Below are 115,343 nucleotides of genomic sequence, written 5' to 3'. Positions count from 1 at the left end.
TCCGAGGAGGGAACGGCCTGATCGATATGACGGGACCGGAATCTCGCGCATGCCGCCGCCACATTCGACAGTGATGGGAGCGTCGGAGGCGAGACGCGTGACGGCATGAAACGGACATTGCGCGGCGCGTCCGTATGAGACGCCGGCGATGCAACGTCGCCGATGCCCGTCGGACACAGCGGCAGGGATATGGAAACCGCATAACCGCCACCAGTTTTGGGCCCGTTCGTCATATGTCCTCCGGCCGTCTCGACGCGCTCGCGCATGCCGAGCAGCCCATAACCGGCCCTATGTCCGTCCGAAGCTGCCGCAGCGCCGCGTCCATCGTCTTCGATTGTGATGTCGAACGTATCGTCATGCCAATCCTCCCGGATCACGGTTGCGACGCCGGGGCCCGCATATTTGCGAACGTTAGTCAACGACTCCTGTACCACATGGTATGCGGCGCCGCTTTCCTGATCGCTCAAACGGGCCACGTCGGGCTTGCCTCGGACGACGCGCGTGAATGTGCAGTCGGGGGAGGCGTCTTTCGCCTGCTCCACCAGTACGTCGATATCGTCGTATCCGCAACGCCCCGTCCCTCCGAAGACGCTCAAAAGACGCCGCATGTCGTGCATGGCGCGCTCGGCCTCGTGGCGAATCGTCCGCATGGTGCTCCGCGCCAGGTCCGGATCATGCGCCCCCGCATAGCGTCCGCCATCGGACTGAACGATGATGATGGAGAGCGTATGCGCGACCACGTCATGCATGTCGCGGGCGATGCGTGCGCGTTCGGCCAGCGCCGCGATGCGCCGCTCCTCCTGTTCCCGCGCTTCAATGGCGGCGTTGCGTTCCTGCATCATACGGACGGTCGCCATCCGGGCGCGCTGCCAGTATGCGATGACGATGGCGGACAGCAGGCAGGCGTAGACCATCGCGCACATGGTCAGGAACTTGGTGACGAGCATTGATCGTGATTCGAGGACGTGCGTCGCGTCCGGATATGCCGCGAACCCGCTGCCGTCGTCCGTTGCCGTGCCGGGGAACAGCGGGCCGAACGATGAGGTCCAGCTCACTATCGCGGCGGCCGCGGTGCCCATCGCAAAGGCCGTTACGAGATAAGCATGGGTGCGCTGCGGCTTGTCATATACGATGGCTGAGTACAGCATCGGCAGTGAGAACAGATCGGACAGCGTCATCATCGGTCCGACGATGAGATGCACGGCGGTCAAGGCGACATACGACAGCGCTGCGGGACGCGGGTACCGGCGGCGAAACGCCAGCGGCAGCAGCTGGACGCATGTCCATGCGGCCTGCTCGGAGCCCGAGAAATCGAACAGCAGCCCAGGAGTGTCTCCCAACGAGGTCGCCGTGACAAGGAGCAGCAGCGCACACAACAGGACGCCCAGCGAATCTCTGACCAATACGTTGCCGCGCACGGCTGTTCCCAAACGCGCCATCATGCCCATAATTGCATTAGGGTAGCGTGCGACCCTGCCATTCTCCATCATTCGCGGGGATGAACGTTGCCTCATGTGAGGGGCGGCTCGGGGTTATGCTGTGACGAGCAATACGATAACGATGAAAGGTAGGGGCAAATGGCGTTGCTTGCCGAATACTACGTGCCGGGACTGCACATCGAGGACCGTTCCATCAAGGTTCCCCTTGATTGGGCGGGACGTCGGCCAGGACAGGAGTTCGCCGGTGAGAGCCTCAGCCTGTTCTATCGTGTCGTCACCGCGCCGGAGCATATCCATGACGATCTGCCCCTGCTCATCTTTCTGCAGGGAGGTCCCGGCGGCGCAGGCCCGCGACTGAATAGTCCGCAATCCGACGGGTGGATCGAAGAGGCCATCAAACATTTCCGTGTCATCCTGCCCGATCAGCGCGGCACAGGCCGTTCTTCGCGCGTCGACACGCATATCATGCGCGATATGGACGCTCCCCAAGGTGCGGCCTACCTGAAGAAATTCCTCGCCGACTCCATCATCCGCGATTTCGAACATCTGCGCCTGACCGAATTCGAAGGCCGACGCTGGGTGACGCTCGGCCAAAGCTATGGCGGATTCCTGACGCTGACCTACTTGTCGCTGTTCCCTGACGGCGTGATCGCAAGCTTCACCACCGGCGGCATTCCGCATGTTCCCGCCGACGCCAGCGAAGTGTACGAACACACCTTCCCGCGCATGGTTGTGAAAACGCACCAATATTATGAGCGCTACCCGCAGGACGTCGAACGCGTGGCGACCGTGGCCGACATCATCACCGCGGCAGGACCCGATGGCATCGAACTGCCCAATGGCGACAAGCTGACCGTCGAACGCCTGCAGTCCTTGGGCTCCGACTTCGGCATGAAACCCAGTTTCGAACGCGTGCACTGGATCATGGACGACGCGTTCCTCGACGCCGACGGCTCCGCGTCGGCCTCGTCGCCATTGTCCGACGAATTCCTGTTCAAGGTGATGACAGCAACCGCATCGAAGCCTCTGTACTGGCCGTTGCAGGAATTCATCTACGCCAATGGCGAGCTTGATGAACCGATTCATTGGGCCGCACAGCGCGTGCGTGACGTCATGCCGGAATTCGGCGTGAATCAGCGTCCGCTCGCCTTCACCGGAGAGGCCATGTTCCCATGGATGTTCGAACAGGAGAAGGCGCTGCAGCCGTTCAAGCCGGCCATGGATCTGTTGATGGAAGACACGCATTTCGGTGCGATCTACGATGCCGACCAGCTGGCGCGCAACGAAGTGCCGTTGCAGGCCGCCGTGTATTTCGACGACATGTACGTCGACTCCGGCATGCAGCTTGACACATTGAGCCGTATCGGACGCTCCCACTATTGGGTGACCAACGAATTCGAACACGACGGCCTGCATGGCTCCGCGGTATTCAAGCATTTATACGATGAAGCGCTCAATCGCGGCGATCTCGAAGAGTTGTTCCGATAAATCGGCGAATCAACAATTCGGCGAATCGTCAAATCAATAATCATCAAACCGGCAATCAATCCGACAAACACAAGGAGAGCATATGAACGGCACCACCAGCCAGCCGGTAATCGGATTCATCGGCTACGGCAACATGGCGCAAGCCATCGCGCAAGGCCTGATCGCGGCAGGCGTCACCGACGGCGCGCATATCGTCGCCTGCGCCGCACACTACGACAAGCTCGAACGCAACACGGCGGCAATCGGCGCGTGTGCATTGCGCGACGCCGCCGAAGTCGCCGCCGAAGCCGATGTCGTCATCATCGCCATCAAACCGTATCAGATCGAGTCCGTGATCGGTCCCCTCGCCGAAACACTGGCGGCACGTGGCACGCTGGCCGTCTCCATCGCGGCGGGTTGGAATCTGGAACGATACCAGACCCTGTTCGGCGACATCGCGCCGCGCATCCACGTGCAGTGCACAGTCCCGAACACGCCGATGGCGGTCGGCAAAGGTGTACTCGTCACCGAAACCGACAACACGCTGGATGAAGCGCAGACAACGCTGTTTGAATCATTGTTCGCACCGATCTCGCTGATCGAACGCGTCGACGCCGCGCATATGGACATCGCCATGGTCGTCGCCGGATGCGCGCCCGCCTTCACCGCAATGTACATCGAAGCATTGGGCGATGCCGGCGTGAAATACGGCTTGCCGCGCGCCGCGGCCTACCGTTTGGCGGCACGCATGGTCGAAGGCGTGGGCGCATTGTATCTGAATGACGAAACCCATCCGGGCGCCATGAAGGATGCGGTCTGCTCGCCGGGCGGCACCACCATCCGTGGCGTCGCGCAATTGGAAAAGGACGGATTCCGCGGCGCCATCATCGATGCCGTCGACGAAATCGTCGGATGAGCGCGCCGATTGAACAAAACGACAGGGAATCGATGATTGCGGTCGGCGATTGTCGGTGAGCGTAATCATGACAGCAATCAATGATTCGGTCAGGTCATCGCAATCGTCGATTGAGACGCGGCATCATGCGGGTTGACGTGGCTGGAAGGTAGGCTAGCAGGCATGTCTCTTACTATCGGAATCGTCGGACTGCCGAACGTCGGCAAGTCCACCATGTTCAACGCGCTGACCCGCAACAATGTATTGGCGGAAAACTATCCGTTCGCCACCATCGAGCCGAACACCGGCATCGTGCCGTTGCCGGACGACCGTCTGCCCGTGCTCGCCGAACTCGTGCATACCGAGAAGATCGTGCCGGCCACCGTCACCTTCGTCGACATCGCAGGCATCGTCAAGGGCGCTTCCGAAGGTGAAGGCCTGGGCAACAAGTTCCTCGCCAACATTCGCGAAGCCGACGCGATCTGCGAAGTCGTGCGCGCCTTCGAAAACGACGACATCGTGCATGTCAACGGCAAGGTCGATCCGGCCGACGACATCGACACCATCAACACCGAGCTGATCCTCGCCGATCTGCAGACCATCGACAACGCGCTGCCGAAGCTGGAGAAGGATCTGCGCGGCAAGAAGATCGAACCGTCCTACATGGAAGCTGTGAAGAAGGCCAAGGAAATCCTGGAAGCGGGTGAAACCATCGATCATGCCGCCCGCGAAGGCCGTTTCGACAAGGAAGAGGTCTATGATCTGCACCTGATGACCGCCAAGCCGTTCATCTACGTGTTCAATGTGGACGATTCCGAACTGGCCAACGACGAGCTGAAGGCAAAGCTGGCCGCCTCCGTGGCTCCGGCACAGGCCATCTTCCTCAACGCGCAGTTCGAATCCGAGCTGACCGAACTTGATGAGGCGGATGCCCGCGAAATGCTCGAGGATGCAGGACTGAAGGAGTCCGGCCTCGACCAGCTGGCTCGCGTCGGCTTCGATATCCTCGGTCTGCAGACCTTCCTGACCGCAGGCGAAAAGGAAGTCCGTGCATGGCAGATCCATCAAGGTTGGACTGCCCCCCAGGCGGCCGGCGTCATCCATACCGATTTCGAAAAAGGGTTCATCAAGGCAGAAGTCGTCTCCTACGATGACTTCGTCGCCGCCGAAGGCAGCATGGCCAAGATCAAGGAGGAGGGCAAACTTCGCCTTGAAGGCAAAGACTATGTGATGCAGGACGGCGACATCGTCGAATTCAAGTTCAACGTGTCCAAGTAAGGCCTGACTGTGTTGAAAAGCAACATGTAAGGCGGCGCGATTCAAACATTTGCATTGCGCAAATAGTCGAAACCGCGCCGTCTCGCATAAAAGTAACCATGCCGGGCAATATGGTGTGCCTACGCGCACACTATCAGTTTTTGAACAATCACTATGGTCTACTGATTGAGATGGTCAACGGCATATTGCGCTTCTTCTGGCGTGAATTGTTCGCCATGCTCGCTAACCAGCTGGTCATAAATGGCAGCAGGACTCATAGCCATCATATCCTGATAATCTTTTGCCTCCTGCAGAACATTGGCATTCCAATCCGCTTGCATATTGCCGATTGCATATTGTGCCGCTTCAGGAGTGAACTGCTCCCCGTATTCGCTGGTGAGCTGATCGTATATGCCGTGCTTGCCCATATGCATCAAATCGGAATACTGGTTTGCTTCAGTGAGCGCATTCAGATATTCGGTCGGGACGGGGACATGCCTGTTACTTCGATACTGGTGGTTGTGCCCTCACAATCGATGGTGAAAGTTGTGGATTGTCCTCCTGCAGGTGCTCCAGGATTGGTAAGAGAGCAGCCTTTACGGTATTAGTGCTGCCATCATCGTAAGTGCCGGAAACATTGAATGAATCATGGTGACTTCCGTACCCGCGTCCGTGGACCCGGAATACGTGGCGCTAACGCTCTGTGGAATTGGGGCTGCTTTGCTCCTTCGTTTCCTTTTGCGTTTGCTGGTTGGTTCGGCATTTGAATTTACGCTGTCATTTGTTGCGTCGCCGTTACCACCAATCGCCCCCAGACAATCACAAGAACCGTAACAATAATCACCCAGAACCACCATTTGTCCACACGGGTACGGGCGTCTGACTTCCGCTGTTGAAGGTTTGCGGATTTCCGGTGGGCGGTTGCACACATGAGCATCGTCAAATGCTGCGGTTTAGGACGGAACGCTGCCGAACCCAGAGCGTGAAAGTTCCGATCCAAGAATCCAAGGAGCCCAAAGTTCGGAAGCACCCGCCGCCATTGGCAAGCGTATAAGGTAAACGCGCAAAGTAAACGCATAATGTACGGATGGCGCATTCATGATGTACATATGCCGATTTGCGTCCGCACGCCGCGTCGGCTTCATACAATGGCAATTGGGCGAGGACGAAGCGGAGGCATGGTGCGAGTATTCGATTTTGACGGGACGATTTATGACGGCGAAAGCCTGTTCGATTTATACATGTTCTCCGCACGTTACGATCCGCGCGTTTTCCGCTATATCGCACCGGTCACGTATTACGGATTGCGATACAAGTTCGGCCGTGCGACATTGGCGCAGATGGAATCGGGCGTCGGCGACGTCGCGACAAAATATTTGGATCGCCTTTCGCATTCACGTCGCCTTGAACGTCTGCTTGGCGGCAATATGCTTGAAAGCAATGCGGTTGGCGGCGGTGCGATTAATGGTGATTCCGCCGGCAGCAACAATCTCGAAGCTCTTGTCAACGCGTTTTGGGATCGCCGCATGAATCGCATCAAATCCTGGTATCAGCCGCGTGAGGACGACGTTATCATCACCGCTTCATTCAATGTGACGGTGGGCGAGGCCTGCCGCCGCTTGGGCCTGCTCAATCTGATCGCCAGTGAAGTCGATATGGCCGATCACAGGGTCACCTATTTGAATTTCGGCGCCAACAAACCGCGCAAATTTCGTGAAATCTACGGCGTGAACGCGCGAATCGACGAATTCTATACGGATTCGAAATTCGATCAGCCAATGATCGATATGGCCGAACACGCCTTTATGGTAAAAGGCGATACCATCACCCAAGTCAAATAATTGATGATGTTCCATCGCATCAAGCGGTTCGCCGCGAATTTGTGGCAGCCGCGCGCCGAATGCGTGTTGTATTTGCATCGGAATGGCGATAGGCTTGGCGTCGCAATGATGCTGGATTCGCGCCAGCATGCGCCATAAAAAGCTCGAGCTACAAGGAGGTTCCGGCGATGCAGCAGCAATATGCATGTGTGAAATGTGGATGTACGGAATACGACAGTGACCAGTTCCAGGCTACGGGCGGTAATTTCGCCAAATTGTTCAACGTTCAGAACAAGCGTTTCGTCACAATTGCCTGTCGGCAGTGCGGCTACACCGAGCTGTACCGCGTGGATACGGACGCCGCCATGAACGTGCTTGATTTCTTTGCCGGCTGAGATTGCACTCGCGCATCGCTCGCACGTAGCCCCTGCATAGTCCCGCCCGTTTTACCATGCCGGTGATATAACCATCCAGTCGGCAAACCAGTAAGAGGCCGTCAGAGGAGAGGTATGGAACAATTCGGCGTGGTGTTGAATCAACTGATCGGCATGGCGGTGATGATGGCGGTCGGTGCGGTATGTGTTAAGGCCAAACTGCTTGATGAGAAATCGTTGAGCGGCATCTGCCAGCTGATTCTGAAGGTCGGCATTCCGATGCTGGTGTTCGCTAACGCGGTTTCCGGCACGACGCGAGCCGATCTGTTGCATTCGAGCGCGATGATTTGGCTGACGCTGCTGTTGTACGTTCTGCTGATTTCCTCGATGTGGCTGTTGACGAAGCTGCTTCGTGTACCGGGGGAGCGCGGTCGCCTGTTCCAGGGCGCGTTTATTTTCGGCAACGCCGGTTTTATCGGCCTGCCATTGGTGTTGGCGCTGTTTCCTGAGCGTGGCGCTCTGTATTTTGCGTTGATGTCGCTGGTGGACCAGTGCCTGCTGTGGACGTATGGCGTGTGGATTACGAAGCCGTTGTCCAATCGCAGCGGCCGATTCGACGAGCGGCCGGCCCGTTCGTGGATGCAGCGTCTGTCCAGTCTGATCAGTCCCGCATTGGTCGCAGTCGCCTCGTCGATTGCGGTTATCCTGATTGGCATTGACGTACCTGATCGGATTCTTTCGCCTATCCGTTCGCTTGGTGGCATTTCGACGCCGTTGTCGATGCTGTATTTGGGTGGCCTGCTGGTGCTGCGTAAGTGGTCGGGTGCGTTGCGCTGCCCGGAATTATATGTGGGCATTGCGTTTAAGATGCTGGTGGTTCCTGTCGCGTTCTGCGCCTTGTTGACATATGCGCCGCTGTGGCTTGGCCTGCCGCAATTGAATGCCGATATGGTGCATATGATTTCGCTGATTGCGGGTCTGCCCACGATGAGTGCATTGGTGATGTTCGCGGAGCGTGAGCGCAACATGCCGGAGTACGCGGTGGGGATGGTGTTGATGACGACGATTGCGAGCCTGTTCACGTTGAGCGCCGTATCCTATGTGATCTTCTGACGTCGCGTACGCCGTACGCCCGCCGTATGCCTTGCCGGTGCCGCCTCTGCGGCGTAATGAAGCGTAAGCGGTAGAGTGTTGCCATGTTCTCTTTGCTTGAGACGCTGATTGCGGTGTATGAGACGGGCCAGTTTACGTTGGCCGCCGATGAGCTGAAGATTTCGCAGTCGACGGTGTCGTCCCGTATCGCGACCTTGGAGCGTGCGGTGGGGGCGCAGTTGTTCGTGCGCAATGCGAAAAGCGATGTGGCCGCCACCGAGGCGGGCAGGATGCTGTATCAGACCGCGATCCGCATTGGCGGGGATTGGCGTGAGGCATGCGAATCGATTGCTCGCGCCGAGCGCAATACGGTGCCGTTCGCGATGTTGTTTTCGCACACATCGTCGGTGACGTTGCTGCCTGCCGCGTTGCGTGCGTTGCATCCGATGCTGGACCGGTACGACTGTTCTGTGGATGTGCGGAATTCGGACGCGATTTTGGAACAGGTCGGTCTGAAGGCCGTGCAGTTCGGCGTGGTGGAGAAGCCAATCATCAATGAATCCGTTGAGCGTGTGACGTTGTGCGAGGACGAGCTGGTGTTGGCCGGTGATGCCGACGACGTGTGGCTGATGCGTGAACCGGGGTCGGGTGTGCGGTATTACGCGGAGTTGTATTGCAAGATGAACGGCATCGTACCGCGTCATGTGGTTACGATCTCGAGTAATTCGTCGATTGTCGCGATGTTGGAATCGGGTATCGGCTGTTCGGTGGTGTCTCGTTCGACGGTACCGAACGGCGTTCCGATTCGTGAAATCGGCCGTGAATTCAGACGCCGCTTCTATGCGCTGATTCCGCGTTCTGGCTTGGGGGGTGAACAGCGTGAGGCCATCGACGTGGTGGTCGGGGCCTTGCAGTCGGCGACCCTCTGATGATATCGGTTTTCCCGATGTTATTCATTGATATGTTCTATTTGACCGATGCATAGCATAGGTGTGTAATAAAACCATGAAAGAATTCTGTGTGAAATGGTGGAAGCGCATCGCCACCGTCGATATGTTGTTCATCGCCGTTGTGACGCTGATCGCATCACTCATCGGCTCCTGGCTTAAGCAGTACCCGGGATTCAGCCTTTTCGGCGCGCTGATCATCGCGCTGCTTATCGGTATGGTCATCCAGTTTCCGATTCGCGGCGCGTACATCGGTTCCAACGCGGACCGCAAGGCCGGTGTCAAGGACGCCGCAGGTCTGATCTCCAACAAGCTGCTGCGTCTGGGCATCATCCTGCTGGGCTTCAAGCTGAATCTGCAGGTGTTGTTCACCCAAGGCGTCAAGTGCCTGCCGATCGCGGCCGTCGTCGTCGCCCTGACCATCATCGTGACCTACGCCATCGCGCGCAAGCTCGGCGTCGAACCACGTCTGGCCATCCTGACTGCAGGCGGCACCGGCATCTGCGGCGCCGCGGCCGTGATGGGCCTGTCCGGCTCCATCAAGGTTCCGCCGGAAGAAGAGGAAGACAAGGCCGATGATGAGGTCATGGCCGTCGCCACCGTCGCCATCATGGGCACCATCTTCGCGCTGCTTGAAATCGCCATCGCCCCGCTGACCGGCATGAGCAAGGACCAGATGGGCATCATGGCCGGCGCTTCCCTGCATGAGATCGCGCACGCCGTCGCCGCGGGCGACGCCTTCGGCGCCGTCGACATCGCCACGATCATGAAGCTGTCCCGCGTGCTGATGCTCGTGTTCGCCGCGATCATCATCGCCATCTGGTGGGATAAGAAGCATTCCACCGTGAAGAGCGAAGGCAAGCGTTCCATCGCTTTCCCGTGGTTCATGCTCGGCTTCATCGGTGCATCCGTGATTGGCACTTTCGTGCCGGCCATCGCCGCCATCGCCCCGCAGCTGGTCGACCTCGCCTACATCGTGCTCGGCATGGCCATGGCCGCCCTCGGCATCAACGTGAACTTCCGCGCCATCGCAGACAAGGGACGCAAGGCCTTCCTGGCCAGCTTCCTCGCCTCGATCCTGCTGGTGCTGTTCGCCGCCGTAATCGCCATCCTGTTCTTCTAACGGGTATTGCTGACAGCGGGCAGTCGATTAGTCAATCATCTCCCTTGTGTTCGCCGGACGAAAGCGACGAACACAAGGGATTTCTCATAATCAGGCGCGACGCAAGCGACACGTAAAGCGTGGGACGCGCGCGTCGAGTTGCATAAAGTCAACTTGAAGTTGTTACGCTCGGCAATGACAACATTAGAGAATCGAGGAGCATAATGACCACGATGAATCTCGACAATCTGGAGCATCGCACCAGCGACGAACAAGCTCCGGAAGTATTCTTCACCAGCGTCATCACGCCGGAAAGCCTGCAGCGCGTCTATCGTGCGCTCGGCACAACGCCGAAAGGCAACATCGCCATCAAAATCCATTCCGGCGAATCCGAAAAATCCAATAATCTCAATCCTCAGCTGATTAAGGATCTGGTCCAGGAAATCGGCGGCACGCTGGTCGAATGCGCCACTGCATATGACGGCAACCGTGAAACCCCCGAAAAAAGCGAGGCCGTATTCAAAGAACGCGGCTATGGCGACATCGCCCCAATCCAGATCATGGACATGGGCGGCGAAATCGAAATCCCGGTTGCCGGTTATCGCCATATCGCCTACGACATTGTTGGCAAGCATATCGATGACTACGATTCCTTCGTCGTGCTGTCTCACTTCAAAGGCCATCCGATGGGCGGCTTTGGCGGCGCGTTGAAGAACGTGTCCATCGGCATCGCCTCCTCCAATGGCAAGCGTTGGATCCACTCTGCAGGCCAGACCAAAGATCATTGGCTTGCCGCGGAGCAGGACGACTTCCTCGAGGCGATGGCTGAAGCCGACGAGGCCGTCATCACGCATATGAACGGCAACATGCTGTATATCAACGTCATGAACCGTCTGTCGGTGGATTGCGACTGCTTCGCTGAGCCTGCCGAACCGGATATGCATGATATCGGCGTGCTGTCTTCCCTTGACCCTGTCGCGCTCGATCAGGCCTGCGTTGATCTGATTCATATCGCTCCGGACGGTGCTTCCGTTACCGAACGTATCGCCACCCGTCACGGCGAGCACATTCTTGAACGTGCCGAGGAATTGGGATTGGGGTCCCGTAAGTATCGCATGACCGTGCTTGACTGAACCCACTGAAACGAAGCGGTACTGAAGCGGTATTGAATTGTTCGTAGAAGGAGAAGTAGTAATGTCAAACGCTATCGCAGTTTTGCGCCGCACCGATGTGCCGCGCTTGTCCGTCAGCGCAAAAACCACAGTCACCGTGCTGGGCATCGTGGCCGCCGTCGCGCTGCCGCAGTTCTTCCACGTGCTTGGCGCGGCGTCCGGTCTGGGAACCGCTCTCGGCTCGACGTTCCTGCCGATGCATCTGCCGGTGATTTTCGTTGGCCTGTTCGCCGGTCCCGTCGTCGGCGCCGTCACGGGCCTGATTGCCCCGATGGTCAGCTTCGCCCTGTCGGGCATGCCGATGCTCGCCATGGTGCCGTTCATGATGATTGAACTGTGCGCCTACGGTCTGTTCGCCGGCCTGCTGCGTTCGGTGAAGCTGCCGGGCCTTGCCAAGGTCATCATTGTGCAGGTCGCCGGCCGTGCTGTGCTGTCCGTGGCGACCGCCATTGCGATCGCCGCATTCGACGCGCAGTCCAGCGTCGCCTCAATCTGGACCAGCACGCTGGCCGCAGGCCTTCCGGGCATCCTGTTGCAATGGGCGTTGGTGCCGCTGGCGTTGTTCTGGGCCGAACATCAGCTGGCGAAGCGCGCATGATATAGCCGCATTCCAGCGAGCGGTAAAAGCGTACGGCGGCTTCGTAAGGTCCGCGAGAGCCGCTGATGCCACGAAGGGCTGATACGGGAATCCGTATCAGCCCTTTTCCATGCTTTTATATAAATCGAACTATAAAAAATCGGCGATTATACGTAACTCATATAATCGCCGATGGAGTCAAACCGTAACGCGGGCTGGTATTGACAGAGCCGACGATCAGTATCCAATCGCCAGCCGTTGGCCCTTGCGCCGGTCTGGGGAAAAGTCCGTATCCGTGTTACTTCTTCATCGCGCCTTTGATTGCGCTCCAGATGGCCTGAGAGAGTGCGTAGTGTCCCAGGGACGGGTCGGAAGCGGCGAGCGGGGAACGCAGAGCCTTGTTCATCATTTCGTTGTCCATCATGATGGACTCCTTTCCTTGAAATGCCGTATTCAAAACGGTGGTATCGTGTTGCTTTTCTTGTCTGTCTTCTGTTTTGCGTTTACAGAATAAATTGTTTGACGTTCCCCTTGCATGCCGCAATCATTGTTATTTTTGTATAATCATCGGGTAATCTGAAATATTTACATTTTGTTTACGCTGATGAAAGGTCGAATTATGCCGCAGAACATCGTCAATGAAGCACGCCTGCGCTATCTTGATTTCATCGCACGCGAAGACCGCATCCGACATCACCGCTACGTGGAAGAGATGAAGCAGTACGATCTGATGCGCGCCGGCGACATCTCCGCCATCTCCGAAAGCGCGCGATTGTGGGATTCCGGCCTATACGGCCACTTGTCGGACGATTCGTTGCGTGACGCGAAATACCGTTTCGTCACTTCAATCACGCTGGCCACGCGTTTCGCCATCGACGGCGGCATGGATGAAGAGGACGCATACAACGCCTCCGACCTGTACATACAAGACATGGACCGTTGCGAAAACGCAGACGACGTGCGCCGTCTGCACACTGATATGATGACGTTTTTCACTTGGGCGATGGCCGATATGCAGAAAACCGACGTGCATTCCAAAGCCGTCGCCGAATGCATGGATTACATTCACTATCATCTGCATGAAAAAATCACCGTGACGATTCTGGCCGATCATGTGCATTTGAATCCGACGTATCTTTCCGAACTGTTCGCCCGTGAAGTGGGTACGCCGATATCGCATTACGTCACAGATCGGCGTATGGAAGCGGCCGAAAACATGCTGAAATATTCGCAATACGGCTTTTCTGAAATCGCGCAGATTCTTGCATACCGCTCGCAAAGCCATTTTTCGAAAGCCTTCAAACGCCATTCCGGCATGACGCCGAGCGAATACCGGAAAACCCATGCGCAGACCGGCATATGGCCGGAATGACACATCGACGGCATCCCGCGATGTGTCATGCTTCCAAGGATGCGTGCGATACAGTGGGAGTGCCGTATATTCATGGCGGAATTGCGCGCAATGTATGCGGTATGGCGTAACCCAACAGAATCATGCCGGAGAGAAGAATGCCTAAGAAGACATCGCGCCCCGCGTCGCAAGCGGAAAAACAAAGCAGATATCGTCGCCGCCGCATAGTGGCCGTTCTTTGTCTTGCGGCGTTCATTGTTTGCGTGGTCGTGTCGGTTTCCGGTGTGATGAACATGCGTAGCATGATGATTGCCGGTGATACGGCGACGTCGCATGCTGCTGATGATTCGTCGGATAAGAACAATACCGCAAAAGCGAAGCGCGATGGCGGAAACGATGAAAAGGATTCGCCCGGAGCGACGTTGGACTGGCGAGGACCATCCGGCGGCGACTATCCCGATGCGAATGCGCTGTCGAATCCGTCGCTGGATGTCAGCATTGTCGACCAGCGCGTGTACGTGAAATCGGATGGCGTAGTGGTCTACACGATGGTCGCCAGCACTGGTCTGGACGACAGTACACCCTTGGGCGATTATGCGATCGGCATGCGCGGCGACCATTTCTACAACGAATCGGAGGGAATGGGCGCCGATTATTGGGTTGCATTCAGTGGTACCACATTTCTGTTTCACAGCGTGCCCACCACGCAGAACTTCGGCGAATATATAGAGTCCGAAGCAGTGAAACTCGGCCAACCGGCATCGCATGGATGTGTTCGCCTGACCGTTTCCGACGCGCAATGGATCTATGACAATATTCCGGAAGGAACGCCGGTGCATATTCACTGACTGGCTTCGGGATGAATCCGCGATTGATCGTAGTCGAATTTTTGATGGCGAATATGCTGCGACTGCGTGTCCGAAAGATTTTCGATTACGGTTGGGCATTATATGCACGGCTGCGGTTGGCCTATGCGAGACGGCGCGATCGTTGAATGAAGGATGTGGAAACAATGAGCATGCCACTTGATCTGTATGTGATTCGTCACGGCGAATCCGAAGCGAATGTTATCGTCAGCGCGGGCGAACAGGGGGATAATTCGCTGTATACGCAGGATAACGTCACCGTGCCGGACCGTTCATGGCGTCTGACCGGCACCGGACGCAAGCAGGCCGACTGCATCGGCCGCTGGCTGGTCTCTCAACAGCAGCTGTTCGACCGTTATTTGGTCTCCCCATATGTGCGCACCCGTGAAACCGCGGCCACCATGGCGTTGCCGAAAGCGAAATGGGAAGAAAAACGTGTTCTGCGCGAACGCTCGTGGGGTGAGATCAATACCATCACCAAAGACGATTTTCGCAACAACTATCCGCGCAATTGGATGTTCAAAAACACCGATCCGTTGTATTGGCGTCCGCCGGCAGGCGAATCGATTGCGGATGTGGCCGAGGACCGCGTGCATAATCTGCTCACTTCGTTGAATCGCAAATCCGACGCGGAATCCGTGGTGATGGTCAGCCATGGCGATTTGATGCTTGCGTTGATGTTGACGCTTGAGGATTTGTCGGATGAGGAGTTCCTGCATCGTGCGGATTCGGAAGAGTGGCGCATCACCAATTGCACCTGCCTGCATTATTCGCGCCGTAATCCGGATTCGGGACGCACCTATAAGCGTTTCCGTTGGGAACAGACCGCCCGCCCGGTATATGACGAGGATGAAGGTCGTTGGGAAGTGAAGGTTGAACCGTGGCGTGAGTTCAGGCGTCCGCTGCTGTCCAACGGGGACTTGGTCAACGTCGTGCAGACGGTGGATCCGCATTTGGTCGAATACCATGAGCGTTAGGATTCTTTGCCGCAGGTAATTACTATTTGGTCATGTCTCCATTACAATGGCTGTGACGTGTGACGCGATGTCGCCACACTAGAGAGTTAAGGAGATGTGAATGTCCAATCTGTTCACGTGGCAGCTGCACGGTGACGGCAAGACGCTGGCTCCGGGCGAAGTCGTCGAACCTGATGAGCGCCTGACTTGGGGCCGCACCATCGGCATCGGCGCCCAGCATGTGATCGCCATGTTCGGTGCCACCTTCCTGGTGCCGATTCTGACAGGCTTCGACCCGTCCACCACGCTGTTCTTCACCGCAATGTCGACGGCGTTGTTCCTGCTGATCAATAAGAACGTTCTTCCGAGTTACCTTGGCTCGTCCTTCGGCTTCATCGCGCCGATCACGGCCGTGACCACTGCCAACAAGGGGCTGGCCGTAGCATCCTTCGGCATTATGATTACCGGTCTGCTGCTTGCTCTGGTCGGCCTGCTCGTGCACTTCGCCGGTGCCAAGTGGATCGATATCATCATGCCGCCGGTCGTCAATGGTGCCATCGTCGCCATCATCGGCTTCAACCTGGCCCCGTCCGTGTGGAATAATTTCCAGGCCGCCCCCGATACCGCACTGGTCACCTTGGTCGCTGTGCTGCTGATCGCAGTGCTGTTCAAGGGTCTGCTGGGTCGTCTGAACATTCTGCTCGGCGTCATCGTTGGCTACATCTACGCGTGCTTCCGCGGCCAGGTCGACTTCTCCGCAATCGCCGACGCTTCCTGGATCGGTTTCCCGAAGTTCCACCTGCCGCAGGCCGATTTGACGATCCTGCCGATGTTCATCCCCGTCGTGCTCGTGCTTGTCGCCGAAAATGTTGGCCATGTCAAGTCCGTGGCGCAGATGACCGGCCGTGACTATGACGACAAGATGGGCTCCGCTCTGTTCGCCGACGGCCTCGGTACCGCGATCGCCGGTTTTGGCGGCGGCTCCGGCACCACCACCTACGGCGAGAACATCGGCGTGATGGCAGCCACCAAGGTGTATTCGACCGCAGCCTACTGGTGTGCCGCTGCATTCGCCCTGCTGTTGAGCCTGTGCCCGAAGTTCGGCGCCATCATCAACACGATCCCGGCCGGCGTGCTCGGCGGCGTCACCACCCTGCTGTACGGCATGATCGGCATGATCGGCGTGCGCATTTGGGTGGAGAACAAGGTCAACTTCGACAAGCCGCTGAACGTGATGACCGCCGCAATCGTGATGATCATCGGCATCGCGGACTTCACCTTCGCCATTCAGGGCGTGTCCTTCAACGGCATCGCCATCGGCACCATCGTCGTGCTCGTCGCCTACCACGGTCTGAAGGCCATCGGCAAGGCCATCGGCACCATCGAAAAAGACGATCCGGATATCCAGTGATTGTTCATTTCCGATATGCGATCGCCGTTTGAATATCATTCGGTATCGATGTAATCCCAAGGAAGCTCCCGAAAGGGGGCTTTTCTTCATATATGCGCGTATATGATGGGCAGTCACGGCAAATATATATGCGTCACAGTGAAAGGAAACGAAATATGGCAACGGCACAAGGCAAGAAAATCGCCATTGTCACCGGCAGCGCGTTGGGATTGGGCTATGAGATGGTCCGTCAACTGATTGCGCAAGGCTGGTTTGTGGCAGGCATTGACTTCAATGCTCAGCGTCAGGCCGAACTGGCTGAGGAATTTGCGAAGGACTCGTATCAGGCGTTCGTCGGCGATGTTTCGGATGAGACGTTCGCAGTGGAATCCATAGCCCGAATCGCACAACTGGGGCATATCGACCTGCTGATCAATAACGCCGGACAGCCTTCCTTCAAAGTCCCGACCGCATACGAAGCGGCGGATATCGACATATGCCTTAAAGGTTTGAAGGGGATGATTCTGTGGAGCGTGGAAACGTTGAAAGCCACAGGGGAGCAGGACGTCAAAATCGCTAATATCATGAGCACCGCCGCCACGCGCGGCAACGCCAACGAAAGCGTATACTGCGCGGCCAAGTGGGGCGAAAAAGGCTACACCAAGAGCCTGCAGGCCGCATACAAAGGAACCAGCGTGAAAATCGTCGCCGTCTATCCGGGAGGCATCGACACCGCGTTCTACCGTGACAGTCGCGATTATGTGTCAGAAGAAAAACAGCATACGTTCATGCGCGCCGACCAGCTGGCCGAAGTGATTCTTTTCAATCTGACATGCGCGGCCAATCTGACCGTCAGCGATATCGAAATCAATCGCAACAGCTGAACCGCCGTTATATTGCAAGGGCATCGGAAAAAGTATTGGGCATAGGATACTGTGGACAGGCTTGCGCAACGCATGCAATTTCACGATGTATTGACATGAAAGTCCACTGTGCCAGAAAACACTTTTGATGCCCTTGCGGCGGAATCGTCCATGCCCGAAACCGTGCAGGACGCCGACCGCACCTACACTTTCGCCGAACTCGGCGTGCCCGGTCCGCTTGTCCGCGCCTTGGCCGCGGAAGGTAAGCGCACTGCATTCCCCATTCAGGCCGACACTTTGCCTGATTCTCTCGCCGGACGTGACGTGCTTGGCCGCGGGCGCACCGGTTCCGGTAAGACCTTGGCGTTTTCGATTCCGCTGGTCGCTCGTCTGGGCGAAATCGGCATGGGCGCCAATCCGCGTGGAAACCGCGGTGGCAAGCGCCGCACCAAAAGCCAGTCCGACAACGAGGATTCACGCGACGATTCCCGCCTGCCCCGCCCGCGCGGCTTGGTGCTGGCCCCGACCCGAGAACTGGCCAACCAGATCAACGATGTGCTGGCGCCATTGGCGCGTATGTACGGCATGGCCACCACAACCATTTACGGTGGCGTGCGTTACAACCGTCAGTTCCGTGAACTGCGCGAAGGCGCAGATATCGTCGTCGCCTGTCCGGGACGCTTGGAGGATCTGATCGAGCAGAAGGCGCTCGCTCTCGACAACGTGCAGATCGCCGTCATCGACGAAGCCGACGAAATGGCCGATATGGGATTCCTGCCGCCGGTCAAGCGTCTGCTTGGCCAGATTTCCTTCGACGCGCAGGTCATGCTGTTCTCCGCGACCCTCGACCATGGTGTCGATGAGGTGGTGGAAACCTTCCTGTCTGATCCGAAGGTGCATAGCGTTGATTCGGCGACCTCCACGGTTGACGAAATGACCCATCACGTGTTCGAAACCACGCGTGACGACAAGCCCGCGCTGGTGAGGGCTTTGGCCAGTGGCAAGGGCCGTCGCATCATGTTCACCCGCACGAAGTTCCAGGCCATGAAACTTTCCAAGGAGCTTACGCAGGCCGGCATTCCGGCTGCGGAGCTGCACGGCAACCTGAGCCAGAACCAGCGTGACCGCAATCTTGCCGCATTCGACAGCGGCGACGTGCGTGTTATGGTCGCCACCGATGTCGCGGCCCGAGGCATTGACATCAGTGGCGTCGAACTGGTCGTCCAGGTCGAGCCGCCGGATGATCCGAAATCCTTCCTGCATCGTTCTGGCCGTACCGCGCGTGCGGGCAAGACCGGTGACGTCGTCACTCTGATGCTGCCGGAACAGCGTCGCAAAACCCGCCGTATGATGCGCGAGGCCGGGCTGCAGGTTCGTTCCGTCAAGGTTCGTTCCGATTCTCCGGAAGTGCTTGAGTTGGTCGGCGAGCAGGCCGAGCCGGTGTTCGGTTGGACGTTGGAACAGTCGCAGCCTGCCGGCAATCCGCGCCGCCGTAATGAGAAGAACGGTCGAAAGGACGGTCGCGGTTCGTGCCGCCGTAAGAACGATGACCGTTTCGGCAAGGACGGCAAACGTCGTGACCGGCGTGACCGCGATAATCGTCGTCGCCTTGACGATGACTTGTCGAATGTGGTCGAGGCGGTCGAAGTGACTCGTATCGACCAAGCGCCGGTCGAGTCGGCGGTCTTTTCCATGAAGCAGGAGAAGCCACGCAACGATAGGCGTCGTGAGAGGTACGACCGTCGCCATGCCGCATCCAAGGCCGAGCGTGAGAAGCGTCGCCAAGCGGAAGCTTTGCAGGAACGCGACGGCGGCAAGACGAAGTCCAAGCGTAAGGCCGACCGCAAAGCTGAACGTAAGTCCGGATACGGGGCTGAACGTAAGACGGAACGCAACGATAATCGTTCGGCGAAACAGCAGCGTAACTCGTACAATGATCGCCGCGATAATCAGAATCACCGCAACGGCAGGAAGCGTCGTAATGACGACACCGTTTCCGGCAAGCGCATTCACCGCAACGAGAATCGCGTTCGCAACGACGAACGTTCCGAAGACGTGAAGCGTCACGAACGCCGCATGAAAGCGCGTTATGGCGACAAGCATTCCGGCGGCCCGCGTCGTCGTCACTCGAAAATCAAGCGCGCTCCATTCCGTACACGCTAAGCGGAGAGCGAAATCATAGCGGCAATCATTGCGGCCACTCATATGACTCATCAACATCAACGATGAGCGTCATGATTGGCCGCAATTCATGCCTCCCATGTTGTTGATGTGGCGAAAACGAAATCATCGACGAATCACGCCGTTTGCCGCCAAAACCGATAGAGTGGAGGCATGGATGAGCAACAATCGGTGTTTTCCGCACACGTCGTCAGCTGCAGGATGCCGGCGGAACAAGGCGAACGTATTATTTTCAAAGGATTGGCGCTTTCGATTCACACACATGAAATCGTGGATTTGACAGGCCCCTCCGGTTCGGGCAAAAGCAGTCTGCTGACGGCTTTCGCCAAACTGAATCCGCGTACGCACGGCGAATTCATCCTCGACGGGCATAAGGATACGGAATTCACGCCGCAACAGTGGCGCAGCCAAGTGGCATACCTGCCGCAAAAGCCGATATTGCCTGGTGCAACGGTGGCTGAAGCGATCCGCCTGCCATGGAGACTGCATGTACGCGTTGCGCAAGATACCGCCAAGAAAACACCGTTCCCGCACAAGGATACGCAGATCGGAATCAGCGACGACGATATTCGCCACATGCTTGACGGCATCGGCTGCGCAGACATCGAACTCAACCGTGACCCACACGATCTTTCCGGAGGCCAGGCTGCGCGCGTCAGCCTCGCTCGCACGCTGCTGACCAAACCGCGCGTACTGCTCGCCGACGAAGTCGATGCCGGATTGGATGACGACAACGCCGGCCTCGTCGCACAGATCATGCAGCATGCCGCCGAAGAAGGCATGGCGATCATCCGCATACGGCATCGCGCATCGGACGGGCTGGCCGCAAGAACACTCGTATTGCGCGACGGAATCCTGTATGAGGAAAACAAGGAGCAGCGGCCATGAGCGGCAACTATTATTCCATTGATATTTGGGGGTTGCTTGTAGCCTTGGCAATGGTCGTAACTGCGGCCGGCGTGTCCGGCCTCACGCGCATGGGCGTCGGGAAAACCCTGCTATGGTCGGCATGCCGCGCGTTGCTGCAATTGTGTGCCATGGGCCTGATCATGGGCTACGTCATTCGTTCCAACAACATTTGGCTGGTGTTCGCGCTGATCGCAGTCATGCTGATCGCCGCCGTGCAAATCACCCTGTCGCGCGCCAAAGGAGTGCCCAAAGGCCTGACAGGCCCCGTTCTGCTCAGCCTCGTGCTCACCATGCTGCTCATGATTTCATTGGTCGCCGAACTGATCATCCGCCCGCAGCCATGGTATGCGCCACAGTTGGTCGTGCCGTTGACCGGCATGCTGCTGGGCAATACGGTGTCCGCACTCGCGGTCGGATTGAGTCGCTTCTATGAGTCCATGCGCGAACGTCGTGACGAGATCGACACCATGTTGGCTCTTGGCGCCACCGCGTGGGAGGCTGCCCGTCCGTCCATCGTATCGTCGATTCGACTTGGCTTGCTGCCTACCACGGCATCGCTCGCATCCAGCGGCATCGTCACTATTCCGGGCATGATGGCCGGTCAGGTTATCGCTGGCGGCGACCCGTTGGATGCCGCGAAATATCAATTCGTTATTCTCGGTGCGATTGCCGCATTGACGCTGTTGGCCGACTCGTTGATTATGGCCATGGTGTACCGTACATGTTTCACGAAGGATGACCGTCTGCGCTTGCCGTAAGATAAAGCCCAAGTGCTTTCCAAGAACGATACGGATACTTTTACACTATGAACGAATTGATGTTTGGATATGCGGCCGGTGTCACGCTGGCCGACAATATTGGATCGTGCGCCGTTGATACGGGCGGTTTCATCGGTGCCATCACGAATTGGTTGGTGCAGTTGATGTCCGCAATGGGCGCTGTCGGTACTGGTATGGCGGTGTTGTTGGAAAACCTGTTTCCGCCGATTCCGAGTGAAGTGATTCTGCCTTTGGCGGGTTTCACCGCGGCACAGGGGCATATGACATTGGTCGAAGCCGTTATCGGCGCGACGATCGGCTCGTTGCTTGGCGCGCTGTTGCTGTACGGCATTTCGCGTGCGATCGGCGCCGAAAGAATTCGTCGTCTGTTCGATTGGATGCCGTTGACTGATGCGAGCGATATTGATGTCGCCGACCGTTGGTTCGCCCGTTACGGCTGGCTGTCGGTGTTGGTGGGGCGTGTGATTCCGATTGTGCGCAGTCTGATCTCCATTCCTGCCGGTTTGGCCGCCATGTCGGCGTGGCGTTTCGCCGCTTTGACCGCGTTCGGTTCTCTTGTGTGGAATACACTGCTGGTGATGGCCGGCTATTTGCTTGGCGGCCAGTGGTGCACAATTCTCGGCTTCCTCGACCAATTCCAGTACGTGGTGGCCGGTCTTATCGTGATTCTGTGCATCTGGTATGTCGTCGTGAAAGTCCGCAAACATAAGGCGAAGGAATCCAACCAGGACTAATCGCAAAAACCGGTCACATGTGCTGATGCGGTGTGTTTATATCAGCATATGTGACCGAAATCGAGCCTTAAACCGATCACATATGCTGATGGGATGCGTTCTTATCAGCATATGTGACCGTTTCTTATTTGTTCGTTCGCAGCAGGCTGTCGCCAATGCCGATTAACAGACCGATAATCGCCGGTAGCAGCCAGCCAAGCTGGACGTCATGCAATGGCAGCATCGCCAACGCTTCGCCCAACATAGGAATCGTGAATCCAAACAGCGTAATCAGACTGTTCGCGCAGTCCACAATACTGACGATGCCGACCAGCACCACCACCCAGAAATAGATGCGATGAAAACGGCCGGCAATCAGATGGTGCGTGAACGATAGTACGATCAATACGATTGCCATCGGATACAGCGCGGACAACACCGGCACCGACACTTTGATGATCATGCTCAAACCGGCATTCGACACGATGAAACTGAATGCGGCGAAAATCGCGCTCCATGCGCGATAGCCCATACGGCGACCTGCGATGCGCGGGAAACGATTTTGGAAATACGTGCCGCAGGTGGAAATCAGCCCCGTGCATACGTTGAAGCAGGCGATGACGAACACCAGTCCGACAAAAGCAGTGCCCCATGTGCCGAATGCCGACGACGTCAGATTCGTCAACACCGTGGCACCGGTATCCTTCGACGGGTCGATTCGCGCCAGTGAGCCGGAGATGACGCCGACAAACGAGAGCACGCTGTACACAAGAACCAGCATGACGCCGGTGCCAAGACCGGCCAGACCTGTTTCCTTACGGTTCTCGGATTCCTCGGTGACGCCCATCTGCGTGACGTTCACTGAAATGATGATGCCGAAATACAAGGCGGCCAGCAAATCCATCGTCTGATAGCCGTCCAGAAAGCCGCGTGCCATCTGACCGGTCTCATAATCGCCGAACGGTGCGGTGAAATCGCCATGGGGAATCACGAGGCATGCGATGAACAGCGCAGCAATCAGCACCAGCAGCAGCGGACCCATCACTTTGCCCAGCGTTTTCGACAGGCGTTCAGGATGTTGCGCGACCACATACGACAAGGCGAAAAATACCGCCGAATATACGAGCTGTGTCAGCCAGCGCGGCGTATCGCCGGCGAACGGCACCACAGCCATCTCATATGACGTGGTCGCCGTACGGGGAATCGCAAAGCATGGGCCGATGGTCAGAATAATGGCCAAGCCAAGAACGGAAGCGAAACGTGGCCCCACACGGCCTGCCAATGCGTCGAAACCGCCTGCACGGGAAACGGCAAGAACGCCCAAAATTGGCAAGCCCACGGCGGAAATGATGAAGCCGAACGTGGCCGTAATCGATGCCGTGCCGGATTGGACGCCTAAAAACGGCGGGAAAATCAGATTTCCGGCGCCGAAAAACATGGAAAAGAACGTGAATGTAAGCAGCAGGCGATTACGTGTCGTCAATGTTATGTCGGATTGTTGCATTGAGACAGCATCGCTTGTGATGCATTCGCCGCTGGAATCTGTTTTTGTAGCCATATTTTGAGACGATGAACCTTGTGAATCCCTCATTCCACCTAGTCTAATATTTTCCCGTACAACGAATGTGCATTACATGCGACAACGGTTTGATAATTCATGAAGACTTCGCCGCCAGCGTTATTGTGAAACAAATCTTGGCGATATGACGGGTTCGGGCTAGACTGACAACGGAAAAGTACTCTTTTTTGACGGAGGAAGCAGCATGACAGCTGAAGCAAACGTCGGCGTCGTTGGTCTCGCCGCAATGGGTGGCAGCTTGGCCCGTAATCTCGCGCACCATGGCAACAAGGTCGCCGTTTTCAACCGTTCCTACGGCCGCACGGAAAAGCTGATGGCCGAACACGGTAACGAAGGTGAATTCTACCCGGCAAAGACCTTGGAGGAATTCGTCGACAGCCTCACCAAGCCGCGTACCGCCATCATCATGGTTAAGGCCGGTGAGCCGACCGACGCGATGATCAACGCGCTGGCCAATCTGATGGAACCGGGCGACATCATCGTTGACGCGGGTAACGCCTACTTCCCGGATACGATTCGCCGTGAAAAGGAAATCCGCGCTCGTGGCCTGCACTTCGTTGGCTGCGGCGTTTCCGGCGGTGAAGAGGGCGCACTACGCGGTCCGTCGATGATGCCGGGCGGCACCGACGAATCCTGGACGACGCTGAAGCCGATTTTCGAGTCCATCGCAGCCGTCGCCGAAGGTGAACCGTGCGTGACCCACATTGGCGAGAACGGTGCCGGTCACTTCGTCAAGATGGTGCATAACGGCATCGAATACTCCGACATGCAGCTGATCGCCGAAAGCTACGATCTGATGCGTCGCGGCCTGGGCATGAGCCCGGCTGAAATCGGCGACGTGTTCGAAGACTGGAACAAGACCGAGTTGGACTCCTACTTGATCGAAATCACCGCCGAGGTGCTGCATCAGGCCGATGCCAAGACCGGAAAGCCGCTGATTGACGTAATCGTGGATCATGCTGGCATGAAGGGCACCGGTACTTGGACGGTGCAGACCGCCCTTTCTCTGGGCGTGCCGGTTACCGGCATTGCCGAAGCAGTATTCGCTCGCGGTCTGTCTTCTCAGGGTGCGTTGCGCGAAGAGGCCCTTCGTCAGGGCTTTGAAGGTCCATCCGACCCGATCGACATGCCGGTTGAAGAACGCCAGGCCTTCATCAACGACATTCGTGAAGCACTGTACGCTTCCAAGGTCGTCGCCTATGCACAGGGCTTTAATGAGATCACCGCCGCCGCCGAAGAATACGGCTGGAATATCGATCTGGCTGCTGTCGCCCGTATCTGGCGCGGCGGCTGCATCATCCGAGCGAAGTTCCTCAACCGCATCTCCGAAGCCTTTGAATCCGGCGACGCGAATGTGTCGCTGCTATTCGCCCCGTATTTCAAGGATGCCATTGAAACCGCTGAACCCTCGTGGCGTCGCGTCGTCGCGCGCGCTGTGCGCTTCGGCATTCCGGTTCCGGCCCTTTCCTCGTCGCTGGCTTACTTCGACGGCCTGCGCTCTCCGCGTCTGCCTGCCGCTTTGATTCAGGGCCAGCGTGACTTCTTCGGTGCGCACACCTACGGTCGCATCGACGCTCCGGGTGCTTTCCACACACTGTGGGCTGAGCCGGGACGCGAAGAAATCGAAATCTGAGTCGAAGCCTGGCAAAGTGAAGACCTGATACACGATGAAGGGTTAAGAGGAGGAATTCCTCTTAACCCTTCATCGTGTTACTGCAACGGTGTCGCAGCGGTTTTTTACAGTTTGCTGACCGCTCCCACATCAACCAGCCACAGCAGTTCCTCGCCGTCGGCATAGGAACTGGGAGCCTGTGGATTACGCGGCTTGGCGAAAGCGTTGCAAACGGCCTCGGCCTTGCGTTCTTCGGAAGTGAACACCCACGTGTGAAGCGAGCGTGCAATCATCGGAACAGTCAGGGTCACACGCAGCGGCGGAGGCTTGGGGGAGTCGCGCACGCCGGCGACCAACACATGCGGATCGTCGATCAGCACTTCATCCTTGCCTGGGAACAGGGATGCGAAATGTGCGTCCGACCCGACTCCGAACATGGCGATATCCATACGCGCGTTCTCGCCCAACTGCGCAATCAGCTCACACTGATATTCAGCGGCCGCGGCCGCCAGAATCTCATTGGTCCGCTCAGACGAATCCTGCGTGATTGCTTCAGCGGAACGCCTGTCAGCCGGCATCTCATGAATGTTCTCGGCCGGCATGCGGCCTTCGGCGATCAGACGGTCGAACAGCGCTTCACGAGCCTGCTTGGCATTACGATCATCATCGTCGGCGGCAACGAAACGCTCATCGCCCCACCATACGTGTACGTGTGACCAATCAACCGCATCACACAGAGAATTCTTGCCCATGACGGCGAGCACTTCAATCCCGTCGGTGCCGCCGGTGACGGCGATATCGACACGTCCACGATTCGGCTCGGCCAACATGTCGATAATGGTCAGCAGCGTGCGCGAAGCGACGGCCTGTGCGAGAATCTGCGGATTCGGATAGACCACGGTTTTACGTGCGCCCATATATGTCTCCTTTATCCAAGCAACGAAACTGCCTAATGCTTTGGTCTTTTTTCGGTCACACTTGCTGATGTTGGTCCGTCCTTACTGCAAATGTGACCGTTGTAAGCCTTGGTTTCGGTCACTCCTGCTGATGGTTATGGTTCATATCAGCAGGAGTGGCCGTTATGTATGTTTTAGGCGTGAGGATGAATCAAGTCCCAGCCCTCGGTAACGACTTCGGCGTAGATGTCGTCGGGATAGAGGCGTCCCAATTCTTCGCTCAAGCATTCCTCCAACGTACGAGTGGGCACGCTGATGGTCTGCGGCGACTGGCCTGGCATGCTGATAACGGCAATGCCGCCCTCCGCAGATGGACGCTCCAGACTCAGCTCGCCATCCGCGCGGGTCAAATACACGCCGGTGACGGCGGTGGCGCCCGGAACATGCTCAATCGTAACCGGCACGTTGAGCTTCAAACGCAGCCATGCGGCCAGCAAGTCCATCGGCAGGAAATCTTCCGGACCCGCCACACGCGCCGCGCTGATCGGCAGATGCGGCGGCTGATCAAGCATGGAGGCAAGCATCGCACGCCATACGGTCAAACGCGTCCACGACATATCCACGTTCTTCGGTGACCAGTTGCGGCGCAAGTCATCCATGGTACGCATCGGATTCGATGAACGCATCGCGTCGGTGATGCGGCTACGAGCCATCGCGCCGAGCAAATCCTTCGACAGATTCGCCGGCGCTTCGGTCGGCCACCAGGCGACCAGCGGAGTATCTGGTACGAGCAACGGCATCACCAACGTATCCGCATGATGCACCAGACCGCCGCGCGGATGCAGCACAATGATTTCGCCTGCGCCGGCATCCGAGCCGAAACGGATTTCAGCATCCAGATAGGTGTGTGGGGCATCGCTGTTTTCGCCATCGGCACCAGTTTGCGCACTTTCGACAACCGTGCGATTATCCGGAGCAATGGCAATCACACGGCATGGATGCTCACGACTGGCGTTATTCGCCAACTTCAGCGCATGCTCAAGCTCGTCGCCATTGGTGGAAATCAGCAGCGTCAGCACACGGCCCAAAGCGGCCTCGCCACGCTCCTCATGCAAGGCTTCGATTTTTTCCGCGATCGTGCGGGTTTCGGTATTCGGCAATGTAATGATCATGGCATCCTCCACTGGCGTCCGTCGCGAGCAAGCATCTCGTCAGCCTCTTCAGGCCCCCACGTGCCCGAACGATAAGGCTGCGGCTGGCCCAACGCCGCCCAGAACTTCTCGATCGGGTCCAGAATCTCCCACGACAATTCCACTTCACGCGTGGTGGGGAACAGCGGTGGGTCTCCCAATAGCACGTCCAGAATCAGACGCTCGTACGCTTCCGGCGAAGACTCGGTGAAGGAACGGCCATAGCCGAAGTCCATCGACACGTCGCGCACTTCCATCGACGTGCCGCCTGGCACCTTGGCGCCGAAACGCATCGTCACGCCCTCGTCAGGCTGCACGCGAATCACGATCGCGTTCTGGCCAAGTTCGCGGGTGGCGGTCGATTCGAACGGCAGATGCGGCGCCTTCTTGAATACGACGGCGATTTCGGTGACTCGTTTGCCCAGACGCTTGCCGGTACGCAGATAGAACGGCACGCCTGCCCAACGGCGGGTGTCGATATCAAGACGAATCGCCGCATACGTTTCCGTCGTGGATGCCGGATTGATGCCGGCCTCGTCAAGATAGCCGCGCACCTCATGCGACCCCTGCCATCCGGCGGCGTATTGGCCACGGGCGGTGTGAGCGGCCAAATCCTTCGGTAGACGCACAGCGGACAGCACTTTCGTCTTTTCGGCCGTCAAATCGGATGGTGAGAAAGAAACCGGCTCTTCCATGGCGGTCAATGCGAGCAGCTGCAACAGATGATTCTGAATGACGTCGCGGGCAGCGCCGATGCCATCATAATAGCCCGCACGGCCGGCCACGCCAATATCCTCAGCCATGGTGATCTGCACATGGTCGACGTAATTCGCATTCCAAATCGGCTCATACATGGCGTTCGCAAAGCGCAGCGCCAACAGATTCTGTACGGTTTCCTTGCCCAGATAATGATCGATACGGAACACGCTCGACGGATCGAACACTTCGGAAACCACACGATCCAATTCCTTGGCGCTGGCAAGATCATGGCCGAACGGTTTTTCGATGATCACACGGCGCCAAGCGTCCTCTTCGGAGCGCGCCAGACCGCAGTCGGCCAGCTGGCGGGAGACTTGCGGAAACGCGCGCGGCGGCACCGACATGTAGAACGCATGGTTGCCACGTGTGCCGCGGTCGCGGTCAAGTTCGGCGACGGTATTGGAAAGGCGGGCGAACGCCTCCGGATCATCGAAACTGCCCTGCACGAATCGAATGCCGTCGGACAGCTGCTTCCACGTCGATTCACGGAACGGCGTACGGCAGCGGGCCTCGATGTTTTCGCGCACAAAAGACTTGAATTGGTCTTCGCTCCAGTCGCGGCGGGCAAAGCCGGTCAGGCCGAAGCTCGGCGGCAGCAGACCGCGATTCGCCAGGTCATAAATCGCCGGCAGCAGCTTCTTGCGGGACAAATCACCGGTCACACCGAAAATCACAATGCTGCAGGGGCCGGCGATGCGAGGAAGACGCAGGTCGCGCGGGTCGCGCAGCGGATTGGTCCATCCATTTGCCGCATTCCGAGGCATGGATGAAGTGGAAATGGTTTGATTCATGCCACTTATAGTAACGACATCCCTGCTCTTGCGCGGTGATGTTCCCATGCGGCGCAACAAACGTGGAATATTTCACATGGCCTATCGCAGGGCTCGTCGACGACATCGTATCGATGAACACCTTCGGCTTATTTCTACGATTATTACAGTCTGGCAGCCCGCAATTTCGTCATAACAGTACTGATGTGATGTTTTCGGACTTGGCCGGAGCCCAATTCTGTCACAACAGTACTGATATGACGATTGAAAAGATTGGCGGAGCGGCGTTGGGCTGATGGAATCAGCGTTGATATGCGGCGAGGCCGTTGAGGAAACGGGTGAGGCCTTCTCGCATACGGGAACGTGGGCATGCGATATTGATGCGGACGAATGAGCGGCCGTTGCCGCCGAATTCCGCGCCGGGGGAGAGCATGACGCGATGCTCGCGCGTCAGATAGTCGCATAATGCGTCGGTATCGTCAGTGATAGTGGAGCAGTCGACCCAGAGCAGATATGTGGCATGGCCACCCACAACGCGGATACGACGATTGTCGGGCGCGCCCTCGTTATAGCCGTCGAACATGGCGTACGCGAACTGCTTATTGACCGCCAGATACGCGCGTAATTCTTGAAGCCACGGTTCGCCCTCATTGAACGCGGCGATGGTGGCCGTCATGGCGAACGCATTCGGTTCGGCCACTTCGTCGGTGTTGAGCGCACGCCATACCTTATGACGTAGCACCGGATTGGGAATCATCACGGCGGCCGTCTGTAATCCTGCGATATTGAAGGCCTTCGTCGGCGCCAGACAGGTCACCGAATTCATGCGGCAATGCTCGCTTACCGAGGCGAACGGCACGTACTCGTAACCTGGGTCGGTCAGATCGCAATGAATCTCGTCGCTGATCACCGTCACATGATGGCGGCAGCACAATTCTCCGATGCGTTCCAATTCGCCACGGCTCCAAATACAGCCGACCGGATTATGCGGATTGCACAGAATCATCAGCGTCGTCTGCGGATCGGACAGACGCTGCTCCAGCGCATCCCAATCCACGGTGTAATGGCCGGCATCATCATAGGATAGCGGTGCCTCCAATACGCGGCAGCCGTTGTTGATAATCGAATTGAAGAAAATGTTGTACACCGGCGTCTGAATCAGCACGTTTTCATTCGGCGTCGTCAACTTGCGCACCATGCTCGAAATCGCTGGCACTACACCGGTGCAGAACACCAGCGAATCCGGCTCGATGGCAAGCCCGTGACGGCGCCGCCACCAAGCCGTATAGCTTTTCGCCCACTCGTCGGGCACAATCGAATATCCGAACACGCCATGGTCCAAGCGGCGTTGCAACGCCTCACGAATCTGCGGAGCGGTGGTGAAATCCATGTCCGCGACCCACATGGGCAGCGCTTCGCCCGTCTCATCCCATTTGAGCGAGTACGTGCCGGAACGGTCAACCGGAGTGTCGAAATTGTAAGCCATGGCGAATATGTCCTTGAATTCTTCCCTATGTATATATGTAATATGTCGTGTCATATGTCGGCGATTATTCGCGGCTATTCGCCAAGAATTATCGTCGTCGCATCCGGGTCGATCTTCGACGGATCCAGCGTCAGATCCCTGATCGCATCGGCGCGAATCACACCGCCTCGCGGATTCAATACGCTATCGATCGTGCCGCGCACGTCCGCATCAACCGTCGAATATTCAAACGCCAACGTCGTGTTGATCAGACGGCAATTACGCAACGTAAGACCATCGATGTAGCACAATCCCTGCAGACTTTCGATTGTGCAGTTCTCGAATGTGATATTGCGAGAATTCCATCCCAAATATTCGCCTGAGATAAACGAATCGCGTACAGTGATGTTTTCGGCATTCCAAAATGCATCCTTGGAAATAAGCCGCGAATTATCAATGGTCACATTCTTCGCGCCATCAAACGGATAATTGCCTACCAAGCGCAGGTCATCCGCAGTGAAACCGTTCACGTTCATCGCGAAATAATCGCCGCGCGCAGACACATGCTCCGCCGTAATGTCGGAACAATTCCATAGTGTCTCCTCGGCATCGACGAAATCCACATTGCGCAGCGTCAGATCCTCAACGCGGCGGAAATTCTTCGGCGCCTCAATCGTGCAACGCTCCACCAGCATATGCTTCGTATACCATACGCCAGCGCGTGCCATCGCAAACCATGTGCAATCGCGGGCGGTCACATGCTCGCAATACCACAGCGGATACTTCCACTTGAACATGGATCCCAATAATTCGATATTGTGCGCATGTTTCAACGGCGACTCGCCATCGGCAAAAATAGTATCGGCATAACGTGTGTCATGTGAGAAGAATGCGGCGCGTTCTCCGGTGAGCATGCCCTGATGGATTTCCTCCTGCATCTGCGTCGATGTCGTTTCGGATTCCTGATTGGCCTTATAGTCGTCGAATGACATGGAATTCTCTTTTCTCATGTGTTTTCTTGCGTGTTCAGCGTTTTCTTGCATGACGCGTGAATGCGAATATTCTAAAGTTAATCCTACGTGTCGCATGCACATTCGCTGTTCGCGACAAGCATGATGATTCGGATTCGAAGGAGGGCGACGATGCCGGTGCCGCAGCGGGCCGTGGACATGATGAATTCCGGCGACAGCTACGCTTGCGATGATGCGGAAATGCTGAGCCGTGCAGGCGGAGCAGTCGGAATTGCTATATGACTTTAATCAGACGCGTCCAAGTCAGGCGGCGGAACGTGTCGAGGCCGCGCGCAAACTGTTGGGCGCGTTCGACGAAGGCTCATATATCGAGCCGCCGCTGCACGCCAATTGGGGCAGCAATACGTTTATCGGCCGTAACGTGTACGCGATTTCAATTTGACGCTGGTCGATGACGTGACGGTGACCATCGGCGATCATACGATGATCGGTCCGAACGTGACGCTTGTGACCACGGGGCATCCGATTCGCCCGGACCTGCGCATGAAGGTCACGCAGTATTCCATTCCCGTCACCATCGGACGCAATGTGTGGATCGGAGCGAATGTGGTGGTGCTGCCCGGCGTGACCATCGGCGACAACACGGTAATCGGCGCGGGGTCGGTCGTCACCAAGGATGTTCCGGCCAATGTGGTCGCCTTTGGACAGCCGTGTCGCGTATATCGCGAAATCGGCGAGCATGATGACGTGTACTACTGGCGAAATCGCATGATTAATCCCCCATATGACAAGGCGGAAATGGATCCAGACGAAGAGTAAAAAGAATCGGGACGAATATTCCCCATGCAAGTGAATATTCGCCTCGATCCACTGATTTATGCAGCGTCCTGGCTATTGTCGCGGCCTGCATGCGGCTTGATATGCGCTTCCGCTTCACGGCAGGTCTGGCCGAGTCTGCGTGAAAGCTCCACCACATCCAGAATGCGGTCGATTTCTTCGGCCGGCATGTCAAGGCGTTCCTTCGCCGCTTCTCGCACGGTCCGTCCGCTTGCCGCCGCCTCGGCGGCGATATCGGAGGCGCGCTCGTAGCCGATGACGTCGTTCAGCGCGGCGGAAACCGACATGGACTGTTCCGCATTACGGCGTCCCACTTCAGCGTTGATGACGATGCCTTCGACGCAGCGTGTACGGAACATATCCATCGCGCGTGTCAGCAGCGTAATGCCGGTCAGAATCTCATGTACGATCACCGGGTCGAAGGCGTTCAGCTGCAGCTGGCCTTCGGCGGCCGCCCAATTGACGGTGACATCCATGCCGAACACCATGAAGCAGCATTGATCGACGCATTCGGGAATCACCGGATTGACCTTGGCCGGCATAATCGACGAGCCGGCCTGACGTGCGGGCACTCGCAAATCCCCGAAGCCTGCGCGCGGGCCGGAATTGAGCAGACGCAAATCGTCGGCGGCCTTCTTCAAATGAATGGCGAGATTTTTCAACATTGCGCTGGCCGCGATATACGCGCTCATATCGGTGACCGCCGCAATCGGATCGGGAGCCGCTGTCACGGGAAGACCGGTGATGCGCGCCAGCTGTGCGGTGGCGGATCTACGGAATCGCAGATCCGCGCAGATGCCGGTGCCCAATGCGGTGGCACCGAGATTGACCTGGGCCAGCTGCGGGACCAGGGATTCGATCGTCGCCAGATCGGTTTTCAGGAACGTCGCGAACGCGTGCAGCTCCTGGCCGAACGTCATCGGCACGGCGTCCTGTAGCTGCGTGCGTCCAAGTTTGACGTCGTTGGCATGACAGTCGGCCAGATCATGGAAAGCTCGCATCAGTTTCTGGCATGAATCGGCCAAAGGATGCAACGCATCGATGATGGCCAGCTTGCAGGCCGCAGGATACGTATCGTTCGTCGACTGCGAATGATTGACATGATCGTTCGGATGGATATACGCGTAATCGCCGCGCGGACGGCCGGCGATTTCCAGCGCGCGATTGGCGATGACCTCATTCACGTTCATATTGCAGCTGGTGCCGGCACCGCCCTGCAGCACGTCCACCGGGAACTGGTCCAGCAGTCGACCCGCCTCGATGTCCAAGCAGGCTGCGCGAATCAGTCGGGACCGCTCGGCATCCAACAATCCCAATTCCTCGTTCGCTGCGGCACAAGCCCTTTTCACCGTCGCATAGGCGCGAATCAGCATCGGATGCGTGGCATCCGACAATCCCGATACGTCGAAATTACCGATCGCGCGTTGCGTATGAATGCCCCAATAGGCGTCCGCCGGTACCTCCATTGTGCCAATGCAATCATGTTCCATGCGTGTGGGCTGCGATGTGGCGGCCTTCGCATTGGACTCTGTCGTATCTGTCATTGTCATGATATTCGTCGTCATCGCGTAATGCTTCCCGTTCATGGCGCCCTTCTTTCGAATCTGTCATACCGTTCGCAATCATCATGACGTAATTGCGTGCCCGTGCGCTACCTTCAGTCGTATTTGCGCCGAGAGCCGAAGCGGCGCCACCGTCAATCCCGCTTGTATGTGAATGTCATAATGCGTATGGCGTAACGCGTGACTTTTGCCACGGAATCGGCTGTGCCGCTGCGCTGGCAGCGAAGCCGTTCCGTGCCTGACGTTAGGCTATATTTATGTCATTCTTCGATGTATTTGGACCCATGTTCGACCCGGACGACGATTTCAGCCGTTCCACAAATAGCAGAAAGCCCGACGACGAGCCGGTGATCCTCGACGTGCAAGTCGACGGTGACGAACATGCCGAGCGCGTTAAGAACACCACTGCACAAGGCGGCAACATGCCGCCGATTAAGCCGGCCGGACCGCGCATCGCGTCACATCCGACACCTCCGCATGGCTCGTTGGGAAGCAAAATCCTCATCGGCGTCGTACTGGCATTGGTCGTTATCGTAGGCCTGTTCTTCGGACTGTCCCGATTCATCACCGACCTCATGTGGTATGGCCAGCTCGGCTTCGAAAGCGTCGTATGGACCCAATTGGGCACAAAAATCGGCCTGTGGGTCGCCTACGCAATCCTGATGGCGCTCGTCAGCTTCGTTTCGGCGACCCTCGCAATCCGCGCGCGCCCCGACTCCGCCGACGGCTCCAAAATCCGCATCAACGGCGACACCATTGAAGTGGGCAAGGGCATTTCCTCAAAACATGCGCGCCGTATCGCTGTCGTGATCTCCTTGGTTGTCGGTCTGGTCTTTGGCTCCCAATTCAACGCGAACTGGTCCGAAATCCTGCTTATGTTCAACGCGCAACGTTTCGGCACGGCCGACCCGCAATTCGGCCTCGATAACGGCTTCTACGTCTTCATCCTGCCGGGCCTCAAGCTCGTTATGTCCGGTGTCGCGTTACTGTTGCTCGTCGGCATCATCTTCTCCATTGTCACGCACGTGCTTATAGGCGGCATCCGCGTCACCATGCCGGTCAACGGTCGCGGCCTGTTCGCCATCACCAAGCGTGCCCGCCGCCAGATCGCCATCTGGCTGATGCTCAACATGTTCGTGGGCGCGGCCAACCAAGTGCTGGGCGTATTCGACTATCTGACCGTCGACGGTGACCGCATTACTGGCGCCACGTATACGACGGTGAATTCCACCATTCCGGTGACGTTCATCATGGCCGCGCTGACGGTGGTTCTCGGCATCGTATTGGGCGTGTGGATTATGACGTCGCATCAGCTGGAAGGTTCCGCGCCGATCGGAGTGCGCGCCTCCACCGCTTCGAAGGCGTGGCGTACGCCGCTTGCTGCCATTGCGGTGACCATTGTCATCTCCATGATGCTGACCATCGTCTGGCCAATGCTGCTACAGCGTTTCCGCGTCGATCCGAACGCGCAGGAAATGGAATCGACCTACATCCAGCGCAACATCGACGCGACGCGCGCCGCCTACGGTCTGGACAACGTGCAGATCGAACGGTACGAGGCCACCACGAAAGGCGAGGTCGGAGCCCTGTCGCAGGATGCCGAATCCACGGCGCAGATCCGTCTGCTGGACCCGCAGGTCGTCTCGCCGACGTTCAAGCAGCTGCAGCAGTCGAAGCAGTACTACACGTTCGCCGACACCTTGGCCGTCGACAAGTACGAGATCGACGGGCAAAGCCAGGACACGGTGATCGCGGCTCGCGAACTCAACCTTGACGGCCTCGACAACCGCAACTGGGTGAACGACCATACCGTGTACACGCACGGTTATGGCGTAGTCGCCGCCTACGGCAACAAGGTGACGGCCGACGGTCAGCCGGAATTCTTTGAATCCGGCATCCCGACGCAGGGCGCACTGACCGAGGAGCAGTCATATGAGCCGCGCATCTACTTCTCTCCCAACGCCACCGAGTATTCCATCGTCGGCGCTCCAGAAGGCACGCAATCTTGGGAATTCGATTATCCTACCGGCTCTGAAGGTGCGACGAACACCTTCGATGGTGACGGCGGCCCATCTGTGGGCAATATCTTCTCCCGTCTGCTGTATGCGATTCGTTTCGGTTCCGATCAGATCCTTTTCTCCGACCGCGTGACTTCCGAATCGCAGATTCTCTACGATCGTTCCCCGAAGGAACGTGTCGCCAAGGTCGCGCCGTATCTGACACTTGACGGCCGTGTGTATCCTGCTGTGGTCGATGGCCGCGTCAAGTGGATCATCGACGGTTACACCACTTCCGACGCCTACCCGTATTCGCAGATGACCGATCTGGCCGAAGCGACTGAGGACTCGACCACGGTTTCCTCCGATACCGTGCAGGGTCTGGGACGTCAGGAAGCGAACTACATCCGCAACTCCGTCAAGGCGACGGTTGACGCATACGATGGTTCGGTCGATTTGTATGTGTGGGATGAAAACGATCCGATCATCAAGGCATGGTCTCAGATTTTCCCGGGCCAGTATCATTCGTTGGATGAGATTTCCGGCGATCTGATGAGTCACATGCGTTATCCGGAAAGCCTGTTCAAGGTGCAGCGTCAACTGCTGGCGAAGTACCATGTGGATTCCGCCAATCAGTTCTTCTCCGGTGAGGACTTCTGGCAGACTCCGGTTGACCCGACCGAATCGCAGCAGGCCCAGGAACAGGACATTCTGCAGCCGCCGTACTATCTGACGTTGCAGACCGGAGGAACGAAGGAGCCGATCTTCTCGCTGACCTCCACCTATATTCCTGCCGGCGCCTCCACGCGTGAGATTCTGACCGGCTTCCTGTCAGTTGATTCCGATGCCGGAAACAAGGCCGGTGTGATCGGCAAGAATTACGGCACGATTCGATTGCAGGAGCTGCCGAAGGATTCCAATGTTCCGGGGCCGGGCCAGGCGCAGAACAATTTCAATGCGAGTGCTGACGTGTCCAAGGAACTGAACTTGCTGGAATCCGGCTCCACGAACGTCGAACGTGGCAACCTGCTGACCTTGCCGCTGGGCGGCGGCTTGGTGTACGTGCAGCCGGTGTACGTCAAATCCTCCGGCTCGACCAGCTTCCCGCTACTCAAGAAGGTGCTTGTCGCCTTCGGCGACCAAGTCGGCTTCGCAGACACATTGGATGAGGCGCTTGACCAGGTGTTCGGCGGCGATTCCGGCGCGAAGGCCGGAGACTCCGAGAACACCGCGGACCAGTCTTCCTCGTCTTCCGCTGATGGCTCCAAGACAGGGGATTCTTCAAGCGGGGATTCTTCCGCAGACGGTGACTCCACATCGGATGGCGCTGCGTCAGACGGCAGCCAGTCCGTGCAGACTCCGACGGGTGACCTGAAGAGTGCGCTGGAAGATGCTGCACAGGCGATGAAGGATTCCGACTCCGCCATGAAGGACGGCGATTGGAGTGCCTATGGTGAAGCCCAGCAGCGTTTGGAGGAAGCGCTGGACAAGGCGCTTGCTGCGCAACAGTAGCCTGCTAGCACCTGATGATGCCTGATGGGTCTGACGGTGCGGGATGCGTTCCCGCTTGGACCGTAACGCCCCGTCAACCTATCTGTTTGTGTATTGCCTCCTGTTCATGCAATCGACCAAGCGATTGCATGAACAGGAGGCAATACGTTGTTTGATATGTCGTCACACCGCCTGCGTTATGCTTGTGCCTCATGACCATCAAGCACACGATACGTAACGCCGGGCCAGCCGACCTGCAAGCCATCACCGACATTTACAACGAAGCGGTGATTCGCGGCGGCTCATCCGCCGACCTTGAACCGGTAACCCTTGAACAGCGTCGCGTATGGGTGGACTCGCATGAGCCGCGCGAGCATTACCCGGTTGTGGTGATTGAAACCGAAAACGGCGGAATCGCCGGCTTCGGCTCCCTGTCGAAATTCCACCAGCGCGCCGGCTACGACGGCGTCTGCGAATTGAGCTACTACATCGCCGATGCTTTTCGTGGACAAGGTTTAGGCACAGCGATGGTCGCATGGCTGTTGGAAGCCGCCATCGAACGAGGCTTCACACATGCCGCCGCGATTATCTATGCCGATAATGACGGTTCGAACGCGCTGATGCGACGTTTTGGATTCACCCGTTTCGGTCTGCTCGAAGGCGCAGTCACCAGCGGTGACGGACGGATTCACGACATGGGCTACTGGAGCAAAGCGCTCTGATTCCCATACGGCGTCTCCGGAATGTCATGTCAGTTGATATGACATTCCACACGTCTCCGCTCTCATATTTCGTCACATCAGTACTGATGACGTTTTGAGGGTCGGTGGGGCCTGGATTCCGTCATACCGGTACTGATGTGACGGTTCGGGGCGGCGGCCTCGCCGCTTGGCTGGCGTTTCGAGTACAATCTTGACGGTGTTTTTCGGTATGCGCCGCGCGGTATGCGCATATGATGCCGCGCCGAATATGTGATGACGTTTGCAGATGATAATGAGGAGATACGCACGATGGCGTCTGATTTTTGGCTGATCGTAGGATTGGGCAATCCGGGTAGGAAATATGAAGACACCCGTCACAATATGGGATTCATGGCCGCGGATGTACTGGCCGAACGCTGGTCGGTCGCGTTTTCCGATCACAAGGGGCTGGCATTGCTGGGCAAAGGCGCAATGAATCTGCAGGGCCGCAACGTGAAATTCTTCCTTGCCAAGCCGCTGACCTATATGAATGAATCCGGCAATGCCGTCGCTTCGATCAGCGCCTACTATCAGATTGAGCCTGATCATATCATTGTGATTCACGACGATATGGATTTGGATTTCGGTCGCATCAAGGTCAAGTCCGGCGGTTCCGCAGGCGGCCACAACGGCATCAAGTCCATCGACCGTTCGCTGAATACACCGAAATACGCGCGAGTCCGCATGGGAGTTGGCCATGCCAAGCGTGGCGCGAACGCGCATGACAACACCGTCAACTGGGTGCTGGGTGGTTTCGGCGCGGACCAGCGTAAGCAGCTTCCCGAATTCCTGATGGACGGCGCCGACGCTGCGGAAATGATTATTTTCGACGGTTTGGCGAAGACTCAGGAGAAATTCAATGGCCGCTGATAAGCGTCCTGGCGCGACGGATGCCGCCATCGGCGCGGCCTCTCGGCAGGTTTCCGATTCCGTTGTCGTAGCACGATCCGCGGCTTCCGCTCCTTCCTCCGGCTCGCTGTCGCCGCTGTTGGATGCGTTGTATCGAGATCAGACGTTCCAGGATCTGGTGTTCGGCAATATCGACATTCCTCAATCCGATATCGATCCCAGCTTGACCATCGGCGCCCCCGAAGGCATTCGCCCCGCGCTGGCCGCCGCCGTCGCCTCCGACCGTCCCGTGGTGCTGGTGGTCGCTTCGGGGCGCGAAGCGGAGGAAACCGTCGAGGCGTTGCGTTCTTGGTATGCGGGCGATCCCAACGACATCGCTCAGTTGGAGGCGTGGGAAACGCTGCCGCATGAGCGCTTGAGCCCGCGCGCAGACACTGTCGCCAGTCGTATGGCGGTGTTCCGCCGGCTGAGCCATCCGCAGGCTGACGATTCGTTGTTCGGACCGATTCACATTCTGGTGATGCCGATTCGTTCGCTGATCCAACCGGTTGTGCGCGGTCTTGGCGACGTTGAACCGCTGGTGTTCGTGCAGGGTGAGGAGCTTGCGCTCGATGAGGCTTCCGCGCGATTGGTGGAGAACGCGTATACGCGTGTCGATTTGGTGATGGACCGCGGTGAATTCGCGGTTCGAGGCGGCATCATCGACGTGTTTCCGCCGACGGCTCCGCATCCGGTGCGCATTGAATTCTTCGGTGACGAAATTGACACGATTCGTGAATTCCATTCCGCCGACCAGCGCACATACGGCGACGGATTGCAGCGTATCTGGGCGACGCCTTGCCGCGAGTTGCAGCTGACCGAAGCCGTGCGCAAGCGTGCGAAGTCGTTGATCGGTACGATTCCCAATGCCGAAGACATGTTGGAGTCGATTGCGAACGCGATTCCCGTTGAAGGCATGGAATCGCTGATGCCGGCACTAATCGACGATATGGAGCCGGTGTATGGCATGCTGCCGAACCGTGCGGTGGTGATGCTCTCCGACCCGGAGAAGTTGCGTCGTGCCGCCGACGATTTGGCGAAAACCGCGAACGAGTTCCTCGCCGCCAGCTGGCATGTCGCCGCGTCCGGCTACGGTGCGGGCGCGCCGATTACCTTCGACCAGGCCAGTTTCCTTGGCTTTGACGAAACCATTGCGGCATTGGCGTTCTCCAAGCATGACCTGTGGAAACTCACCGGTTTCGGTGTCGACATCAGTCGTGAAGGCCACTATGCGCTTTCCGCGCGCACGCCGGGCGAATACCGTGGTGACGGCGATAAGGCCACGCGTGGCATTGAAGATCTGATCGACGCCGGCTATACGCTCACCATCACCGCGGCCGCCCAAGGTACGCTGTCGCGTTTGAAGCGTGCGATCAACGAAACCGGCATCGCCAGCTTCGATTGCATCAGATCGCGGGCCATCGACGGTTTCGTTGATGAAGCGGCGAAGGTCGCGTTGCTGACGGAACGCGACCTGACTGGCCGCACCAGTGCGGCGGGCCAGGCGAAAACGCCGAAACGCCGCCGCAAGGCCATCGATCTGATGGAGTTGAAGGCTGGCGATTATGTCGTGCACGAGCAGCACGGTATCGGACGTTTCATCGAAATGCGCCAGCGCAAAGTCGGCTCCGGCGCGAACGGCACGACCCGCGAATATCTGGTCATAGAATACGCGCCAAGCAAGCGCAACGCCCCGCCGGATAAGCTGTTCATCCCCACCGACCAGCTTGATCAGGTCAGCAAATACATCGGCGCCGACGCACCGAAGCTTAACAAGTTGGGCGGTTCCGACTGGGCGGCCACCAAGGCGAAGGCTCGCAAGCATGTGCATGAAATCGCCGAAGACCTGGTCAAACTGTATTCGGCGCGCCAGCGCGCCGCAGGCTACGCGTTCAGCGCGGATACGCCGTGGCAGAAGGAATTGGAAGACGCGTTCCCGTATCAGGAAACCGCCGATCAGCTCACCACCATCGACGAAGTCAAGTCCGACATGGAAAAGCCTGTGCCGATGGACCGTCTTATCTGCGGCGATGTCGGCTTCGGCAAAACCGAAATCGCCGTGCGCGCCGCCTTCAAAGCCGTGCAGGATTCCAAGCAGGTGGCCGTTCTGGTACCGACCACGCTGCTGGTGCAGCAGCATTTCGAAACCTTCACCGAGCGTTATGAAGGTTTCCCCGTGAATGTGGCGGCGATGAGCCGATTCCAAACCACGAAGGAGATCAACGCCACCATCCAAGGTCTTGAAGATGGCACTGTCGACGTGGTGATCGGCACGCATAAGCTGCTCAATCCGAAAGTCAAATTCAAGGATCTCGGTCTTGTCATCATCGACGAGGAGCAGCGGTTCGGCGTCGAACACAAGGAAACCTTGAAGGCGCTGCGTACGAATGTCGATGTGCTGAGCCTTTCCGCCACGCCTATCCCACGCACGTTGGAAATGGCCGTCACCGGCATCAGGGAGATGTCCACGTTGGCCACGCCTCCGGAAGACCGCTTGCCGGTGCTCACCTACGTGGGTGCCTACGAGGACGCGCAGGTCGTCGCCGCAATCCGGCGTGAACTGCTGCGCGGCGGCCAGGTGTTCTATGTGCACAATCGTGTCGAAGACATCGGCCGAGTCGCCGAGAAGATTCATACGCTTGTTCCCGAATCCCATGTGGGCGTCGCCCATGGCAAAATGGGGGAGAAGCAGCTTGACGGCATCATCAGGGATTTCTGGCGTCGAGACATCGACGTGCTCGTCTGCACGACGATCATCGAAACCGGATTGGATATCTCCAATGCGAATACGCTTATCGTCGACCGCGCCGACCGGTTCGGCCTGTCGCAGTTGCATCAGCTGCGCGGTAGGGTCGGCCGTGGCCGCGAACGTGCCTACGCATACTTCCTGTATGACCCGTCGAAGCCGATGACGCAGCAGTCGCATGACCGCCTGGCTACGATTGCGCAGAACACGTCGCTGGGCTCCGGCTTCGACGTCGCCATGAAGGATCTGGAGTTGCGCGGCACCGGCAATCTGCTCGGCGACGAACAATCCGGCCATATCGAAGGCGTCGGCTTCGACCTGTACGTGCGCATGGTGTCCGAAGCGGTGGAGGAATACAAGGAGCCCGATCGCGTCGAGCCGATGGCGGTGTCCATCGACCTGCCGATCGAAGCCTCCATTCCGGTCTACTACATCGATTCCGACAAGCTGCGTCTGGAAGCATATCGCAAGATCGCCGCGGCGCATACAGAACAGGATCTGAGCGATCTTGCCGAAGAACTGACCGACCGTTACGGCCCGCTGCCGAAGGAATTCGACACGCTGTTCGCGGTTGCGCGACTGCGCGAGCGCGCACGTGCCTTGGGTATTTCCGAAGTCATCGCGCAGGGGCGCAATGTGCGCATCGCGAAATTCACGCCGCGTGAATCCGTTCAAATGCGTATGGCTCGCATCTATAAGGGCATCCAATATCGGCCGGTGACGCAGACCTATCTGATTCCGGCCCCGTTCGCCGGCTCGCTCGGATCAGGTCCGATGGAATCCGATGAGGTGATGCGTTGGATGAATCAGCTGCTCGACGATTTGGATTGGACGCCTGGTAAACGTTGAACGGCAAACGCTGGATGGCGAGCGTTGAACATCGCAGGTCGATCGAAACGATGACGCGAAATACAATAAAATAATGGGTGACGCCATATAGTGCAATGGCGTCGCCCATTATTGTCATTACCGCGGGATTTTCGATATCGCGATCAGCGTTGTGCTCGTAATTGCGTTATGCCCCGCGCAGGAATCCTCGCAACTCGTCTTCCAACCGTGTATGCGCCAACGGGCGTCCTTCGTCATCGAGCGACGAGCGGTCAATCGTCATATCATGACCGATCTCACCGTTGTCAAGCACAAGCACGCGATCCGACAGGCGCACCGCCTCCGCAATATCATGCGTCACCATCAGCGTCGCCCAACCGTATTCGGCTTGCAGTGAGGCGAGCAGATCTTGCATATCCAAGCGCGTCAACGCATCCAAAGCGCCGAACGGCTCGTCCAGCAACAACAGCGACGGTTTCCTGACCAGCGCTCGCGCCAGTGACACGCGCTGCGCCTGACCACCGGAAAGAGACCCCGGCCACGCGTCCGCGTGATCTGCAAGGCAGACTTGTTCGAGCGCGGCGTCGGCGAGTTCACGACGTTCCTTTGCGCTGCCGGGCAGACCAAGTGTCACGTTATCCCAGACTTTCAGCCATGGTACAAGGCGTGCGTCTTGGAAGCCGAGCGCTTGCTTGCCGGTCGTCCACACGGTTCCCGAATCGGGAACAAGCAATTCGGCGATAACACGCAGCAGCGTCGATTTGCCACAGCCGGAGCGTCCGATTAGCGACACGAATTCGCCGCGCGAGATGTTTAATGACACGTCGTGCAAGACGGGGACGCCTTTGAAGGCGATGGCGATGTCGGCAAGCTGCGCGACCTTGTCTGTTGTTTGCGAGGATTGCTGCATATAGCCGTCCTTTGATGTCTGTTGCTACGTGTTACGTTGCCCGTCTGCGAGTCTGCTGCTGCACCACACATTGCCGTGTCGTAACAATTACAGTGTGTCCGTGTTGCCATGCGGCAGAAGCGCTTGTCGCAGCGTCATTTACTGCAATCGATCACTGCGGAAGCCAGATCCGGCACGGCGTCGATGAAGCCGAAATCGACATACTGCTGCGCCTGCTCCTCCAGCATGGCCAGACCGTCGGCATCGATCGGGCGAATTTCCGGCACGTCGAATTTGGCGACTTGTTCGATGATGCCGTCGGCCGCTCCGAATTCTTTGTAGGCGTCGGTGATGATGGACGGATTCTTTTGCGCTTCGTCGGATTCCTTGACCAGTGCCTGATACATGCGCTTGACGGTGTCGGGATGCGCTTCGGCGAAGCTCTTGGACACCATATGAATCGTCACGTTGAGGTTGCCATAATCTTCGGCGTTGACCAGCAACTTCGCTCCCGGCACGCTCATGGCTGCGGCGAGGTTCTGGTCGAAGCTTGCGACGGCATCGACCTGGCCGGAGGTAAAAGCGGTCATCAGGTTACTGGCGCTCATTTCGACCTCTTCCACCTTGGACACGTCAAGTCCGGCGTTGGCGAAGGCCGCGTGAACGATGTAGTCGCCGGTGGCGCCTTTGGTGGTGATGGCCACTTTTTTGCCATATAGGTCCTCAAGGCTGTTGATGCCACTGTCGGGGGCGGCGACGATGCCCTGTGAATCGCCCTCGTAGTATTCGATGGCGAAGGCGACCCACGGCTGGCCGTCAGCGATCAGATCGATGAAATGGCCGGTGCCGTCGGATGTCGCGTCGGCATTGCCCGAGGTGACCGCGGCGAATGCGTCGGTCGGATTGTAGGGGCCGGTGTATTCGACGGTGTCGGGGGAGAGCGTGTCGTCGACGAAGTCCTCGTTTTTCAGCGTGGTCAGAAAGTTTGCGGTCGACAGATAGGCGACGCGCATGGTGGTGCCGTCGCTTTGCGCTGCGGCGCCGTCGTGCGAGGCGGCGTTGCCGTTGGAGACGCAGCCGGCGAGCGGCGTCAGCAGAATCGCAGCACAGGCTGCTGCGATGGCGCGGATCACACGGGTATTGGTATGAGTGAACATTGTGACTTCCCTCTTGTATTGTTTGTTCGTTGTTCGTCGCTGCGGTCGATGCGATGAACATTTGATTGGACGTCCTGATAATTGCGGTGTTCGCTATGACGATGCGCAGTATCGGTATGTGATATCACATTTGCGATGTCGCGTTTACGATTCGACGATGCGGGACGATGATGATTCAGGCGGCGTGACGCCAAGGCGTCGCCGCGCGTTCGATCAGCGCGACCAGAGCTTCACCTGCAAGTCCGAGTATGGCGTACAGCATAACGCACAACACCATTTGGTCGGTGCGATAGAACTGCTGCGAACGTGACAGGATATAGCCGATGCCGGTTGACGAATTCACCGTTTCGCAAGTGACCAAGGCGATCCACGATACGGTGAGCGCGAAACGCAGTCCCGTCATGAAATTCGGCAGTGTGCCGAGGAACAGGATTTTGAAGAACGTCGTTCTTTTCCCCACATGATAGGACTGAGCGAGTTCCAGCAGCCTCGTATCGACGCTGCGCACGCCGTCGCGGACGTTGACGTAAATCAAAGAGAACGAGCCGATGGCGATCAGCATGATTTTCATGCCTTCGCCGATGCCCAGCCAGACAATCAGCAGAGGCGCCAATGCCGGGAACGGTATGGCACGCAGCATATGCACTGGTTTGTCGATAATGATGCAGCCTAGTCGCGATGCACCTGCGATGATGCCGCTCGGCACGCCGATGGCGATGCCAAGAGCTAATCCGAGGATGACTCGCGTCAGACTGATTGCGATGGAGGGGAACAGAAGCCCCTCGGCATTGAGATCCATTCCCGCGGCCAACACTTCGGAAACGGATGGAAGAGGCCTGGAATCGGCGGGCGTGCCGGCTGTGGCAAACAGCCACCAGGCCAGCAGCACGATGGTGGAAATCCAGGCGGTTACATGGTTGAACAACCGATGCACGAAGACATTCCCTTCGATAGTACGAACTATATCAGGTTCGACGAGTGTGATCTCAGCCCAGCCGATTCGCTTTTGACGCGTTAATTAGGCGCGTAGATGCGTGTGGTTGAACGCGTTTCCAGCATGTTTGAAATCTTGGCCCGGGCACCCCGTGTCGCGCACCATTGTTGTGTGATGGGGTGGACAATGCCGCGTGGCATGAATGGGGTGCTGTACGGGCAAAATCGATGTGAGCGCTAACGAAAATGTGTGGACATGTGTTTGCATAACGTCCACAAATCGCATTATTCTAGGAAGCGTCAACACAACCTAACGTTTTTAAGGAGTAGTTGTGGCAGTAATTGAAAGCGTGTACGCGCGTCAGATCCTCGACTCCCGTGGCAACCCGACCGTTGAAGTCGTCCTCGACACCGAAGACGGCGCTCAGGGTCTGGGTCTGGTTCCGTCCGGCGCCTCCACCGGCGAAGCCGAGGCTTGGGAGCGTCGTGATGGCGACAAGTCCGTCTACCAGGGCAAGGGCGTTCTGAATGCAGTCAAGGCTGTGAACGAAGAGATCGCCCCGAAGGTCATCGGCATGGATGCCGCCGACCAGCGCGCTCTCGATGAGGTCATGATTGAGCTCGACGGCACTCCGAACAAGGGTCGTCTCGGCGCCAACGCCATCCTGGGCGTTTCCCTGGCCGCTCTGTATGCCTCCGCAGAATCCGCAGGCATGCCGCTGTACCGCTACATCGGCGGCACCAACGGCCACATCCTGCCGGTTCCGAACATGAACATCATGAACGGTGGCGCTCACGCTGACTTCGCCACCGACATTCAGGAATACATGATCTCCCCGTACGGCTTCGAAACCTATTCCGAGGCTCTGCGTGCAGGCGTCGAGGTCTACCACACCCTGAAGTCCGTGCTGAAGAAGCAGGGCCTGGCCACTGGTCTGGGCGACGAGGGCGGCTTCGCTCCGAAGATGAAGTCCAACGAAGACTCCATCAAGTTCATCATGGACGCCATCTCCGCTGCCGGCTATGAGCCGGGCAAGCAGATCGGCATTTCCCTGGATGTCGCTTCCTCCGAGTTCTACAACAAGGAGACCGGCAAGTACCGCTTCGACGGCGAAGAGCGCGAATCCGCTTACATGCTGGACTACTATGAGAACCTCGTCAACGAGTACCCGATCGTCTCCATCGAAGATCCGTTCCAGGAAGAAGGCTGGGAAGACTGGGCCGCTATCACCGCTCGCCTGGGTGACCGCCTGCAGTTCGTCGGCGACGATCTGCTCGTGACCAACCCGAAGCGTCTGGCCAAGGGCATCGAGCTCGGCGCCGCCAACTCCCTGCTGGTCAAGCTCAACCAGATCGGTTCCGTCACCGAAACCCTGGACGCCATCGAACTGGCCACCAAGAATGGCTTCACCTCCATGGTTTCCCACCGTTCCGGCGAAACCCCGGACACCACCATCTCCGATCTCGCCGTCGCCAAGAACACCGGCCAGATCAAGACCGGTGCCCCGGCTCGTGGCGAGCGTATCGCCAAGTACAACCGCCTGCTTGAGATCGAGGAGGAGCTCGGCTCCACCGCTCAGTACGCCGGCTACAGCGCCTTCAAGGCCTGCAAGAAGTACATGTGATCTGATTCTTGGCAATCCGCTGAGGTTTGCCAAGATGATTCACTGAACACTTCGTGAGTCGATGCCCGCCGTATTACGCCAAGTCGTATGCGGCGGGTATTTTCATGTGCATGAACAAAAAAAGCCGTGCCTCCGACTCCCGCAAAAGCAGGACCGCGTCCAAACGCGGCGGTGCCGGGCCGGTAGCGTTCTTCATCTCCGTATTCATCGTGCTTCTGGGCCTACTCCAGCTGTTTTCGACATTCCACACCTATGCGTTGAATCTGACCGAACTTAACGGACTGAAAAAACAGGAAGCAGCGCTGATTGCCGAAAAAGAAGAGCTGAAAAACAGCATCAAACGCTGGAACGACAAGGCTTATGTCACCGCGCAAGCCCGAGAGCAGCTCGGATTCGTTTTCCCCGGTGAACAGTCCATTCGCGTATTGCATCCCGAAGCGGTGACGGGGCAGACGGAATCGGATGACACGAAAGACGAAACAACCGATACGGGTTCAGACACGTTGCCATGGTATAAAGAACTGGCCTATTCGCTTGAACAGATAGACAAGGATCCCTCGGCGGATTCGGCGGATGGCACCGGCTCCTCCTCGAATGACGCATCGGATGCCGACAGCGGGCAAAACGACAGCGGGGCAACAGACAATGGAACGGATAATACAGCCGCCAACACCACGGAAGGACAGTAGATGACGCAGAACATGACCGTTGAACAGCACGCTAAGGCATTGCTGTCTCGGGTGATGACCACCCCCGCCACTGACGACGATATCGCCATCGTCGAACGTCAGCTCGGTCGTTTTCCCCGTGGCATGATGGCCGTCGGCGCGCGCTGCGTGTGCGGCAGGCCCTTGGCGGTGATCACCCGTCCGATGCTGCCGGGAGGCGTGCCGTTCCCCACCACCTGCTATCTAACCAGCCCGGAAGCGGTTAAGGCCATCTCCCATATCGAAGCGGCCGGTGCCATGTACGAATTCAATGACATGCTGGCCGAGGACGAAACGTTGCGCGCCGACTATGAGCGCGCCCATCAGCTATATCTGGCTTTTCGCCATGAATTGGCGTTGCTGACGGGCGATAGCGAGGAACATATCGCAGGAACCAGCGCTGGTGGCATGCCTGTGCGTGTCAAGTGCCTGCATGCGCTGTTGGCGCAGACTTTGGTGATGGGCGAGGGTGCCAATCCGATCGGTGATATGGCGTTGTCCCGCATCGCTGACGAATTCAGCCCGACGGTTTGCCGCTGCTCGGTGGAAGAGCGTTGAAGCACAAGTGCGAAGTGCGGGCGAATACAAGAGCCGAATACCGGGAAAACGTTGTGCGGGCGATAGTATCGGTGCATACAACGCTAGTCAAGGAGCATGATGATGACTGATTCAGTGGTAGTCGCCGGCATTGATTGCGGCACGAATTCCATTCGTCTTAAAATCGCCCGCGTTGACGCCAATGGCATGCATGATATCGTGCCGCGTACGCTGCGTGTGATTCGTCTTGGTCAGGATGTCGACAAGACGCATCGTTTTGCGGATGACGCTTTGGAGCGTGCATATGCGGCCGCGCGCGAATTCGCCGATATTCTTTCCGAACATGAGGTCGACGACATCCGTTTTGTGGCGACGTCGGCTACGCGTGATGCTGAAAACCGGGCTGAATTTGAAAACACGATTGAAAACATTCTTGGTGTAAGGCCTGAAGTCATCAGCGGTGTTGAAGAAGCGAATCTGAGTTTTCTCGCTGCCACCGGCGTGGTAAACCGTGACGATTTGCGTCCGCCGTTCCTCGTCGTCGACTTGGGCGGAGGTTCCACGGAGCTGGTTTTGGGCGGTGACGGCGATGATATGCCAGTGACGCGAGTGCGTTCGGAATTTTCAATGAATATCGGGTCGGTGCGCATGACCGAACGTCATTTGTTGGTCGACCCGCCGACTGATGAGCAGATTGAATCCGCTATCGTTGATATTGACGCCCATATTGATGAAGCGTTTGAACATGTGCCGGCCGGCAAGGCCCGGACGATTATCGGCGTGTCCGGAACAGTGACGACGATGACGGCGTTGGCTATGGGATTGAAGGAATATGATCATACATTGGTCGACGGAGTCCGCGTCGGATTGGATGAAGCGTATGCCGTCAACGATCGATTCCTGCATATGACGCGTGCCGAACGAAGCGAATACAAGACGATTCATCCGGGTCGTGTCGATGTGGTCGGCGGCGGCGCATTGGTGTGGAGCCGTGTGCTGGCCCGCATATCCGAAGCCGCCGTGCTCGACCATGGCGAAGCCATCGATTCTTTCGTCGCCAGCGAGCATGGCCTGCTCGACGGCATTGTGCTTGATCTTGGACACAAATTGCTTGCCGCTCGATGACGTGGCATAATACCTTCTGACCGCAATCACGCGGCCGCGCGCTCCCATGGCGAAATTGGTATACGCAGCTGACTTAAAATCAGCCGCTTCGGCTTACGGGTTCGAGTCCCGTTGGGAGCACCGATGCTGTGCCGGCATATTCGGAGCCAAAAGTTTTTTTCGAATATGCCGGCATAGTCGTCAATTGCCGATTGAAGCTGGCTATATCCGGTATAGCGGCCCGCGTATCCGAATATCAACACGATTGGAAACCGGTATGTTCAGTGTTCTTGCAATGTTCTCCATCGGAGTCGGACCCAGTTCCTCCCATACCGTCGGCCCGATGCGCGCCGCAAAGGAATTCGCCGACGCCTTGCGTGGCATCGGAAAACTGGACGAAACCGCACGCGTGCGTGTCATACTTTACGGATCATTGTCGCTTACCGGTCTCGGCCATGGCACCGACCGTGCCGTAATGGCGGGATTGGAAGGCAATCTGCCGAAAACCGTGGATACCAATCATTTTGCTCGGATATGCGAGGAGTGCGCGGCGAGCGGCGTATTGAATCTGGCGGGCTCCCATCCTGTCGCTTTCGACTATGGGCGCGATATCGTCATGGAACGTTGGCGGCGTCTCGCCGCCCATCCCAATGGCATGCGTTTCCAAGCGTTTGATGGGGACGGAAACGCGCTGCTGGAACAGGTCTGGTACTCCGTCGGAGGTGGTTTCATTCGTCAGGGTGGCATCGATGACTCGTTGATTGGCATTCATGACCGTGTCGCGTCCGATATTGACACCAATGCCGACGATATTGCGAGTAAGACGGCAGATAGTGAACAAACTGCTGCCATGCCTTACCCGTTTACATCCTGCGACGAACTGGTTGCGGTATGCGTGAAGAACAATCTGACCATCGCCCAAGTGGTGTGGGCCAACGAAATCGCACAACGTCCGGAATCCGATGTACGCCGCGCGCTTATCGAAGTATGGAACGCCATGCGTGAATGCGTTGATAATGGTTGTACAAGCAATCAGCGCATTCTTCCGGGCGGTCTTGACGTGCCGCGTCGCGCCCCGCATATGTATACGCGTCTTGCGGCGAACAGCGATGTACTGCATCGCGGCGAACGTCGTGTGGATGCCGTTCTGGAAGCTTCCGACGCGGCATGGGTCAATCTGTTCGCTTTGGCGGTTTCCGAAGAGAACGCCGCTGGTGGGCGCATCGTCACCGCGCCGACCAATGGTTCAGCCGGTATCATTCCTGCGGTATTGCATTATTATTGGCATTTCGTCGAAAGCGCCAATGAAGACGGCGTGATTGATTTTCTGCTGACCGCCGGCGCAATCGGATATCTGTTCAAACGCAACGCTTCGATTTCCGGAGCGGAAGTCGGATGCCAAGGTGAGGTCGGCACGGCCTGTTCGATGGCCGCGGCCGGACTGTGTGCGGTTATGGGCGGTACGGTGCAGCAGGTGGAGAACGCGGCGGAAATCGGCATCGAGCATAATCTTGGACTTACCTGCGACCCTGTCGGCGGTCTGGTGCAGATTCCGTGTATCGAACGCAACGCGATGGCGGCGAATACGGCCATCAACGCGGTGCGTATGGCGATGTTGGGGGATGGCACGCATATCGTTACGCTGGATCAGGCCATTAAAACGATGAAGGACACCGGCGAAGACATGATGGCCAAGTATAAGGAAACGTCCAAAGGCGGTCTTGCCGTGAATGTCGTGGAATGCTGAGTGCCCGGATGGTGCTATTGTATGTGGCATTGCGCTTATAAGGAGGTTATGCGACATGTCTAATCAGATGCCTGAGGTTAACGCCGAGTTCGGTGCTGCGCCGTCCATCGTCTTCCCGGCCCCGGAGGCTCCAGCCGGTCTGAAGGTCGTCGAACTGGTTGAAGGCGATGGTCCGATGGTTCGCCGTGGCGACACCGTGACCGTGAACTACCATGGCGTGGTCTGGGGCAAGGACTCCGCTTTTGATTCCAGCTTCGAACGCCACCAGCCGGCCAGCTTCGGCATTGGTGTCGGACAGGTCATCAAGGGCTGGGACCAGACCGTTCCGGGCCACAACGTCGGCTCTCGCCTGGTTGTTTCCATCCCGCCGGAATACGGCTATGGCACCCGTGGCGTTCCGCAGGCCGGCATCGGCGGCGGCGACACCCTCGTATTCGTCATCGACATCATTTCGACGCGTTGAACCGCATCCGCCGATTGACGGGATTCTTGAACGACCCATATGAAATCGGCGGAACGTTCGCTCAAGGAGGAAACATGACTGAGGAAAAGACCATCCTGCTTACGCAGGAAGCGTACGACAAGCTTAAGGAAGAGCTCGCATATCGCGAAGGTGAATATCGTGATGAAATCACCGAGCGCATCGCCGCGGCACGTGCCGAAGGTGATTTGTCGGAAAACGGCGGCTACCATGCCGCCCGCGAAGAGCAGAGCAAGAATGAAGGCCGTATCAACGAGCTGACCGTCAAGCTGCGTAATGCGAAGATTCTCGAAGCCCCGGAAGCCGGCGTGGTCGGCAATGGCTCCGTCGTCACGATTGATATGGCCGGACGCGAAATGACGTATGTGCTGGGTTCCCGCGATATTGCCGTGGCCACCGATTATGACGTCATCAGCCCGGAATCTCCGATCGGTGCCGCCATCATCGGCTCCCACGCGGGCGATACGGTGTCCTACAAGGCTCCGAACGGCCGTGAAATTTCGGTTACGATCAAGGAATCGAAGCCGCTGAACTAGTCGCGGTCATCATTGCGCCCATAACGTGCTGCGATGACATGGGCTTGAGGGCTCTGTGCTTCCCCGATGAATAAAGGGAACGCAGAGCCCTCAAACGGTATGCGGGCAGCATAGCAAGATACTGCGGTGCTTATTGCCACAGGCTGACTATGACCATGTAGATCGCCACCATATGGCATGCGTATCCGGCGACGGTGCCGATATGGAAGATTTCATGGAAGCCGAAGATGCGTGGCCATGGGTCGGGCCTGCGCAGCGCGTATACGATGGCTCCGGCAATATAGCAGGCGCCGCCCGAGGCCAGCAGCACGACGACGGCCGGGCCGGCGGCGGGGGAGATCCAGAACATGCCCATATAGGCCACGCCTGACACTCCGAAAACGATATAGACGATGACATATAGCCAGCGCGGCGCATTGATCCAAATGACATGGATGATCAATGCCACGGTTGTGCAGGTCCACATGCCGATGATGATGGCGTCACGCCAGAACGGCTCCAGCGCGAACGAAACCGGAGTGTAGGTACCGGCGATCAGCAGGAATATGTTCATATGGTCGATCCGGCGCAGCACGTTGGTCACTCTTGGCGACCAGTCTCCCAAATGATAGGCGGCGGAATTGCCGAACAACACCAGCGAGCAGACCATGAACACGGTGCATGCCCATTTCAAGGCGACTCCTTGGGCAAGGCAGATCAGCACAATGCCTGCGGCCAGTGCAAGTGGGGTTGCGGCGGCGTGAATCCATCCGCGCATCAGTGGTTTGGGACGGCCGTGCACGTCAAGACGAATCTTGCGCGCCGGCTTATTCGGAACAAGGCCCTGAACGCGGGTGGCTTTATATTCGCCTTTGGCGATGGTTTTCTGCGCACGTGCTTCCGCCCTGTGCCTGATATTGTCGGCTTTGTTGCGGGCCTTCGCCCTTATTGCCGCCACATCGGCGGCAATGGCCTGTGCTTTGAGATCGTCGAGCGTCGCCTGAACATCATGGCGCTCGTCGTGCTGTATTGCATTGTTCATCGTTTTCCCGATCCTGTACACGACTGGTTACGGAACCGTAGCTTACGATACCGTAAGTTAAGGATATTGCCATATGCGGCATCAGCATATGGGAGAACCGTCATCATCATGCGAAGTTCCGCTTTGCGACGGCGGCGATGCGAAATATGCGTATCATGGGACACATGGCTGATTTTTCACATATTTTGATGACGCGTCCTGATTTTGACGATGACGATCGCGAGTGGCTGCATCATCTTGTCGCCGACTGGCAGGTGATCGCAGATCTGAGCTTCGCCGATTTGTTGCTGATCCTGCAGTCGGGTGACGGAAAATACATTATCGCCGAACAGTGCCGCCCTTCAACGGTGATGAGTCTTCGCACGGAAGACGTCGTCGGCAATGAGGTGGATTCGGGCATATCGGCCGAACTGGATTCCGCGATGAAATCTGAAACGGTGTTCCGCTCAACGATTCTGCGCACTGTCGGCGGCTCCACGGTATGCAATGTTTATGCCCCCGTCCGGCACAATGGCAAGACCTTGGGTCTGGTCGTGCGAGAAACCAATATGGCCACGCGAGAATCGAACGGCCGTTACGAATCCGAAAGCATCAACGCCGGCAAGCAGTTGTACGAGATGATTCCACGTGGTCAATTCCCGTATCACAATCCGGTGATGAACCAGCGTCATAACGCCCGAGTCTCCGATGGCTTCATCGTGCTCACCGTCGATGGTGTGGTGCGGTACGCATCCCCGAATGCAATCAGCTGCTTCCGTCGCCTGGGCTGGGTGACCACAATGCAGGGGGAGTATCTAAGCGAAATCGGCACGAATCTGATTCGGGAAAAGGATCCGGTTCCCGAAACCCTGCCGCTGGTGTTGAGCGGCAAGGCCGCCGTGGATTCCGAACTTGACGCCAATAAGTCTGCCGTATCCATGCGGTCTCTGCCGCTGATGGACAACAACGGCCGCTCCGGTGGCATTGTGCTGTGCCGTGACGTCACCGAGTTGCGTCGTCGTGAGCGGGAGCTGCAGACCAAGGATGCGACGATTTCCGAAATCCATCATCGTGTGAAGAACAATCTTCAAGCCGTGTCCGCGCTGCTGCGTCTCCAAGCGCGTAAAACCAAATCCGAAGAGGTCAAAAAGGAGCTGGAGGAAGCTCAGCGTCGTGTGCAGACGATCGCAATGGTTCATGAAGGTTTGAGCCAGACCGCTGATGAAGTCGTCGATTTCGACAAAGTCATTTCGAATCTGCTGAAGATGAGCGTGGATTTGGCGACAATGCGCGACCAGCATATTTCCATCGATTTCGTCGGTAAATTCGGCATGATGCCCGCGCAGGATGCTACTCCGTTGTCGCTTGTACTGACCGAGTTGATCACCAATGCCGTTGAGCATGGTTTTGAGGGGCGTAAAGACGGCCATATCACGATTTCCGTCGGTCGTGGTGGCAATTCGTTGAACGTTGTGGTAGAAGACGACGGCATCGGTTTGTCGAACGAGGAACATGACGGCATGGCACGCTCTTCCGGTTCCGGTCTGGGAACGCAGATCATTAACACCTTCGTAACCAACGACTTCGGAGGCTCCGTACATTGGGAGCCGCGTCGAGGCGGCGGCACCCGCGTCGTCCTTGATATGACGCTGCGCGCTGCTCAAGCGGAGAACTGATACCTTTTCCGCCGGCGGTATGGCAATGACGATGTGCCTCCGATGCGATATACGCACTGGAGGCACATTCATATGATGTCATACAAGAAGAAAGCCGTCGGAATTCCGACGGCTTCAATGGTTTGTCAGACCTGCATCTGCATGGCCTGCGAACGACGGGCTCGCATGGCGCGACGCTTCAAAGCGCGACGTTCATCCTCGCTCAATCCGCCCCAGACACCATAATCCTGATTAGTGTCCAACGCGCACTTCAAGCATGCGTCAATCACCTTGCATGTACGGCATACAGCCTTCGCTTCTTCAATCTGCTGATATGCGGCACCGGTATTGCCAACCGGGAAGAAGAGCTCAGGGTCCTTATCCCGGCATGCGGCCTTGGCGCGCCAATCAAAAGCACTGCTCATAGTTTTCCTCATCGCCTATCGTCATATCCACATGGTTGTGGTTTATTAAACAGCAAACCACGAAATAGATGTTTTTTCAAGAGTTTTTTATGAAAAACTTCGTTCTGGGATGAATTGCCCGCGTGGAAGCATACATTGCACCGGCTGACATACCGCACCGTTTATCCATATGGCGCGTCCCGGCGTGGACATGTCATGCGTGTCAAAGACATTCAGCATCGAGGAAGGAACGCCGGTCATCAGATCCGTGGCCCTGTCGGCATATGGAAAAACGATTCTGGTCGGGCATTGCTCTGGAATCCTGATATGCCGTATACGTTCGGCGGCGAACACCACGGTTTGACGCGGATCGGCAAGCGCCCGCATAAACGCCTGCGCGTCGGCAAGCGTGCAGAAGGGCTCGAACAGGTCATCGGCATCATCCACGAACCATATGCGATGCCGGTCGGGTGGTGGAGGCGGCGAATCGTGCCGAATACGCACGGTTGCATAATCATGTGGTATACGGGTGGTATAGAATGCATCCCAATCGTCGATACGCATAGCCTGCTCGATGATGGCGTTCAACACGGTTGTCTTGCCGTGCCCGCGTGGGCCGAAAACGCCGATGTTATTCGATAGAAGCGTCATCGTAACCGTGTGCAGATGTGTACCGTCGTCCCCGAGAGCGAAAGGAATGGCGTCGGCCGATTTCGCTAGGGGAATCATTCCTGGCGACACGATATCGACAAGAGGAGCGGTGAACAATGAAGGCGGCGTCTGTCTGTCGATGAAAGCGTAGGCCGTGCGTATGGCATCAACGCAGCAATCGATATCGCGGACCGGAGTGCATTGTATGACAGCGACCTCGGCGCCATCATTGCAGTAGGCTATTCCAGGACGGTTGGGATTAATCGCCGCCGCACGGGCATCACCGATAAGTTCACGCGATTGTGCGCCATCCCTGACCCTAAGACAAATATTCAACGAAATATTTGCCTTCATATCCGCATTGACCTGTCCCGACGGATTCTGCGTGCAGGCGATCAAATGCATACCCAAGGACCTGCCTTGGGCTGCGATACGGTTCAGACGCCCCATATAGTCAGGTAGTAGGTCTTTTAATGCATGGAATTCGTCGATGATGATAATCAGACGAGGCTGCGCCGGATGAATGCCTTCAATGGAAGAAACCTGCGCGTCGGCAACCAACTTTTCCCGGCGGCGAAGCTCCCGTTCCAAAGCCTCAAGTGCCCGCATCGCATGCTTGAGATTAAGATCGCAGACATTGCCGATGGCATGGGGAAGCTTCGACAACTGATGAAAAGTGGAACCGCCTTTGAAATCCAAAAACACGAATTGCAATTCATTCGGCGGAATATTGGCGGCAAGAGCAAGACACCAGCTTTGCAGAAGCACCGACTTACCAGAACCCGTGGTCCCTGCAACCAACGCATGCGGCCCCTGCGCACGCAAATCAATGAGATACGGGCCAGCGGCGTTCCATCCGATGGCGACTGCATACGAATGGGGTGCAAGCCAGTTGAATACGATACGTCGCCACATCAGATGATCGGCATCAAGCGTCAACGTCGCTTCCAACTCACGTCGGGGGAGCGACGACAACACCGCCGCGTCATTGATATCGCCGGAAGCATTGCCGCGCTCGCACTCGGCGTCGTGCCGCACGTATGCGTTGTTGTCTTTTGAAAACGTCACTTTTTCGGATGAATTGCGCGGAGCGGACAGCAGCATGTTCGACAGGCTTGCAATCATACCGGGCACGATCATCACGCAGAACAGCCAATTGCCTTGAATCATCATGACGATAAGCATTATTGATTGCGCGCATGTCGGCGCCGCCCATGCGAATACGCGCAGGATACGGCGATTGCCTGTCCCGTTATTGTGGCGTCGCCGTCCACGCCGCTGTGCTTTCCTCATGCTGTCAGTGTGAGATGAAAGAAGAACGCATGTCAATGCAATTCGGGCAATGTGGACGAAGAGAAACGGTTATCCACAATTTTGGCGTGTCGCCGAGCATAAGCAGGAGGCACGCCAAAATCATAATCAGCACAATATATTCGTCGACAATCGTGACGAAGTCAGCCTTCCGTCAGCGTTCCTACGCTACCGGGAGCGTGGCTGCCGTCATTAAGCTCATCGAAAAGCTGTAGTGTGCGCTCGTTGTCCAGAAGCACGCTCGAACCAACGCCATCGACATAATATGCGGGATCCTGCCAGTAAATGGTGCCACTGATTCCCTGATCGCTTGAAGCGTTCTTGAATGCCAGCACCATCTGCACCAGTGTGTACGGATTCGTGTTCTCATCCACCGTCAGCGCGTCCAAACCTGTTCGTGCGACACTGCTGACCGTGCTGAAATTGGTCAGCACTTCTTTGGACATACCTTTCTTGACAATGGCGCCGATGACCTGGCGCTGACGCTCGGAACGCCCGAAATCGCTTTGTACATCGGAATATCGCATACGGGAGAACGCAAGCGCGGTATTGCCGTCCGCGACATGGCAGCCTGCAGTCCATTTGAGGCCGGAGAACGAATCGTCGACATCCTGGTCGTAGCATAACTCAATGCCGCCCAAAGCGTCGACCACATTGATCAGTCCGCCGAACTGCAGTTGTACGACATGATCGATTTTGTGGCCGGTGATCTGTTCGACCTGTTCGACCAACGTCTGCCTGTCATATAATTCCGCAACGGAATTGATTTTCATGTACTGATTGTCGATGACGACCAGAGAGTCACGGGGGATGGAAATCAGCGAACTCGGGCCATCCTTCGGTTTGGTCAGCACAAGAATCGTATCGGTACGGAAACCGGTGACGTCACCGGTTTCGCCGACTGTGCCGTCGCGTTCGTCGGAGCCCAGAATCAGCCACGACGTCGCTGAGGAGTCGCTCATGTCGGACAGCCACTGTGTTTTGTTCAGATGCCCGTCCACCCAATTCCAAGCACCAAACAAAGTAAGAGCCAGTGCGATAAGCAGAACAAGCACGGCCGCGATGAATGCATTCCATGCTTTTCGCGCTTTTGACGTAGTGCGATGCGTTAACGCCGTGGAAGACACCAAAGAACCTGGCGTCGGAGCCTGTTTAGGGAGCGCCGCGCTTGCCGGGCGGGACGCAGATGTGCTTGTCGAACCGCGGGAACGCCTTGCCGTGGTTGAACGCGTGCTGGGTGGCGGGAAACTGGCTGGCATTGTTCCACTCGGTGTGGTCGCAACCCGGCCGGATGCCTGATTGGCCGAATCGCTACGGGAACGAGAGCTTGCCCCCGAAGATCGTGACCTTGAAGAGGCCGGAATGAAACTTGGCGGAGTGACACCGGTATCAGCAAGCCTGCTGGAATGCATCTGCCCCGATCCGGCCTTGCGTCCAGTTGATGGGGCGAAGCTGGGCGGTGTATCCTGCGGCCGCTGGTTTCCGGTCTCTTCGCTCATGGTCTCCTTCTCACATGGACTTGTAATACGCTGTTCAACACACACTTTTTTACAGGTAAGGGGCCGAAGTCGACCCCTACACGCGATTTCCTACTCAGTAACGGCACATACTGTGGCATTCAGATAGCGATCCGCGATGCCGATGTATTCGCTGGTATTCGGGTCGGTGATGCTGCCGTCTTCGGGATTGACGATGCCGCCCGTATTCGGATCGATCAGCGTGCCGTCTTCCAAAGTGATCAAGCCGGTAACCGGGTCAGGGGTCGAGGCGCCTGTGGTGTCGGAAGCGGCTGAATCGTCGGTGGAAGAGCCGTCAGCGTCTGTGGCATCGTCGTTGGTGGGACCATCGCTTTGCTGATCCCCATTGGCGTCGGTGTCGCTTGTGGCGTCCTGCGTGGTTTCGGTCAATGGCTTACCTTCACGCATCTTGGCCCACAGCAGGTCCGCGTCGTCGGTCCAGACGCGGCGGTTGTAATCCGAAGGAGCCGGCATCACCGGAACCGTCTGCGCATACAGATTGTCCATGTTGAAGGAGGCCAAGCTCATCGCCAGAGAGACCAGTGTGGTCATATCGCCAAGGCCTGCGCTGAAGTTAAGCGAGCGTAATGCCGACTTTGCGAGCTGATACAGCTGTGAGGTGTCGGTGAGCAGGTTCTTGCTCAACGCGGTGCGTACAAGCTGCTTGATCAGATATTGCTGACGGGTGGTACGCATAGTGTCGGTACCATTGCCGACGCCGTGGCGAACACGTGCATACTGGGTGGCCTGAGTGCCGTCGAGATGCTGCAGACCCCTGGCAAGGTTCAGACCGGTATAGGGGTCGCTGATATCGACCGGAACGCAGATATCCACGCCTCCCAGAGCGTCGATCATATTGCGCAGGCCCTGAAAATCAACGACGATGAAATTATTGATATTGAGTCCGGTCAGCGAATTGACCGCATTCATCGTACAGCTGGCTGCGGAGGCGAGATCACCACCGAAGCTCCAGGCATTCGGGAAAATCGAATTGAACATTACGCCGTATTGTGCGGCCATCGTGCCATTGGCGGTTTCGCACTGCGGTACGTCGACGAGGGAATCCCTCGGAATGGACATCAGATTGATCCACGAACGGTCGGCTGAAATCTGCATGACCATCGTGGTGTCCGCATTGTGCAGACCTGCATCCTGGGTGCCGCCAAGGGAGGAATTGTCTCCGCCGTCACGCGTATCCTGTCCGAGGATCAGCAGCTCGATGCTTTTGCCTTCATTCGGATCGATGATTCCGGATTCTTCATCATCTTTGTTGTCACCTTGAGCGATGGTCTGCACCACGCCGCTGCGCACAGTGGAATCCAAATCGACCCACACTGCGGCGGCCGCCGAACCGGTGAACATGAAGCAGGCTATGATTACCATGACAATGATGCTACGCAGCCTATGCTCCACACGGTATCCGAGGCTGTGCTTCGGGCGCGCGTTGTGTAGGCCGTTGAGATTAGGGAGCTTCTCGTCGGTGGTATTAGAGTGCACAGTGACTGCCTTCCTCGATCGGACGGATGCGTGTCGCATCGTGTGTGCGCGATGTGCATACCGGTGCTCGGATGAAAACGAACCCGATAAATTGTACGGCATGGATACGCCTACCCTACTCCGCCCCTTGTAATGAGGATGAGGAATGTATGTGATTACGTCCATATGTGGATCGTTTTATATGCGCTAGCACGGTTTATTTCGAACAATGGTATTACCGTCAAAAAATAATTTGACATTTTTGGTTCGTATGTGTTGAATCATAAGCAATAAGCATCTGATTGCTGAAGGAAAGGACAAGGAGGGCGCATGCAAGGTATGGCCAGCGATTCCTCCGACAATCCGCTGATAGAGCTTTGGGGTCTATTCACGCAGGATGACGGTTTGTCTTGGCAGCACAAGGCATTGTGTTCTCAGACCGATCCCGAGGCGTTTTTCCCTGAAAAAGGCGGGTCGACACGAGACGCGAAGCGCGTATGCGCGCAATGTGAGGTCCGTGAGCAATGTTTGCAGTGGGCTATCGATCACGATGAGCGTTTCGGCATATGGGGCGGTATGAGTGAACGTGAACGTCGCAAGTACAAGAAGGAACTTAAAGAACGAGCGTAGCGGGGGGTCGCGTACACTTGAGCTTATGACTTCCACAGGAACAAGCGAAACGCAGCGGATGGTGGCCGAAATATTGGCTAAGGGAACGGCGCGTCATCCTCGCGGTATAGCGGCTGATGTCGCTGCTGTTATTACGGTTGAGGATGATTGGCGGTTCTTTCCCGATACGCTGACCGCAGTGTTGTCGCAGCGCGTCATGCCTGCCATGATTATCATCGTCGATTGCATGGGCGGGCAAAAGGAACCTGTAGAGCTTGAGCTTGATATCACGCCGGTCACGGCGTCGGGAGATGTCGTCGACACGGCGTTGCATACAGTGCGTGTACAAGTCGTGGGCGTTGATGATGCGGTTTCGTTTGCGGATGCTGTGAACAAGGGCATTAGGCAGACGAATGTGGGAAGTTTCGTGCAGGCGTTGTGGTTGCTGCATGATGACTCACGTCCTGCCGATGATCGCTGTCTGGAGGCGTTGACCGATACATGGCGCAATACGTCCACGGCGTCGTTGTTGGGTGCCAAGCAACTGGATTGGCAAGGTGAGAGCCTGCACGACGTCGGCATGTATGCTTCGAAGCGTCGTGTGGTCTCCTTGGTTGTGGACGGCGAACCCGATCAGGAACAGTATGACGGACGTCAGGATGTGTTTGCGGTCTCTTTGGCGGGTGCTCTTGTACCGTTGAAGACGTTGACGGCTTTGGGCGGCGTGAACTCGTGGTTCACGACGATGGGGGAGTCGATTGATTTCTCCCGCCGCGTGGTCGTCAGCGGTGGTCGTGTGGTTGTGGTGCCCCGTGCCCGTATCGCACACCGCCGTGCGCGTTACGAAGGCATACGTTCCCGAGCCGGACACGCCTTGGATGAGTACGAGCCGAACAACCCCGCTTTGGGTGTGATGCGCGTCAGCCAGCGCTACCGCTATTCCGAAACGCACCGTGTGCTGTGGCCGTTGATGTGGCTGTGGTCGCTGCTGCGCGCATTGGGCCTGTTCGTATCGCAACTGGTGCACAAGCGCCCATATGAGGCACTGTGCGAACTCATGCTGCCGTGGCTGGCTGTATTCGATCTTTCCGGTGCCCTCCATGCCCGTGCCACGCTTGTTGAGCAGAGCACGGTTCCCATGTCGCAGTTGTCCGCATTGGTGGCCACGGGAAAACAGATCAGGCAATGGCATAATCGTCGCGATGCGTTTGAATCGCAGAAGAATCATGCAGTACTGAGCCCCTTGGCCAAGGAGCATCTGCATCGTCGTCTGATTTGCCGATGGACGATTGCCGTAATCATGGCACTTGTCGCTCTGGTCGCTGTTATCGTGATGCAATGGGACGTTTTCCGCGTCGCCCTGGCTCCCGGCTCATTGTATTCGGATACGCTTTTACCGACGGGCGCAAGCTTCAAGCAGCTGGTCCAGTCTGCCACGACTTCATGGGTGTTCGGCTATAGCACTGGCATTCCTGCCCCTGCCACGCCATGGCTGCTGGTATTGATGTGCGCCAGCGTGATTACGCTTGGCAATGTTCCAGCAGCTCTTACGCTGATGTTCTTCGCTTCGGCGCCACTAAGCGCTTTGTCGTTTTGGGCTCTTGCAGGTGTGTTCACCCGTTCCGACGCGGTGCGTGCCATCACATCGCTGCTGTGGGTTTCCTTCTCTTTTGCTTTGGGATTCTACGCGCAAGCGGATTTGGCGATGCTCACGGTGATGACGTTCCTTCCTGCGGCTTTCGCGTTCACTTTCCGCGCGGTCGGCATGTACCGTACGGAAGACCCGGTCCGTTCCCGTGCGTCGGTGCAGTCCGCCGCCTTAAGCGCGTTGTGCTTCGTGCCGGTCATCGCTGCCGAGCCTCAGCTGCTGTTCCCCTTGGTGGTGACTTTCATCGCCTTTGTGTTGTGCGTTCGCGAGCATCGAATGATGCTGTGGCTAATTCCATTGCCGTCCGCGATTGTTTGCGCGCCGAGCTTGATGAATGCCGTGCGATATGCGCCTCAGGGCCTGTGGCGTGCACTGTTCGGCGATATCACGATTCCTTCGACCGGTTTGGACGGGGCGCCGCAGGCATTAAGTCTGGTTGGTATCGTCAGCCGCGCCTTCGGCGTCGATATTGCGTCCCTGCAGTCCGGATTGGCCAGTACTGACGCGATACTTGCACTTATCGTGGTGTCGGTGCTTGTTCTGTTGGCGTTGGCGTCGTTGATCACGCTGGTGCTGCCTTTCGGCATCCGCGCGTCTCGTATGATGTGGGTCGTTGTGCTGGCAGGTGTGCTGCTTTCATGTGTTTCCGGGCGTGTCACGGTTGGTGTCGATACCGGTGGTTTGGTCGCAGGTTCGACGCAACCGGGCGTTGTATTCGCATTGGTGGGCATGATGAGCTGTCTGTGCTTGGTTTCCGGCGCATCTGTGCAGCGCTTTATGATGCTTCGTCCGGGAGCCCTGTCGCGTGTGGCCCGTTCGTCGTCTCATTCCGCTTCCGTTGCGGTGGCCGCGCGTGCCGTGCTGGTTATGATTCTGGCCGCAGCCAGCATTGCTGGTGTGTCGACGCAGATGATGCGCTCGAAGAGCGGTACCGTCGGATTCAGCAATGGCGGCTTGCCGATGGTCGCCGTTGATTATCTGCAGCAGGATGATAGCCATCGTGTTCTGGCATTACGCGCTGAATCCACCAATCAGGTGAGCTTTACCGTGATGCGTACGCAGCATGGTGATTTAATTGACAGTTCTCCGGCTCAGCGCGCGCAATACGTCACCGGTCAAGACAATGCCGATATCAAGACCATTGCCACGGCGGTCGCCCGTTTGCTGGCAAACCCCGATGCCGATGCGATCGCACAGCTCAGCGATTTGGGATTTGGCGGCATTTACGTGTCTTTCACGTCGAATGCCGATGACGTGGACGCCACAACGCAGTTGACTTCCAACATCACTGCCTCCAACGGCACGCAAAGTGTGGTGAGCAGTGATGAGGGTACGTATTATCGTTTGACGGTTTCCGCCGTGAACAAGCAGGGCATCGATACCTCTTGGCAGCGGCAGACGCAGTCGAGCCGTTGGCGTTACGCATGGTTGTGGTGTACGGGAATCGTGATGTGCATGTATTGTCTGGTGGCTTTGCCCCGGCTGCATGGTGGAATCGAGGAGAGCGTATGAGTCAGGGAATGCATTCAAGGCCTTCTGCCGCCAATAGGGCGTTGCGTATTACGTGCGCGATCACGTCATCAGTGATGATCGCCGCCGCAGCGGGTTTCACCGCCGTCGCGATGCCGTACACGGAGTTCATCGATGACGGTGTGCAGACGGAATCCGCAACCTCTCAGCAAGTCAGTCCCAAGCAATTGATGATGTATTGCCCGGCTCAGATGCAGCTTGCCGATACCGGGAGCTACGGAGACAGCCAGTTCCAAGCGACATCCGGAGATATGCAGTCTTCCGCAAGATATGCAGCGTTCGGTTCCGTATACAGTTCGCAGGCCGCTCCTCTTAGCGAGGATGGAACGGATCTTGTTTCGCTTTCCACAAGTGGCGATGGCGTCGAGGCGATGCCGTTCGTCGGTTCCTCGACCGCATCCTCTTCCATCGTGCAGAGCACGCGGCTTCTGGAATCGAATGATGGCACAGGATCGGCGTCGTCGATGATGTCGTGGGCCACGACCGGTGACCTTCGCGGCGTATCTGCGGCTTCCTGCATTACGCCTTCGTTGGATCAGTCGTTTGTTCTGGGCAATACGCAGACGGGAACGACACAGCAGTTGATTGTCGCCAATCTTTCCTCCAAAGCGACTTCGATCATCATACGTGCGTGGGGAACGAATGAATCGGGCGAATTGAATCTCAGCACGAATGCTACGATCAGTGTGCCGGCATACGCCGAATCCATATTTGACCTGTCTGCGGCGGCAAGCAAGCAGGATGGCCTGTATGTTACGGTTTCGAGTGCGCAGACACCGATTGCCTCCTACGTGAGAACCGTGTCCACGGACGGTTTGACGCCGAAAGGAAGCGAGTACGCGGTTCCGGTGAACGAGACCAAAGGTGTGTCATATATTCCATCGGTTCGCGAGGGTGATGAGACCGAACTTGCCGTATACAGCAAGAACGAGCAGGACATCACTTTGGCATGGGTCGGCAAGAACGGCACGAGCGGCGCCGAGACGCATCACGTGAACGCCGATCGCGTATCCGTAATCGATATGGGCAATGCTCCCAAGAATGCATTGGCCATACAGATTGAAACGGACCTGGAAGTGGCCGCTTCCGCGACGTTGACACGCTCAGACGGAGACGAAGGTCAGGCGGATTTTGCGCTGGCCTCGGTTCCGGTAATGGCGAAATCCTCGGCTGTGGCCATTCCGGACCAATCCGACGCCGAGCTGACTTTTGTTTCGGCCAATGATTGCGATGTTACGGTGACGGCGTATGACGAGACCGGCGGAATCATTGATTCGCGCGATATCGCTGTGGAATCCGAGCGGGCAACATCGTATGCGGTATCTGAATTCGGCGATGGCGTGGCCGCCGTATCCGTTGATGACGAAGACGGAAATATGACGTGGGGTGTGCGCGTGGGACAGCAATCCGTAACGGATGCGGGACTTGCCGGATTGTCCGCGATCATGCCGGAAGCGCTGGCCATGACCACGGAACTGATTTGGGCGAACGGCGACCCCACCATCGTTCGATAAGCGGTGCGGCCTACATGCCCCAATCCGGGTCGATCTCTTCGGGGCGCCTGCCATACAGGTCAGCCAGGCGAGACACCATTTCGTCCCTTATCATGAACTGCAAATCCATACGGCTGGTGGCATGCGATTGCATCGGCATACGATATAGGACGATACGGGCGGGAATGCCGTGCTGCGCTGGGAATGATTGTGACATTGTCACCGCGCGACGTTCCCAAGGCGCCGGATCCGAAGGCGGTACGTCTTCTACTGCGAACTGCACGGGTTTGATCAGTTGGGGCCATGCGGAGCTCAACCGGCGTAGCTGTGCGGCTACCATGTCGTCGAACATGCCGCTGCGTGTACGGTAACGGGGAAGTCTGGTGCCGAACATGGGCGTTCTGACGCCTCGTCCATGGCGGTTGCGGTACACTAAAGATTCCCAAGGTGGTCGTTGCATGTTACCCACCTTATGTCAAGGGGCGACATTGAATGATTGACATCGATCGAAAGGAGAGACCGGGGATGTCCGTGGTTCATGTTCCGTCATGGAACGAAGTGGACATTTGCGCAATGGCGGCTCGGGCGCGCGCGATCGCATTCGATCTTGACAATACGCTTGCCTGCAGCAGGAAACCGATGAAAGCGCCGCTGGCCGAACGCGTCGCATTGTTGACTCAGCTGATGCCTGTTGCGATAATTTCCGGAGGCAAATTCCAATTGGTCACCGGTCAGGTGACGGAAGTGCTGCCGCCGGACGCGGACCTTTCCAACATGCATTTGATGCCCACCAGCGGAACACTGTATTACCGCTGGAACGGCCATGGATGGACTCAAGTGCACGCCTATAATCTGAGTGCCGAAGATTGCCGTCTGGCCGTTGACGCGTTGGAACGTAACGCTCGCGCGCAAGGCTTGTGGGCGGAACGGGTGTGGGGGGACCGTATTGAAAACCGTGGTAGCCAGATCACGTTTTCCGCTTTGGGGCAGCAGGCGCCCGGCGAGCTGAAGGCGGCGTGGGATCCGGATAATGAGAAGAAGAATCGTCTCGCCCGTGCTGTGGCTGCCGAGCTGCCACATTTGGGAGTGCGCCCGGGTGGCATGACAAGCGTCGACGTGTATATGCGTGGGCGTGATAAATCCCATGCGATATGTGATTTGGCCCAATCGCTCGGCATCGAACCAGGTGACATCATATTCGTCGGCGACCGCATGACGCCCGACGGGAATGATTATCCGGCGGCGTTGGCCGGTACGATGGCCGTGCAGGTCACTGGGCCTGACGATACCCTGCGTTTTTGCAATCAGCTGATTGGCTGTTTGCGATGATCTGGCGCGGCGCGTTAACGCGAGGACATGCACTCATTCGCGCTGCCGGTCGCAGCGCGCTTGATATGATGCTGCCTCGTGGATGCGCCGGATGCGATTGCCCAGACGCTGTGCTGTGCGAGCGATGCGGCGATCTTTTCCGCAGATATCAACGATTTCCCTGTGAAGAAAGCGCCGCAGGCTTCTGGTATGCTTGCGGACGATATGAAGGATGCGTACGGCAAGCGATTCTCTCATGGAAGGATCATGGGGACGAACAGTGCGATGCGCCGTTCGCGGATGCGATAACGCGGATGATTGCACGATTCGATCTTTTACAAGGGAGGAATGGCGTTGCGATTGTACCGGCGCCGTCGTCGAACCATTCTTTGCATGAACGCGGACGTGCGCATATGGAGGCGTTGTCCCGTCAGGTGGCGGTTCGTATACGAAGCAACGGGGGAAACGCGTACGCGAGCAATGCGCTGCAGGTTCGTGATACGCGCATCAAATCCGTACAGACGGCTAATGCGCGTCAGCGTGCCAGTCGCGTCGCCGGCCGCATAGCGGTTCGTGACGGCGTGGATTTGAGCGGCGTCCCAGTATTGCTGATTGACGATATCGTGACGACGGGCGCGACCATGCGTCAATGTCTTGCGGCGCTGCGTCATGCAGGAGCCGAGGTGCTTTCCGTATGCGCGCTGTCGTATACGCCGTCGAATACGTCGATAACAACACCCCAAACATGAATGCCTGAAGCCTTGCAATCTTCGACATAGTCATGATCAATTCGTCCGATGGCGCGAGCGTGCTCCGCTCCGGGACCCGGCTGGTGTCCGTTAAAGCCCGTATACCATGCGATAGCCAGTTCCCCCGCGCATTGGAGTATGACGATATCTCCGGGCATGGCGATATCGCATCGTCGTACGAGCACCACCAATCTGCATGGCCGCTCCTTGTGATGGCTCAAAGGGGCGTCTTTCCGCGTTGCGTTAACGGCAACGGTCAGGATGAAGCAATCCCTATGCTTTGCCGATTTTTCGGTGACCAACGTGCCTCCCAGCACCCCTCACAGCCATTATCGAACATTTGTTCTAACTAGTATGGGGTGTGGTAAAGACGAATCACCGCACGGGCGCATGATGGTGTTTCGGCAACAGTATTTCGAAGTTGGCTCCTCGAACATCGTCGACGACTCGCACGGTGCCGCCATGCAGCTGAGCGGCCCAGCGGGCGATGGACAATCCCAGCCCAGTGCCTCCGGATTCGGTTCCCGGACCGGTTTTGCCTTTGACGAAGCGGCGGAAAATATCCGAACGGGATTCTTTGGGTATCTGCGAACCGAAATTGATTACATTGGTGACCACGGAGTCATGTGCCTGATCCTCATGCGCTTCGATCAGCACTGTCGTACCGTTGGGGGAGTGCTTCAGCGCGTTGGAAATGATATTCGTGAACAACTGGCGCAAGCGGTCTTGATCGCCTTCCATAACGATATCCGAAGCGATGTTCACCTCGATGTTATGCGCATGGCCGGCATCCGCGATTTCAAGCGGCTCGATCGTCTCATCCAGAAATTCGGAGAAACGGAATTTCTCAATCTGCAGGCTGGCCGCACCGGCCTCCATGCGTGAAGAATCAAGAAGGAACGTAATCAGATCGGTTAAGCGATGCGTCTGATTAAGGATGCTTTCCAAATTGGCTGGAGTCGGATCGGATACGCCGTCCGCCATATTCTCGACCATGGCCTGTAATGCGGATACCGGCGTCCGCAGTTCATGGCTGACATTGGCCACCATATCGCGGCGCAGCTGATCGGCATGCTGCAGTTCTTCTGCCATTTCGTTGAAAGAACGGGCCAAACGCCCGACCTCGTCTCGTCGCGATTCGTCAACGTACACACGCACGGTGTAATCGCCTTCCGACATCGCCTGTGCCGCATCCCTCATCTGGCGCAGCGGCGCAGTCAGTCCACGGGAGAAGAAATAGGTGATGCCAAGCGCCACGGCCAAAGTCAACGGCATGGCGATCCACCCGCTGAAATTGATTTTCAGCAGGAACCATGCCATGGCGAATGCAATGGACGTGGCGATAACAATAAGCGCGCTCAATTCAACTTTGAGCGAAGTGAACAGACCGAGGGGACGTTCGGCCAGAGGTGTAGCGGAACGTCCCCGATGCGATGGCTTTGCCATATCCGAGTTACCCCGTCAGCTTACTTGCTCGGAGGCTCGAATGCGTATCCGACGCCATGAACGGTACGAATCATTTCACTGCCAAGCTTGTGGCGTAACGCTTTGACATGCGAATCAACGGTTCGGGTACCGGAAGCGTCAACCCAATCCCACACTTCTTCGAGCAGCTTTTCTCGAGTCAGCACCGACTTCGGCTTACGGGCCAAGGTGGCCAACAAATCGAATTCGGTCGGGGTCAGATGCACTGGCTCACCGTTGACCGTAACGATACGCTGGGCGGGATCGATGATCAACGAGCCGAAATCAAGCACCTTTTCGTTTTCGGAATTCTTCGCGATGATCTTTGCACGCTCGACGCGGCGCAGCAAAGCTTTGCATCGTGCGATGAGTTCGCGCATGGAGAAAGGCTTCGTCATGTAATCGTCAGCGCCGGCCCCCAGTCCAATGACCTTGTCCGCTTCGTCATCGCGGGCGGTAAGAATCAGCACTGGCACAGGACGCGCGGCCACAATGCGCTTGGTGGCTTCCAATCCATCCATCACCGGCAGCATGATATCCATAATGACCAGATCCGGATGGAATTGCATAGCCGTCTGCACCGCGCTCGCACCGTCGGAGGCGACTCGGGCCGTCCATCCCTCGGCGGTGATGCGTTGGGCAATGGCCGTGGCCAAAGTAGGTTCGTCTTCGACGATCAAAACGGTGCGCGGGACCGAGGACTGCGCTGACGTATTAAGCATGTGAAGCTGCCTTTCTCAGAGTTCCGGTTCCAAGAATACCGCTCCGAATGCGGGAATGGTAAGCTTCGCGGACCAATCGCGAGAATGATATTCGCCGGCAACGGCCTTGAACGTGCCGTTGGAGATGCCGGACCCGCCGTACTCCTTGGCGTCGCTGGTCAGCACTTCCTTCCAACGGCCACCTTTCGGCAGCGGGACTTGATAGTCCTGCCAGGCGCTGCCGGAGAAGTTGACGACAACGACCATCTGCTCGCCGTCTTTGCCGATACGCATGAAGCTCAGCGTGTTATGGTCGGCGTCGTCGCTGGTCAGCCACTGGAAACCTTCTGGGTCGAAATCCTGGCTCCACAGTGCGGGGGATGCCTTGTACAGCTTGTTCAGATCAGCGACGAAGCGCTGCACGCCGCGATGATCCGGCCACTTCAGCGCATCCCAATCCACGGAACCGTTATGGTCCCATTCGCCGTACTGAGCGATTTCATTGCCCATGAAGCTCAGTTTCTTGCCCGGATGCGCCCACTGGTAGGCGAACAGGGCTCTGACGCCCGCATAACGCTGCCAGTCGTCGCCCGGCATCTTGCCGAACAGCGCGCCCTTGCCGTACACGACCTCATCGTGGCTGATCGGCAGTACGTAGTGTTCGGAATATGCGTACACCATGGAGAAGGTGATTTCGTTGTGATGCCATTTGCGGTCGATTGGAGCATGGTGCAGATATTCCAGCGTGTCATGCATCCAACCCATATTCCATTTGAGGCCGAATCCCAGACCATTGGCGTCGGTCGGCGCGGTGATGCCCGGATACGCGGTGGATTCCTCGGCGATCATCATGATGCCGGGGTTGTTCTTATACGCCGTGGCGTTGGCTTCCTTGAGGAAGTCGATTGCTTCGAGGTTTTCGCGTCCGCCATAGATGTTCGGACGCCACTGGCCTGCCTCGCGGCTGTAGTCGAGATACAGCATCGAGCTGACCGCATCCACGCGCAGGGCGTCGACATGGTACTCGTCAAGCCAGAAGCAGGCGTTGGCCACAAGGAAGTTGCGTACCTCGTTGCGGCCGAAATTGAACACGTACGTGCCCCAATCCGGATGTTCGCCGCGCATCGGATCGGGATCCTCGTACAAAGGTGTGCCGTCGAAACGGCCGAGCGCGAAGGCGTCCTTCGGGAAATGGGCAGGAACCCAATCCATAATCACGCCGATGCCGGCTTCATGCAGCTTGTCGACGAGATATTTGAAATCGTCGGGACCGCCCAGTCGGGAATCGATGGCGTAATAACCGGTGACCTGGTAGCCCCAAGAGCCGGAGAACGGATGTTCTGCCAACGGCATGAACTCCACATGGGTGTAGCCCATTTCGGTGATGTACGGAACCAGCTTGTCGGCCAGTTCGCGGTAGTTCTTCACGTCCTTGCGCCAGCTGCCGGCGTGGACCTCATAGATGCTGATCGGGCCGTCGTGCGGATTGGTCCTGGCACGTTTGTCCATCCAGGCGTCATCGTTCCACTTGTGCGTGGAATCGACGACGATGGAACCCGTGCGCGGCGGAATCTCGTGCGAGCGTTCCATCGGGTCGGCCTTCATGATCCACTGGCCGTACTGCGTCAGGATTTCGTACTTATAGACCTCGCCGGCTTCGACACCGGGAATGAACAGCTCCCAAATGCCGGAGGAGCCCAGCTCCCTCATGGCGTGGCTTTTGCCGTTCCAACCGTTGAAATCGCCGACGACGCGCACAGCGCGCGCATTCGGAGCCCATACGGTGAAGGACGTGCCGACCAGTTGCTTGCCGGTCACTCCTTCATTGGTGCCCATCGGGTCATCGAAACGCATCACGTGCGCGCCCAGAGCCTCCCACAGGCGTTCATGACGTCCCTCGCCGAACAAGTACGTGTCCAGTTCGCCGATCATCGGCATATAGCGGTATGGATCGTCCTGCACGACGGCGGGGCCGTCCTCATACGATGTGCGGATTCGATAGTCTGGAATTCGGTAGCCTTCGCTGGTATTCAGCGCAGGCATGGTGGCAGTGAATACGCCATTGTATTCATGCTCGGCTTCGTATTCCCCCTCTTGAGTGATAATCGTCACGGTTTTCGCCATTGGGCGGAGCATGCGGACCGTGACGGTGTCCTCATGCTCACCGGAACCGAGATGCCCGCCGAGCACCTCATGCGGATTGTAGTATTCCGCGTTGCTGACCGCATCCAGAATGTCTTGGTTGATGCTGACTACATCTTCATTGATTGTGGAATGTTTGCCCATGGGAAAAATATAACCACGCAAAACTGTTTTCGTGACTGTTTTCCCGTATCGTGTCGTGTGATTTTGGAGTTCGGAACATGCAAAGCCGCTCAAGTCCGCACTAGCTGGCATAATAGTTCGGGTTTTTTCGAACGATTTCACGGAGGATTCATGGGCTACAAGGTCGGCGATATGGTCGTCTATCCGCGTCACGGCGCCGCAAAGGTGGAAGCCATCACCGAACGAACGGTTAAGGGCGTGACGCGGGAATACCTGCAGCTGTCGGTGCTGTCCTCTGACGGACTTGTCATCAATGTTCCTGTCGATAACGCGCAGAAAGTCGGCGTTCGCGATATCGTCGACGGTCGCGCCGTCGCCAAGGTGTTCGAGATTCTTCGTACGCCGATTATCGAAAAGGAAATGAACTGGTCGCGTCGCTACAAGCTGAATGTGGAGAAGATCGCCACTGGTGACGTCAATAAAATTGCCGAAGTCGTGCGCGACCTCGCTCAGCGCGATGTTGACGAGCATGGCCTGTCGGCAGGCGAAAAGCGCATGCTAACGAAGGCCCGCAGCATTCTTACCTCCGAAATCTCCCTATCGGAGAAGCTGGAGGAGTCCGAAGCGCAGCGTCTGCTGGATGTCAATCTTGGATACGAGGAGCCGCAGCCGGGTGATGAGAAGCATCACACTGAAGCGCCTCAGGAGGCCGCGGCGGATACGTTGGCTCGCGTCGCCGCCGAAGGCAAGGGACGCAAGAAGAAGTGATTGTGTCAGGCCCGTCGAATGACGGGCTTTTTCATATGTGACATACGTGATGCGCCGGTGGTGAACGTCACGACGAACTATTTGCGGATATCGGGGTGCCATATGCAGAATATGATGATTGGACAGGGGTTTGACGCGCATCGTTTCGCCGCTTCGGGGAGCGGGCGTCCGTTTTGGCTGGCCTGTCTTCAATGGCCTGGAGACGGCATTGAAGGTGATTCCGATGGCGATGTCGCCGTTCATGCGTTGATTGACGCATTGCTTGCCGCGTCGCATTTGGGGGATATCGGCACGTTATTCGGCGTCGGCGTGAATTCGTCGGGAGCGGGCATGCATGGCGATGCCATGCTGCGTATGACGGTGAATCATTTGAAAGAACACGGATTCGAGCCGGTAAGCGCAAGCGTGGTGATTGTCGGCAACAGGCCGAAGATTGGTCCGCGTCGGCTTGAGGCGCAGCAGGCGCTGTCCGATGCAGTCGGTTGTACGGTGTCGCTGAGCGCGACCACCACCGACGGCATGGGATTCACCGGCGCGGGAGAAGGACTGGCTGCCTTGGCCAACGCGTTGGTGCGGCCGTCGGCATGATCGCCTTATCGTCGCAGTATCGATTGAATGATTCTGGCGGCCGCCCACAGCAGCGTCGACAAGGTGACGATGATGAAGCTTGGGGGAGCCGGGAACATGGCGGACAGCAGCAGTCCGCCCCAAATCGACACCAAGCAAATCATTGATGCAATGATCATCGCCTTTAAGGGGGATCCTGCGATGATATTCGCGGTTGCCGCCGGAGTGATGACAAGCGCGAACACCAGCAATGTGCCTACGGCCGGCACCGCAAGTGTGATCACGCCTGCCATAATGGCCATGAATGCGATGTTCATGGCTGCGATCGGCACGCCTTTTGCCTGTGCCACCTGCTCGTCCAGTGAGCTGAACAGCAGCGGGCGGTAGATCAGAGTGATGACGATGAGCAGCAATACGTCGAAGATGGCGAAGCCTGTGATTTGTTCGTCGGTGATGGTGAGGATGGATCCGAACAGCACTGATTGCATTTGCTGCGATGCGGAGCTGGAGAGCCGGGCGAAGAACAGACCCAAGCCGGTTGCGAATGCCAGCACCGTGCCGGTCGCGATTTCTCGCTGTGAGATTTTTTTGCCCAGCGCGCCGATAACCAGTGCGCCGGCGAGGGCGAAGACTCCCATGCCAAGGCTTACTGGAAGTCCGAGCAGGGCGGCGCCTGTCGCGCCCGGGAGCCCGATATGTGCCAAAGCATGTGCGGCGAAAGTGGATTGACGTGCGATGGTGAAATATCCCATAATGCCGGCGGCCAGTGCAATGCAGAGGCCCGCTTGGAAGGCGTTGGCCATGAATGGCGCCGACAGCGTCGTCATCCAATGAGGGTCAAAAGAAAAGCTGATGACATCCATGCGATCCTACTTCCTTTTCGTTTTGTCGTGATGGTGGAATGCCGCGACTTCGTCGATATGGTGCATGTCGGGATTCGGCATGCGCTCGTCGTCCGGGCTGGGGGTTACGAACATGTCGCCTTGCGGCGTGGTGACGACCTGTACGGTCGTTCCATACAGGTGCGTCAGCAGATGCGCGTCAAGTACGGTGTCCATCGAGGCATAATGCGGGTGGCCGTCCAGCAGATACACCGCTCCGGTAAGAATCGGAAGCAGCATATTCAGGTCATGCGCGACGATTTGGATGGTCATGCCCAGATCATGACTGAGTTTGGCGAGAATGTGGACCATGGAACGTTGGCTTGCTAGGTCAAGATTGGCGAGGGGCTCGTCAAGCATCAGCAGTTCTGGATCCGAAACCAGTGCCTGGGCGATGGCCACACGCTGACGCTGGCCTCCTGACAGTTGGGAAAGCCTATGGTGTGTTTTGTCGGCCATGCCTACGAAGGCCATGGCTTCGCGCGCCTTCGCGCGTTGACGTGCCGTAACCGGATGAATGCCGAATTTTGTGCCGGTCAGTCCTAGAAGCACTGATTGTTCCGCAGTCAGGTTCGATTCCGTGTTCGCGATATAACTTTGTGGTACGTAGCCGATGTGACGGTTGGCCGTGCCCGCAGGTTTGCCCAGCACGGTGATGGAGCCTTCGCTAAGGGGCAACAATCCGAGTTCGGCCTGCATCATAGTGGTCTTGCCGGTGCCGTTCGTCCCCACTATTGCGGTGACGGAACCTTTCGGGATGCGGAAAGTTCCCTGCGACCAGACCAGATGGTCGCCGCGTCGGACCGCGGCATTGTCGAAGATGATGCAGGATTCAGCTTCAACGGATGCATCGCTTTGATGTTCGTCGTTGTGTGATTGAGCCATCATTGCTCCTGATTTATGTGGGAAAACGAATTGTCTGCAAGGATTGTTGCAAATGAGGCTGACAATCATTCTCATTTAGAAGCTGGGTTGGGATGCATCCGGCGGCGCTGTAAGGTGGTGAGACGCAATGTGGGCCATGACGATATTCGTCATGGCCCACACCATTGAAAAACGATGATCAGCGCATCATGCGCCGGGATCCATCTGACCGGAAGTATCCGGGGTTTCGTCGCTTGCATCACCTATCGTGTCGCTTTGATCGGTCGATTGTGCGGGCGCGTCAGAATCTGCGGGTTCATCGAACAATGTCGAAATGTCATTGACCAGCGTCGCGATCCAATCGGTAAGATCCTTCGCGTCTTCGGGCATCTGCTCGCTGACGTCGAACACCGGCACGTCTGACTTGCCGGCGGTTCCGGTGATCATATTCGTGGCATCGGATGCCGACTGCGTGTTGTTGACCAGCACGTCAATGCCATGCGACTCGACCAGCGCTTGGAACTCCTGCAGGTCAGCCGGCGCCGGTTCGCTTTCCGAAGCCGCCGATTGGGCATAGCCCTGTGGCGTCGCATCCTTAAAGCCCATGTCGTTGAGCAGGTAATAGGCGACCGCCTCAGTGGCGGCATACGTCGCATCCGGATGGGCTTCCGAGAATGCGTCCATCGCATCGGCGAGCTCGCTTTCGCGATCTTCCCAGTCCTTGAGACGCTGCTTGAAATCATCCTTCTTATCAGGCAAGAGTTTTCCGAATTCGCTGGCAAGTTCGGTGGCCACCGCATCACGTGCATCCTTGGAGAACCACAGATGCGGATTGTCGTCTTCCGTGGCTCCCACGGTCGATGCGGCGGAAACCGAAACGGTGTCGTCGCCAAGATTCTTGGTGGCCCATGCGTCGTATCCGGCTCCGTTGGATACGACGACCTGCGCGGCCTGCAATGCCGCGATATCGGCTGTGGCCGGTTCGAAATCATGTGCATCCACTGCGGTGGAAGACAGAATCGAAGTCACTTCGACGTCGTCGCCGCCGATGAGTTCAGCCAACGAACCCCATTGATTGACCGACGCCACCACAACGATCGGGTCGTCGGATTGGGCAGGAGCACTCTGTTGATTGGTTTCGGCCGGTGTTGTCGTTCCGCAGCCGCTCAATGCCAGCATGCCGGCGGCGGACAGCGCGAACAGCGCGGTTATTCTGCGACGAATCCCGCTATTCATGATTGACCTCGTTCCTACATGACGTTATCTGGAATACGGCGTACCGATTTCCGAACCCGCACACGAGTGTCGGGCCGATTCCACGATAACCTACGATACGGAGTAACACATCGCATAGCGGGGAGAATGACGTGATGGCTATCAAAATCGACGGAAAATTGGCCGCTTCCAATGTGAAGAACGAGCTGGCCGGGCGAGTCGAACGTCTGAAGGCTTTGGGCATCACGCCCGGTCTTGGCACAGTTCTGGTCGGCCAGGATCCCGGATCTATGAAATATGTCGCCGGCAAGCATGCGGACTGTGCCGAAATCGGCATTAATTCGATTCGCTGCGAGCTGCCGGCCGACGCATCGTTTGATCAGATTGCGTCGGCGATCCGCGAGTTGAACGAGGATCCGGCCTGCACCGGCTATATTGTGCAGCTGCCCTTGCCTCGAGGCATTGACGAGAACGCCATCATCGCGATGATCGATCCTGCCAAGGACGTCGACGGCATGCATCCATACAATCTGGGCGAACTGGTGTTGCATGTTTCCGGAAACATCACTACGCCACTGCCATGCACGCCACGTGGCGTTATCGAATTGCTGAATGGCTACGGTATCGATTTGCACGGCAAAAAAGTATGCGTGCTCGGCCGAGGCATCACCATCGGACGAACCATCGGACTGATGCTGACGCGCCGCGGGGTCGACGCGACGGTGACGTTGTGCCATACCGGCACGAAGAACGTCGAAGAGCATATGCGTTGTGCCGACGTGATTGTGGCGGCGATGGGCGTGGCCGGATTCGTCAAACCGGAACATATCAGGGAAGGGGCCGTTCTGGTCGATGTCGGCGTCTCCCGCGTATATGACGAAGAGTCCGGCCGACATCGTATCAAGGGCGACATCGATCCGGCATGCTATGACAAGGCCTTCGCATATACGCCGAATCCGGGGGGAGTGGGGCCGATGACTCGCGCGATGCTGCTGCGTAATGTGGTGGAGGTCGCAGAACGATCCCTTGCATGATATTTCCCGGCCTTTGAGTGTCTTCCGGCTCACGCGACACGCCCGAAATTTTTCAGGGATTTTGTGCAGGGCTTCAGGTATCCTTGATTTTTGCTGCTCATGTGCTCGACGCGTGTGCGGCGCGATAACTGAATAACGATATTATCCACTACTCATTTATGTAAGAACCACATTAATGGCAGAGAACAATTTCGAAGTCACCAAGGTTGCCATCAACGACATCGGCACCGAAGAAGACTTCATCAAGGCAGTCGATTCCACCATCAAGAACTTCGATGATGGTGATCTGGTCGAAGGTACCGTCGTCAAGGTCGATCACGACGAGGTCCTGCTCGACATCGGCTACAAGACCGAGGGCGTCATCCCCTCCCGTGAGCTTTCCATCAAGAAGGACGTCGATCCGGACGAGGTCGTCGAGGTCGGCGACACCATCGAAGCCCTTGTCGTCACCAAGGAAGACAAGGAAGGCCGTCTGATTCTGTCCAAGAAGCGTGCCCAGTACGAGCGCGCTTGGGGCGACATCGAGAAGATCAAGGAAGCCGACGGCGTTGTCGAAGGCACCGTTATCGAAGCCGTCAAGGGTGGCCTCATTGTGGACATCGGCCTGCGTGGCTTCCTGCCGGCGTCGCTGGTCGAAATGCGTCGCGTCCGCGACCTGTCCCCGTACATCGGCCAGACCATCAAGGCCAAGATCCTCGAGCTCGACAAGAACCGCAACAACGTGGTCCTGTCCCGCCGCCAGTACCTCGAAGAGACCCAGTCCGAAGTCCGCGAGACCTTCCTCTCGCAGCTCAAGAAGGGCCAGATTCGCGAAGGCATCGTGTCCTCCATCGTCAACTTCGGCGCATTCGTCGATCTGGGCGGCGTTGACGGCCTGATCCACGTTTCCGAGCTGTCTTGGAAGCACATCGACCACCCGTCCGAGGTCGTCAAGGTCGGCGACAAGGTCACCGTTGAGGTTCTCGACGTCGATCTCGACCGCGAACGCATCTCCCTGTCCCTGAAGGCCACCCAGGAAGATCCGTGGCAGCGCTTCGCTCGCACCCACGTTCCGGGCCAGATCGTCAAGGGCAAGGTCACCAAGATCGTTCAGTTCGGCGTGTTCATCTCCGTCGAAGACGGCATCGAAGGCCTCGTGCACATCTCCGAGCTGGCCAACCGCCACGTGGAGAATCCGGAGACCGTCGTCAAGCCGGGCGAAGAGGTGTTCGTCAAGGTGATCGACGTCGACCTGGATCGTCGTCGCATCTCCCTGTCCCTCAAGCAGGCCAACGACTCCGTTGATCCGGCTTCCGAAGACTTCGATCCGGCTCTGTACGGTATGCCGGCCGAGTACGACGAAGAAGGCAACTACAAGTATCCGGAAGGCTTCGACCCGAACACCAACGAGTGGATCGCCGGTTACGAGAAGCAGCGCGAGGAATGGGAATCCCAGTACGCCGCTGCTCACGACCTGTGGGAACAGCACAAGGAGTTCGTCGCCAAGGAACTGGAGAACGCAGCTGCCTCCGCAGCCGAAGACGGCCAGGCTGCCAAGGAAGAGAAGATCGAAGAGGTGTCCAACTACTCCTCCGAGAACACTTCCACCGGCACCCTCGCCGACTCCGATCAGCTCGCCGCTCTGCGCGACCAGCTGCTCGGCAAGTGAGTTTCCCTTCCCTAACAAGGTAAACTTCGCACTGGCCGGTTAGTCGGTTATCGGTGGCCCCTCACCCGAATACGGTGAGGGGCCACTTGCATATCCATGCGCAATGCCTTCCGGATATCACGCTCTCCCATATCCGATGCGTCGTTGCCCGCCGCGCAAGCGGCACGGTAGTATGACGTTGTGATGATACGAGTGGGATTGACAGGTGGCATCGCGGCAGGCAAAAGCACCGTCGCCGAACATTTACGCGAACTGGGCGCAACCGTTATCGATTACGATCAGCTGGCGCGTGACGTCGTACGCCCCGGCAGCATCGGCCTGCAACGAATCAAAGAGGTCTTCGGTTCGGACGCCATCAGTGAGGATGGCACATTGAACCGCACTTGGATGGCCGAACACGTATTCTCCGTATCCGCGCCACAAGGCGCGCGCGAACGACTCGACGCCATCGAACATCCGTTGATCTACGAATTGGCGGGCATGCGTGAATGGCAGGCCGCGACAAAACAAAGTGGCGTCATCGTACATGACGTGCCGCTGTTGGCCGAAGTCATTGACACCATCCCATTCCGATTCGACCGCATCATCACCGTGGAAGCGCCTGAAGCGATACGCATACAGCGCATGATCGAAACACGAAACATGACCAAAGAACAGGCTCTTGCCCGTATCAGACACCAATCCACGCAAAACGAACGCCAATCCATCGCCGACATCATCATCGATTCGACGCAGCCAAAGCATCTCATGCTAAGGCAAGTGGAAGAACTATATAATGATTTGATGTTGTAACGGGAGTTATCATGGGATTCAATATTGAACGCATCAACAAGCCCTTTGTCGTCAAATCGCCGTATAAGCCGAGCGGCGACCAGCCTCAAGCCATCGAAGAGCTTGCGCGGCGCATTGAAGACGGAGAAAACGATGTCGTATTGATGGGCGCCACCGGCACCGGCAAAACCGCGACGACGGCGTGGCTTATCGAACGTCTGCAGCGCCCGACGCTGATCATCGAACCGAACAAGACGCTGGCTGCACAATTGTGTGCGGAATTCCGTGAATTGATGCCCGCCAACGCCGTAAGCTATTTTGTGAGCTATTACGACTACTACCAGCCCGAAGCGTATATTCCTCAAACCGATACGTATATCGAAAAGGATTCCAACATCAACGACGATGTGGAACGTTTGCGTCATGCGGCCACCGCGAATCTACTGACACGTCGCGACTGTGTGGTCGTCGCCACCGTCAGCTGCATCTACGGTTTGGGTACGCCGGAGGAATATGCCGGGCGTATGCTGATGTTGCGCCAAGGCCAGCAGATTGACCGTGACCAATTGCTGCGCCAATTCGTGGCCATGCAATACAAGCGCAATGACGTCGCATTCACACGCGGCACCTTTCGTGTGCGCGGCGATACTGTCGAAATCATCCCTGTGTATGAGGAATTGGCGGTACGCATTGAATTCTTCGGCGACGAAATCGACCGCATCTCCACTCTGCACCCTCTGACCGGCGACGTAATCGGTGAGGAAAACGAAATCCATATTTTCCCCGCCTCTCATTACGTGGCAGGCCCGGAACGTATGGAACGCGCGCTCAAAACCATTCAGGAGGAATTGGATCATCGCGTGGCCGAATTGCGCAAGCAGGGCAAGGAGTTGGAAGCGCAGCGCCTGACGATGCGCACTACTTACGATCTCGAAATGCTCGCCCAAGTAGGTGTATGTTCCGGTGTGGAAAACTATTCTCGGCATTTCGACGGGCGAGATCCGGGCACTCCACCGCATACGTTGCTCGACTTCTTCCCGGACGATTTCCTGCTGGTCATCGACGAATCGCATGTGACTGTGCCACAGATCGGCGCGATGTATGAAGGCGACGCGTCACGTAAGCGCACGCTGGTCGAGCACGGCTTCCGTCTGCCCTCGGCGATGGATAACAGACCTCTTAAATGGCCGGAATTCCTGGAGCGTGTCGGTCAGACCGTGTATCTGTCGGCCACGCCCGGCGACTACGAAATGGGATTATCGGATGGCGTGGTCGAACAGATCATCCGACCGACGGGTTTGGTCGACCCGCAAATCGACGTGCGCCCGGTGGAAGGCCAGGTTGACGACCTGCTGGCGGAGATCAAAGATCGCGTGGCCAGGGGGGAGCGCACGCTGGTTACGACACTGACCAAGAAAATGGCCGAAGATCTGACCGATTACCTGCTGGAACGCGGCATCAAGGTCGAATACCTGCATTCCGACGTCGACACGTTACGTCGCGTGGAATTGCTACGTGAACTGCGTGAAGGGAAAATCGACGTTATCGTCGGCATCAACCTGCTGCGTGAAGGCCTCGATTTGCCTGAAGTCTCGCTGGTCGCGATTCTTGACGCCGACAAGGAAGGATTCCTGCGCTCCTACCGTTCGCTGATCCAGACGATTGGACGCGCGGCACGAAACGTGTCGGGCACCGTCATCATGTACGCCGACGAGATGACCGATGCGATGAACAAAGCCATCGAAGAAACGAATCGTCGTCGTGATCGTCAGATCGCCTACAACAAGGAACATGGCATCGATCCGAAGCCGCTGATCAAGAAAATCAGCGACGTCAATGACATGCTTGCCAAAGAGGACGTCGATACGCAGACCTTGTTGGAAGGCGGCTACCGCAATGCTGGCAAGGCTGGAAACACGCATTTGGGTGTGCCCACAGCGAACGCTGACGAAATGCAGAAGCGACACGAGGAAATCCTGAAGGCCGGACTGCCGGCGCAGGATCTGGCTGATTTGATCAGGCAATTGTCCGAACAGATGCATACCGCCGCCGAACAGTTGCAGTTCGAATTGGCGGCTCGCCTGCGCGATGAAATTCGCGATTTAAAGAAGGAACTACGCCAGATGACCGAAGCAAAGCGCTGAAATCCGCTGTGTTGCGACGGGCGTTGATGGATGTCGATTTTGGGAGCGCGACATCCATCGATGCTTGTCCACGTTGTGACGTTCGTCGGTATTATGTAAAGACTCGTTGCCTCGGCCTGTGATCGGGTAAGATGTTTGGCCTCCGCGTAAGCTTGGAGGCTATGTCAGAGACTCCAGTTGCATTTATGATTGCCACATTTGTGGTATTGGCGATTTTTTTCGTCATTGATTTGTTTGTTATCGGGCGCAGGCCACATGTTCCTTCCACGAAGGAATGCGTGCAGCATATCGGTTTCTTCGTTGTGATGGCGTTGATTTTCGGCGCTCTTGTTTGGGCGGTTGCAGGCCCGAAACCGGCAATTGAATTCTATTCTGGCTGGCTGACCGAATATTCGTTGAGCTTGGATAACTTGTTTGTATTCGTCATTATCATGTCGAATTTTGTCGTGCCCAAGGAAATGCAGAAATATGTGCTGAGCGTCGGTATTACGATCGCGCTGATTTTCCGAGGATGTTTCATTTTGGTGGGCGCCGCCATCATTTCGCGTTTTACGTGGGTGTTTTTCCTGTTCGGTGCATTCCTGATTTTCACTGCCGTCAAATTGGTCATCGGCGGCGATGAGGATGAGGAATATCATGAGAATGCATTGATTCACGCGCTGCGCAAGGTGGTGCGTATCACCGACGAATATGATGGCGAGCGCCTGCGCACGGAAAAGAACGGTGTGAAGTATTGGACGCCGATGCTGATCGTGTTCCTGACCATCGGCACCACCGACGTGATGTTCGCCTTCGATTCGATTCCCGCGATTTTTGGCCTGACCAAGGATCCGTTTATCGTGTTCACTTCCAACGTGTTTGCATTGCTTGGCTTGCAGCAGCTGTACTTCCTGCTCGGCGCGCTGCTCGACAAGCTCGTTTATCTGCCGGTTGGCCTGTCCGTTGTGCTGGGCTTCATCGGTGTGAAGCTGATCATGGAAGCGCTGCACAGTAATTCTCTGCCGTTCATCAATGGCGGAAACCCTGTTGCATGGGTGCCTGAAGTGCCTACGTGGCTGTCCCTTGCCGTAATTGTCGTGGCAATCGGCGGCGCTGCTCTTGCAAGTGTATTGAAAATGCGTTCTTTGCAATCTGCTGAAAAGTAAGAACGTTAAGGCGTTCTCGCGTCAAGGGTAAACCTTTTCCGAAAAATAGTGTGAGCGTTAACAACACACCATTTGGTTTGGATGTGAGATCGAAAAAATACTAGTAGACTGAATTCTGAACAGGGGCTATCCATGCCCTTACTGAGAAAGAATAGGATAGGCAGGCATTCATGCGTAAAGCCAAGATCGTAGACACCATCGGTCCCGCTACCGAATCTCTTGAGAACCTCACCAAGATCGTTGAAGCGGGCATGGACGTCGCTCGTCTTAACCGTTCCCACGGCACCCCGGAAGATCACCTGCGCGTGTACAACAACGTCCGCGAAGCAGGCAAGGCCACCGGCCGTAACGTCGCAGTCCTGGTCGACCTACAGGGTCCGAAGATTCGCTGTGGTTGGTTCAAGAAGAACGCCGAGGGTGAAGACAAGGTCTATCTGACCGAAGGTCAGGAATTCATCATCACCACCGATGACATCGAAGGCGACGAGCATATCACCTCCACCACGTTCAAGGGTCTTCCGGGTGACTGCCACGCTGGTGATCCGATTCTGATCGACGACGGCAAGGTCCGTCTGGAAGTCACCAAGGTCGAAGGCAACAACGTGCACACCAAGGTCATCGTTGCCGGACCGGTCTCCAGCCACAAGGGCATCAACCTGCCGGGCGTCGCTGTCTCTCTGCCGGCCCTGACCGAAAAGGATGAAGCCGATCTGCGTTGGGCCATCCAGACCGGTGCCGACATCATTGCAATGTCCTTCGTGCGCTTCGCCACCGACATCGATCGCGCCCACGAAATCATGGACGAAGAAGGCCGTCGTATCCCGGTCGTCGCCAAGATCGAAAAGCCGCAGGCTCTCGAGAACCTTGAAGACATCGTCAAGGCTTTCGACGGCATCATGGTCGCCCGTGGCGATATGGCCGTCGAGTGCCCGCTGGAAGAGGTCCCGCTGGCCACCAAGCGCTGCATCGAACTGGCTCGCCAGTACGCCAAGCCTGTCATCGTCGCCACCGAAGTTCTGGGTTCCATGGTCAACTCTCCGGTCCCGACCCGTGCTGAGGCTTCCGACTGCGCCAACGCCGTCCTCGACGGCACCGACGCCACGATGACCTCCAACGAAACCGCCGTCGGCAAGTACCCGGCCGAAACCGTGAACACGATGAGCCGCATCTCCAGCTTCGCCACCGAGCACGGCTTCAATCGCATCCCGACGCTGAAGAACCTCGACATGTCCTCCACCGGCGCTGTTTCCTCCGCCGCTGTGGACCTGGCCGACAAGCTCAACGCCAAGGCCATCGTCGCCTACACTCAGACCGGTTCCACCGTGCATCGCGTCTCCCGCGAACGCCCGGCCACCCCGATCTTCGGCCTGACCAACAACGAGCACACCTACCATTGGCTGGCTCTGAGCTGGGGCACCGAAGCCTTCCTGCTGAATGAAGATTATCACGACAAGTCCCGCAAGGATCTGATGATCTTCACTGACAAGGTTCTGCGTGAAGCCGGCAAGGTTTCCGACGGCGACAAGATCGTCGTGCTGAGCTCCGCCCAGGGCGAGCATCAGCCGGGCCGCACGGATTCCATTTACGTGCACACCGTCGGCGCCTGCGACTGATTTCCCGGGTAAGCGCCACACGTCGTTTGCGATGATGCCACATCAATTGCTGACGGCAGCGCTGTGAGCCGGTGATGTCTCGACGTCGGCTCGCGGCATCTGGGTACAGTCCGAGTACTCGGAAACATTGAGGGATGCCCCGAATTGAACCGCACCCCAAAAGTTGGATTGGAAATATTCGGATCTGGCTTTTGAGGTGCGGTTTTACCATGTCGCAGGACGGTAGAAGGCGTTTCAGCGACCGGTACATGAGACGGGTCGCCGGTCTGCTGTGTGATGGGTACGGGGCCGAGCGACTTGCCGCCACGCTTGGAGTTTCGGTGCATACCACGAGAAAATGGATCCATGGGTTTTCCATCGGCGGAGAGGGCGGACTCGTGCGCAGGCGCGAGGGCAACAAGACGTATGACTACGAGACGAAGCTGGCCGCGGTGCGCGCCCATGTCGACGGGGGCGCCGGCGCCCCCGAGGTCGCGCGCCGCTACGGGATCCCCGCCGTGGAGCTGCTGGGCAAGAGGTGCCGCGCGTACCGGGAGGCGGGCCCCGGGGCGCTGATCCCGAAGACCAAGGGACGTCCGAAGGGCGCGCGCAACAAGCCGAAACCGGCGCCGACGCGCGAACAGGAGCTCGAACGCGAGAACCGGAGGCTGCGCGCCAAGGTCGCGTACCTGGAAAAACACCATGCCCTGCTGGCCGGGGAGTCGATGGACGGCGCCGCGCGTCGTTGACCGTCTCGCGGCTGGCGGGGCGAGGCCATCGCTTGGGCGACCCGCCCGGGGCCGCCGGCCTGTCCAGGTCCACCTGCCATTACCACACGGGCCGGGAGGCGCACGTGACGCGGTCGGACGCCCGAACCCATGGCGCCGGTACTCCTCGTACCGGGGCGACAGCGGCACGAAGGTGGCCAACGTGCTCGCCCGCGACTTCAAGGCCACGGGCGCGTGGCGGAAGCTCGGCACCGACGTCACCGAGTTCCGTCCGGACGACGGCAAGGCGTATCTGGCGCCGGTCTACGACATGCACACCTGCGAGATCGTCGCCTGGGACCTTTCCCGGCATCCCGGTCTCGCGCAGCAGAAACGGCTGCTGTCGCGGCTCGCCCGCGTCATGCCGGAGGGATGCGCCCCGGTGCCGCGTTCCGACATGGGCTGGCAGTACCAGCACGCGTGGTGGCGCAAACGGCTCGCCGGCATGGGCGTCGTCCAGTCCATGAGCCGCAAGGGCAACTGCCTCGACAACGCGCCGACCGAGGGCCTGTTCGGCCATCTCAAGGACGAGCCGTGGCGGGGACGGCGCATGACGTTCCGCCGGCTCAGACGCGAGCTCGCGTCCTACATAACCCATTGGAACGCCCGACGGCGTCAGGAAAGACTTCAGGGCCACACCCCGGTCGAGTACCGGATATGACCCTGAATGCCTAGGACGCTATCATGATAAATAACGTCCAACTTTTGGGGCGCAGTTCAGAATATTTCGGGGCATCCCTCAATGCATTGTTGCCGGTGGCATCGGTGATGTCGCCACGTGCGCACAGCAGTCGTTGCTGATGCCGGTCTAGTTATTCGTTCCTTCAATCAGGCCTTTCGGTGCGAAACGTGCACGAATAATCGCGATAATCGACTTCGAGTCAATAATCGTACCGTTGACCACCATGTCATACGCCTCATCCAACGTGTAGAAGCGAACCTCTGAACGAGGTGTCTCCGGGCCGAAATCAGCGCGCTCAACTGGCGTCAGGTCTGTTGCAAGGAACAATATGGTGTGCTGGTCGGAGAAACTGGGCGTATTGACGAAACGGCAGAACTGAGTCATTTTGCTTGCTTCGAATCCGCCTTCTTCGCGAAGCTTCCGCTTGGCGACTTCCAAAGGACGCTCATCAGACGAAATCTCATGTCCGGCGGGAATCTCCAGAGTCCATCGATGTGACGGAATGCGATACTGTTCCACCAGAGGAATGCGCCCATCGTCGGTGATTGCAAGTACGCCGACTGTGTCTCCGTTGTTCTCATGAATCATGTACCGGTCGAAATGGCCGATGTCCGTGGAATCGAGTACGACCTTATCCACGTTGAAATAATGGCTGGAAATGATTTGCTGACGTGATTCCTCTCGAACCGGAGCGGGACGCCATGGATCAAACTGGCGATATGTCTTGTCGCTCATACAGCCTCCTTGTTGGATGATGCAACCTAGTTGACATTATAGGTCTCTTGAAGGGAAAACAGGGAAATGAGCCGGTATGTCATATAAGAAACTTTATTCGTAAGTGCCCGTCCAATATCTTTATCCAAAAGCTGATTTACAAACGTGACACGCATGCATGCGCAGATTTGCATAATCGAAAGAATGTGATATATTAACAGGGTTGCTTGCAACGCCCCTGTATCCCAATTGGTAGAGGAGACAGCCTCAAAATCTGTACAGTGTGGGTTCGAGTCCCACCGGGGGCACCGGTTCGACGAACGGCCGCAGTCGGGTATCGCCCGCTGCGGCCGTTTTGTTTCTCGCCTCCCTGTCCGATGGGCGCGTGTTCTGTGTACCACATTCCGAAATACGCGTTTCGAGCGGCTTTCCCTGCACTCGCCTGTGTCGATGAACAAGTCCCCTTGCGAAAAACTCCTGTCTCTTCGATGCGGATGTGGCGTTGCGTAATCGGCTGCGTGCCGTTGAGGTGGGAATCGTCGAGATAGAGCATCGCTGATGCCGGATGGTGCGGCAGGCCCGGGAAGACGCTCGTTTTCCTGCAGGCTGCGCTGCGGTTCCGTGTGATATGGCGGAGCGGACGGACGTATTGGCGTTCGCCTTTTTTGTTATGGCGGTTTCGTGACGTGGATGGACGGTTATGGCTTACATGTCTTTCGCCGGCGGTTGGAGAGGAGTCCAGCGCGCTGGCGTTTCTATGCCTGTCCATTTTCGACACTCCATTTGTCAAACGTTTGACGGCAAACGTTTGGCGTCATACAATCAAAGGCGTCGATAGGCATAGGAGCCATAAGGAGAAGAATTCATAGGATGCCGTTTTTTTGTGGTTCTTGGCCGGTGTGAGACGTAAACACATCGAAAAGGAGATGATATGAGACGCAGTGGTCTCCGCGGAGTACGCGCCGCAATCGCCGCAGGTGCCGCCTTGGCCTTGGTCGTGCCGTTGGCTGCATGCGGAGAAACTCAGGAAGCGACCGTCGACGAGCAGGGCAGGCCGATCGTCCGCATCATGGTCCGGCGCAACGTCACCGACAATCCCATTGAGGACATGGGATATGACGATGAATTGGAGGCGGCCTGCGACTGCACGATCGAATGGTCGGAAGTCGATGATAATTCGTGGGGCCAGCAGAAGGCGCCACGAATGGCCGCTGGGGAGTTCCCTGATATCGGGCTGACGTTGTACGACTACACCGACATCAGTCGCTTCTACTCGGAATTCCTTGATTTGGCCCCGTATCTGGACAAGATGCCGAACGTCAGGAAATTTTTTGACGAGCGTCCCGTCGCGTTGAAGATGGCGCAGGACGGTGACAAAATCTACAACATCCCATCCGATCGAGGCAAAGGCTATCGAGTCTCGGCCACTCACATGTTCATCAACAAGACCTGGTTGGATAATCTCGGGCTTGACGTGCCGACGACGTGGGACGAATTGGAGACGGTGCTTGAAGCGTTCAAGACCCAGGACCCGAACGGTAACGGTGAGGCCGACGAAGTTCCGATGAACGTGCGCAGCCTCGGATTCGGATTGTGGAGCGCCCTCGTACTGCTCAACTCCACCGGCATCACCACCAGCTTCATGGGAGCCTCGGCTTCCGGCCAAGGTTTTTATGTGAAGGACGGCGAAGTCAAAAGCTACTACACGTCCGAAAACCTTAAGGACGTGCTGACCTTCCTTCATGAACTGGTCGAAAAGGGACTAATCCCGAAGGATTCGCTGACGCGTGACGCTTCGCAATATGACGCCCAGACCATCGGAGACGGGAAGACCGCCACCACGGGCGTCTCCATCGGCTGGTCCACAAACAGCGAGTACGGGCAGCTCGCCGACCAATACATCACTCTGCCTCCGCTGAAACAGGACGCATCGATGTCGGACGACGACGTCAAGTGGGATTATTCGGCGGATGCCACCGAATTCGCTTATTCGGTCACGGTGTCTCCCGATGCCCCGAATCTCGACGCTGTGCTCAAGGTCGTTGACGCGATGTACGGAGAACGCCTGTCCGTTGAAGGCTATTTCGGATCCATCCCGGCGGTGGTCAGCGACGACGGCAACCATCAGTACACCATCGATCCGGAAGTCGCCTATGCCGAATACACCGACACGCGTGCGGTGGCGCTGCAGGATCGTTTTGGCGGATACATCCCCGACGAAGTGACGATGGTCAACGACACTAACGCTGAATACGTGACCGCCAGCAACAAAGCATGCGAAGAGGCTCTCGCCAACGTCGACCCGACGGGTGACGTGATTCCGATCTATGTGCGTCCTAATAGCTCCGACATGGAGACGTTGCAGAACAACAACACCTCGATCGGCAACTACGCGAACAACATGATTGCTCAATGGTTCCAGAACGGCGGCATCGACGAACAATGGGACGACTACCTCAAGAAGCTGAATACGCCGAGCTTGGGACTGCAGGAAAACATCGATATTTGGCAGAAGTACTACGACGAGGCCACCAAGTGACCGGGCCGGAATATACAAGATAGGAAACAGCGATGAGTATACGAAAATCCTCAGCGGTCGCGGCCGCGACTCCGATGGCCGGCGTCGAACATGGAAAACCGGGCCTACTTGAACGTTTTGCCGATCATTTCCGCAGGTACTGGCAGCTGTGGGTGCTTTCCGCACCGGCCATCGTCTTCGTCGCGTTGTTCGCCTATGTGCCCATGTGGGGCATCCAGCTGGCGTTCCGTAAATTCGATTCGGCCAAGGGCCTGACCGGCGGCGACTGGGTCGGCCTGCACTATTTCGAGCAGTTCTTCACCTCGCCGCTTTTCGGCGAGATCATGTGGAACACCTTCCGGATCAGCCTGTGGACGTTGGTCACCGGCTTCATCTTCCCGATCGTCCTGGCATTGCTGATCAACCAAATCAACTCCAACAAGGTCAAAGGGTTCGTGCAGACGGTCACCTACATGCCGCATTTCATCTCGACAGTGGTGATCGTCTCGATGCTGAACATCTTCCTCGACCCGAACAACGGTTTCATCGGCAAGATGTTCGGCGATGAAAGCCTGCTGGGCAGTACTTCGGCCATCACCGCCGTCTACTGGATATCCGAAGTCTGGCAGCACTGCGGCTGGAACTGCATCATCTATCTGGCCGCACTGAGCTCGGTGGACACCTCATTGTACGAGGCCGCGAAAATCGACGGCGCAGGAAGGCTCCAGCTCGTCCGCTATGTCGATTTCCCGGCCATCCTACCCACCGCGGGCGTGCTGCTGATCCTGCAGATGGGATCCGTGCTCAACGTCGGCTTCGACAAAATCTACCTGCTGCAGAACTCTTTGAACCTGCCGGCGACCGAGGTTATTTCAACCTACACCTTCAAGATCGGTATCCAAAGCGCGCAGTTCTCGTATTCAACGGCAATCGGCCTGTTCAACACCGTCATCAACTTCGTCTTCCTGATCACAGCCAACGCGATTTCGAAGCGTGTGGCGAATTCGAGCATTTTCTAAGGAGTCTGCTATGAATGCACAAACCACTGCCAGCATGTCGCAATTGGCTCCGCGGTCTTCCGGCGACGACATTCCATGGAATAAGAAGCGTCGCCAGTCCAAGACCGTCGGTGATTGGGTAGCGGATATCATCATCTGGGCACTGATCGCGGTCGTCACGGTCGCAGTGCTTTATCCGCTATGGTTCGTCATCATCTCATCGATCTCCGATCCGAATGCAGTGGCCGGCGGCCGTGTCAGCTGGCTTCCCGTTGACGTGACCTTTGCCGGATTCGAACGCATCTTCGAAGAGTCGAGCATTTGGGTCGGCTACCGCAACACGTTGGTGTATTCGGTCGTCGGCACAGCGCTGAACATGGCCGTCACGATTCCGGTCGCCTTCGCCCTGTCCCGCAAGGAATTCAAGCCCCGTCGCGCCATTCTGTTCATGTTCACGGTAACGATGTTCTTCTCCGGCGGCCTGATCCCCTCCTACATGCTGTACCGCGATCTCCATATCCTCAACACCTGGTGGGTGTTCATCCTGCCGGGAGCGGTGAGCGTGTACAACGTGATCGTGGCGCGCTCATTCTTCGAAACCTCGATTCCCGAGGAATTACATGACGCAGCCCAGCTCGATGGATTGAGCTATTTCGGATATTTCTTCCGGATCGTGATTCCGTTGAGCTCCGCCATCCTGGCGGTGATTGGCCTGTACTATTTTGTTGGACATTGGAACGACTTCATGACCGGCCTCATCTACATCATCGATCAGGATAAAAAACCGTTGCAGAACGTGCTTCAGCAATTGCTGCTGGTGAATCAGACCACGTCCACCGCATCGGTCGGCGTCTCGGACGCGCAGCGCGCGGCGGACCAGATGAAATTCGGCATCATCATCGTTTCCACGCTGCCGTTGCTGATTCTCTACCCGTTCCTGCAGCGCTACTTCAACAAGGGCGTCATGCTTGGCGCCGTCAAGGGCTAGACAAGACGGGAGGTCGGAGAGAGAGGCCGGGCTTTTCCCGGCCTCTCTCTCCGATTCTCGACGCATTCGGGTTTCAAGGTAATGAAAGGTCGACGATTATGATGGGACGTTTCGCCATCGGCTATGAGCGGTGCTGCCGTGCGGTGCTCATCGCGTTCACCCTTAACGTCGCCGCACTGGTCCACACCATACTGGGGTTGGTCGTTCTGGGGCTCTTCCCTTCGATCGGAGCCATGTATGGATTATGGCGCACATGGCTGCTGAAGCCGGAGGACCGTTCCTGGACGGTTCGCCAGACCTGGACGATGTTCCACAGGGAGTGGAAATCCGAATTGCGTTCCGCGAACCTGCTGGGATGGCCCATGGCGTTGCTGGGATTGCTGATCCTGTACGACTATTGGGTGGTCAATTGGCATGACGCGGGCATATTCGGATACGCTTGCGCGGGGATCCTCCTGCTGCTGATCATCGCCCTAGGCGCGTTCTCGATGCTGGTCTGGACGGTACACGCAAATTTCACAGAAAACAATCGCTGGTACGTGCACGTCACACTGCAGATGCTGATTGCCCGCCCCCTGTGTACACTGATGATGGTCGTCGTCGCCGTTCTCACCATCGCGATTTGGCTGAAGTGGCCGGGAATCGCAGTTGTATTCGGATTGGCCCTACCATCGTTTTTGGTATCGGTATGTGTATACTGGTTCGCCCGTCTACCGGGCATGGACGTCCGCGATAGCGAATCGTACCGGGCACATCATAAGGTCGCCGTACATTGATATGAGGACCGGGATATCGAAGACCGGCGGAACATCTTCAGGGACACGTCATCGCGGCATCGCCCGCAACACACCGAAGGCTGGAAGGAAACGAATATGGTGACGATGAAGGATGTAGCGCTCGCGACTGAAGTGTCGATCTCCACTGTTTCCCGTGTGCTCAGCGGCAAGGATCGGGGGCGTATCAAGCCCGAGATGGCGGAAAAGATCCGCAAGGTCGCCGAGGAGATGGGATGCCGTCCGAATCTCGTTGCCCGTAATCTAAAAACCAACAGCAGCCGTATCCTGGGGTTCATCAGCGACGAAATCGCCACCACGCCCTTCGCCGGGCGCATCATACTTGGTGCTCAGGATGCGGCCCGTGATCTTGGGTATATTTTGTTCTCCATGAATACCGGCAACGATGCCGAATTGGAAAAGCGGGAGATTGACGCGGCGAAGCGCTATGGCGTGGATGGGTTCCTGTATGCGATGATGTACGACCGTCCTGTGAGCGTTCCAGCAGTGCTCGACGGCATCCCCACCGTTGTGATCGATGCGGTGGATGAAAACAGCAGCCATCCTTCGATCGGTCCGGATGAACGCGGCATCGCCTACAGTGCTGTCGAAAGACTGCTGCAGGCGGGATGCCGCCGTATCGTCTATCTTGATGCAGATGCGTCGATCTATGCGCAGAAGGAACGTCTGACCGGATATCGAGAGGCGATGGAACGGTCCCACTGCGGATTCGACGAGTCCATGGTGCTGCCCATCAATGAACGAGGGCCACAAGAGGTGGTCGATCGTTTCTTTGATGAGACGAATCCGGATGGCGTGTTCTGCTTCAACGATGTTCGTGCGCCGTTGGCATATCGTGCGATCGCTCGCAGGGGGTGGCGCGTCGGTAGGGAATGCTCGGTGATCGGTGTGGACAACCAGCCTTTCGTCACGGGGCTGCTCGTTCCGGAGCTGTCCTCAGTGGAGCTTCCGCACTACGAAATGGGCTATTGGGGCGTAAGGAAACTGGTTTCCCTCGTCGAAGAGTGGAACGACGACGAGGATATCGCATTGGAAGGCGCGTCGGCCGCGGGCAATGCGAACATTCGCGTGCCGCTTCCTTCCCTGCGCTTTGACGCCCCGCGTATCTCCTGCATGCTCATCGAAAAGGGTTCCGTCGCGTGTTAGGCGTTAGGCGGTGTGTTGCGGGCTTAGACTTTACCATCAAGGCAAACGATTGCCTCATCATTATTCATCAACACGACAGTAATAAACGACAACGAAAGGATTCATGGTGACATCAATCGCACCAACGCATTCTAACGGCATTGCCTTTGACGCGGACGGATACACGCGGCTCGATCTGTTTCTGGAACGAGCGGCGGAGGGGGAGCCATCGGTCCAACTGACGCCCCGCGACGGCGGCGTTACGGCCGAGCGGGTCATGGACGACGATCTGTTCCGGCAGCATGTATGGTTCGAACTCGCGCCCGAACGTGAATACACGCTGACAATCGAGGGATGCACTGCTCCCTTCATCTATCTGTCGGGCGGAGAGCATCTGATCGATCGCGGCATCCGGGTAATGGACGGCGCGACAGACCTTGTCGTTGCCGATGACCGGGCGCAGGAATCCATGGCATGCCGCCGTTGCGCGGTTCATTTCGAACCGCCGGAACACTGGATGAACGATCCGAACGGCCTGTGTCGGTTCCAAGGCCGTTATCACATGTTCTACCAGTTCAATCCCTACGGTTGGGGCTGGGACAATATGCATTGGGGGCACGCCGTCAGTCGTGACCTTGTGCATTGGACATATCTCCCCATCGTCTTGGAGCCGCAGCGCGAGCTCCACACCCGTAGAGGCATCGCGGGGGGTGCTTTCTCCGGATCCGCGATCACCGTCGACGCCGACGGACATCCATGTGATGGCGATGCGGCTGCGGCCATCCGGTTTTACCTGACTCGTCATTTCGAACGGGTGGGGCACCCCGAATCGGTAGAGGAATACCAGACCACATGCCTGAGCACCGACGGTTTGACTGTCGGTCCGGAAACGGTGGTCGTGCGTCGCGAGGGCGATGATTTCGGACGTGATTTCCGTGATGCGAAGGTGGAGACCGGTTTCGGCGGCGCGATTATGGCGGTCGCCACGAATCTGCCGGCCGATCGGGTCCCGTCCGAGGAAAGTACCGGCGTGTCCTGCGACAACGAGGGCGGCTGGTTCACGTTGAACAGCCTGGGGGCCGCGGGAGCTGACCGTCCAGACCCTAATCGTGTACCTTCCATCGTCGCGTTTCGCAATGATACGCCGGACCTGAAAGACGATGCCTGGGTGTATTCCGGGCCGCTGCTTTCCGACCGTGGCTATGCAGAAGGGCGCACCTACGAATGCCCCGACGTCTTTCCGCTGGACGGTCGTGCTGTGGCTGTGGGGGCGATCATGCACATTCGCACGGCCAACGGGTGTTTCCAGCCGATTCGCTGGTACGTGGGAGATCTGGACGATTCCGGGCGTTTGGGCGTGGAACGTTCCGGCTGGTGTGATTTTGGCGACAGCTTCTACGCCGTTCAGTCGTTCCGCAACGACGATGGGCGTAGGATCGCCATCGGATGGCTGGCGGATTGGTACGGTGTTCGCAAAGAGACGGAAAAGGGCGTCAACGGAGCGATGTCATTGCCTCGCGAACTGCACGTCCGTGACGGTCGCCTCTACGCGCGGCCGGTCGACGAAGTCTACGATCTGCTGCTTGGCGACGAACTGTCGTCGGAGAAGACCGATAGCGGCGTCGTCTGGAACGTGCCCGGTAACGCCTACTACGCCGACATCCGCCCCGAGGGCGATTGCTCGGTCGTCATGGCGGACACCGGTGACGTGGTGTGGGAGATGGACGTTCGACAGAACGTGCGGCTGCGCTGCTTCAGCAAGGGGGCGCCCACCGATTGTCTGTCCTGCACAGTCGACGTCGAATCGGTGCGTCGGATCGAAGTGTTCTACGACCGCGGCATCATCGAAGTGTTCGTAAACGACGGCGAAGCGGCCGGGGCTATGCTCGTCGACGATCCTCGCGCCGATGGCTTCCTGACGGTGAAGGCAGGAGCCTTCTGCCGCGTCAGGATACTGCGCCGATAGTCGCTGCGCCGGACCGGTCTTGCGCGTCCGTTTTTGCGGATGCAGTTGAGACACGGCGCCTGTCGCGGTATCGTGTACCATAAGTGAGTCATTTTGGCGGTGCTGTGTCGTTGCGCATATATTCGCCGGATGGCATGGGTCTTATGACGGGGATCGGATTCGGGAACCGAAGACAAGCAAGGATAGAAAGAGGCCGACATGACTGGAGAAAAGACCGCGGATCAAGCCGACGCAGTGGAGGAGGTACTGACTGCCGAAGAGCTGAAGGCCGTTGCCCAGGGCGACGCCGATCAGATCAAGCCCAAGGAACCGCATAAGCGTACCGTCGTCGTGGCCGAAGATGAATCCGTGAACCGTATGGATCTTGTCGCGATGCTTGAGGACGGTGGCTATGAGGTGGTCGGCGAGGCCGCCAATGGTGAGGAAGCCGTCGAATTGACGCGCAAGTATCGTCCTGATGTGGTGTGCATGGATGTCAAGATGCCGCGCATGGACGGCATTGCCGCCGCCGGTGTCATCTGCGATGAGAACATTGCTCCTGTGGTGATGTTGACCGCGTTCTCTCAGCCGGATCTGGTCAAGCAAGCCACCGGCGCCGGCGCCATGGCGTATGTGACCAAGCCTTACGAGGAATCGAAGCTGCTGCCGGCTTTGGAAGTCGCTATGGGCCGTTTCGCCGAGATCAACGATCTGCTCGACAATGTGGAGCGCAACGAATCCAAGCTGCGTGCAGCCGAAGAGCAGCTGAAGAAGTCTGAAGAGCAGCTGAAGAAGGCCGAAGAGACGCTTGAGGAGCGCAAACTCGTCGACCGTGCGAAGGGCCTGCTGATGGATAAGGCGGACTTCTCCGAACAGGGTGCGTTCCGTTGGATTCAGAAGACCTCCATGGATCAGCGCATTCCGAAGAAGCGTCTGGCCATGGCCATTATCGCCAAGTACGGTGAACAGAAGTCGGAAGCAGGGGATGAACGCTAATCCGCAGAATACGGAAGGCGCATCGCGCGGAACGTTGCTGGTCGTTGACGGCCATTCGCTGGCGTTCCGCGCTTTTTTTGCCTTGCCGGTAGAGAATTTCAGTACACAGAACGGCCAGGCCACGAATGCGGTCTGGGGTTTTGCCACGATGCTGGCGCAGGTTATCGACGCGGAGCATCCCGACCATTTGGCCGTGGCCTTTGACGTGAAGGGCGGTACCTTCCGCAGCGAGATGCTGCCCGAATACAAAGGCACGCGCGATGCCGCTCCGGAGGAACTGCTTACCCAGCTGCCGCTGATCCAACGCATGTTGGACGCACTTGGTGTGACGTTCATCGAAAAACCCGGCTATGAGGGCGACGATATCATCGGCACGCTTGCCACCATGGGTGAGAAGGCCGGCTATCACACGCTGGTATTGTCCGGCGACCGCGATTCCTTCCAGCTGGTGACCGATAACGTCACCGTGTTGTATCCGGGCCATCATTTCAAAGATCTGAAGCATATGACGCCGGATGCCATCGAGGAGAAATATCACGTCAAACCGTGGCAGTACCCGGATTTGGCGGCTTTGCGGGGTGAGACTTCCGATAATATTCCCGGTGTTCCGGGTGTGGGTGACGGTTTTGCGGCAAAGTGGATCAACCAGTTCGGCAGCCTTGACGGGATTATCGAACATGCCGATGAGATCGGCGGTAAAAAGGGCGAAGCCTTGCGTGAGAACATCGATCAGGTTCGTTTGAACCGTTCGGTGAACGCACTGGTGCGAGACCTTGATTTGGGCGTCGAAATCGACGATCTGACCTTTGGCGAATTAAACGTCGCACAAGTGGACGAACTGTTCGGCGAATTGGAATTCGGCGCCAGAACGAAAAGCCGCGTGCTGAAAACCTTCAACGGCGGCGAAAAGCCCAAGATGGTCAGCTCTGCCAAAATCGCAGCGGAAGAAGACGATGATCCACTGGATGTACACCTTGATGGCGTTGTCGACGCTGACGCGTTAATGCAGTGGGTGCAACAGCATTGTCCGAAAGCGCACGATCACACGCAGTGCGGGCCTGCCTGTACCGCCGATGCGGGCAAGATCGACCACCATGCGTTGAGTTCGCAGTCCGTCGACGCCGCATGGGTGCTTCATGCCGAAGGCGACAGCAGGCCGGCTCGTGCCCAATTGCATTCGATAACGCTGTGCGCGCATGGCAAAGCCGTTGTATTGGCCGCTCCATTCGACGATGCGACAGTAGAGGCGCTGCGTACGATTATCGACGCGCATCACGATTCGATGCTGATGCACGGATTCAAGGAGCAGTCGCATCTGCTGCACACCATCGGCGTCGACCTGCCGGTCCCATTGTTCGATACGAAGCTTGCCGGATATTTGGTGCATCCGGATTTCCACGCCGATACCCTGCAGGACGCCGTCGAACATTTTCTGAAACTTCATATTGAAGAGGAAACGCAGGAAGCGACGCAGGGACTGTTGGATTTCGACGACATGTCGGACGATGCGGATTCCGCCGCCGATGATGCCACGGCATCGCAAAACGCGGCCAAACATGCTGCAATGGTGGCCGCATTGGCTGTGGAACTGTCACGTTTGCTGGACGAGCGCGCCCAATTCGGTTTGCTGCGTGCACTCGAACTGCCGGTCTCTCAAGTGCTTTATGGCATGGAACGCGTCGGAGCGCAGGTCGACAGCATGCGTTTGGCGCAGATGCGCGACCAGTTCGCCTCGGACGCGAATGACGCGCAGGAGGTCGCCTGGCGCAATGCCGGGACGCAGGTGAATCTGCAAAGCCCGAAGCAGTTGCAGAAGGTCCTGTTCGAAGACATGGGATTGAAGCCTACGAAGCGCACGAAAAGCGGCTCGTATACGACGAATGCCGCGGCCTTGCAGGATTTGTACGTCAAATCAGTCGATAATGAGCGTGCGAATCAGTTCTTGGGCGCCCTGCTGCGACATCGTGAAACGAATAAGCTCAAACAGATTGTGCAGACGCTTATCGACGCGACGAATCGCGAGGACGGCCGTATTCATACGACATTCGAACAGACCGTTGCCGCAACCGGCCGTCTGAGCTCCGTCGACCCGAATCTGCAGAACATTCCGAACAGGAACGCCGCAGGTCGTGAAATCCGCTCCGCATTCATTCCGGGTGAAGGCTACGAGGCGCTGCTGAGCGCCGACTATTCGCAGGTCGAATTGCGTATCATGGCCGAGCTTTCCGGAGACGAGGCGTTGATTGACGCGTTCAGATCCGGCGCCGATTTCCACCGGTATGTGGCAAGCCTGGTCTATCAGATTCCGGTCGACGACATCACATCCGATCAACGCAGCCATGTGAAGGCGATGAGCTACGGCCTAGCATACGGTTTGAGTACGTATGGCTTGGCTCAGCAGCTGAAAATCGCCCCGAAAGCCGCCGAATCGTTGAAGCAGAAGTATTTCGCCACGTTCGGCAAGGTCCACCGCTATTTGGAGTCGTTGGTGTCGGATGCGCGTGAAAACGGCTATACCGAAACGATGTTCGGCCGTCGTCGCTATTTCCCGGGCTTGCAGTCGCCGAATCGTGCGATTCGAGAGTCGGCCGAACGTGCCGCGTTGAATGCGCCGATTCAGGGATCCGCCGCCGACATTATGAAGATCGCGATGATTCGCGCCGAAGCTGCATTGCGCGACAACAATATGGCCAGTCGAATCATTTTGCAGATCCATGACGAATTGGTGGTCGAAATCGCGTCGGGGGAGACGCAGCAAGCCACACAATTGGTAAAGGATGCGATGGAACACGCCGTTGATATGGCCGTGCCGTTGGATGTTTCCACTGGCGTCGGTTCGGATTGGCAGCTTGCCGCACACTGATTGGACGAGTGCATAATGGTGTGAAGCCGTGAATGGTTGTTTCCATTCGCGGCTTCGACGTATGGAAAGGAGCCATGAATGGCCACGTTGAAGCAGGTCGTTGACGTTTTGGAGACGCTGTATCCGCTGCGATATGCGGAAAAGTGGGATGAGCCTGGCCTGATTGTAGGGGATTTGCGCCATGAGATTCGCCATATCGTATTCGCTGCCGATCCGTCGATGCGTATTGTCGATGAAGCGATTGCCGAAGGCGCTGATTTGCTGATTACGCATCATCCGCTGTTCTTCCGTTCCGTGCATGCGGTGTCTGGTTTGGGATTTCGCGGTGAAATCGTGCGTCGCCTGAATGAGCATGGCTGCGCGCTATGGGTGGGTCATACGAATGCTGACGCATCCTATCGTGGCGTCGGTACCGCAACCGCTGATTTGTTCGGATTGGTCGATCAAAGGCCGCTTGTGCCGATTGATGATCCGTCAGCGGCGCATCCTGTCGGCTTAGGTCGGGTCGGACGTTTGCCGGAACCTATGGCGTTGCGTGATTTCGCCGCCCGTGTGGCTGCAGTGCTGCCGCATACGGAACTGGGGATTCAGGTGTGCGGGGATCCGGATGAATTGGTGCAGTCGGTCGCGGTGCTGCCGGGATCGGGCGATTCATTGTTTGACGATGTGCGCGCCGCAGGCGTCGATGTGTATGTCACCAGCGACCTGCGTCATCATCCTGTCACCGACGCTATCGAGCAGGCCCGCTATGAGGCGGCGATGCGTACCGCCGGCATCATGCTGGGGCAGGGCGATGGGCAAGTGCGTCCCACCTTTATCAACACGCCGCACAGCGCCATCGAATCATTGTGGTTCCATTATGCGCAAACTGATATTCCTGATGCCATCGAACAGGCCACCGGCGCACGCCCGACCGTTCATTGGAATCGTCGTAACACTGATCCGTGGACGTTCTCCTTTCCATGCCTGGGTGAGGAGAATGCGTGATGAGCAAACTTGAAAGTCTTATGGAAGGCTCTTGGATCACTTCATGCAATGCTGACGGCATGCCGGAAGACGATGAAGCGGCATTGACTCATGAAGCGGCGCATCATCTTGCGCAATCCTCAGACATCGTCGACATGTCAGGAGAAGCGACGACGCTGTCATGCGACACTGTTTATCGCGGCGCCGTATTTCAAGTCGATGACGAACGCATTGCCATGCCCGCCGTCAACGGTGAATCCGTGACGGTGCGTCGTCAGGTGATGCGGCATGCGCCCTGCGTCGTCATGCTGGTACATGACGTCGCAGAAGACCGATATTTGTTGGAACGCGAATATCGCGCAGGCTCCGACCTGTTTGCCTTCGGATTGCCGGCAGGATTGATGGATGAAGGCGAAACCGTGGTCGAAGCCGCCTTACGCGAATTGCATGAAGAAACGGGAATCGTTCCGGACACGCGGCATTCGTGTCGTATCGACTATATCGGTGGCTTTTACTCGTCGGAAGGCATGTGCGATGAATTCGCCCACATCATGGTGCTGCATTTGGACGCGTGGCATGAGGCGGAGCGGCATTTCGACGCTGACGAACATGTGCAATCGGCATGGGTGCCGTGGACGACGCTTACGCATACGCGCATCACATCATCGAATTCGTGGCTGGCCGTTCAACATGAGGCGTTGAGACGTCTCAAAAAGGCGAAAATAATCGACGATGCGTCGATGAACTTGACCTCAACCACACGCGTTCACTGAAAATCGTGAGATACTGAGAATTATGCAAATCAGACCCGGCTTGACGTATCCGCTCGGCGCAAGTTACGATGGCGCCGGCGTGAACTTCGCTCTGTTCTCCCAAGTCGCCCAAAAGGTGGAATTGTGTCTGTTCGACGAGAACGACAATGAAACCCGTATCGAGATGACTGAACAGAACTCATACGTATGGCACAACTACATACCCGGACTGCAGCCGGGGCAGCGCTACGGATACCGCGTATATGGCCCATACGATCCTGTGAACGGTTTGCGGTGCAATCCGAACAAGCTGCTGCTCGACCCGTATGCGAAAGCCATCGAAGGCAACATCGACGGCGATGAAAGCCTGTTCTCATACTGGTTCCGCAATCCGCACGACAACGGCGACATGAACACGCTCGATTCCGCAGCGCACACCATGAAAGCCGCCGTGGTCAACCCATATTTCGATTGGGGCTCCGACCGGCATCCCAACATCCCATATCATGATTCGGTCATCTACGAAGTGCACGTGCGCGGCATGACCAACCTCAACAAGGACGTGCCGCCGGATATTCGCGGCACATACGCGGGCCTCGCATATCCGACTGTCATCGAGTACCTGAAGAAACTTGGCATCACCGCCATCGAACTGATGCCGATCCACCAATTCGTCAATGACAGCTTCCTGCAAGACAAAGGCCTGAGCAACTATTGGGGTTACAACACCATCGGCTTCTTCGCGCCCCATAACGCCTACTCCAGCTCGGGACAGCGCGGCGAACAGGTCAACGAATTCAAATCCATGGTCAAGGCCTACCATCAGGCCGGCATGGAAGTGATTCTCGACGTGGTGTACAACCACACCGCGGAAGGCAACGACCGAGGCCCGACCCTCAGTTTCAAGGGCATCGACAACCAAGCGTACTACCGATTGGTCGATAACGACCGTCAGCACTATTTCGACACCACCGGTACAGGCAACTCCCTGCTGATGCGCTCGCCGCACGCGCTGCAGCTCATCACAGACAGTCTTCGCTATTGGGTGACCGAAATGCACGTGGACGGCTTCCGATTCGATCTGGCCGCAACCCTTGCACGCCAGTTTCAGGAAGTCGACAAACTGTCCGCCTTCTTCGACATCGTCGAACAGGATCCGGTGATCAGCCGCGTCAAGCTCATCGCCGAACCATGGGATTTGGGTTCCGGCGGCTACCAGGTCGGTGGTTTCCCCTCCAGCTGGTCCGAATGGAACGGACGCTACCGCGACTGCGTCCGCGACTTCTGGCGCTCGCTGCCGTCCACGTTGCCGGAATTCGCCAGCCGTTTGATGGGCAGTTCGGACCTGTACCAGATGAACGGACGACGCCCGGTCGCCTCCGTGAACTTCGTCACCGCTCACGACGGCTTTACGATGAACGATTTGGTCAGTTACAACGACAAGCACAACTTGGCCAACGGCGAAGGCAACCGAGATGGCGAAAACAACAACCGTTCGTGGAACTGCGGCGTGGAAGGCCCTACCACCATCAGCGATGTCAACAATCTGCGTATGCAGCAGATGCGCAACATGTTCTCGACGCTGCTGCTCAGCCAGGGCATTCCGATGATCTGCGGCGGCGACGAAGTGTGCCGTACGCAGCAGGGCAACAACAACGCCTACTGCCAGGACAATGAAATCTCATGGACACATTGGGATCTGTCCGAAGAACAGCGGGACATGTTCGATTTCGTGTCCAAACTTATCCATCTACGGCTGGAGCATCCCGTGTTGCACCGGCGTCGTTTCTTCACCGGGCGTGAGCCCGGTGAAGACGCTTCCGTCATTCCGCAAGTCGAATGGCTGGACCATACCGGATCCATCATGGATTTGGCGGATTGGCAGAACACCCACGCCTTCTCTGTGATGATTTACTTGAATGGTTCCGACATTCCGGAAGCCGACTGGTATGGCAACAGGATGATCGATAACGATTTCCTGCTGATTTTCAACGCGCATTACGAGCCGTTGATGTTTACGCTGCCGGATGAACGGTATGGCAGAAAGTGGCGTCTGATTGTCGACACGCATAATCCCAAAGGGCCGGAACTCAATTATGAGGCCGGATTCATGATTACTGCGCAGGCGCGCAGCTTCATGATGCTGATCAGCGACGACGAAAAGGAACGCTGATCGGGGAATGCTGTCCGTGCTTTGGCGGATATGACGGCTGGCGACGATGTCGCGTGTTCGATGCGATTTATTCGATCGCCAGTCATCATCGATCGGATGTCAAGCGTGACTCCAGAACAGCTCCGCCGCCATCGGAGACATCCGCGTTCAGAATATTGTTGTGCGTCTGCACCATCGCCAGCTGCATCTGTACACGATCGGATTCGATTGCGGCAATCTGACGGGAAAACACGATGAACCATCCTAGGAACATGAAGCCTGCCAAAGCCTCCACATTGGTCAACGTATCGTTGCCCGACATCATGTTCATCCAGAACAACGCACATATCAGACCACCGATGTCGGAAATCGCCATCATCGCCTTCGACAGGCGAGGAGCCAGCCACGGAAGCGACAAAAACAGCATCGCCATGATCACCGGCAGACTTTTCGCAAACATGTTATGCACGATCTTGTGCGGTGTATACCGAAACATGCCGATGCCCATGAACGCCAATCCCGCGAGAGTCAGTAGGATGGACAGGATGGTCATGCGCAGCATGAAATGCGAAATCTCAAACCCATGATTCGGCTCACTCCGGTCATGCTCCAGCTGTAGGCGGCGCAGACGCTCGGTAGTGACCAATTCGGACACGGAGAAATAGCTGACGATGATCACGCAGATGCCGCACATGATCAGCGTGGCGTTGAACATCGTCGCCGCAAACGTGGTGCTGTCACCCAACTGGGAAAAGTTATTGTGATACCAATTCGGATCCTCGGTCGTCAAGCCGGCCGTGCACACGCCCGACACGACAAAGAACGGAAGCAATGCGGCCAACGTCTTCGCATTCATCATCTGCGCTTGCACAAACGTCATATATCCGACCACACCTGCACAGCCGGCGCACACCGCAGGTAAATAGTGAATGAATATAGCGCTGCCCATCATATTATTCACCGCGTTAAGCAAAGCGAATACCGACAGAAACACCGTCGCCGCATAGACGGCAGACAAGGCGAGCGTTTCGAACAGCCGTCTTAAAGGATTCAGCCAGCCCCGCTTCAATGTGAATGAATGGGAGCGTCCGATATAGCCGACACAGAACGATATGACGGCGCATGCGGCCACGGTGCCCGCACTGAACATAAGACGGCGCTGCATGAGCTGCCAGAAAGCGGGAGCGGTGTTCAGGTAGACAATCATGGAAACCGCGCCGATGCAAGCGCACAAGAAAAAAGAAACCAAACCGGTGGTCTCGGCACGCTGATGACGTCCCATAGCCCCCTCCTTGTGTCGGAATAGCCCCGATGGGGCCAATTGTAGTGCAGCGAATACGCATGCGGCGGACGAGCGATCCCACTCAGACGAACACCTGTGATGCTGCAAAACAAAATTACGAAATCGGCTTGTCGTACGAGGAATATGCGTTATACTATCTTCTTGTGTTCACGCTCGGTAGTGCATCGTACTGACGAACGGAGCATGACGGGCTGTAGCGCAGTTTGGTAGCGCGCCTGCTTTGGGAGCAGGATGTCGCAGGTTCAAATCCTGTCAGCCCGACAAAAAGGGCGGAAAATCAACGATTTTCGGCATTCTGTTTTTCGGGTGCAGGGTTATCGGGTACATTTCGGGTACATTGCGGGGATTGGTTTAGATCATTCGATTGGATTGATGGTGTTGTCGTCAATCCATCGGTCGATATCGACCTGCCGGTATCGGATGAGTCTGCCGACGGTCACGTACGGCAGTTCGCGGCGTTCGCTGCGCCAGCGTGAGAGCGTCGAGACGGGGATGTCGAGCTGCTCGGCGGTCTGCCCGGGGGTGAGCAGGCTATGTCCGGTGTTGGTGCTGTTGTTCTTCATATCGTGCTTCTATGCGGCGCGCGTCTGGGCGCATAGGTGACGGTCATGGCTAGGAGTTGGATTAACGATCGGTGGCTGACCGATGCGGTGAAGACGTTGGATGACGGCTCGAAGGTGCGCGTGGCTCCTTCTGCGGCGATGAAGCGTGCGTTATCAATGCACACGGGTGATCCCGAGAAGGCAAAGGTCCCGGTTGAGTTCCGGACCAGCGTGTTCGGCCAAGGAGCCAGATGGACCGTGTACTGGATGGCGGACGGTGAACGTCACCGCAGGAATTTCAGGGATTACCGCAAGGCGGACGAGTTTCGGGCCGGTCTGGAGGACGACATCAGGTCCGCGAAATACGTGAATCCCAAGGATTCCGAACGCACCTTTGGCGAGGTGGCCGAACTCTGGGCGACGGGTCTGCGGGGCAGTATCAAGCAGTCCACGGAGGCCCGTTATCTGCGGGAGTTGAGGATTTGGGTGCTGCCGCGCTGGGGCACGGTGCCCTTGGGACGTATCGGGACGGCGGCCGCGCAACGGTGGGTAGCGCAGCTTGTTTCTGGGGATGCGCCTCGTGACGGGCGAATTGGACAAGCCCGGCCGTTGGCGCCGAAATCCATTCGCTCGGTGGTGAAGATCGTGTTCAAGGCCGTGCTGGATTTTGCTGTGTCGAACGGGTGGCTGTCGGCCAATCCCGTTGATCAGGTGAAGCTGCCACGGGCAGTGCCGGTGCGTCGGCGCGTTTATCTGACCCCGGTCGAGGTTAAGGCCATCGCCGATGAAATGGACGACGATAATGCTATTGCCGTGTTCCTGCTTGCGTATACGGGAGTGCGTGTCGGTGAGCTGCTTGCGTTGCGGTGCGGCGACGTCGACCTTGATCGGATGACGCTGTCGGTGTCGAAGACCCAGTCCGTGGATGTAAACAACCGGACGATTGAGACCACGCCGAAAGGAAACCGTTCCCGCACAGTGCCGATTCCCGAGGGATTACGCGCCGGAATCATGCGACTGGCCGATGGGCATGGGGCAGATGAATATCTCGTTCGTGCGCCACGCGGGGGCATGCAGACCACGCAGAATTGGAGGAATAGGGTCTGGTCTCCGGCATTGCGGGCCGCGGGTATGGATGACATCGACGGGTTGACGATACACTCGCTGCGGCACACGTACGCGAGTCTGGCGATCCGGAGCGGCGCGGACGTGAAGACCTTGCAGGCGGTCATGGGCCATGCATCCGCGGCGGAAACATTGGACACGTACGCGGACCTGTGGCCCAGCAGAACCGGCGAGGTCGCGGCCGTCATCAACCGGGAGATCCTGCTTTAGTACATAAACGCGGTTAATTACGTTACCTGCCCCAGCCGATGCCGTGGCATATCGCCGATACCACGATTGCGGCCAGCGACGTGTCCTCGTCTATTGACAGGGCGGCGTAGGCGAGGTCTATCGCGGTTTGATAGTTGCCGATTATCCAATGCAAGTAGGCCGCGGAGGCCAGCGGATGCGCCAGATGCCGGTTCTTCCCCTCCTGCGCCAGTCCGTTGGCGATACGCTGCGTCCGGATGCGCGGGATGCTGTCGGGGTGCTGATAGGTGCGGGTTAGACGGCGTTCCATTTCAGCCTTCGTGCCATGAGGATCTTTGACGATTTCGGCAAACTTGTCCAGCGTTAGGGTATCGTCAATCGCTGCTAATAATACGGCGTCGCGCACTGCATAGCTGTGATTGATGGCTTCTGCCAGGTCTGCCAGGTTCCCCTTCTCCGGGGCCTGCATGTCATGCCAGATGCGTGCGATGGTGATGTTGGTGACGCTCATGATGCACTCCTTATAATAGTGACTTTGTTTTTTGCCGTTCCCGGCGCCAGCTAAAGGGTTCGTCGGATCCGTCCGTGCAAATCGACGGACGGGATACATTCCGCGCGTGGCGATTTGCACGGACGGATCCGACGAACCATGATGATGTGCGCGGGGAACGGGAAACTGCGCCGGCCGTCGGCCGGCAAGGATGCATGAATACCGTCGTCCGGTCTCAACGCCGGACGTCCCCGTAGACGGCGGGCTTGCCCGCTCCGATTCCCGTCGCCATCAATTGTTGGCTGATTACTGTTGTGTTGGCGGGCTATGTGATGCTGGTATGCCCGCGCGTAAGCGCGGGCGAGCCCCCGGCCGGCGTTAGCCGGCAAGGGGGCGGCTCGGTAACTAATACGCGACTAATTGCGCGCCGGTGCGGTGCATTCCTCGATGACTTGTACGGCGATGGGCACTTCGCCGTTCTCGATATGTTGCAATGCAAAAGCATAGATTGATGGCGATGTGCGCAGCATGCGGTACTGATCGATGGTCAACGGCAAGACAGGTACGCCGTGTACGGATTGTCGGATGATCTGCTCGTCGGTAGGCTCGTCGCCGGTGATGCCCATATCATGCCGCAGGTGCCGGCTCCAGGTGATTGTGCGTCGGCGTCTGGTCACGTCCACGTATTCGATCCACAGGCGTTTTGCCGTGTCCATGCCGAGTTCGCCAGTCACGTCATCGTCCAGGAGTTGGAGGGGGTTGATTCCGTCATTGCTCCGTGACGACTTGCGGTCGCCTCGGATGATTTCGGACGCGATGTCCCTGCGTCTGTCCGGCGGCTTGACCAGATAGTCGGCGATCACGGTTTTCCCGTCAACCTCCTCCAGTAGCACGCCGTGACGTTTGGAAGGAGCTTTCCTCGCGGGATCGATGGCGTGCAGGTTCGCCACCCACATCTCCGTGATTTGTTTACGGTCCGGGACCGTGTGACTGGCGGTGAACAGGAGGATGTGCAGGTGGGGATGCCATCCATGCCGGGCTGACCATGTGATTTCCGCGGCCCGCACATAATGTTCAATCGCATAGTCCCGGGCATAGCGCCTCCATGCCTGCGATCCGCGCATACGCGCCCACGCGGCCGAGACGAGAGGCAGCAGCTCGTCGAGCGGATCCGTTTTACCGTGGGGAATAGTCAATGTGGCAAACCACAGGCTATGCCCCTCGACGGCCATCCACCGTTCGACCGCGGTGCGTAGATCCCTTGCCCGTCGCGTGCGGATGATTGGCGTGCAGATCGGACAGCACCATGGATTGGCGCAATGTTCCGCGCCCGCTATATAGGCCTTACCGTTGCGCAGTCGGATGCTGGTCCCTGTCAATGGCCAGCCGCAGCGTGCTGGTCTCGGCAGGTCTCGCAACTGCCATGACTTCAATCGTCCGCTCCCGCCGGAAGCACGATCCAGCAGCCACGCCTGCGACCGTGATCGGCGTGCGTATTGATCCTCGCGCCAGCGACGCAGGTCATCAGATCTGCGACGTGCCTCTCGTTGTTCGTCTGTCCGGATGGTCATTTAAAACCCTCCAGCCCATGGGAGTCAACGGTGCGAAAACGTACCGCCTGCCGACGCATGGCATCGTGCCAGTATCCCGTGCCAGGCATATCCGTCGGGATGGTGTGCGGTGTGCAGCCGTCCCTGACAGCGTCTTCGCCCATCATCATGACCGTTTCCGCGCGGGAATTCAAGGCCAGCGCGATACGGTTGGGAAACCTGTCACGCAGGGGCGTGGCTTCTTTTCGCGGGTCCTGCGATGCTCCGATTACCGTGATTCCCGCGCTGCGCCCCAAACGCAGTATTCGATCCAGCAGACGTTGGCACTGCTCCTGCCGAGTCCGATCCTCCTTGCCGACCGCGCCCGCCAGCTCTGCCATTTCGTCAATAATCAGCACGACCAGGGGCGTATCCGCGCCGATATCGACCTTGGTCCGCCCCTGCTCGCGCAACGCCTGATTGCGTTCCCTGCGAATCCGGTCGATTTGGCTGAGCAAAGGAGTGACCTTGTCCGGCTCGTCGGCCAGGTCCTGCATCCAACGCCGCCACGGGCCGAGCTCAACGCCATCCTTCAAATCGATGCCAAACAGGATCGCTGTTCCATGGAGGATATCGGGCAGCAGATTAATGATTATCTGACCGATCAGCCGGCTTTTGCCTGAACCGGTCCTACCCGCGATGAATGTGTGCATACCGGGCGGGATAACGATAACGCCGCCATCCAGATTGTTGCGTATCCACAGGATGCCTCGTCCGGGCGGCGGCGGTATGACACGAATGCTCATCGTGTGAGTGTCCAATCGCGGTAGCGGGCGCGATGTTTGGAGGATTGCGCGTCATCCATGTTGAGCGATCGCATCATCATCACACCTGCTTCGACCGCATCCTCGGGTGTTACGATGCGCGGAATCAGCTTGTCCGGTACATGGATGCGGATGGTATGGGCAAACCCTAGCGTGAATGGCAGGCCAGGTCCGTAGGTGACTCTTACCGCCGACCTGTCATCAGGCTTGATGCGCAATAGCGCGCATATGGTCTCGTGGTTCTCCCGCGTCTCGTATGCGGCGCGTGCGATCACGATGCCAACGAGTATCAGTGGGAGAATGACCGGTAGAAGGCCGATGAACTGGGAAACAAGATGCTCCATGACGGTACTCCTTAAAACAGGGGACGCCAACCGGTTGGCTGACGTCCCCTGTCTATGCGGTATGACGCTGTATCAGCGTATCGTTATGGCTTTGGGATACCTCCTATCTGGCTGATCGCCTTCGCATTCCAGCTGATCCCGGACCTGCCCTCGTTCGCCCACGGGAGCGCGGTCAAGTCCTCGATCCGCACCTTCGCATTATCGTCCATTGTGATTGGGGTCATATTGGCTACGTTGATCTCGATCACCTCGGGCTTGTCGTCCTTTGGCTTGACCAATACACTGACGCGCTGCACGGGTATGCCATCGCGCATCACAATCGCGCCATCCGGCGTGGTCCTCGTCGTCGACTGCACGTATCGTGCATCACCCAAGGCTCCCGGGTCAACGGGTATGCGACGCATGCTGTACCTCCTATTGCTTATTTGCCGATAAGCCGACGGTTGCCGACCTTGGCATACGACTATGCGGACGCGATCGGCTGTGATGCGGGATGCAATGCCTGCCTTACCCAAAGCGACGCCAGGGTCATGTGCGGGATGCCCATCCGCTTGCAATATTCGGCGATCTCAATCAGATAGGCGTATGCGGTCGATACAAAGACCTCGCCATCGTACCCGCAGTCGGCCGAATAGACGCGGGCCATCTTGTCGCGGATGATTGCATCGTTGCCACCCAGCCATGCATCAGACGTGCCTGCCGCCACGCGCGTGGCGACGGGATCATAGTCGATGCCACGCTCGATCAGCGCGACGATCAGCAGGGCGTAGGTCCTGCCCATGCCGTGCGCCACGAGCCGTTGCCATTCGTCCGTCTGTCGTATGTGTTGGACGGGTGCATAGTTATGGCAGACGATAGGTGGTCGCACCTCGGTCGTGCGAGCGGGGTGCGGATCCGATTCCGATGGTTTTTGCTGCTCGCCCGCAGGCTCTTGCTCGATAAGCCGAGTCAGCAGCTCTGCCGCGCCGCCGGCCAAAGCGTCCTGCGGCGCGTCGGGATGCGAGGCAAGGTATTGCGTGCACAAAGCCTCGTACTCTTTCGAGGTCTCCCTCTCATCGTCGTCCAGGGGTGCAGACTGGTCATCATCCATGATGCGCCGCCACCGGTCGGGTATCGTGCCGCCCTGATCGTCGGCCAGCGTGATCAGCAATGCCAGATACGGGCCGATACCGGCGGCGGTTAGACGTTTGTACGTGCCCAGTTCCGTGTATCCGTTCCACGGACGCCGTGTAAAATCAATCATATACAGATTCCCTCATACGCGTGAAGAAAATATAGTGAGGGGAAGGGCCTCCGTCTCGATGGCGAAGGCCTTTCGATTCATGCCCCTACACAGGGGGTGGTCAGATCGTCGGGCAGGGGATCCCCGCCTGATCGCACGCGTCCTGCATGCAGCGCAGCGTATCCTGCCGGTCATGCCATGACGGGACCTGACCGACGGCCGTACGGAAAAGCCGGGCTACAGTCGTATCGTCCAGACGCTCCTCGCGCGCTTTCTGGGCCAATCCGTAAAACCATCGGCACATGGCGTCATGCACGGCGTGCTCCGTCATGGTTGGTGGATGCAGGCGGAAGGGGATGCCATCGACCTTGATACCCGGAGCCATGTCCGCGGATGCCGCGTCCATGCCCGCGAAAGGACTCCGGCCACGCCATGACCGCCGATCCGGCGAATCCGACACGACAGGGGTCAGACGGTATAGCGGCCGCTTCGCCTTGTCGGGCTGCGTGGTGTCCAACAGCCACGCATACAGCATGTCGGACATGACGGGCACTTCCCGCATGTCGGCGGGGACATCCACCGGCTGGTAGTCGCCAGTATCGATCCTACTGCCTCCGGCCAGCACGTATCCGGTCATGGCGGCACGCAAGTCCACCTGACTGTCGCCGTTGGCATGGGTCGGCAACGTCTTGCCCTCCGGCAAACGGTACAGGCAGTGCACGCCACCCGACGGCGTGCGGACTATGTACGTGCGTGGCAACGTGTCGGATCCGTACGGGCCCACCGCGTCCTGCATAGTATGCCAGCCGCTGTCCTTGCCGGTGGCATGGCAGTCGCAGTCGATCCACACATACCGGTTGTCAAGGAGCGTCATGCCCCACGCGTCGCTCTCGTTCAGATGATCCCGGCAGGCGTCCGGCATCTGTTTGGCTAGTTGTTGCCAACTTGTGATGCCGTCGGTGAGCCGCTGGAGCAGTGGCGTGTCCGGCGCCTTCACGCGATTCCGTTCTCCTTCAGCATGTGCGATGCATGGGAAGAGTGCCGTGCGCGCGCCCGCAGCCGCCAGCACGTCGGACCAGGACGCCACCGACTCCAAGCCCGCCGGCATGTTGCCGCCGTCCGGGACTGGCTTGATGCGTTCGGCTTCTTCTCTTGCTGTTGCGGCCTTGACGGCGTCAAGCTGGGGAGCCCAGATGGCATATCCGGCGCTGCCCGGTCGAGGTGCGAAATACGCGAAGGTGGTGTCACGGTGCAGATTATGAAGCTTGCAGTATGCGGCGGTCGGATGCCTGCGCTCCAATCCCAACGACTTGGCCGTGATGCCGGCACGCCTCAGCTCGTCACCGAGCACGCAGCCGTCCGTCACGATCGTCATGATGATGCTCGCGACGGACGCGCTGATCTCCGCGTCGGAGGCGTACTGGGGTACGCCGTGGACGAATCTCCCCTGAGCGGCCGCCCACTCGAATGCCGACGCCAGCATGAAGGCGTCGAACGTGAGGACGGATTTTTGCATCCGATAGCTTTTCGCCCAGCCGGGTGTTGAGATGGTCGCGAACGCGAAGCGCCGTTGTTGCGAATAATCGGACGACAGCGGGAGGATGCTGTTCGTGGTTATCAGGACGAACGATTGCGCCTTCGTGATTTCGGTCATCGCGTTTTTGCCCTGTAGACGAGGAGGGGATGGCAGGGTGCCGGTCAGGATCGGCTTCAACTTCGCGATGGCGGCGGGCCAGTTGCCGTGCGGATCGTAGTCATCACAGAGGGCGAGCATCTTGCTCGCCAGGTTGTACATCGCGTTCTCGGCCGTCAGCGCAACCGGGTGGCTGAGGGAGTCGATCGGAAGGTTGAAGTGGGAGGTCGGATATCCCAAATCCCTCATGTCGTTCAGGATGGAGCTTTTGCCGATGCTGCCGGGGCCTTGCAGGACCACGCACTCCTCGGCGTGGTCGCGTAGATAGGGGGCAGCGAGCAGCATGAGCAGGTTGCGTGCGGACCCGGCGTCGGCGCAGCCGCTACGGAGGCAGTCGCCGGCGTTGCGCCGTTTGCGCAGCAGTTCAATAGTGCCGAACTGTCGGGTGTCGCGGCCGCCGATGGTCGGGTGCCGGAGGGCTTCCAACGCCTCTTCCGATAGGTCGCAGGTATCCGTCTCCGTCCGCCCGTTGGGAAGCAGCCCCTGCCATTCGCCCCCGTCCAAACGGTAGGCGACGATCCATTTACGATCATCAGTCCCGCCGTAATAGACGGCCTTGATCTCGCCGTCGGAACAGTGCCATGTGATGCCGCCGATGATGATCCGGTCGAGGTCGAGGAGCGTCTGACGGATCAGTATTTCGATATCACCGTTCTGCTCGGTTTTCTCGGCCCGCAGGACGGCGCTGACCCGGGGGCAGGGCACGTATGATGCGGGCAGTTTCGCGGGGTCGGTGACGAGATTGATCCCGTGATCGAGACGGTAGGTCGTCTGCCCGTCCACGGATACGGCAAGATCGCCGATGGCCATCTCGCCGGCCGCGCAGACTACCCAGACCGGCAGCTCCGATGTGCTGGGATACAGGAGCTTGCCGTCGCAGACCGTCTGGTTCTGCATGCGTACCGCCGCATAGTCTGTGTCCGCGAACGGATCCCGGTCGCAGCACCAGCGGACCTTCCTGATGTCTTTTGCGTACTGCGGGGGCAGATGGTAGGCCTCCGCCAGCCTGCCGGCGAAGGCTTCCGTAACAGTGTTCAGTTTTGCGATTGGATTGTTGTTGTCATCCATATGCTTCCGCCATTCTGCTATGGTTTGATTTTTCTTTTTTCGCGCCGCTCGCCCTGCGGCGTGGGACCCATCATAGCGAGGGCGGAATGGCGGAAAATCGGGAAATATCCAATCCGATGGTCGGATCATTTCGGCAGGCGGCCGGGAGGTCAAAATTCCGGAATTTAGGATGGCGTGTGGACGTTGTTATGTCAGAAAACGCTGAAGTGATTTGTTTTTCCGACACCAGTACGGTACCTTGAAGTGAGCGAGGTTAAAAAGCGTAGTAATCCCGCCATTCTGCAACCCCGGTTCGCCCCCGGGGTTTCTATTTTCTGTGAGGAATATCACAATTTCGCTTGCGGCAAAGCGAAGTGGAAAAAGAGGGATTTTCGAGGTGTGCGGCGTGTCGGAAAATATGTGAAGGTTTTGTAGAGGCCGTTTTTTAGGAGGCGGGAAAAGTCACAAAACCGGCATTTGCGCGTGTCGCGGCGACTTATCCATACGCCTGCCAGTGAGGATGGCCTATGGGATTCATATATATGTACGAAGTCAAAATGACTCCATCAGCGCGTATGGACGATTGCGGCCATGCCGTATCTCCGGCCCTGCCCTCTAACATGTAAGGACATCAAGGGACATCGGGGGACACTGCCGGTGTCCCCTCTCGGACGCTTGATATTCCGCCATTTTCATGTAAGGGGACAAAAGGACACCGATTTTTGAGGTCCTTACTCATGTCTATGTGCATCAGTTTCCACTGTCCGGTGTCCCCATGTCAACGAATCGTTGGAATGGTGCGTTTTTCTCTCGGACGTCGGTAAATCCCGCATGCGCAGGTGTCCCTGCCGGCATCATGCAATCGATCAGCATATTGCCCGCTTCTTGTTTTCTGCCCCGCGCGTCGTGGTTTTTATTCGCTTCTATGATTGGAAATGGGCGTCGTAGGCGGTTCGGCGTTTGCCGTCTGGCCGGGGACGCATGTATTGACAGGTCCGGGCTTACCCATACCCAATGGTGGGATGTGGCGGGATCCGGATTCGACGCAATCAAGTCAATGCTTTTTCACAAAGGAGACGAAGACATGGTTTGGGATGGGAAGAAGGCGACCGGAGTGGCGGTCGCGCTTGCGTTGACGGTGACGTTCGCGGCCCCGGCGGCCGCCTACGCGGACGGGACGGATACGTCGGCGGACGGGGGAGTCCAGACGCTGTCATCCTCGTACGGTATTGAAGATCTGAAGAATGCGCAGGCTCTGTGGTTCGATTGGAATCCGGATGCTCCCGATTATGATCAGGCCCACGTAATCGAAGGTTTCGATTACAGAAGTTCCGGCCCCTATTATTTCCCCTGGGGGTCTAGCGGCGACACCCATACCGGGGTTCAGGGCGTCCCCGCCGGTTGGACCCAGTGGAAGGAGAACCCCGATAATCTGAGCATCTACTACGCCCAAAGCCCGGACGGCCAGTTCACCATGCATTGGATTTTCATCCAGGAGGAGCAGCCCGCCGCGGATGTGGATGATCTGTCCGGCATCACATTCACGGTGGCCGGTCAGCGTCTGCCGTTCGATCAGAATACGACCGATTATACGGTCAATGGGGATGTCGTCATCAGCGGCCTGCCGTCGGGTTGGACGGCGAAGGTCAGCAATGGCAGCGGCTATGGCAGTGTGTTCTTCATCGACTCGAGCGGCATGTCGAGCCGCAGCTATTATTTCACCGGCGGGAACATATATCTGCAGGGTCAGGAGCCGGCCGAACCGTCCGAACCGAGCGGGGATGGGACGCTACCCCTGTACCGCCTGTACAATCCGAACAGCGGTGAGCACCTGTATACGATGAACGCGACCGAGTACAATCATCTGGTTTCGATCGGCTGGCGTGGGGAGAACATCGCGTTCCAGGTGTACGACAAGGACGGCACCGAAGGCTACCCCGTGTACCGTCTCTATCATCTGAGCGGCACGCGTCGGCATCATCTGACCGCGTCCGCCGCCGAGCGTGATCATCTGATGGCGAACGGCTGGCGGTATGAGGGCGTCGCGTTCCGCTACGATGATTCGATGGCGACCGTGTATCGTGGCTACAGCAAGAGTCAGGATGATCATTTGTGGACGTTGAGCCGTCATGAGTTGGATGTGGCGGTCGGCAACGGCTGGCGTGACG

The 115,343-nt window shown here is 57.5% G+C and carries 98 protein-coding genes, 3 tRNA genes and 1 pseudogene (2 of these 102 only partly in view); 67 read left to right on the top strand and 35 right to left on the bottom strand.

What is annotated here, in order from left to right:
* Nucleotides 1–1,442, bottom strand: partial view of a sensor histidine kinase gene (locus AC1AWD_RS04755; protein ID WP_476564138.1) — the 5' portion only. It extends 1,009 nt beyond the left edge of the window; the window shows 1,442 of its 2,451 coding nt (coding positions 1–1,442); its start codon is at nt 1,440–1,442; its stop codon lies beyond the left edge, outside the window.
* A gap of 135 nt (nt 1,443–1,577) precedes the next feature.
* Between AC1AWD_RS04755 and AC1AWD_RS04750 the strand changes: the two genes are divergently transcribed.
* From AC1AWD_RS04750 to ychF, 3 genes are all read left to right on the top strand, one after another.
* Nucleotides 1,578–2,927, top strand: coding sequence for an alpha/beta fold hydrolase (locus AC1AWD_RS04750; protein WP_476564136.1), 1,350 nt, complete (start codon nt 1,578–1,580; stop codon nt 2,925–2,927).
* A gap of 82 nt (nt 2,928–3,009) precedes the next feature.
* Nucleotides 3,010–3,822 (top strand): pyrroline-5-carboxylate reductase, encoded by an 813-nt coding sequence (gene proC, locus AC1AWD_RS04745; RefSeq protein ID WP_476564134.1) that lies wholly within the window; start codon nt 3,010–3,012, stop codon nt 3,820–3,822.
* A gap of 162 nt (nt 3,823–3,984) precedes the next feature.
* Nucleotides 3,985–5,079 carry a redox-regulated ATPase YchF gene (gene ychF, locus AC1AWD_RS04740; RefSeq protein WP_476564132.1) on the top strand — a complete coding sequence of 365 codons (1,095 nt, stop codon included), beginning with the start codon at nt 3,985–3,987 and terminating at the stop codon, nt 5,077–5,079.
* A 158-nt stretch (nt 5,080–5,237) separates the two neighbouring features.
* Here ychF and AC1AWD_RS04735 read toward each other — a convergent pair whose 3' ends face one another.
* Complete coding sequence (locus tag AC1AWD_RS04735; protein ID WP_476564594.1) at nt 5,238–5,531, bottom strand: Ltp family lipoprotein; 294 nt, start codon at nt 5,529–5,531, stop codon at nt 5,238–5,240.
* A 708-nt stretch (nt 5,532–6,239) separates the two neighbouring features.
* Between AC1AWD_RS04735 and AC1AWD_RS04730 the strand changes: the two genes are divergently transcribed.
* The 7 genes from AC1AWD_RS04730 to AC1AWD_RS04700 all read left to right on the top strand — a co-directional run bounded on the left by AC1AWD_RS04730 (nt 6,240) and on the right by AC1AWD_RS04700 (nt 12,163).
* Nucleotides 6,240–6,899: an HAD family hydrolase gene (locus tag AC1AWD_RS04730; RefSeq protein WP_476564592.1), complete on the top strand. Its 660-nt coding sequence runs from the start codon at nt 6,240–6,242 to the stop codon at nt 6,897–6,899.
* Between the two features lie 167 nt (nt 6,900–7,066).
* Entirely contained in the window at nt 7,067–7,273 is a 207-nt protein-coding gene (locus tag AC1AWD_RS04725; protein WP_476564131.1) for a zinc ribbon domain-containing protein, read from the top strand.
* A gap of 114 nt (nt 7,274–7,387) precedes the next feature.
* On the top strand, nt 7,388–8,365 hold the full coding sequence (locus AC1AWD_RS04720) for an AEC family transporter (protein WP_476564129.1): 978 nt from the start codon (nt 7,388–7,390) through the stop codon (nt 8,363–8,365).
* Nucleotides 8,366–8,448: 83 nt separating this feature from the next.
* Nucleotides 8,449–9,273: a LysR family transcriptional regulator gene (locus tag AC1AWD_RS04715; protein ID WP_476564127.1), complete on the top strand. Its 825-nt coding sequence runs from the start codon at nt 8,449–8,451 to the stop codon at nt 9,271–9,273.
* Nucleotides 9,274–9,349: 76 nt separating this feature from the next.
* Complete coding sequence (locus AC1AWD_RS04710) at nt 9,350–10,414, top strand: YeiH family protein (protein WP_476564125.1); 1,065 nt, start codon at nt 9,350–9,352, stop codon at nt 10,412–10,414.
* Nucleotides 10,415–10,617: 203 nt separating this feature from the next.
* Nucleotides 10,618–11,526 (top strand): DUF362 domain-containing protein, encoded by a 909-nt coding sequence (locus AC1AWD_RS04705; protein ID WP_476564123.1) that lies wholly within the window; start codon nt 10,618–10,620, stop codon nt 11,524–11,526.
* A gap of 61 nt (nt 11,527–11,587) precedes the next feature.
* Nucleotides 11,588–12,163 carry an ECF transporter S component gene (locus tag AC1AWD_RS04700; protein ID WP_476564121.1) on the top strand — a complete coding sequence of 192 codons (576 nt, stop codon included), beginning with the start codon at nt 11,588–11,590 and terminating at the stop codon, nt 12,161–12,163.
* 277 nt (nt 12,164–12,440) lie between these two features.
* Here AC1AWD_RS04700 and AC1AWD_RS04695 read toward each other — a convergent pair whose 3' ends face one another.
* The gene (locus AC1AWD_RS04695; RefSeq protein WP_476564119.1) at nt 12,441–12,566 is read right to left on the bottom strand and encodes a hypothetical protein; all 126 of its coding nucleotides are present in this window, start codon (nt 12,564–12,566) and stop codon (nt 12,441–12,443) included.
* Between the two features lie 195 nt (nt 12,567–12,761).
* On the opposite strand from AC1AWD_RS04695, the gene AC1AWD_RS04690 reads away from it, so the two are divergent.
* The 9 genes from AC1AWD_RS04690 to AC1AWD_RS04650 all read left to right on the top strand — a co-directional run bounded on the left by AC1AWD_RS04690 (nt 12,762) and on the right by AC1AWD_RS04650 (nt 22,171).
* Entirely contained in the window at nt 12,762–13,514 is a 753-nt protein-coding gene (locus tag AC1AWD_RS04690; RefSeq protein WP_476564117.1) for a helix-turn-helix domain-containing protein, read from the top strand.
* A gap of 137 nt (nt 13,515–13,651) precedes the next feature.
* Complete coding sequence (locus tag AC1AWD_RS04685) at nt 13,652–14,341, top strand: L,D-transpeptidase (protein WP_476564115.1); 690 nt, start codon at nt 13,652–13,654, stop codon at nt 14,339–14,341.
* Nucleotides 14,342–14,505: 164 nt separating this feature from the next.
* Complete coding sequence (locus AC1AWD_RS04680; protein WP_476564113.1) at nt 14,506–15,336, top strand: histidine phosphatase family protein; 831 nt, start codon at nt 14,506–14,508, stop codon at nt 15,334–15,336.
* Between the two features lie 100 nt (nt 15,337–15,436).
* A complete protein-coding gene (locus AC1AWD_RS04675; RefSeq protein WP_476564111.1) occupies nt 15,437–16,726 on the top strand; it encodes a uracil-xanthine permease family protein in 1,290 nt (429 codons plus the stop codon).
* Nucleotides 16,727–16,881: 155 nt separating this feature from the next.
* Nucleotides 16,882–17,589, top strand: a complete 708-nt coding sequence (locus tag AC1AWD_RS04670; protein ID WP_476564110.1) for an SDR family oxidoreductase — start codon at nt 16,882–16,884, stop codon at nt 17,587–17,589.
* Between the two features lie 108 nt (nt 17,590–17,697).
* Entirely contained in the window at nt 17,698–19,731 is a 2,034-nt protein-coding gene (locus AC1AWD_RS04665) for a DEAD/DEAH box helicase (protein WP_476564108.1), read from the top strand.
* Nucleotides 19,732–19,902: 171 nt separating this feature from the next.
* The gene (locus tag AC1AWD_RS04660) at nt 19,903–20,637 is read left to right on the top strand and encodes an ABC transporter ATP-binding protein (protein WP_476564106.1); all 735 of its coding nucleotides are present in this window, start codon (nt 19,903–19,905) and stop codon (nt 20,635–20,637) included.
* A complete protein-coding gene (locus AC1AWD_RS04655) occupies nt 20,634–21,416 on the top strand; it encodes an ABC transporter permease (RefSeq protein WP_476564104.1) in 783 nt (260 codons plus the stop codon). The genes AC1AWD_RS04660 and AC1AWD_RS04655 overlap by 4 nt, the downstream gene beginning before the upstream one ends.
* Nucleotides 21,417–21,463: 47 nt before the next feature.
* On the top strand, nt 21,464–22,171 hold the full coding sequence (locus tag AC1AWD_RS04650) for a DedA family protein (RefSeq protein ID WP_476564102.1): 708 nt from the start codon (nt 21,464–21,466) through the stop codon (nt 22,169–22,171).
* A 124-nt stretch (nt 22,172–22,295) separates the two neighbouring features.
* Here the strand turns inward: AC1AWD_RS04650 and brnQ are convergent, their stop codons facing one another.
* Nucleotides 22,296–23,633: a branched-chain amino acid transport system II carrier protein gene (gene brnQ / locus AC1AWD_RS04645; protein ID WP_476564100.1), complete on the bottom strand. Its 1,338-nt coding sequence runs from the start codon at nt 23,631–23,633 to the stop codon at nt 22,296–22,298.
* A gap of 280 nt (nt 23,634–23,913) precedes the next feature.
* Between brnQ and gndA the strand changes: the two genes are divergently transcribed.
* Nucleotides 23,914–25,362: an NADP-dependent phosphogluconate dehydrogenase gene (gene gndA / locus AC1AWD_RS04640; RefSeq protein WP_476564098.1), complete on the top strand. Its 1,449-nt coding sequence runs from the start codon at nt 23,914–23,916 to the stop codon at nt 25,360–25,362.
* 104 nt (nt 25,363–25,466) lie between these two features.
* Here gndA and pgl read toward each other — a convergent pair whose 3' ends face one another.
* From pgl to AC1AWD_RS04615, 5 genes are all read right to left on the bottom strand, one after another.
* Complete coding sequence (pgl, locus tag AC1AWD_RS04635; RefSeq protein WP_476564096.1) at nt 25,467–26,258, bottom strand: 6-phosphogluconolactonase; 792 nt, start codon at nt 26,256–26,258, stop codon at nt 25,467–25,469.
* Nucleotides 26,259–26,431: 173 nt separating this feature from the next.
* Nucleotides 26,432–27,409 carry a glucose-6-phosphate dehydrogenase assembly protein OpcA gene (locus AC1AWD_RS04630; RefSeq protein ID WP_476564094.1) on the bottom strand — a complete coding sequence of 326 codons (978 nt, stop codon included), beginning with the start codon at nt 27,407–27,409 and terminating at the stop codon, nt 26,432–26,434.
* Nucleotides 27,406–28,977, bottom strand: coding sequence for a glucose-6-phosphate dehydrogenase (gene zwf, locus AC1AWD_RS04625; protein ID WP_476564092.1), 1,572 nt, complete (start codon nt 28,975–28,977; stop codon nt 27,406–27,408). The genes AC1AWD_RS04630 and zwf overlap by 4 nt, the downstream gene beginning before the upstream one ends.
* 280 nt (nt 28,978–29,257) lie before the next feature.
* Nucleotides 29,258–30,442 carry a MalY/PatB family protein gene (locus AC1AWD_RS04620; protein WP_476564090.1) on the bottom strand — a complete coding sequence of 395 codons (1,185 nt, stop codon included), beginning with the start codon at nt 30,440–30,442 and terminating at the stop codon, nt 29,258–29,260.
* Nucleotides 30,443–30,516: 74 nt separating this feature from the next.
* On the bottom strand, nt 30,517–31,359 hold the full coding sequence (locus AC1AWD_RS04615) for a DUF3737 family protein (RefSeq protein ID WP_476564590.1): 843 nt from the start codon (nt 31,357–31,359) through the stop codon (nt 30,517–30,519).
* 283 nt (nt 31,360–31,642) lie between these two features.
* Between AC1AWD_RS04615 and AC1AWD_RS04610 the strand changes: the two genes are divergently transcribed.
* Both AC1AWD_RS04610 and AC1AWD_RS04605 read left to right on the top strand, forming a co-directional pair.
* Complete coding sequence (locus tag AC1AWD_RS04610; RefSeq protein WP_476564088.1) at nt 31,643–31,834, top strand: maltose acetyltransferase domain-containing protein; 192 nt, start codon at nt 31,643–31,645, stop codon at nt 31,832–31,834.
* Complete coding sequence (locus AC1AWD_RS04605; RefSeq protein ID WP_476564086.1) at nt 31,831–32,211, top strand: DapH/DapD/GlmU-related protein; 381 nt, start codon at nt 31,831–31,833, stop codon at nt 32,209–32,211. Before AC1AWD_RS04610 ends, AC1AWD_RS04605 begins: the two co-directional genes overlap by 4 nt.
* 56 nt (nt 32,212–32,267) lie before the next feature.
* Here AC1AWD_RS04605 and AC1AWD_RS04600 read toward each other — a convergent pair whose 3' ends face one another.
* Nucleotides 32,268–33,773 (bottom strand): aspartate ammonia-lyase, encoded by a 1,506-nt coding sequence (locus tag AC1AWD_RS04600; RefSeq protein ID WP_476564084.1) that lies wholly within the window; start codon nt 33,771–33,773, stop codon nt 32,268–32,270.
* A 275-nt stretch (nt 33,774–34,048) separates the two neighbouring features.
* On the opposite strand from AC1AWD_RS04600, the gene AC1AWD_RS04595 reads away from it, so the two are divergent.
* From AC1AWD_RS04595 to mfd, 4 genes are all read left to right on the top strand, one after another.
* The gene (locus tag AC1AWD_RS04595) at nt 34,049–37,300 is read left to right on the top strand and encodes a UPF0182 family membrane protein (protein WP_476564082.1); all 3,252 of its coding nucleotides are present in this window, start codon (nt 34,049–34,051) and stop codon (nt 37,298–37,300) included.
* Nucleotides 37,301–37,491: 191 nt separating this feature from the next.
* Nucleotides 37,492–38,001, top strand: a complete 510-nt coding sequence (locus AC1AWD_RS04590) for an N-acetyltransferase family protein (RefSeq protein WP_476564080.1) — start codon at nt 37,492–37,494, stop codon at nt 37,999–38,001.
* A gap of 288 nt (nt 38,002–38,289) precedes the next feature.
* Complete coding sequence (gene pth / locus AC1AWD_RS04585; protein WP_476564078.1) at nt 38,290–38,889, top strand: aminoacyl-tRNA hydrolase; 600 nt, start codon at nt 38,290–38,292, stop codon at nt 38,887–38,889.
* The gene (gene mfd / locus AC1AWD_RS04580) at nt 38,879–42,502 is read left to right on the top strand and encodes a transcription-repair coupling factor (protein ID WP_476564076.1); all 3,624 of its coding nucleotides are present in this window, start codon (nt 38,879–38,881) and stop codon (nt 42,500–42,502) included. Before pth ends, mfd begins: the two co-directional genes overlap by 11 nt.
* 166 nt (nt 42,503–42,668) lie before the next feature.
* Here the strand turns inward: mfd and AC1AWD_RS04575 are convergent, their stop codons facing one another.
* The 3 genes from AC1AWD_RS04575 to AC1AWD_RS04565 form a co-directional block, all read right to left on the bottom strand.
* On the bottom strand, nt 42,669–43,391 hold the full coding sequence (locus tag AC1AWD_RS04575; RefSeq protein ID WP_476564074.1) for an ABC transporter ATP-binding protein: 723 nt from the start codon (nt 43,389–43,391) through the stop codon (nt 42,669–42,671).
* A gap of 134 nt (nt 43,392–43,525) precedes the next feature.
* Nucleotides 43,526–44,527: an ABC transporter substrate-binding protein gene (locus AC1AWD_RS04570; protein ID WP_476564072.1), complete on the bottom strand. Its 1,002-nt coding sequence runs from the start codon at nt 44,525–44,527 to the stop codon at nt 43,526–43,528.
* Between the two features lie 175 nt (nt 44,528–44,702).
* Nucleotides 44,703–45,461: an ABC transporter permease gene (locus AC1AWD_RS04565; RefSeq protein WP_476564071.1), complete on the bottom strand. Its 759-nt coding sequence runs from the start codon at nt 45,459–45,461 to the stop codon at nt 44,703–44,705.
* A gap of 331 nt (nt 45,462–45,792) precedes the next feature.
* Here AC1AWD_RS04565 and eno point away from each other — a divergent pair, with 331 nt between their 5' ends.
* From eno to AC1AWD_RS04525, 8 genes are all read left to right on the top strand, one after another.
* Nucleotides 45,793–47,085: a phosphopyruvate hydratase gene (gene eno / locus AC1AWD_RS04560; RefSeq protein WP_476564069.1), complete on the top strand. Its 1,293-nt coding sequence runs from the start codon at nt 45,793–45,795 to the stop codon at nt 47,083–47,085.
* 110 nt (nt 47,086–47,195) lie between these two features.
* Nucleotides 47,196–47,774 (top strand): FtsB family cell division protein, encoded by a 579-nt coding sequence (locus AC1AWD_RS04555; RefSeq protein ID WP_476564067.1) that lies wholly within the window; start codon nt 47,196–47,198, stop codon nt 47,772–47,774.
* A 12-nt stretch (nt 47,775–47,786) separates the two neighbouring features.
* Entirely contained in the window at nt 47,787–48,350 is a 564-nt protein-coding gene (locus tag AC1AWD_RS04550; RefSeq protein ID WP_476564588.1) for a DUF501 domain-containing protein, read from the top strand.
* A 99-nt stretch (nt 48,351–48,449) separates the two neighbouring features.
* Entirely contained in the window at nt 48,450–49,454 is a 1,005-nt protein-coding gene (locus AC1AWD_RS04545) for a Ppx/GppA phosphatase family protein (RefSeq protein WP_476564066.1), read from the top strand.
* Nucleotides 49,455–49,494: 40 nt separating this feature from the next.
* A tRNA-Leu gene (locus tag AC1AWD_RS04540) sits at nt 49,495–49,574 on the top strand.
* Between the two features lie 136 nt (nt 49,575–49,710).
* Complete coding sequence (locus AC1AWD_RS04535) at nt 49,711–51,180, top strand: L-serine ammonia-lyase (RefSeq protein WP_476564064.1); 1,470 nt, start codon at nt 49,711–49,713, stop codon at nt 51,178–51,180.
* Between the two features lie 55 nt (nt 51,181–51,235).
* Nucleotides 51,236–51,643, top strand: coding sequence for an FKBP-type peptidyl-prolyl cis-trans isomerase (locus AC1AWD_RS04530; protein WP_476564062.1), 408 nt, complete (start codon nt 51,236–51,238; stop codon nt 51,641–51,643).
* 74 nt (nt 51,644–51,717) lie between these two features.
* The gene (locus tag AC1AWD_RS04525; RefSeq protein ID WP_476564060.1) at nt 51,718–52,197 is read left to right on the top strand and encodes a GreA/GreB family elongation factor; all 480 of its coding nucleotides are present in this window, start codon (nt 51,718–51,720) and stop codon (nt 52,195–52,197) included.
* A 130-nt stretch (nt 52,198–52,327) separates the two neighbouring features.
* On the opposite strand, the gene trhA is transcribed toward AC1AWD_RS04525, so the two are convergent.
* Entirely contained in the window at nt 52,328–53,218 is an 891-nt protein-coding gene (gene trhA / locus AC1AWD_RS04520) for a PAQR family membrane homeostasis protein TrhA (RefSeq protein ID WP_476564059.1), read from the bottom strand.
* Between the two features lie 164 nt (nt 53,219–53,382).
* On the opposite strand from trhA, the gene AC1AWD_RS04515 reads away from it, so the two are divergent.
* Nucleotides 53,383–54,873: a sensor histidine kinase gene (locus AC1AWD_RS04515; RefSeq protein ID WP_476564057.1), complete on the top strand. Its 1,491-nt coding sequence runs from the start codon at nt 53,383–53,385 to the stop codon at nt 54,871–54,873.
* Nucleotides 54,874–54,998: 125 nt separating this feature from the next.
* On the opposite strand, the gene AC1AWD_RS04510 is transcribed toward AC1AWD_RS04515, so the two are convergent.
* From AC1AWD_RS04510 to AC1AWD_RS04500, 3 genes are all read right to left on the bottom strand, one after another.
* The gene (locus AC1AWD_RS04510; RefSeq protein ID WP_003809589.1) at nt 54,999–55,277 is read right to left on the bottom strand and encodes a WhiB family transcriptional regulator; all 279 of its coding nucleotides are present in this window, start codon (nt 55,275–55,277) and stop codon (nt 54,999–55,001) included.
* A gap of 87 nt (nt 55,278–55,364) precedes the next feature.
* Nucleotides 55,365–57,200, bottom strand: a complete 1,836-nt coding sequence (locus AC1AWD_RS04505) for an FtsK/SpoIIIE domain-containing protein (RefSeq protein WP_476564053.1) — start codon at nt 57,198–57,200, stop codon at nt 55,365–55,367.
* Nucleotides 57,201–57,361: 161 nt separating this feature from the next.
* Nucleotides 57,362–58,273: an LCP family protein gene (locus AC1AWD_RS04500; RefSeq protein WP_476564051.1), complete on the bottom strand. Its 912-nt coding sequence runs from the start codon at nt 58,271–58,273 to the stop codon at nt 57,362–57,364.
* Between the two features lie 61 nt (nt 58,274–58,334).
* Here AC1AWD_RS04500 and AC1AWD_RS04495 point away from each other — a divergent pair, with 61 nt between their 5' ends.
* Complete coding sequence (locus AC1AWD_RS04495; RefSeq protein ID WP_476564049.1) at nt 58,335–58,517, top strand: hypothetical protein; 183 nt, start codon at nt 58,335–58,337, stop codon at nt 58,515–58,517.
* Between the two features lie 290 nt (nt 58,518–58,807).
* On the opposite strand, the gene AC1AWD_RS04490 is transcribed toward AC1AWD_RS04495, so the two are convergent.
* The gene (locus tag AC1AWD_RS04490) at nt 58,808–60,232 is read right to left on the bottom strand and encodes an LCP family protein (RefSeq protein ID WP_476564047.1); all 1,425 of its coding nucleotides are present in this window, start codon (nt 60,230–60,232) and stop codon (nt 58,808–58,810) included.
* Between the two features lie 309 nt (nt 60,233–60,541).
* Here AC1AWD_RS04490 and AC1AWD_RS04485 point away from each other — a divergent pair, with 309 nt between their 5' ends.
* The 3 genes from AC1AWD_RS04485 to AC1AWD_RS04475 are packed head-to-tail and all read left to right on the top strand — an operon-like array spanning nt 60,542 to nt 65,512.
* On the top strand, nt 60,542–60,841 hold the full coding sequence (locus tag AC1AWD_RS04485; protein ID WP_476564045.1) for a WhiB family transcriptional regulator: 300 nt from the start codon (nt 60,542–60,544) through the stop codon (nt 60,839–60,841).
* 25 nt (nt 60,842–60,866) lie between these two features.
* The gene (locus tag AC1AWD_RS04480; protein ID WP_476564043.1) at nt 60,867–63,980 is read left to right on the top strand and encodes a glycosyltransferase family 2 protein; all 3,114 of its coding nucleotides are present in this window, start codon (nt 60,867–60,869) and stop codon (nt 63,978–63,980) included.
* Entirely contained in the window at nt 63,977–65,512 is a 1,536-nt protein-coding gene (locus tag AC1AWD_RS04475) for a DUF5719 family protein (RefSeq protein WP_476564041.1), read from the top strand. The genes AC1AWD_RS04480 and AC1AWD_RS04475 overlap by 4 nt, the downstream gene beginning before the upstream one ends.
* 10 nt (nt 65,513–65,522) lie before the next feature.
* Here the strand turns inward: AC1AWD_RS04475 and AC1AWD_RS04470 are convergent, their stop codons facing one another.
* Nucleotides 65,523–65,951: a metallopeptidase family protein gene (locus AC1AWD_RS04470; protein WP_476564039.1), complete on the bottom strand. Its 429-nt coding sequence runs from the start codon at nt 65,949–65,951 to the stop codon at nt 65,523–65,525.
* A 65-nt stretch (nt 65,952–66,016) separates the two neighbouring features.
* Here AC1AWD_RS04470 and AC1AWD_RS04465 point away from each other — a divergent pair, with 65 nt between their 5' ends.
* From AC1AWD_RS04465 to AC1AWD_RS04455, 3 genes are all read left to right on the top strand, one after another.
* Nucleotides 66,017–66,820 (top strand): HAD-IIB family hydrolase, encoded by an 804-nt coding sequence (locus AC1AWD_RS04465; RefSeq protein WP_476564038.1) that lies wholly within the window; start codon nt 66,017–66,019, stop codon nt 66,818–66,820.
* Nucleotides 66,821–66,898: 78 nt separating this feature from the next.
* The gene (locus AC1AWD_RS04460) at nt 66,899–67,108 is read left to right on the top strand and encodes a hypothetical protein (protein ID WP_476564036.1); all 210 of its coding nucleotides are present in this window, start codon (nt 66,899–66,901) and stop codon (nt 67,106–67,108) included.
* 80 nt (nt 67,109–67,188) lie between these two features.
* Nucleotides 67,189–67,548: a ComF family protein gene (locus AC1AWD_RS04455; protein WP_476564034.1), complete on the top strand. Its 360-nt coding sequence runs from the start codon at nt 67,189–67,191 to the stop codon at nt 67,546–67,548.
* Between the two features lie 375 nt (nt 67,549–67,923).
* Here the strand turns inward: AC1AWD_RS04455 and AC1AWD_RS04450 are convergent, their stop codons facing one another.
* From AC1AWD_RS04450 to glgB, 3 genes are read right to left on the bottom strand one after another with little or no spacing between them, the layout of a single operon-like run.
* Nucleotides 67,924–68,994, bottom strand: a complete 1,071-nt coding sequence (locus AC1AWD_RS04450; protein WP_476564032.1) for a sensor histidine kinase — start codon at nt 68,992–68,994, stop codon at nt 67,924–67,926.
* A 20-nt stretch (nt 68,995–69,014) separates the two neighbouring features.
* Entirely contained in the window at nt 69,015–69,734 is a 720-nt protein-coding gene (locus AC1AWD_RS04445) for a response regulator transcription factor (RefSeq protein WP_476564030.1), read from the bottom strand.
* 15 nt (nt 69,735–69,749) lie between these two features.
* Nucleotides 69,750–71,999 (bottom strand): 1,4-alpha-glucan branching protein GlgB, encoded by a 2,250-nt coding sequence (gene glgB, locus AC1AWD_RS04440; RefSeq protein WP_476564028.1) that lies wholly within the window; start codon nt 71,997–71,999, stop codon nt 69,750–69,752.
* 150 nt (nt 72,000–72,149) lie between these two features.
* On the opposite strand from glgB, the gene AC1AWD_RS04435 reads away from it, so the two are divergent.
* Both AC1AWD_RS04435 and ispF read left to right on the top strand, forming a co-directional pair.
* Nucleotides 72,150–72,746, top strand: coding sequence for a CarD family transcriptional regulator (locus AC1AWD_RS04435; RefSeq protein WP_476564026.1), 597 nt, complete (start codon nt 72,150–72,152; stop codon nt 72,744–72,746).
* 111 nt (nt 72,747–72,857) lie between these two features.
* Entirely contained in the window at nt 72,858–73,334 is a 477-nt protein-coding gene (ispF, locus tag AC1AWD_RS04430; RefSeq protein WP_476564586.1) for a 2-C-methyl-D-erythritol 2,4-cyclodiphosphate synthase, read from the top strand.
* A gap of 5 nt (nt 73,335–73,339) precedes the next feature.
* On the opposite strand, the gene AC1AWD_RS04425 is transcribed toward ispF, so the two are convergent.
* The 3 genes from AC1AWD_RS04425 to AC1AWD_RS04415 all read right to left on the bottom strand — a co-directional run bounded on the left by AC1AWD_RS04425 (nt 73,340) and on the right by AC1AWD_RS04415 (nt 76,294).
* Nucleotides 73,340–74,176 (bottom strand): metal ABC transporter permease, encoded by an 837-nt coding sequence (locus tag AC1AWD_RS04425; protein ID WP_476564024.1) that lies wholly within the window; start codon nt 74,174–74,176, stop codon nt 73,340–73,342.
* Nucleotides 74,177–74,182: 6 nt separating this feature from the next.
* The gene (locus AC1AWD_RS04420; protein WP_476564022.1) at nt 74,183–75,079 is read right to left on the bottom strand and encodes an ABC transporter ATP-binding protein; all 897 of its coding nucleotides are present in this window, start codon (nt 75,077–75,079) and stop codon (nt 74,183–74,185) included.
* A gap of 186 nt (nt 75,080–75,265) precedes the next feature.
* Complete coding sequence (locus AC1AWD_RS04415) at nt 75,266–76,294, bottom strand: metal ABC transporter solute-binding protein, Zn/Mn family (protein WP_476564020.1); 1,029 nt, start codon at nt 76,292–76,294, stop codon at nt 75,266–75,268.
* A gap of 134 nt (nt 76,295–76,428) precedes the next feature.
* On the opposite strand from AC1AWD_RS04415, the gene AC1AWD_RS04410 reads away from it, so the two are divergent.
* The 8 genes and pseudogenes from AC1AWD_RS04410 to AC1AWD_RS04375 form a co-directional block, all read left to right on the top strand.
* The gene (locus AC1AWD_RS04410) at nt 76,429–77,307 is read left to right on the top strand and encodes a bifunctional methylenetetrahydrofolate dehydrogenase/methenyltetrahydrofolate cyclohydrolase (protein ID WP_476564018.1); all 879 of its coding nucleotides are present in this window, start codon (nt 76,429–76,431) and stop codon (nt 77,305–77,307) included.
* A gap of 175 nt (nt 77,308–77,482) precedes the next feature.
* Nucleotides 77,483–78,955, top strand: coding sequence for a 30S ribosomal protein S1 (gene rpsA, locus AC1AWD_RS04405; RefSeq protein ID WP_476564016.1), 1,473 nt, complete (start codon nt 77,483–77,485; stop codon nt 78,953–78,955).
* 183 nt (nt 78,956–79,138) lie between these two features.
* Nucleotides 79,139–79,747: a dephospho-CoA kinase gene (gene coaE, locus AC1AWD_RS04400; RefSeq protein WP_476564584.1), complete on the top strand. Its 609-nt coding sequence runs from the start codon at nt 79,139–79,141 to the stop codon at nt 79,745–79,747.
* 11 nt (nt 79,748–79,758) lie between these two features.
* On the top strand, nt 79,759–81,870 hold the full coding sequence (uvrB, locus tag AC1AWD_RS04395) for an excinuclease ABC subunit UvrB (protein ID WP_476564014.1): 2,112 nt from the start codon (nt 79,759–79,761) through the stop codon (nt 81,868–81,870).
* A 161-nt stretch (nt 81,871–82,031) separates the two neighbouring features.
* Nucleotides 82,032–83,015: a TerC family protein gene (locus AC1AWD_RS04390; protein ID WP_476564012.1), complete on the top strand. Its 984-nt coding sequence runs from the start codon at nt 82,032–82,034 to the stop codon at nt 83,013–83,015.
* A 170-nt stretch (nt 83,016–83,185) separates the two neighbouring features.
* A complete protein-coding gene (pyk, locus tag AC1AWD_RS04385) occupies nt 83,186–84,628 on the top strand; it encodes a pyruvate kinase (protein ID WP_476564010.1) in 1,443 nt (480 codons plus the stop codon).
* 209 nt (nt 84,629–84,837) lie between these two features.
* Entirely contained in the window at nt 84,838–85,356 is a 519-nt protein-coding gene (locus AC1AWD_RS04380) for a transposase (RefSeq protein ID WP_476564008.1), read from the top strand.
* A gap of 97 nt (nt 85,357–85,453) precedes the next feature.
* Nucleotides 85,454–86,035: pseudogene (locus tag AC1AWD_RS04375) on the top strand (IS3 family transposase); the annotation flags it as partial.
* Between the two features lie 147 nt (nt 86,036–86,182).
* Here AC1AWD_RS04375 and AC1AWD_RS04370 read toward each other — a convergent pair.
* Nucleotides 86,183–86,791, bottom strand: coding sequence for an NUDIX domain-containing protein (locus AC1AWD_RS04370; protein WP_476564006.1), 609 nt, complete (start codon nt 86,789–86,791; stop codon nt 86,183–86,185).
* Nucleotides 86,792–87,004: 213 nt separating this feature from the next.
* On the opposite strand from AC1AWD_RS04370, the gene AC1AWD_RS04365 reads away from it, so the two are divergent.
* The 12 genes from AC1AWD_RS04365 to glgX all read left to right on the top strand — a co-directional run bounded on the left by AC1AWD_RS04365 (nt 87,005) and on the right by glgX (nt 102,888).
* Nucleotides 87,005–87,078 (top strand) — tRNA-Leu (locus tag AC1AWD_RS04365).
* Nucleotides 87,079–87,701: 623 nt separating this feature from the next.
* Nucleotides 87,702–89,309, top strand: a complete 1,608-nt coding sequence (locus tag AC1AWD_RS04360) for a type 2 periplasmic-binding domain-containing protein (protein WP_476564004.1) — start codon at nt 87,702–87,704, stop codon at nt 89,307–89,309.
* Between the two features lie 32 nt (nt 89,310–89,341).
* Nucleotides 89,342–90,307 (top strand): ABC transporter permease, encoded by a 966-nt coding sequence (locus AC1AWD_RS04355; protein WP_476564003.1) that lies wholly within the window; start codon nt 89,342–89,344, stop codon nt 90,305–90,307.
* Between the two features lie 10 nt (nt 90,308–90,317).
* Nucleotides 90,318–91,274 carry a carbohydrate ABC transporter permease gene (locus tag AC1AWD_RS04350; protein ID WP_476564001.1) on the top strand — a complete coding sequence of 319 codons (957 nt, stop codon included), beginning with the start codon at nt 90,318–90,320 and terminating at the stop codon, nt 91,272–91,274.
* 98 nt (nt 91,275–91,372) lie between these two features.
* Complete coding sequence (locus tag AC1AWD_RS04345; RefSeq protein WP_476563999.1) at nt 91,373–92,050, top strand: YesL family protein; 678 nt, start codon at nt 91,373–91,375, stop codon at nt 92,048–92,050.
* Nucleotides 92,051–92,146: 96 nt separating this feature from the next.
* Entirely contained in the window at nt 92,147–93,214 is a 1,068-nt protein-coding gene (locus AC1AWD_RS04340) for a LacI family DNA-binding transcriptional regulator (protein WP_476563997.1), read from the top strand.
* Nucleotides 93,215–93,317: 103 nt separating this feature from the next.
* Entirely contained in the window at nt 93,318–95,159 is a 1,842-nt protein-coding gene (locus tag AC1AWD_RS04335; protein ID WP_476563995.1) for a glycoside hydrolase family protein, read from the top strand.
* Nucleotides 95,160–95,357: 198 nt separating this feature from the next.
* On the top strand, nt 95,358–96,134 hold the full coding sequence (locus tag AC1AWD_RS04330; RefSeq protein ID WP_476563993.1) for an ANTAR domain-containing response regulator: 777 nt from the start codon (nt 95,358–95,360) through the stop codon (nt 96,132–96,134).
* Nucleotides 96,124–98,997, top strand: a complete 2,874-nt coding sequence (gene polA / locus AC1AWD_RS04325; protein WP_476563991.1) for a DNA polymerase I — start codon at nt 96,124–96,126, stop codon at nt 98,995–98,997. The genes AC1AWD_RS04330 and polA overlap by 11 nt, the downstream gene beginning before the upstream one ends.
* Before the next feature lie 78 nt (nt 98,998–99,075).
* Nucleotides 99,076–99,984 (top strand): Nif3-like dinuclear metal center hexameric protein, encoded by a 909-nt coding sequence (locus AC1AWD_RS04320; RefSeq protein ID WP_476563989.1) that lies wholly within the window; start codon nt 99,076–99,078, stop codon nt 99,982–99,984.
* A 59-nt stretch (nt 99,985–100,043) separates the two neighbouring features.
* Nucleotides 100,044–100,736 (top strand): NUDIX hydrolase, encoded by a 693-nt coding sequence (locus AC1AWD_RS04315; RefSeq protein WP_476564582.1) that lies wholly within the window; start codon nt 100,044–100,046, stop codon nt 100,734–100,736.
* A gap of 22 nt (nt 100,737–100,758) precedes the next feature.
* A complete protein-coding gene (gene glgX, locus AC1AWD_RS04310) occupies nt 100,759–102,888 on the top strand; it encodes a glycogen debranching protein GlgX (protein WP_476563987.1) in 2,130 nt (709 codons plus the stop codon).
* Nucleotides 102,889–102,973: 85 nt separating this feature from the next.
* On the opposite strand, the gene AC1AWD_RS04305 is transcribed toward glgX, so the two are convergent.
* Nucleotides 102,974–104,149 carry an ABC transporter permease gene (locus AC1AWD_RS04305; RefSeq protein WP_476563985.1) on the bottom strand — a complete coding sequence of 392 codons (1,176 nt, stop codon included), beginning with the start codon at nt 104,147–104,149 and terminating at the stop codon, nt 102,974–102,976.
* Nucleotides 104,150–104,357: 208 nt separating this feature from the next.
* Here AC1AWD_RS04305 and AC1AWD_RS04300 point away from each other — a divergent pair.
* A tRNA-Pro gene (locus tag AC1AWD_RS04300) sits at nt 104,358–104,431 on the top strand.
* A 95-nt stretch (nt 104,432–104,526) separates the two neighbouring features.
* Here AC1AWD_RS04300 and AC1AWD_RS04295 read toward each other — a convergent pair.
* Nucleotides 104,527–104,733, bottom strand: a complete 207-nt coding sequence (locus tag AC1AWD_RS04295) for a helix-turn-helix domain-containing protein (protein ID WP_476563983.1) — start codon at nt 104,731–104,733, stop codon at nt 104,527–104,529.
* A gap of 45 nt (nt 104,734–104,778) precedes the next feature.
* Between AC1AWD_RS04295 and AC1AWD_RS04290 the strand changes: the two genes are divergently transcribed.
* Nucleotides 104,779–106,047 carry a tyrosine-type recombinase/integrase gene (locus AC1AWD_RS04290; RefSeq protein ID WP_476563981.1) on the top strand — a complete coding sequence of 423 codons (1,269 nt, stop codon included), beginning with the start codon at nt 104,779–104,781 and terminating at the stop codon, nt 106,045–106,047.
* A gap of 22 nt (nt 106,048–106,069) precedes the next feature.
* Here AC1AWD_RS04290 and AC1AWD_RS04285 read toward each other — a convergent pair whose 3' ends face one another.
* From AC1AWD_RS04285 to AC1AWD_RS04255, 7 genes are all read right to left on the bottom strand, one after another.
* Nucleotides 106,070–106,537, bottom strand: coding sequence for a hypothetical protein (locus AC1AWD_RS04285; protein WP_476563980.1), 468 nt, complete (start codon nt 106,535–106,537; stop codon nt 106,070–106,072).
* A 395-nt stretch (nt 106,538–106,932) separates the two neighbouring features.
* On the bottom strand, nt 106,933–107,895 hold the full coding sequence (locus tag AC1AWD_RS04280; protein WP_476563978.1) for a protein rep: 963 nt from the start codon (nt 107,893–107,895) through the stop codon (nt 106,933–106,935).
* Nucleotides 107,896–108,083: 188 nt separating this feature from the next.
* On the bottom strand, nt 108,084–108,851 hold the full coding sequence (locus AC1AWD_RS04275) for an FtsK/SpoIIIE domain-containing protein (protein ID WP_476563976.1): 768 nt from the start codon (nt 108,849–108,851) through the stop codon (nt 108,084–108,086).
* The gene (locus AC1AWD_RS04270) at nt 108,848–109,213 is read right to left on the bottom strand and encodes a hypothetical protein (protein WP_476563974.1); all 366 of its coding nucleotides are present in this window, start codon (nt 109,211–109,213) and stop codon (nt 108,848–108,850) included. Before AC1AWD_RS04270 ends, AC1AWD_RS04275 begins: the two co-directional genes overlap by 4 nt.
* An 83-nt stretch (nt 109,214–109,296) precedes the next feature.
* A complete protein-coding gene (locus AC1AWD_RS04265) occupies nt 109,297–109,617 on the bottom strand; it encodes a hypothetical protein (RefSeq protein WP_476563972.1) in 321 nt (106 codons plus the stop codon).
* A 59-nt stretch (nt 109,618–109,676) separates the two neighbouring features.
* The gene (locus AC1AWD_RS04260) at nt 109,677–110,456 is read right to left on the bottom strand and encodes a hypothetical protein (protein WP_476563970.1); all 780 of its coding nucleotides are present in this window, start codon (nt 110,454–110,456) and stop codon (nt 109,677–109,679) included.
* 100 nt (nt 110,457–110,556) lie between these two features.
* A complete protein-coding gene (locus tag AC1AWD_RS04255) occupies nt 110,557–113,196 on the bottom strand; it encodes a bifunctional DNA primase/polymerase (RefSeq protein ID WP_476563968.1) in 2,640 nt (879 codons plus the stop codon).
* Nucleotides 113,197–114,259: 1,063 nt separating this feature from the next.
* On the opposite strand from AC1AWD_RS04255, the gene AC1AWD_RS04250 reads away from it, so the two are divergent.
* On the top strand, nt 114,260–115,343 hold the 5' portion of the coding sequence (locus AC1AWD_RS04250; protein WP_476563966.1) for a hypothetical protein. Its footprint extends 35 nt past the window's final position; 1,084 of the gene's 1,119 nt are visible here — the first part of the coding sequence; the start codon lies at nt 114,260–114,262; its stop codon lies off the right edge, out of view.

The sequence above is a fragment of the Bifidobacterium sp. LH_512 genome (assembly GCF_056356435.1).
The sequence above is the reverse complement of the archived record's forward strand: the minus strand, read 5'-3'. Positions and strand labels throughout refer to the sequence as shown.

Excerpts from the sequence above, each read along its gene's own strand:
- AC1AWD_RS04255 (WP_476563968.1), bottom strand. The coding sequence starts at position 113,196 with ATGGATGACAACAACAATCCAATCGCAAAACTGAACACTGTTACGGAA.
- ispF (WP_476564586.1), top strand. The coding sequence starts at position 72,858 with ATGATGATTGGACAGGGGTTTGACGCGCATCGTTTCGCCGCTTCGGGG.
- AC1AWD_RS04335 (WP_476563995.1), top strand. The coding sequence starts at position 93,318 with ATGGTGACATCAATCGCACCAACGCATTCTAACGGCATTGCCTTTGAC.
- AC1AWD_RS04485 (WP_476564045.1), top strand. The coding sequence starts at position 60,542 with ATGCAAGGTATGGCCAGCGATTCCTCCGACAATCCGCTGATAGAGCTT.
- AC1AWD_RS04510 (WP_003809589.1), bottom strand. The coding sequence starts at position 55,277 with ATGAGCAGTGCTTTTGATTGGCGCGCCAAGGCCGCATGCCGGGATAAG.
- AC1AWD_RS04705 (WP_476564123.1), top strand. The coding sequence starts at position 10,618 with ATGACCACGATGAATCTCGACAATCTGGAGCATCGCACCAGCGACGAA.
- AC1AWD_RS04575 (WP_476564074.1), bottom strand. The coding sequence starts at position 43,391 with ATGCAGCAATCCTCGCAAACAACAGACAAGGTCGCGCAGCTTGCCGAC.
- AC1AWD_RS04550 (WP_476564588.1), top strand. The coding sequence starts at position 47,787 with ATGACCGTTGAACAGCACGCTAAGGCATTGCTGTCTCGGGTGATGACC.
- AC1AWD_RS04410 (WP_476564018.1), top strand. The coding sequence starts at position 76,429 with ATGGCTATCAAAATCGACGGAAAATTGGCCGCTTCCAATGTGAAGAAC.
- AC1AWD_RS04595 (WP_476564082.1), top strand. The coding sequence starts at position 34,049 with ATGTCATTCTTCGATGTATTTGGACCCATGTTCGACCCGGACGACGAT.
- polA (WP_476563991.1), top strand. The coding sequence starts at position 96,124 with ATGAACGCTAATCCGCAGAATACGGAAGGCGCATCGCGCGGAACGTTG.
- pyk (WP_476564010.1), top strand. The coding sequence starts at position 83,186 with ATGCGTAAAGCCAAGATCGTAGACACCATCGGTCCCGCTACCGAATCT.
- AC1AWD_RS04465 (WP_476564038.1), top strand. The coding sequence starts at position 66,017 with ATGTCCGTGGTTCATGTTCCGTCATGGAACGAAGTGGACATTTGCGCA.
- AC1AWD_RS04655 (WP_476564104.1), top strand. The coding sequence starts at position 20,634 with ATGAGCGGCAACTATTATTCCATTGATATTTGGGGGTTGCTTGTAGCC.
- AC1AWD_RS04295 (WP_476563983.1), bottom strand. The coding sequence starts at position 104,733 with ATGAAGAACAACAGCACCAACACCGGACATAGCCTGCTCACCCCCGGG.
- AC1AWD_RS04435 (WP_476564026.1), top strand. The coding sequence starts at position 72,150 with ATGGGCTACAAGGTCGGCGATATGGTCGTCTATCCGCGTCACGGCGCC.
- ychF (WP_476564132.1), top strand. The coding sequence starts at position 3,985 with ATGTCTCTTACTATCGGAATCGTCGGACTGCCGAACGTCGGCAAGTCC.
- AC1AWD_RS04695 (WP_476564119.1), bottom strand. The coding sequence starts at position 12,566 with ATGATGGACAACGAAATGATGAACAAGGCTCTGCGTTCCCCGCTCGCC.
- rpsA (WP_476564016.1), top strand. The coding sequence starts at position 77,483 with ATGGCAGAGAACAATTTCGAAGTCACCAAGGTTGCCATCAACGACATC.
- mfd (WP_476564076.1), top strand. The coding sequence starts at position 38,879 with ATGGCCGCTGATAAGCGTCCTGGCGCGACGGATGCCGCCATCGGCGCG.
- AC1AWD_RS04425 (WP_476564024.1), bottom strand. The coding sequence starts at position 74,176 with ATGGATGTCATCAGCTTTTCTTTTGACCCTCATTGGATGACGACGCTG.
- AC1AWD_RS04275 (WP_476563976.1), bottom strand. The coding sequence starts at position 108,851 with ATGAGCATTCGTGTCATACCGCCGCCGCCCGGACGAGGCATCCTGTGG.
- AC1AWD_RS04415 (WP_476564020.1), bottom strand. The coding sequence starts at position 76,294 with ATGAATAGCGGGATTCGTCGCAGAATAACCGCGCTGTTCGCGCTGTCC.
- pgl (WP_476564096.1), bottom strand. The coding sequence starts at position 26,258 with ATGGGCGCACGTAAAACCGTGGTCTATCCGAATCCGCAGATTCTCGCA.
- AC1AWD_RS04725 (WP_476564131.1), top strand. The coding sequence starts at position 7,067 with ATGCAGCAGCAATATGCATGTGTGAAATGTGGATGTACGGAATACGAC.
- AC1AWD_RS04380 (WP_476564008.1), top strand. The coding sequence starts at position 84,838 with ATGTCGCAGGACGGTAGAAGGCGTTTCAGCGACCGGTACATGAGACGG.
- AC1AWD_RS04675 (WP_476564111.1), top strand. The coding sequence starts at position 15,437 with ATGTCCAATCTGTTCACGTGGCAGCTGCACGGTGACGGCAAGACGCTG.
- AC1AWD_RS04480 (WP_476564043.1), top strand. The coding sequence starts at position 60,867 with ATGACTTCCACAGGAACAAGCGAAACGCAGCGGATGGTGGCCGAAATA.
- AC1AWD_RS04290 (WP_476563981.1), top strand. The coding sequence starts at position 104,779 with ATGGCTAGGAGTTGGATTAACGATCGGTGGCTGACCGATGCGGTGAAG.
- AC1AWD_RS04710 (WP_476564125.1), top strand. The coding sequence starts at position 9,350 with ATGAAAGAATTCTGTGTGAAATGGTGGAAGCGCATCGCCACCGTCGAT.
- AC1AWD_RS04270 (WP_476563974.1), bottom strand. The coding sequence starts at position 109,213 with ATGGAGCATCTTGTTTCCCAGTTCATCGGCCTTCTACCGGTCATTCTC.
- AC1AWD_RS04570 (WP_476564072.1), bottom strand. The coding sequence starts at position 44,527 with ATGTTCACTCATACCAATACCCGTGTGATCCGCGCCATCGCAGCAGCC.
- AC1AWD_RS04685 (WP_476564115.1), top strand. The coding sequence starts at position 13,652 with ATGCCTAAGAAGACATCGCGCCCCGCGTCGCAAGCGGAAAAACAAAGC.
- AC1AWD_RS04330 (WP_476563993.1), top strand. The coding sequence starts at position 95,358 with ATGACTGGAGAAAAGACCGCGGATCAAGCCGACGCAGTGGAGGAGGTA.
- AC1AWD_RS04715 (WP_476564127.1), top strand. The coding sequence starts at position 8,449 with ATGTTCTCTTTGCTTGAGACGCTGATTGCGGTGTATGAGACGGGCCAG.
- AC1AWD_RS04355 (WP_476564003.1), top strand. The coding sequence starts at position 89,342 with ATGAGTATACGAAAATCCTCAGCGGTCGCGGCCGCGACTCCGATGGCC.
- AC1AWD_RS04660 (WP_476564106.1), top strand. The coding sequence starts at position 19,903 with ATGGATGAGCAACAATCGGTGTTTTCCGCACACGTCGTCAGCTGCAGG.
- AC1AWD_RS04320 (WP_476563989.1), top strand. The coding sequence starts at position 99,076 with ATGGCCACGTTGAAGCAGGTCGTTGACGTTTTGGAGACGCTGTATCCG.
- uvrB (WP_476564014.1), top strand. The coding sequence starts at position 79,759 with ATGGGATTCAATATTGAACGCATCAACAAGCCCTTTGTCGTCAAATCG.
- zwf (WP_476564092.1), bottom strand. The coding sequence starts at position 28,977 with ATGAATCAAACCATTTCCACTTCATCCATGCCTCGGAATGCGGCAAAT.
- AC1AWD_RS04470 (WP_476564039.1), bottom strand. The coding sequence starts at position 65,951 with ATGCAACGACCACCTTGGGAATCTTTAGTGTACCGCAACCGCCATGGA.
- AC1AWD_RS04615 (WP_476564590.1), bottom strand. The coding sequence starts at position 31,359 with ATGCAGGAGGAAATCCATCAGGGCATGCTCACCGGAGAACGCGCCGCA.
- trhA (WP_476564059.1), bottom strand. The coding sequence starts at position 53,218 with ATGAACAATGCAATACAGCACGACGAGCGCCATGATGTTCAGGCGACG.
- AC1AWD_RS04720 (WP_476564129.1), top strand. The coding sequence starts at position 7,388 with ATGGAACAATTCGGCGTGGTGTTGAATCAACTGATCGGCATGGCGGTG.
- AC1AWD_RS04345 (WP_476563999.1), top strand. The coding sequence starts at position 91,373 with ATGATGGGACGTTTCGCCATCGGCTATGAGCGGTGCTGCCGTGCGGTG.
- AC1AWD_RS04650 (WP_476564102.1), top strand. The coding sequence starts at position 21,464 with ATGAACGAATTGATGTTTGGATATGCGGCCGGTGTCACGCTGGCCGAC.
- AC1AWD_RS04535 (WP_476564064.1), top strand. The coding sequence starts at position 49,711 with ATGTTCAGTGTTCTTGCAATGTTCTCCATCGGAGTCGGACCCAGTTCC.
- AC1AWD_RS04360 (WP_476564004.1), top strand. The coding sequence starts at position 87,702 with ATGAGACGCAGTGGTCTCCGCGGAGTACGCGCCGCAATCGCCGCAGGT.
- AC1AWD_RS04340 (WP_476563997.1), top strand. The coding sequence starts at position 92,147 with ATGGTGACGATGAAGGATGTAGCGCTCGCGACTGAAGTGTCGATCTCC.
- AC1AWD_RS04390 (WP_476564012.1), top strand. The coding sequence starts at position 82,032 with ATGTCAGAGACTCCAGTTGCATTTATGATTGCCACATTTGTGGTATTG.
- proC (WP_476564134.1), top strand. The coding sequence starts at position 3,010 with ATGAACGGCACCACCAGCCAGCCGGTAATCGGATTCATCGGCTACGGC.
- AC1AWD_RS04475 (WP_476564041.1), top strand. The coding sequence starts at position 63,977 with ATGAGTCAGGGAATGCATTCAAGGCCTTCTGCCGCCAATAGGGCGTTG.
- AC1AWD_RS04370 (WP_476564006.1), bottom strand. The coding sequence starts at position 86,791 with ATGAGCGACAAGACATATCGCCAGTTTGATCCATGGCGTCCCGCTCCG.
- AC1AWD_RS04260 (WP_476563970.1), bottom strand. The coding sequence starts at position 110,456 with ATGATTGATTTTACACGGCGTCCGTGGAACGGATACACGGAACTGGGC.
- AC1AWD_RS04315 (WP_476564582.1), top strand. The coding sequence starts at position 100,044 with ATGCCGGAAGACGATGAAGCGGCATTGACTCATGAAGCGGCGCATCAT.
- AC1AWD_RS04590 (WP_476564080.1), top strand. The coding sequence starts at position 37,492 with ATGACCATCAAGCACACGATACGTAACGCCGGGCCAGCCGACCTGCAA.
- AC1AWD_RS04750 (WP_476564136.1), top strand. The coding sequence starts at position 1,578 with ATGGCGTTGCTTGCCGAATACTACGTGCCGGGACTGCACATCGAGGAC.
- AC1AWD_RS04545 (WP_476564066.1), top strand. The coding sequence starts at position 48,450 with ATGATGACTGATTCAGTGGTAGTCGCCGGCATTGATTGCGGCACGAAT.
- AC1AWD_RS04620 (WP_476564090.1), bottom strand. The coding sequence starts at position 30,442 with ATGGCTTACAATTTCGACACTCCGGTTGACCGTTCCGGCACGTACTCG.
- glgX (WP_476563987.1), top strand. The coding sequence starts at position 100,759 with ATGCAAATCAGACCCGGCTTGACGTATCCGCTCGGCGCAAGTTACGAT.
- AC1AWD_RS04680 (WP_476564113.1), top strand. The coding sequence starts at position 14,506 with ATGAGCATGCCACTTGATCTGTATGTGATTCGTCACGGCGAATCCGAA.
- AC1AWD_RS04265 (WP_476563972.1), bottom strand. The coding sequence starts at position 109,617 with ATGCGTCGCATACCCGTTGACCCGGGAGCCTTGGGTGATGCACGATAC.
- AC1AWD_RS04350 (WP_476564001.1), top strand. The coding sequence starts at position 90,318 with ATGAATGCACAAACCACTGCCAGCATGTCGCAATTGGCTCCGCGGTCT.
- AC1AWD_RS04600 (WP_476564084.1), bottom strand. The coding sequence starts at position 33,773 with ATGACAGATACGACAGAGTCCAATGCGAAGGCCGCCACATCGCAGCCC.
- AC1AWD_RS04450 (WP_476564032.1), bottom strand. The coding sequence starts at position 68,994 with ATGGCAAAGCCATCGCATCGGGGACGTTCCGCTACACCTCTGGCCGAA.
- AC1AWD_RS04525 (WP_476564060.1), top strand. The coding sequence starts at position 51,718 with ATGACTGAGGAAAAGACCATCCTGCTTACGCAGGAAGCGTACGACAAG.
- AC1AWD_RS04505 (WP_476564053.1), bottom strand. The coding sequence starts at position 57,200 with ATGAGGAAAGCACAGCGGCGTGGACGGCGACGCCACAATAACGGGACA.
- AC1AWD_RS04420 (WP_476564022.1), bottom strand. The coding sequence starts at position 75,079 with ATGGCTCAATCACACAACGACGAACATCAAAGCGATGCATCCGTTGAA.
- AC1AWD_RS04445 (WP_476564030.1), bottom strand. The coding sequence starts at position 69,734 with ATGCTTAATACGTCAGCGCAGTCCTCGGTCCCGCGCACCGTTTTGATC.
- AC1AWD_RS04530 (WP_476564062.1), top strand. The coding sequence starts at position 51,236 with ATGTCTAATCAGATGCCTGAGGTTAACGCCGAGTTCGGTGCTGCGCCG.
- AC1AWD_RS04670 (WP_476564110.1), top strand. The coding sequence starts at position 16,882 with ATGGCAACGGCACAAGGCAAGAAAATCGCCATTGTCACCGGCAGCGCG.
- AC1AWD_RS04305 (WP_476563985.1), bottom strand. The coding sequence starts at position 104,149 with ATGGGACGTCATCAGCGTGCCGAGACCACCGGTTTGGTTTCTTTTTTC.
- glgB (WP_476564028.1), bottom strand. The coding sequence starts at position 71,999 with ATGGGCAAACATTCCACAATCAATGAAGATGTAGTCAGCATCAACCAA.
- AC1AWD_RS04285 (WP_476563980.1), bottom strand. The coding sequence starts at position 106,537 with ATGAGCGTCACCAACATCACCATCGCACGCATCTGGCATGACATGCAG.
- AC1AWD_RS04515 (WP_476564057.1), top strand. The coding sequence starts at position 53,383 with ATGGCTGATTTTTCACATATTTTGATGACGCGTCCTGATTTTGACGAT.
- AC1AWD_RS04630 (WP_476564094.1), bottom strand. The coding sequence starts at position 27,409 with ATGATCATTACATTGCCGAATACCGAAACCCGCACGATCGCGGAAAAA.
- AC1AWD_RS04700 (WP_476564121.1), top strand. The coding sequence starts at position 11,588 with ATGTCAAACGCTATCGCAGTTTTGCGCCGCACCGATGTGCCGCGCTTG.
- coaE (WP_476564584.1), top strand. The coding sequence starts at position 79,139 with ATGATACGAGTGGGATTGACAGGTGGCATCGCGGCAGGCAAAAGCACC.
- gndA (WP_476564098.1), top strand. The coding sequence starts at position 23,914 with ATGACAGCTGAAGCAAACGTCGGCGTCGTTGGTCTCGCCGCAATGGGT.
- pth (WP_476564078.1), top strand. The coding sequence starts at position 38,290 with ATGGCGTCTGATTTTTGGCTGATCGTAGGATTGGGCAATCCGGGTAGG.
- AC1AWD_RS04690 (WP_476564117.1), top strand. The coding sequence starts at position 12,762 with ATGCCGCAGAACATCGTCAATGAAGCACGCCTGCGCTATCTTGATTTC.
- AC1AWD_RS04555 (WP_476564067.1), top strand. The coding sequence starts at position 47,196 with ATGAACAAAAAAAGCCGTGCCTCCGACTCCCGCAAAAGCAGGACCGCG.